Annotated in this window: 100 protein-coding genes and 1 tRNA gene (1 of these 101 running past the window's edge); 63 read left to right on the forward strand and 38 right to left on the reverse strand. The window is 56.3% G+C overall.

The genetic code is table 11. The annotated features are described in order from the left end of the window. Positions 1-486, forward strand: a 486-nt coding sequence (locus R0I78_RS12095) for a transposase (protein WP_317075499.1), incomplete at its 5' end; no start/stop codon positions are given. A gap of 226 nt (positions 487-712) precedes the next feature. Here R0I78_RS12095 and mfd read toward each other — a convergent pair. Together mfd and R0I78_RS12105 are read right to left on the reverse strand one after the other, a co-directional pair. Continuing rightward, positions 713-4150: a transcription-repair coupling factor gene (gene mfd / locus R0I78_RS12100; RefSeq protein WP_317075500.1), complete on the reverse strand. Its 3438-nt coding sequence runs from the start codon at positions 4148-4150 to the stop codon at positions 713-715. Next, positions 4147-4719, reverse strand: coding sequence for a PilZ domain-containing protein (locus R0I78_RS12105; protein ID WP_317075501.1), 573 nt, complete (start codon positions 4717-4719; stop codon positions 4147-4149). Before R0I78_RS12105 ends, mfd begins: the two co-directional genes overlap by 4 nt. A 93-nt stretch (positions 4720-4812) precedes the next feature. Here R0I78_RS12105 and R0I78_RS12110 point away from each other — a divergent pair, with 93 nt between their 5' ends. From R0I78_RS12110 to lolE, 3 genes are read left to right on the forward strand one after another with little or no spacing between them, the layout of a single operon-like run. Then, entirely contained in the window at positions 4813-6024 is a 1212-nt protein-coding gene (locus tag R0I78_RS12110) for a lipoprotein-releasing ABC transporter permease subunit (protein WP_317075502.1), read from the forward strand. Further along, positions 6017-6697 carry a lipoprotein-releasing ABC transporter ATP-binding protein LolD gene (gene lolD, locus R0I78_RS12115; RefSeq protein WP_317075503.1) on the forward strand — a complete coding sequence of 227 codons (681 nt, stop codon included), beginning with the start codon at positions 6017-6019 and terminating at the stop codon, positions 6695-6697. Before R0I78_RS12110 ends, lolD begins: the two co-directional genes overlap by 8 nt. Continuing rightward, a complete protein-coding gene (gene lolE / locus R0I78_RS12120; protein WP_317075504.1) occupies positions 6697-7938 on the forward strand; it encodes a lipoprotein-releasing ABC transporter permease subunit LolE in 1242 nt (413 codons plus the stop codon). The genes lolD and lolE overlap by 1 nt, the downstream gene beginning before the upstream one ends. Positions 7939-7959: 21 nt before the next feature. Here the strand turns inward: lolE and R0I78_RS12125 are convergent, their stop codons facing one another. Further along, entirely contained in the window at positions 7960-8469 is a 510-nt protein-coding gene (locus R0I78_RS12125; RefSeq protein ID WP_317075505.1) for a DUF2062 domain-containing protein, read from the reverse strand. After that, positions 8469-8981 (reverse strand): DUF2062 domain-containing protein, encoded by a 513-nt coding sequence (locus tag R0I78_RS12130; RefSeq protein ID WP_317075506.1) that lies wholly within the window; start codon positions 8979-8981, stop codon positions 8469-8471. The genes R0I78_RS12125 and R0I78_RS12130 overlap by 1 nt, the downstream gene beginning before the upstream one ends. A gap of 27 nt (positions 8982-9008) precedes the next feature. On the opposite strand from R0I78_RS12130, the gene R0I78_RS12135 reads away from it, so the two are divergent. The 6 genes from R0I78_RS12135 (at position 9009) to fbp (ending at position 15951) form a co-directional block, all read left to right on the forward strand. After that, on the forward strand, positions 9009-11207 hold the full coding sequence (locus R0I78_RS12135) for a DNA internalization-related competence protein ComEC/Rec2 (protein ID WP_317075507.1): 2199 nt from the start codon (positions 9009-9011) through the stop codon (positions 11205-11207). A gap of 27 nt (positions 11208-11234) precedes the next feature. Further along, positions 11235-12986, forward strand: a complete 1752-nt coding sequence (gene msbA, locus R0I78_RS12140) for a lipid A ABC transporter ATP-binding protein/permease MsbA (RefSeq protein WP_019935502.1) — start codon at positions 11235-11237, stop codon at positions 12984-12986. Then, a complete protein-coding gene (gene lpxK, locus R0I78_RS12145) occupies positions 12986-13948 on the forward strand; it encodes a tetraacyldisaccharide 4'-kinase (RefSeq protein ID WP_317075508.1) in 963 nt (320 codons plus the stop codon). Before msbA ends, lpxK begins: the two co-directional genes overlap by 1 nt. Continuing rightward, the gene (locus R0I78_RS12150) at positions 13938-14126 is read left to right on the forward strand and encodes a Trm112 family protein (protein ID WP_014292329.1); all 189 of its coding nucleotides are present in this window, start codon (positions 13938-13940) and stop codon (positions 14124-14126) included. Before lpxK ends, R0I78_RS12150 begins: the two co-directional genes overlap by 11 nt. Beyond that, on the forward strand, positions 14123-14875 hold the full coding sequence (gene kdsB, locus R0I78_RS12155; protein WP_317075509.1) for a 3-deoxy-manno-octulosonate cytidylyltransferase: 753 nt from the start codon (positions 14123-14125) through the stop codon (positions 14873-14875). The genes R0I78_RS12150 and kdsB overlap by 4 nt, the downstream gene beginning before the upstream one ends. 62 nt (positions 14876-14937) lie before the next feature. Continuing rightward, on the forward strand, positions 14938-15951 hold the full coding sequence (fbp, locus tag R0I78_RS12160) for a class 1 fructose-bisphosphatase (RefSeq protein WP_026344891.1): 1014 nt from the start codon (positions 14938-14940) through the stop codon (positions 15949-15951). A 135-nt stretch (positions 15952-16086) separates the two neighbouring features. Here fbp and R0I78_RS12165 read toward each other — a convergent pair whose 3' ends face one another. Beyond that, a complete protein-coding gene (locus R0I78_RS12165) occupies positions 16087-17376 on the reverse strand; it encodes a citrate synthase (RefSeq protein ID WP_019935506.1) in 1290 nt (429 codons plus the stop codon). Between the two features lie 409 nt (positions 17377-17785). Between R0I78_RS12165 and sdhC the strand changes: the two genes are divergently transcribed. The 9 genes from sdhC (at position 17786) to R0I78_RS12210 (ending at position 29188) form a co-directional block, all read left to right on the forward strand. Further along, positions 17786-18175 carry a succinate dehydrogenase cytochrome b556 subunit gene (sdhC, locus tag R0I78_RS12170; RefSeq protein ID WP_019935507.1) on the forward strand — a complete coding sequence of 130 codons (390 nt, stop codon included), beginning with the start codon at positions 17786-17788 and terminating at the stop codon, positions 18173-18175. Beyond that, the gene (sdhD, locus tag R0I78_RS12175; protein ID WP_019935508.1) at positions 18169-18513 is read left to right on the forward strand and encodes a succinate dehydrogenase, hydrophobic membrane anchor protein; all 345 of its coding nucleotides are present in this window, start codon (positions 18169-18171) and stop codon (positions 18511-18513) included. Before sdhC ends, sdhD begins: the two co-directional genes overlap by 7 nt. Position 18514: 1 nt before the next feature. Beyond that, positions 18515-20281 carry a succinate dehydrogenase flavoprotein subunit gene (gene sdhA, locus R0I78_RS12180; protein ID WP_026344892.1) on the forward strand — a complete coding sequence of 589 codons (1767 nt, stop codon included), beginning with the start codon at positions 18515-18517 and terminating at the stop codon, positions 20279-20281. A gap of 12 nt (positions 20282-20293) precedes the next feature. Next, positions 20294-21010: a succinate dehydrogenase iron-sulfur subunit gene (locus R0I78_RS12185; RefSeq protein WP_019935510.1), complete on the forward strand. Its 717-nt coding sequence runs from the start codon at positions 20294-20296 to the stop codon at positions 21008-21010. A 93-nt stretch (positions 21011-21103) separates the two neighbouring features. Further along, positions 21104-23914, forward strand: a complete 2811-nt coding sequence (gene sucA, locus R0I78_RS12190) for a 2-oxoglutarate dehydrogenase E1 component (protein ID WP_019935511.1) — start codon at positions 21104-21106, stop codon at positions 23912-23914. Positions 23915-23932: 18 nt separating this feature from the next. Further along, positions 23933-25141: a 2-oxoglutarate dehydrogenase complex dihydrolipoyllysine-residue succinyltransferase gene (gene odhB, locus R0I78_RS12195; RefSeq protein ID WP_019935512.1), complete on the forward strand. Its 1209-nt coding sequence runs from the start codon at positions 23933-23935 to the stop codon at positions 25139-25141. A 70-nt stretch (positions 25142-25211) separates the two neighbouring features. Further along, positions 25212-26378: an ADP-forming succinate--CoA ligase subunit beta gene (gene sucC / locus R0I78_RS12200; protein WP_019935513.1), complete on the forward strand. Its 1167-nt coding sequence runs from the start codon at positions 25212-25214 to the stop codon at positions 26376-26378. Positions 26379-26382: 4 nt separating this feature from the next. Further along, positions 26383-27255 carry a succinate--CoA ligase subunit alpha gene (gene sucD / locus R0I78_RS12205; RefSeq protein ID WP_019935514.1) on the forward strand — a complete coding sequence of 291 codons (873 nt, stop codon included), beginning with the start codon at positions 26383-26385 and terminating at the stop codon, positions 27253-27255. Between the two features lie 268 nt (positions 27256-27523). After that, a complete protein-coding gene (locus R0I78_RS12210) occupies positions 27524-29188 on the forward strand; it encodes a methyl-accepting chemotaxis protein (protein ID WP_317075510.1) in 1665 nt (554 codons plus the stop codon). Between the two features lie 76 nt (positions 29189-29264). On the opposite strand, the gene R0I78_RS12215 is transcribed toward R0I78_RS12210, so the two are convergent. Both R0I78_RS12215 and xseA read right to left on the reverse strand, forming a co-directional pair. Then, positions 29265-29771: an ion channel gene (locus R0I78_RS12215; RefSeq protein WP_317075511.1), complete on the reverse strand. Its 507-nt coding sequence runs from the start codon at positions 29769-29771 to the stop codon at positions 29265-29267. Positions 29772-30014: 243 nt separating this feature from the next. Further along, positions 30015-31352, reverse strand: a complete 1338-nt coding sequence (gene xseA / locus R0I78_RS12220; protein ID WP_317075512.1) for an exodeoxyribonuclease VII large subunit — start codon at positions 31350-31352, stop codon at positions 30015-30017. Positions 31353-31512: 160 nt separating this feature from the next. On the opposite strand from xseA, the gene guaB reads away from it, so the two are divergent. Together guaB and guaA are read left to right on the forward strand one after the other, a co-directional pair. After that, complete coding sequence (gene guaB / locus R0I78_RS12225) at positions 31513-32976, forward strand: IMP dehydrogenase (protein WP_317075513.1); 1464 nt, start codon at positions 31513-31515, stop codon at positions 32974-32976. Positions 32977-33069: 93 nt separating this feature from the next. Continuing rightward, positions 33070-34647 carry a glutamine-hydrolyzing GMP synthase gene (gene guaA / locus R0I78_RS12230; protein ID WP_019933907.1) on the forward strand — a complete coding sequence of 526 codons (1578 nt, stop codon included), beginning with the start codon at positions 33070-33072 and terminating at the stop codon, positions 34645-34647. A gap of 123 nt (positions 34648-34770) precedes the next feature. Here guaA and mdtI read toward each other — a convergent pair whose 3' ends face one another. Together mdtI and R0I78_RS12240 are read right to left on the reverse strand one after the other, a co-directional pair. After that, positions 34771-35100 carry a multidrug/spermidine efflux SMR transporter subunit MdtI gene (mdtI, locus tag R0I78_RS12235; RefSeq protein WP_317075514.1) on the reverse strand — a complete coding sequence of 110 codons (330 nt, stop codon included), beginning with the start codon at positions 35098-35100 and terminating at the stop codon, positions 34771-34773. 3 nt (positions 35101-35103) lie between these two features. After that, positions 35104-35613, reverse strand: a complete 510-nt coding sequence (locus R0I78_RS12240) for a multidrug efflux SMR transporter (protein WP_317075515.1) — start codon at positions 35611-35613, stop codon at positions 35104-35106. On the opposite strand from R0I78_RS12240, the gene R0I78_RS12245 reads away from it, so the two are divergent. Then, positions 35556-36425 carry a LysR family transcriptional regulator gene (locus R0I78_RS12245; RefSeq protein WP_317075516.1) on the forward strand — a complete coding sequence of 290 codons (870 nt, stop codon included), beginning with the start codon at positions 35556-35558 and terminating at the stop codon, positions 36423-36425. The genes R0I78_RS12240 and R0I78_RS12245 overlap by 58 nt on opposite strands. 37 nt (positions 36426-36462) lie before the next feature. Here the strand turns inward: R0I78_RS12245 and asnB are convergent, their stop codons facing one another. The 4 genes from asnB to R0I78_RS12265 form a co-directional block, all read right to left on the reverse strand. Then, positions 36463-38127 (reverse strand): asparagine synthase B, encoded by a 1665-nt coding sequence (gene asnB / locus R0I78_RS12250; protein ID WP_317075517.1) that lies wholly within the window; start codon positions 38125-38127, stop codon positions 36463-36465. Positions 38128-38290: 163 nt separating this feature from the next. After that, positions 38291-38863, reverse strand: a complete 573-nt coding sequence (locus R0I78_RS12255) for a 2OG-Fe(II) oxygenase (protein WP_410506585.1) — start codon at positions 38861-38863, stop codon at positions 38291-38293. Between the two features lie 219 nt (positions 38864-39082). Next, positions 39083-39170, reverse strand: a tRNA-Ser gene (locus R0I78_RS12260). Between the two features lie 111 nt (positions 39171-39281). After that, positions 39282-39707 (reverse strand): YbjN domain-containing protein, encoded by a 426-nt coding sequence (locus R0I78_RS12265; protein WP_019933832.1) that lies wholly within the window; start codon positions 39705-39707, stop codon positions 39282-39284. Positions 39708-39894: 187 nt separating this feature from the next. On the opposite strand from R0I78_RS12265, the gene R0I78_RS12270 reads away from it, so the two are divergent. Together R0I78_RS12270 and R0I78_RS12275 are read left to right on the forward strand one after the other, a co-directional pair. Beyond that, complete coding sequence (locus R0I78_RS12270) at positions 39895-40761, forward strand: universal stress protein (protein WP_317075519.1); 867 nt, start codon at positions 39895-39897, stop codon at positions 40759-40761. A gap of 108 nt (positions 40762-40869) precedes the next feature. Beyond that, positions 40870-42462, forward strand: coding sequence for an ABC-F family ATPase (locus R0I78_RS12275; RefSeq protein WP_317075520.1), 1593 nt, complete (start codon positions 40870-40872; stop codon positions 42460-42462). A gap of 49 nt (positions 42463-42511) precedes the next feature. On the opposite strand, the gene R0I78_RS12280 is transcribed toward R0I78_RS12275, so the two are convergent. Next, on the reverse strand, positions 42512-43366 hold the full coding sequence (locus R0I78_RS12280; RefSeq protein ID WP_317075521.1) for a universal stress protein: 855 nt from the start codon (positions 43364-43366) through the stop codon (positions 42512-42514). A 313-nt stretch (positions 43367-43679) separates the two neighbouring features. Here R0I78_RS12280 and R0I78_RS12285 point away from each other — a divergent pair, with 313 nt between their 5' ends. After that, positions 43680-43871: a hypothetical protein gene (locus R0I78_RS12285; protein WP_019933827.1), complete on the forward strand. Its 192-nt coding sequence runs from the start codon at positions 43680-43682 to the stop codon at positions 43869-43871. A gap of 69 nt (positions 43872-43940) precedes the next feature. On the opposite strand, the gene R0I78_RS12290 is transcribed toward R0I78_RS12285, so the two are convergent. Together R0I78_RS12290 and R0I78_RS12295 are read right to left on the reverse strand one after the other, a co-directional pair. Then, on the reverse strand, positions 43941-44795 hold the full coding sequence (locus R0I78_RS12290) for a universal stress protein (RefSeq protein ID WP_317075522.1): 855 nt from the start codon (positions 44793-44795) through the stop codon (positions 43941-43943). Between the two features lie 11 nt (positions 44796-44806). Continuing rightward, positions 44807-46291 carry a SulP family inorganic anion transporter gene (locus R0I78_RS12295; RefSeq protein WP_317075523.1) on the reverse strand — a complete coding sequence of 495 codons (1485 nt, stop codon included), beginning with the start codon at positions 46289-46291 and terminating at the stop codon, positions 44807-44809. A 159-nt stretch (positions 46292-46450) separates the two neighbouring features. Here R0I78_RS12295 and R0I78_RS12300 point away from each other — a divergent pair, with 159 nt between their 5' ends. Beyond that, positions 46451-46852: a phosphate-starvation-inducible protein PsiE gene (locus tag R0I78_RS12300; protein ID WP_019933824.1), complete on the forward strand. Its 402-nt coding sequence runs from the start codon at positions 46451-46453 to the stop codon at positions 46850-46852. Here R0I78_RS12300 and R0I78_RS12305 read toward each other — a convergent pair. The 3 genes from R0I78_RS12305 to mtgA form a co-directional block, all read right to left on the reverse strand. After that, positions 46849-48423 (reverse strand): cation:proton antiporter family protein, encoded by a 1575-nt coding sequence (locus R0I78_RS12305; RefSeq protein ID WP_317075524.1) that lies wholly within the window; start codon positions 48421-48423, stop codon positions 46849-46851. The two genes, R0I78_RS12300 and R0I78_RS12305, sit on opposite strands and share 4 nt — an antisense overlap. A gap of 98 nt (positions 48424-48521) precedes the next feature. Continuing rightward, the gene (locus R0I78_RS12310; RefSeq protein WP_317075525.1) at positions 48522-49274 is read right to left on the reverse strand and encodes an HAD-IIA family hydrolase; all 753 of its coding nucleotides are present in this window, start codon (positions 49272-49274) and stop codon (positions 48522-48524) included. A gap of 83 nt (positions 49275-49357) precedes the next feature. Continuing rightward, positions 49358-50029 carry a monofunctional biosynthetic peptidoglycan transglycosylase gene (mtgA, locus tag R0I78_RS12315; RefSeq protein ID WP_317075526.1) on the reverse strand — a complete coding sequence of 224 codons (672 nt, stop codon included), beginning with the start codon at positions 50027-50029 and terminating at the stop codon, positions 49358-49360. 114 nt (positions 50030-50143) lie between these two features. Here mtgA and R0I78_RS12320 point away from each other — a divergent pair, with 114 nt between their 5' ends. Both R0I78_RS12320 and R0I78_RS12325 read left to right on the forward strand, forming a co-directional pair. Further along, on the forward strand, positions 50144-51169 hold the full coding sequence (locus R0I78_RS12320; RefSeq protein ID WP_019933820.1) for an adenosine deaminase: 1026 nt from the start codon (positions 50144-50146) through the stop codon (positions 51167-51169). Positions 51170-51241: 72 nt separating this feature from the next. Beyond that, positions 51242-52111, forward strand: a complete 870-nt coding sequence (locus R0I78_RS12325) for a flagellar protein MotY (RefSeq protein ID WP_019933819.1) — start codon at positions 51242-51244, stop codon at positions 52109-52111. Between the two features lie 34 nt (positions 52112-52145). On the opposite strand, the gene R0I78_RS12330 is transcribed toward R0I78_RS12325, so the two are convergent. The 3 genes from R0I78_RS12330 to R0I78_RS12340 form a co-directional block, all read right to left on the reverse strand. Beyond that, positions 52146-52934 (reverse strand): sulfite exporter TauE/SafE family protein, encoded by a 789-nt coding sequence (locus R0I78_RS12330; protein WP_019933818.1) that lies wholly within the window; start codon positions 52932-52934, stop codon positions 52146-52148. 124 nt (positions 52935-53058) lie between these two features. Then, complete coding sequence (lpxM, locus tag R0I78_RS12335) at positions 53059-54030, reverse strand: lauroyl-Kdo(2)-lipid IV(A) myristoyltransferase (RefSeq protein WP_317075527.1); 972 nt, start codon at positions 54028-54030, stop codon at positions 53059-53061. Between the two features lie 55 nt (positions 54031-54085). Then, positions 54086-54856: a DUF3025 domain-containing protein gene (locus R0I78_RS12340; protein ID WP_317075528.1), complete on the reverse strand. Its 771-nt coding sequence runs from the start codon at positions 54854-54856 to the stop codon at positions 54086-54088. A gap of 218 nt (positions 54857-55074) precedes the next feature. Here R0I78_RS12340 and R0I78_RS12345 point away from each other — a divergent pair, with 218 nt between their 5' ends. Next, positions 55075-55503 carry an ATP-dependent zinc protease gene (locus tag R0I78_RS12345; protein WP_317075529.1) on the forward strand — a complete coding sequence of 143 codons (429 nt, stop codon included), beginning with the start codon at positions 55075-55077 and terminating at the stop codon, positions 55501-55503. Between the two features lie 43 nt (positions 55504-55546). On the opposite strand, the gene R0I78_RS12350 is transcribed toward R0I78_RS12345, so the two are convergent. Both R0I78_RS12350 and R0I78_RS12355 read right to left on the reverse strand, forming a co-directional pair. Next, positions 55547-55642 carry a MetS family NSS transporter small subunit gene (locus tag R0I78_RS12350; RefSeq protein WP_019933813.1) on the reverse strand — a complete coding sequence of 32 codons (96 nt, stop codon included), beginning with the start codon at positions 55640-55642 and terminating at the stop codon, positions 55547-55549. Further along, a complete protein-coding gene (locus tag R0I78_RS12355) occupies positions 55639-57114 on the reverse strand; it encodes a sodium-dependent transporter (RefSeq protein ID WP_317075530.1) in 1476 nt (491 codons plus the stop codon). Before R0I78_RS12355 ends, R0I78_RS12350 begins: the two co-directional genes overlap by 4 nt. A gap of 570 nt (positions 57115-57684) precedes the next feature. Between R0I78_RS12355 and R0I78_RS12360 the strand changes: the two genes are divergently transcribed. Next, positions 57685-57885 (forward strand): DUF1127 domain-containing protein, encoded by a 201-nt coding sequence (locus R0I78_RS12360; protein ID WP_019933811.1) that lies wholly within the window; start codon positions 57685-57687, stop codon positions 57883-57885. 50 nt (positions 57886-57935) lie between these two features. Here the strand turns inward: R0I78_RS12360 and R0I78_RS12365 are convergent, their stop codons facing one another. Beyond that, positions 57936-59291 (reverse strand): DASS family sodium-coupled anion symporter, encoded by a 1356-nt coding sequence (locus R0I78_RS12365; protein WP_317075531.1) that lies wholly within the window; start codon positions 59289-59291, stop codon positions 57936-57938. Between the two features lie 79 nt (positions 59292-59370). Here R0I78_RS12365 and R0I78_RS12370 point away from each other — a divergent pair, with 79 nt between their 5' ends. The 21 genes from R0I78_RS12370 to R0I78_RS12470 all read left to right on the forward strand — a co-directional run bounded on the left by R0I78_RS12370 (position 59371) and on the right by R0I78_RS12470 (position 83060). After that, on the forward strand, positions 59371-62037 hold the full coding sequence (locus R0I78_RS12370) for a response regulator (RefSeq protein WP_317075532.1): 2667 nt from the start codon (positions 59371-59373) through the stop codon (positions 62035-62037). Between the two features lie 265 nt (positions 62038-62302). Next, positions 62303-63556: a D-amino acid dehydrogenase gene (locus tag R0I78_RS12375; protein WP_019933808.1), complete on the forward strand. Its 1254-nt coding sequence runs from the start codon at positions 62303-62305 to the stop codon at positions 63554-63556. 84 nt (positions 63557-63640) lie between these two features. Further along, positions 63641-64522 carry an AEC family transporter gene (locus R0I78_RS12380; protein ID WP_019933807.1) on the forward strand — a complete coding sequence of 294 codons (882 nt, stop codon included), beginning with the start codon at positions 63641-63643 and terminating at the stop codon, positions 64520-64522. Positions 64523-64868: 346 nt separating this feature from the next. Continuing rightward, complete coding sequence (locus R0I78_RS12385; protein ID WP_317075533.1) at positions 64869-65135, forward strand: DUF4212 domain-containing protein; 267 nt, start codon at positions 64869-64871, stop codon at positions 65133-65135. A 10-nt stretch (positions 65136-65145) separates the two neighbouring features. Continuing rightward, positions 65146-66846 (forward strand): sodium:solute symporter family protein, encoded by a 1701-nt coding sequence (locus R0I78_RS12390; RefSeq protein WP_019933805.1) that lies wholly within the window; start codon positions 65146-65148, stop codon positions 66844-66846. A 133-nt stretch (positions 66847-66979) separates the two neighbouring features. Further along, positions 66980-67837, forward strand: coding sequence for an MSHA biogenesis protein MshI (locus R0I78_RS12395; RefSeq protein WP_317075534.1), 858 nt, complete (start codon positions 66980-66982; stop codon positions 67835-67837). Beyond that, positions 67834-68412 carry a PilN domain-containing protein gene (locus R0I78_RS12400; RefSeq protein ID WP_317075535.1) on the forward strand — a complete coding sequence of 193 codons (579 nt, stop codon included), beginning with the start codon at positions 67834-67836 and terminating at the stop codon, positions 68410-68412. The genes R0I78_RS12395 and R0I78_RS12400 overlap by 4 nt, the downstream gene beginning before the upstream one ends. Then, entirely contained in the window at positions 68409-69053 is a 645-nt protein-coding gene (locus R0I78_RS12405; protein ID WP_317075536.1) for an MSHA biogenesis protein MshJ, read from the forward strand. Before R0I78_RS12400 ends, R0I78_RS12405 begins: the two co-directional genes overlap by 4 nt. Further along, positions 69046-69375 carry a hypothetical protein gene (locus R0I78_RS12410; protein ID WP_317075537.1) on the forward strand — a complete coding sequence of 110 codons (330 nt, stop codon included), beginning with the start codon at positions 69046-69048 and terminating at the stop codon, positions 69373-69375. The genes R0I78_RS12405 and R0I78_RS12410 overlap by 8 nt, the downstream gene beginning before the upstream one ends. Next, complete coding sequence (gene mshL, locus R0I78_RS12415) at positions 69372-70982, forward strand: pilus (MSHA type) biogenesis protein MshL (RefSeq protein WP_317075538.1); 1611 nt, start codon at positions 69372-69374, stop codon at positions 70980-70982. Before R0I78_RS12410 ends, mshL begins: the two co-directional genes overlap by 4 nt. Continuing rightward, on the forward strand, positions 70979-71704 hold the full coding sequence (locus tag R0I78_RS12420) for a tetratricopeptide repeat protein (protein WP_317075539.1): 726 nt from the start codon (positions 70979-70981) through the stop codon (positions 71702-71704). Before mshL ends, R0I78_RS12420 begins: the two co-directional genes overlap by 4 nt. After that, positions 71682-73379 (forward strand): GspE/PulE family protein, encoded by a 1698-nt coding sequence (locus R0I78_RS12425; protein WP_317075540.1) that lies wholly within the window; start codon positions 71682-71684, stop codon positions 73377-73379. The genes R0I78_RS12420 and R0I78_RS12425 overlap by 23 nt, the downstream gene beginning before the upstream one ends. Position 73380: 1 nt before the next feature. Continuing rightward, positions 73381-74604, forward strand: coding sequence for a type II secretion system F family protein (locus tag R0I78_RS12430; protein ID WP_317075541.1), 1224 nt, complete (start codon positions 73381-73383; stop codon positions 74602-74604). A 166-nt stretch (positions 74605-74770) separates the two neighbouring features. After that, positions 74771-75283 (forward strand): type II secretion system protein, encoded by a 513-nt coding sequence (locus R0I78_RS12435; RefSeq protein WP_317075542.1) that lies wholly within the window; start codon positions 74771-74773, stop codon positions 75281-75283. Positions 75284-75336: 53 nt separating this feature from the next. Further along, complete coding sequence (locus tag R0I78_RS12440) at positions 75337-75867, forward strand: prepilin-type N-terminal cleavage/methylation domain-containing protein (protein WP_317075543.1); 531 nt, start codon at positions 75337-75339, stop codon at positions 75865-75867. Next, positions 75854-76378, forward strand: coding sequence for a prepilin-type cleavage/methylation-like protein (locus R0I78_RS12445; RefSeq protein ID WP_317075544.1), 525 nt, complete (start codon positions 75854-75856; stop codon positions 76376-76378). Before R0I78_RS12440 ends, R0I78_RS12445 begins: the two co-directional genes overlap by 14 nt. Further along, positions 76375-77121 (forward strand): type II secretion system protein, encoded by a 747-nt coding sequence (locus tag R0I78_RS12450; protein WP_317075545.1) that lies wholly within the window; start codon positions 76375-76377, stop codon positions 77119-77121. The genes R0I78_RS12445 and R0I78_RS12450 overlap by 4 nt, the downstream gene beginning before the upstream one ends. Continuing rightward, the gene (locus R0I78_RS12455; RefSeq protein ID WP_317075546.1) at positions 77111-77488 is read left to right on the forward strand and encodes a hypothetical protein; all 378 of its coding nucleotides are present in this window, start codon (positions 77111-77113) and stop codon (positions 77486-77488) included. Before R0I78_RS12450 ends, R0I78_RS12455 begins: the two co-directional genes overlap by 11 nt. After that, positions 77481-80525 (forward strand): DUF6701 domain-containing protein, encoded by a 3045-nt coding sequence (locus R0I78_RS12460; protein ID WP_317075547.1) that lies wholly within the window; start codon positions 77481-77483, stop codon positions 80523-80525. Before R0I78_RS12455 ends, R0I78_RS12460 begins: the two co-directional genes overlap by 8 nt. 121 nt (positions 80526-80646) lie before the next feature. Further along, a complete protein-coding gene (locus tag R0I78_RS12465) occupies positions 80647-82419 on the forward strand; it encodes a putative bifunctional diguanylate cyclase/phosphodiesterase (protein ID WP_317075548.1) in 1773 nt (590 codons plus the stop codon). 71 nt (positions 82420-82490) lie between these two features. Beyond that, positions 82491-83060, forward strand: coding sequence for a DUF5610 domain-containing protein (locus tag R0I78_RS12470; RefSeq protein ID WP_317075549.1), 570 nt, complete (start codon positions 82491-82493; stop codon positions 83058-83060). Here R0I78_RS12470 and glpD read toward each other — a convergent pair. The 3 genes from glpD to R0I78_RS12485 are packed head-to-tail and all read right to left on the reverse strand — an operon-like array spanning position 83043 to position 86754. Then, positions 83043-84515: a glycerol-3-phosphate dehydrogenase gene (gene glpD, locus R0I78_RS12475; RefSeq protein ID WP_317075550.1), complete on the reverse strand. Its 1473-nt coding sequence runs from the start codon at positions 84513-84515 to the stop codon at positions 83043-83045. The two genes, R0I78_RS12470 and glpD, sit on opposite strands and share 18 nt — an antisense overlap. Beyond that, positions 84512-85996 carry a glycerol kinase GlpK gene (gene glpK / locus R0I78_RS12480; RefSeq protein WP_317075551.1) on the reverse strand — a complete coding sequence of 495 codons (1485 nt, stop codon included), beginning with the start codon at positions 85994-85996 and terminating at the stop codon, positions 84512-84514. Before glpK ends, glpD begins: the two co-directional genes overlap by 4 nt. Continuing rightward, on the reverse strand, positions 85993-86754 hold the full coding sequence (locus R0I78_RS12485) for a penicillin-insensitive murein endopeptidase (protein ID WP_317075552.1): 762 nt from the start codon (positions 86752-86754) through the stop codon (positions 85993-85995). The genes glpK and R0I78_RS12485 overlap by 4 nt, the downstream gene beginning before the upstream one ends. Positions 86755-86847: 93 nt before the next feature. On the opposite strand from R0I78_RS12485, the gene R0I78_RS12490 reads away from it, so the two are divergent. Then, positions 86848-87453: a hypothetical protein gene (locus tag R0I78_RS12490; protein ID WP_317075553.1), complete on the forward strand. Its 606-nt coding sequence runs from the start codon at positions 86848-86850 to the stop codon at positions 87451-87453. 58 nt (positions 87454-87511) lie between these two features. Here R0I78_RS12490 and R0I78_RS12495 read toward each other — a convergent pair whose 3' ends face one another. The 4 genes from R0I78_RS12495 to selD all read right to left on the reverse strand — a co-directional run bounded on the left by R0I78_RS12495 (position 87512) and on the right by selD (position 92176). Further along, entirely contained in the window at positions 87512-89353 is a 1842-nt protein-coding gene (locus R0I78_RS12495; protein WP_317075554.1) for a HAMP domain-containing methyl-accepting chemotaxis protein, read from the reverse strand. 69 nt (positions 89354-89422) lie between these two features. Next, positions 89423-90055 carry an MBL fold metallo-hydrolase gene (locus R0I78_RS12500; protein WP_317075555.1) on the reverse strand — a complete coding sequence of 211 codons (633 nt, stop codon included), beginning with the start codon at positions 90053-90055 and terminating at the stop codon, positions 89423-89425. Beyond that, positions 90049-91146 carry a tRNA 2-selenouridine(34) synthase MnmH gene (gene mnmH / locus R0I78_RS12505; RefSeq protein ID WP_317075556.1) on the reverse strand — a complete coding sequence of 366 codons (1098 nt, stop codon included), beginning with the start codon at positions 91144-91146 and terminating at the stop codon, positions 90049-90051. The genes R0I78_RS12500 and mnmH overlap by 7 nt, the downstream gene beginning before the upstream one ends. Then, positions 91139-92176: a selenide, water dikinase SelD gene (gene selD, locus R0I78_RS12510; RefSeq protein ID WP_317075557.1), complete on the reverse strand. Its 1038-nt coding sequence runs from the start codon at positions 92174-92176 to the stop codon at positions 91139-91141. Before selD ends, mnmH begins: the two co-directional genes overlap by 8 nt. Before the next feature lie 126 nt (positions 92177-92302). On the opposite strand from selD, the gene yccX reads away from it, so the two are divergent. Beyond that, positions 92303-92575 carry an acylphosphatase gene (yccX, locus tag R0I78_RS12515; RefSeq protein ID WP_317075558.1) on the forward strand — a complete coding sequence of 91 codons (273 nt, stop codon included), beginning with the start codon at positions 92303-92305 and terminating at the stop codon, positions 92573-92575. 75 nt (positions 92576-92650) lie between these two features. On the opposite strand, the gene R0I78_RS12520 is transcribed toward yccX, so the two are convergent. Beyond that, a complete protein-coding gene (locus tag R0I78_RS12520) occupies positions 92651-94171 on the reverse strand; it encodes a fumarate hydratase (RefSeq protein WP_019933779.1) in 1521 nt (506 codons plus the stop codon). 124 nt (positions 94172-94295) lie between these two features. Here R0I78_RS12520 and pabB point away from each other — a divergent pair, with 124 nt between their 5' ends. From pabB to R0I78_RS12535, 3 genes are all read left to right on the forward strand, one after another. Beyond that, a complete protein-coding gene (pabB, locus tag R0I78_RS12525) occupies positions 94296-95672 on the forward strand; it encodes an aminodeoxychorismate synthase component I (protein ID WP_317075559.1) in 1377 nt (458 codons plus the stop codon). Further along, the gene (locus R0I78_RS12530; RefSeq protein WP_317075560.1) at positions 95669-96232 is read left to right on the forward strand and encodes a CoA pyrophosphatase; all 564 of its coding nucleotides are present in this window, start codon (positions 95669-95671) and stop codon (positions 96230-96232) included. The genes pabB and R0I78_RS12530 overlap by 4 nt, the downstream gene beginning before the upstream one ends. Positions 96233-96382: 150 nt before the next feature. Beyond that, positions 96383-97765: an L-serine ammonia-lyase gene (locus R0I78_RS12535; protein WP_317075561.1), complete on the forward strand. Its 1383-nt coding sequence runs from the start codon at positions 96383-96385 to the stop codon at positions 97763-97765. Positions 97766-98018: 253 nt separating this feature from the next. On the opposite strand, the gene metG is transcribed toward R0I78_RS12535, so the two are convergent. Next, positions 98019-100052: a methionine--tRNA ligase gene (metG, locus tag R0I78_RS12540; RefSeq protein WP_317075562.1), complete on the reverse strand. Its 2034-nt coding sequence runs from the start codon at positions 100050-100052 to the stop codon at positions 98019-98021. Positions 100053-100192: 140 nt separating this feature from the next. On the opposite strand from metG, the gene apbC reads away from it, so the two are divergent. From apbC to R0I78_RS12555, 3 genes are all read left to right on the forward strand, one after another. Beyond that, complete coding sequence (gene apbC / locus R0I78_RS12545; RefSeq protein ID WP_317075563.1) at positions 100193-101263, forward strand: iron-sulfur cluster carrier protein ApbC; 1071 nt, start codon at positions 100193-100195, stop codon at positions 101261-101263. A gap of 63 nt (positions 101264-101326) precedes the next feature. Then, positions 101327-101908: a dCTP deaminase gene (gene dcd / locus R0I78_RS12550; protein WP_019933773.1), complete on the forward strand. Its 582-nt coding sequence runs from the start codon at positions 101327-101329 to the stop codon at positions 101906-101908. A 106-nt stretch (positions 101909-102014) separates the two neighbouring features. Beyond that, positions 102015-103946: an AsmA family protein gene (locus tag R0I78_RS12555; protein ID WP_317075564.1), complete on the forward strand. Its 1932-nt coding sequence runs from the start codon at positions 102015-102017 to the stop codon at positions 103944-103946. A gap of 32 nt (positions 103947-103978) precedes the next feature. Here the strand turns inward: R0I78_RS12555 and R0I78_RS12560 are convergent, their stop codons facing one another. The 4 genes from R0I78_RS12560 to yghU form a co-directional block, all read right to left on the reverse strand. Further along, the gene (locus tag R0I78_RS12560) at positions 103979-106570 is read right to left on the reverse strand and encodes an RNaseH domain-containing protein (RefSeq protein ID WP_317075565.1); all 2592 of its coding nucleotides are present in this window, start codon (positions 106568-106570) and stop codon (positions 103979-103981) included. Further along, positions 106554-110060, reverse strand: coding sequence for a hypothetical protein (locus tag R0I78_RS12565; protein ID WP_317075566.1), 3507 nt, complete (start codon positions 110058-110060; stop codon positions 106554-106556). Before R0I78_RS12565 ends, R0I78_RS12560 begins: the two co-directional genes overlap by 17 nt. Next, positions 110060-111364: a hypothetical protein gene (locus tag R0I78_RS12570; RefSeq protein WP_317075567.1), complete on the reverse strand. Its 1305-nt coding sequence runs from the start codon at positions 111362-111364 to the stop codon at positions 110060-110062. Before R0I78_RS12570 ends, R0I78_RS12565 begins: the two co-directional genes overlap by 1 nt. 70 nt (positions 111365-111434) lie before the next feature. Beyond that, positions 111435-112271: a glutathione-dependent disulfide-bond oxidoreductase gene (yghU, locus tag R0I78_RS12575; RefSeq protein ID WP_019933768.1), complete on the reverse strand. Its 837-nt coding sequence runs from the start codon at positions 112269-112271 to the stop codon at positions 111435-111437. 189 nt (positions 112272-112460) lie between these two features. Between yghU and arsH the strand changes: the two genes are divergently transcribed. The 4 genes in view from arsH to arsJ are tightly spaced (at most 30 nt apart) and all read left to right on the forward strand, a layout consistent with a single transcriptional unit that may run on beyond the window. After that, a complete protein-coding gene (arsH, locus tag R0I78_RS12580; protein ID WP_317075568.1) occupies positions 112461-113180 on the forward strand; it encodes an arsenical resistance protein ArsH in 720 nt (239 codons plus the stop codon). A gap of 12 nt (positions 113181-113192) precedes the next feature. Beyond that, positions 113193-114215 (forward strand): ACR3 family arsenite efflux transporter, encoded by a 1023-nt coding sequence (gene arsB, locus R0I78_RS12585; protein WP_317075569.1) that lies wholly within the window; start codon positions 113193-113195, stop codon positions 114213-114215. A 30-nt stretch (positions 114216-114245) separates the two neighbouring features. Further along, positions 114246-115247, forward strand: a complete 1002-nt coding sequence (locus R0I78_RS12590) for an ArsJ-associated glyceraldehyde-3-phosphate dehydrogenase (protein ID WP_317075570.1) — start codon at positions 114246-114248, stop codon at positions 115245-115247. Further along, positions 115248-115343 carry the beginning of an organoarsenical effux MFS transporter ArsJ gene (gene arsJ / locus R0I78_RS12595; protein ID WP_317075571.1) on the forward strand. 1107 nt of this gene lie beyond the right edge of the window, so 96 of the gene's 1203 nt are visible here — the first part of the coding sequence; the start codon lies at positions 115248-115250; its stop codon lies beyond the right edge, outside the window. It abuts the gene before it with no gap.

Below are 115343 nucleotides of genomic sequence, written 5' to 3' on the forward strand. Positions count from 1 at the left end.
CTGACAGATCTGTTTATCACCGACCAGGGTGAACGGGTCGGCAATCCCCGCCATACCGCGAAATACGCCGCCAGGCTGGCCAAGGCACAGCGCCGGCTGAGCAAGAAAAAGCTCGGCTCGGCCAATCGCGCCAAGGCCCGCCAGAAGGTGGCGACACTTCACGCTAAAATCTCCGATTGCCGACAGGACAGCTTGCACAAGCTGTCCCGCAGATTGATTAACGAGAACCAAGTAGTCTGCGTTGAATCCCTGACAGTGAAAAACATGATCCGCAACCCGACACTCAGCAAGGCCATTGCTGATGCAGGATGGGGCGAGTTCGTGCGCCAGTTGGCGTACAAGGCAGAATGGGCCGGGCGCTCACTGGTCGCCATTGACCAATGGTTCCCCAGCTCCAAACGCTGCTCGGGTTGCGGGCATACCTTGTCGTCGCTGCCGTTGTCGGTCAGGAAATGGGACTGCCCCCGAATGTGGCGCACACCATGACCGCGACATCAACGCCGCGACCAACATTAAAGCCGTCGGGCTGGCGGTGTTAGCTCTTGGAGAGAATGTAAGCGGCATGGGGCCAGTCTCCGTGTCCTGTTTTCGGTGAATTGGGAATCCCCTTCCTTTAGGGAAGGGGAGCAGTCAATTGGTCTCGGTCAGGATCAGAATATAGCGTCGGTGCAGCCGGCGCTGTTGTTGTACGTCCCGTCCGTGGGAGTGCGCATCAGATCCGATGCGCGGCAAATTCATTCAGCATGTCGTCCACCAGCGCCAGCCGGGCTTTGGCGTCATTGCTCGGAATGGCAAAGCGCAGCCTGGTGGGGCCCTCCATTTTGTAGATGCGGGGCTGACTTTGCAACAGGCCCACCAGATAGCCGGGATCTACCCTGGCATCTTCACCAAAATTAATGGTCCCTCCTTGCGGGCCGGCATCAATTTTTTCGATGCCAAGCTCGCTTGCCTTTGTTTTGAGTGCAGACAGCGCAATCAGGTTTTTGCCCGGCTCCGGCAGCAGGCCAAAGCGGTCAATCAGCTCCACCTGCAACTCGCGCAAGGCAGCATCGTTCTCGGCAGCGGCAATGCGCTTGTACATGGACAGGCGCATGTTCACATCGGGAATATAATCGTCCGGCAGCAGGGCAGGCAGGCGAAGCTCAATCTCGGTCTGGCTGGCCAGCAGCTTGTCCAGCGCCGGCTCCTTGCCGGACTGCAGCGCCTTCACCGCCTGCTCCAGCATTTCCATATACAGGCTGAAGCCAATGGCAGTGATCTGGCCGCTCTGCTCGTCGCCCAGCAGCTCGCCGGCACCACGAATTTCCAGATCGTGGGTGGCCAGGGCAAAGCCGGCCCCCAAATCTTCCAGCGCGGCAATGGCCTCGAGCCGCTTTTTGGCGTCTGTGGTCATGCGCTTGGGGTGGGGCGTGAGCAAATAGGCATAGGCCTGATGATGGGAGCGACCCACCCGGCCGCGTAGTTGGTGCAGCTGGGCCAGGCCCAGCTTGTCGGCGCGGTCCATGATAATGGTGTTGGCGCTGGGCACATCGATGCCGGTTTCGATGATGGTGGAGCACAGCAGCACGTTAAAGCGCTGGTGATAGAAGTCTGACATTACCTTTTCCAGCTCGCGCTCGCGCATCTGGCCGTGGGCAATGCCAATGCGGGCCTCGGGCACCAGGGTGCGCAGGGCATCCAGGCTGTTTTCTATGGTCTGCACCTCATTGTGCAGATAATAGACCTGACCGCCGCGTTTCAGCTCCCGCAAAATGGCCTCACGCACCACGGTCGGATCCGACTCGCGCACAAAGGTCTTTACCGCCAGCCGCTTGGCCGGCGGCGTGGCAATAATGGAGAGATCGCGCATGCCGCCCATGGCCATGTTCAGGGTGCGCGGAATGGGGGTGGCAGTAAGAGTGAGAATGTCCACGTCGGCACGCAGCGCCTTGATCTTGTCTTTCTGGCGCACACCAAAGCGGTGCTCTTCGTCCACAATCAGCAGGCCCAGATCTTTAAAACGCACATCCTGGCTGAGCAGCTTGTGAGTGCCAATCACAATATCAATGCTGCCGTCTGCCAGCCCTTCCAGCGCTTTGTCCTGCTCCTTGCCGGTCTTGAAGCGGCTGATCAGCTCTACCTTTACCGGCCAGTTGGCAAAGCGGTCGCGAAAGTTGTCGTAATGCTGCTGGGCCAGCAGGGTGGTGGGCACCAATACCGCCACCTGCTTGCCGCCGTGCACCGCCACAAAGGCGGCGCGCATGGCCACTTCGGTTTTGCCAAAGCCCACGTCGCCGCACACCAGCCGGTCCATGGCCTTGGGTTGGGTCATGTCGGTGAGCACGGCACTGATGGCCTTGAGCTGATCGTCGGTTTCCTCAAAGGGAAAGGCATCACAGAACTGGCGGTAGGCGTTCTTGTCGTGTGCAATGGCCTGGCCCGGCTGGGCGGCCCGGCGGGCATACACATCCAGCAGCTCGGCGGCCACGTCCCGCACTTTTTCGGCGGCCTTGCGCTTGGCCTTGGCCCAGGCGTCGTTGCCAAGGCGGTTCAGGGTGGGCTCGTCGGCACCGCTGTAGCGGCCTACCAGATGCAGGGCGGTCACCGGCACATAGAGCTTGTCACCGCCGGCGTATTCCAGGGTCAGGTATTCCGACTTCATGCCGCCGGCGTCCAGGCTTTGCAGGCCCAGGTAGCGGCCCACGCCATGATCCAGATGCACTACCGGCTGACCGATGGACAACTCAGCCAGGTTACGAATAAGGGTGTCGGGGCTGAGGCTGGCGGACTTTTCCCGCCGGCGGCGCTGGATCACCCGGCCACCAAGCAGGTCCCCTTCGCACACCAGCGCAAAGCTGTCGTTCAGCACAAAGCCCTGTGCCAGCGGGCCCACTATCAGGCCCAGTTTATCGCTGCCGGCGGCAAAGTCGTTCAGGCTCTCCACCGGTGTGAGCTTAAGGGGAGAGCCTGCCAGCAGCTCGGTCAGCGCCTCGCGCCGGCCGGCGCTTTCCACCGAAAACAGAATGCGCCCGGCAAAGGACTGACAGAAATTCAGCAGCCTCGCCAGGGGCTCGGTTTTCTGGTGCTCTACCTCAAGCAGGGGCAGGGCAGACACAGGCGCATTTACCCGATCGCCTTTTTCCGGTACCGGATCCTGACTCAGTTGCAGCCGCGGCCAGTGATTCAGTTGCTGCATCAGGGCATCGGGTTTTAAATACAACTCGTCGGGTGCCAGCAAGGGGCGCAGCATGTCGTGACGGCGGTCTTCGTAACGCTCGTTTACATCGCGCCAGAAAGTCTGTGCGGTGGGCTCTATATCACCCACTGCCAGCACCTGCATGGACTCGGGCAGGGCATCAAACAGCGTATTGGTCTGCTCAAAAAACAGCGGAAAATAATACTCAATGCCCGGCGGCAGCTGACCTTGGCTCACTCTGTGATAAAGCGACTCCGGCTCATTGCGCAGGGCAAAGCGCTCTCTGTACTGGCCGCGAAATCGCTCTATGGCCCCGCTGTCGGTAGGAAACTCCCGGGCCGGCAACAGCCGCACTTCGTTTATCTTGTCGCGGGAGCGCTGACTGTCGGGATCAAAGGGGCGCAGGGTATCAATTTCATCATCAAAAAAGTCGATGCGCACCGGCTCTGCCGCCCCCATGGGGAACAGATCCAGCAGCGCTCCCCGGGCGGCAAACTCACCATGCTCCAGCACCTGCTCCACGGCACGGTAGCCGGCCTGCTCCAGCCGCTGGCGCAAATGGTGCATATCCAGCCGGTCGCCCACTTTAAGCAGCAGGCTGTTTCGCTCCAGCCAGTCCCGGGGCGGCGTGCGCAGCATCAGAGTGGTCACCGGCACTATCAGCAGACCCCGGCTTAATGCCGGCAGACCATAGAGGGTTTCCAGCCGCTGGGAGATAATGTCCTGATGGGGTGAAAACTGATCATAGGGCAGGGTTTCCCAGTCGGGCAGCAGCTGCACCGGCAAGGTGGCATCATTCAGCAGATGGCGCACTTCCTGCTCCAGCCGCAGGGCGGTGGGGGTGTCGGGCACCACCAGCAACATACGCTGGTGGTGCTGTTTCACCTGATGAGCAATGGCCAGAGCCAGGCTGCTGCCAATCAAACCGCCCAGGCTGGCTCTGGGTTTGGGCGTGGGGCTGGAAATATTAATCATGAGGCAGGTTTGTCATTCTGTTGGGCGCGCTGCTCGGCGCGGGCTTTAAGTTGTTTGGCCTGTAGCTGCAGGCTGGCGCGAATAAGGGCGTCTCTGTCCTGCTCGCGAATGCAGGTAAAGCGGCAGTGACAGCGGTTGGCATCGGGGCCGTTATGCACTTCACCATAGGCAAAGACCGCCACCGAATATTCCGGCAAAAACAGTTTAATGCGCACCGCCTGGCCGTCGGTCATGGGGTGTCGCGGGGTAAAGTCAAAACCGCCGCCGCCCAGGGTCAGGGTGTAGCTGCGGCAGTCCGGGTCGTCCTGCTCTGCTAATACATGACTCAGCACCAGGTCGATTTTGCGGGACTGCTGATTAATCACGTCTACCAGATCACTGGCGTGATCGTCCAGGTTACGCAGCAGCCGGGCCTGATGAGTGTCGATGCGGGTGACTTCGCTGATCAGCCGGAAAGGACCGGGAATGTCGGCCTCCAGTTGTTCCACATCGGGCACGGTTTCGCCTTGCTCCAGAGGAATAAGATTCACCCGGGCACGATACTCCACACTGAAATAAGGATCTGTCATGCTTCGCTGCTCTTGTTGCGCCTGTCACAAGCCTTTATTATTCCGCAACTTGCGGGTGACGTAAAACCCTTTGAAAAAACGGAAGATTATGCCATGTTTCAACCCCTGACGCTGATGCTGGGCCTGCGCTATGCCGGTGCCCGTGGCCGGCGCAGCTTTGCCTCCTTTGTTTCCGGTTTTTCCACCATTGGCATTTTGCTGGGGGTGGCGGCACTGATGCTGGTGTCGTCGGTGATGAACGGCTTTGAGCAGCAGCTCAAAACCAACCTGCTGGGGGTCATTCCCCATGCGCTGGTCACCAACGACGCCCGCCGGCTGAGCGACCCCGAGGCACAGGCCGGGCGCTTTGCCGGCGTGCCCGGTGTGCTGGCAAGCAGCCCCTTTATCAGCGCCGAGGCCATGGTGCAGGGGCCGGCGGCACTGACCGGTGCCGAGCTGTACGGCGTGGATCCAGATAATGCTTCAGACCGGCTGCTGAGCCAGCTGGATGAACAAACCCTGGGTTATTTTCGCGACCTGCCCTATGGCGTGGTGCTGGGTGCCGGTCTGGCCCGCGAGCTGGGCGTCACTCCGGGTGACAAGGTGCGCCTTACCGTGACCGAAGGCAGTCGTTTTACGCCGCTGGGCCGGGTGCCCAGCCAGCGGCTGTTTACTCTGGTGGGTACCTTTGCCACCGGCCAGGATGTGGACCGTCAGCTGGCCCTGACCCGGCTGGAAGACGCCGGCCGGCTGCTGCGTTACCGCCCTGAGCAGGTATCCGGCCTGCGGCTGTGGCTGGCGGATCCGTTTGAGGTGAGTGAGCTGCCGGCGCTTGATGCCGGCCTTAAGTACGAAACCTGGCAGCACAGCCGGGGCGAGCTGTTTCAGGCGGTGGCCATGGAAAAACGGCTGATGAGCCTGATGCTGGCGCTGATTATTCTGGTGGCAGCCTTTAATATTCTTTCTGCCATGGTGATGGTGGTGACCGACAAGGAAGCCGAAATTGCCATGCTGCAGACCCTGGGGCTGAGCCGTAACCGTGTGATGGCGGTATTTATGATTCAGGGCGGCTTCAGCGGTGTGCTGGGCAGTTTGCTGGGCTTTGCGCTGGGGCTGCTGCTCACCCTTAATCTGGATGCGGTGCTTAACGCCCTGGGCATTAACTTTTATTCCTCTGCCGGTGGCAGTCAGCTGCCGGTGCTGCTGCTGCCTGGCCAGCTTGTTACCATTTTGTTTTCCACCCTTGTCCTGTGTGTGCTGGCCAGCCTGTATCCGGCCTGGCGGGCGTCCCGGGTGCAACCTGCCGAGGCCCTGCGCTATGAGTAATTCGTTGTTGACGGTTGAAAACCTGACCAAAACCCACCGCGACGGCGAGCGCTCGGTGAGCATTTTGCACGGCGTGAGCCTGGGCCTGAACGCCGGCGAGAGTCTGGCGGTGGTGGGCAGCTCCGGCTCGGGCAAAAGTACCCTGCTGCATTTGCTGGGCAGCCTCGATACGCCCACGTCGGGCCGGGTGCTGGTGGAAGGGGAAGATCTGCACCGGCTGCCCAACCGGGCTCAGGCCCGTTTTCGTAACCAGAAAATGGGCTTTGTGTATCAGTTTCATCATTTGCTGGGGGAGTTCAGCGCCCTGGAAAACGCCGCCATGCCACTGCTGATTGCCGGCCGGCCGGTGGCCGAAGCCAAAGAGCGGGCTGAAACCCTGCTGGGCCGAGTGGGGCTAGCGCACCGGCTGGATCACCGCCCGGCTCAGCTTTCCGGTGGTGAGCGCCAGCGGGTGGCCATTGCCCGGGCGCTGGTGAACAAGCCGCGGCTGGTGCTGGCCGACGAGCCCACCGGTAACCTGGACGCGCACAGCGCAGCGGATGTGTTTGCGCTGCTGGCAGAGCTACAAAGCGAGCTGGGCACCGGTCTGGTGGTGGTCACTCACGATCTGGCGCTGGCGGGGCGGCTCAACCGTCAGGCCCGGCTGGTGGACGGCCATCTGGAGGAACAGTAATGTTTCGGCCATTACCGGTTTATCTGGGCTGGCGTTTCAGCCGGGCCAAACGGCGCAACCGTTTTATTTCCTTTATTTCGGTGGCCTCCATTCTGGGCATTGCCATTGGCGTGAGTGCGCTGATCTTGGGGCTGTCGGCCATGAACGGCTTTCAGCGTGAGCTGGAAAACCGCATTCTGTCTGTGCTGCCCCATGGCCAGCTTTATACTGCCGACGGCCCGGTGGCCACCTGGCAGCCCATGCAGGCCAGTCTGGAGCGGGCGAAGGGCATAGAGGCGGTGGCTCCCTTTGTGCCGCTGGAAGGGCTGCTCAGCAAGGGCAGCATGCTGAAGGCGGTGCAGTTGCAGGGGGTGGACCCAGAGCGGGAAATGCGCATCTCGGCGCTGGGGCCCTATCTGGACGGCGGTAACCTGGACGCGCTTAAGCCCGGTGAGCGGGGCATTATTCTGGGCCAGGCCATTGCCGACAAGCTCAAGCTTGAAACCGGCGACAAGGTCTCGTTGCTGTTGCCGTCTCCCGATGAGCAGGGTTTTGGTTCACCCCGCCGCCATGCCTTTACCCTGGTAGGGGTGCTGCGCCTCGGCGGTCAGCTCGACACAGTGCTGGGCTATACCCATATTCAGGACGCTCAGGAGCTGAAAGGCATGGACGACAGCGTGATGGGCTTTCATCTTAAGGTGAATGAGGTGCTGCGCGCCGATCGCATCAGTTTTGATGCGGCCATGGGGCTGCCCGCGGGCTTTTATGTAACCAGCTGGATGAACAGCCAGGGCAATATTTACCGGGATATTCAGCTGGTGCGCACCCTGATGATAGTGGTGCTGTTGCTGGTGATGGCAGTGGCCAGCTTTAATATTGTCTCTACCCTGGTGATGGCGGTAAACGAGAAAAAAGGCGATATTGCCATTCTCAAAACCATGGGGGCCGGGCCCTGGCAGATTCGGGGTGCCTTTGTGGTGCAGGGCATGCTCAATGGCGTGACCGGCGTGCTGGCCGGCGGCCTGCTGGGAGCCTTTCTGGCCAGCCGGCTGTCGGAGCTGGTGGCCGGTGTCGAGCGGCTGACCGGCCACAGCGTGCTGAACCCGGATGTGTATTTTATTGACTTTATTCCTACCGAGTTTCACTGGGCAGACCTGTGGCTGGTCACCGGCTCGGCACTGGTGCTGATCTTTATCGCCACTCTCTATCCTGCCTGGCGGGCGGGACGGCTGCTGCCAAGGCAGCTGTTGGGAGAAGGGTAAAACATAGCTGGAAGCTTCCAGCTACGGCTCGCGTCGTGCGCGCCGGCGCAGCAGCGCCAGCTGCACTTTCCAGCGCCAGCCCAGGCGGGTGAGCAGCCAGCCCAGCGCCGCCGAGGCAAGGGCCAGCAGAAGGCTGCCGGCAAACAGGGGAGCGGCCACTGCCAGCGCTTCGTGCTCCAGTGAGAAGCCGGCGCTGAACTGCATCTCGGGCTGATTCAGCAATGTTAAACCCAGCTCATAGGCAAGATAAAACATGGGGGCTATGGTAAGCGGATTGTTTACCCACACCATGGCAATGGCCAGAGGCAGGTAGCCGCGCATCAGCACTGCCAGAGCAATGGCTACCAGGGTATGCATGGGTAAGGGCAGCCAGGCGGCAAAGAGCCCGGCCGCTACCGCCACGGCGGCAGAATGGCGGTTGCAAAACCAGTAGTCCGGATCCAGAAGGCGATCACCAAAAAGCCGTAACACTTTGTGCTGACGCAGTGCCTCCTGGCTGGGCATTCTGTTGCGAACCCACTGGCGCAGCATCAGCGCTCCCGCCGTCGTCGTTTCCACTGGCGTGACACTGACCAGCGCCACAAGCCGTGAATAAACATATACCCAATGGCCGAACTCACCAGCGCCAGCACCAGGCTGCCCAGTAAAAAAGGCGGGCCTGCGGTGCTCATGGCACCGGCCAGCCAGCTCAGACTCACTTCAAAGTGCTCGTAATGGTGGGGCCGGTTCAGCAGGAAAGAGCCCAGGCGATAGGCAAAATAAAACATGGGGGCCATGGTTAACGGGTTGGTCAGCCATACCAGTACCGCCGACAGCGGCAGATTAACTCGAAACAGCATGGCACCGCCGGCGGCGACCACCATCTGAAAGGGAATGGGCAGCCAGGCACAAAACAACCCCACTGCAAAGGCACCGGCAGCGGAATGACGGTTCAGGTGCCACAGGTTGGTGTCGTGTAACCGGTCGCCAAACAGGCTCAGGTATTTGTTGTTTCTGATGGTACCTTGCTCGGGCATCAGACGTTTCAGGATCTTTCTTGGCATTTGCTCCAGGTCCGCAATACTTACCGGATGGACAAGCGGCTGTTTTTCTTTTGTGCTGGCATTGCCAGTTGCCTGTGGTGGCCCTGGCTGCCGGCCCGGGAACTATGGATACCACTGGCAATATTAAGTGTCGCCGGTGGGCAGACCCGCCCCGCTGCAGCCGCTTTTATGCTGGGGGTAGTGTGGGTGTTATGCTTCAGCCACTGGCAGCTGAGCTGGCTGCAAACCACCGATGCCATGGATCGCAGTCAAATCATGACGGCCCGTGTACTGGAGGTTCAGCCCCGCCAGGATGGCGTCAGCCGGCTGATTGTCGGCCTGACTCACCTGCAGGGTCAAGCACTTTCACCCAGGCCCCGCGTTATGCTGAGCTGGTATGGCGAAAATCCGTCCCCTCAGCCCGGCGATCGCTTCAGTGCCATCACTCAGCTGTCACCCCCCCATTCGTTGCTGAATCCCGGCAGTTTTAACAGTGCCCGCTGGCTGCTGGGGCAGGGTATCACTGCCAGAGGTTATATTACCGGCACGCTTGCTATCAGTCCGGCCCGCACCGGGTTAAGGCAGCAGTTGTTGCATCGGTTTAATCTCAGCACGCATTCCCTGGCGTCGCAAGCCTGGCTCAGGGCGCTGAGTTTTGGTGAGCGCAGCGGACTGGCCAGCGACGACTGGACCATGCTGCGTGCCCTTGGTGTCAGCCATTTGTTTGCCATTTCGGGGCTGCATATTGGTCTGGTAGCGGGACTGGGCTGGCTGGCCGGACGACTCACCGGCCATTACACCACGGGCCTGGTGGCTGCGTTGTTGCTGGCTGCCGGCTATGCCTGGCTGGCCGGGTTTGGGGTAGCCACCCAGCGGGCGCTGCTGATGCTGGCATTATGGCTGGGCTTGCTGTGGTGGGGCCGGTTCTGGAGCGGGCGGCGTATTTTGCTCAGCACCATGACCTTGTTGCTGGCAGTCAACCCCTGGTTGGTGCTGAATCTGGGGTTCTGGATGTCAGTGCTGGCGGTCGCTGCCCTGCTGGCGCTGGCCGGCGGACGGCGCAGCCTGTGGCGTTTGCAGCTGGGGCTGGGACTGTTGTTATTGCCGCTGGTGATGCTGCTGTTTGGTGGTGTCAGCAGTTTATCGGTGCCGGTGAATCTGATACTGATCCCCTTGTTTTCCCTGCTGTTGATACCGCTGCTACTGGTGGCGTGCTGTTTGCTGCTGTTATGGCCGCCACTGGCTGCTCCGGTGTTTTCGCTGCTGAACAGTCTGTTTACGCCCTTGATGAGTGCGCTGCACTGGCTGGCGGCTTATCTCTCTCCCTGGGCAGAATTATCAGCCTTTGCTCAGGGTATGATACTGCTGCTGATGTTGCTGTCGCTGGCACTGTTACTGCCCGCCGGGCGCTGGCTGGCGCTGCCGCTGGTGTGGCTGGCCGGATTGTTGTTATGGCCTGGTCCGTCCTGGCAGGTGCGGGTGCTGGATGTGGGGCAGGGGTTGTCGGTGCTGGTGACCCAGGGAGAACGGGCGCTGCTGTATGACACAGGTAACCGGTTTCCGTCGGGTTTTAATATGGCCGATGGCGTTATTTTGCCCTTGCTGGCCCGGCTGGGAATAAGCAAACTCGACTACCTGATAATAAGCCATGAAGACAGTGATCACAGTGCCAACCGCCACTATCTGGCCAGCCGGTTGCCGGTAGCAAAACGGTGGGGAGCCTGGCCTCACGGCATGCCCTGCCGGGCGGGGCAGCTGCGACAATGGGGCAGGCTGCGGCTGGAAATGCACTGGCCGGTCAATCCAAGTGGCCATCGTAATAATGACTCCTGTGTATTGCGCATTACCGATGGCAGGCTGGCAGTCTTGCTGACCGGTGATATTGAACGCCGGGCTGAGCAGGTGCTGATCAGCCGGAAAACACGATTGCAGGCGCAGCTGCTGTTAAGTCCGCACCATGGCAGCGGCAGCTCTTCCAGTGCGGCGTTAATTGAAGCCGTATCACCGGCCTGGGTGGTACACACTGCCGGCTTTGGTAACCGCTGGGGTTTTCCTGCCGAGGAGGTGCTGGCCCGTTATCAGGCCGCCGGAGTGTATCAGTTGATCACAGGGCAAGACGGCATGATCCACTTTGCCGCCAGTGGTGATCAATGGCGCAGAGTGGGGCAAGGGCGGCCCGGCCCCTGGTATCAGCAGCTGGCCGCCTGGCGTGAAACTGGCAGAAATGCGGTGGGGCCGTTAGAATAGCGCCTCGTTTTCCACGGCAGAGTTTTTATGTCTACAGATGTACACTCCTCGTCCTGGCCTGTGCTCAAGCGCCTGCTGGCTTATGTAAAGGAGCGCAAGCTCGGCCTGGTGGCTGCCATTATTGGCATGGCTGGCTATGCCGCCGTTGACACTACCTTTGTGTATTCCATCAAACCGCTGATCGACGAAGGCCTGACCGGTGATAATCCTGCAGTGCTGAAGTGGATGCCGTTTTTTGTAATCGGTATCGTCTTTTTACGCGGCCTTTGTACCTTTTTGTCGGGTTACTGCATGGCCTGGGTGGGTAACCATGTGGTGATGTCGCTGCAGCAGCAGGTGTTTGACAAGCTGATGGCCATGCCGGTGGCATTTTTTGATAAACACAATACCGGTAATTTGCTGTCAAAGGTCACTTACGATGCGTCTCAGGTATCTTCTGCCGCCAGCTCCACCCTGGTCACCCTGGTGCGTGAAGGGGCTACCGTCATTGGCCTGCTGGGGCTGATGTTTTATCACTCCTGGCAGCTGTCACTGATTTTCTTTGTGGTGGGGCCGGTAGTAGGCATCATGATAGCAGTGATCAGCCGTCGTTTTCGCCGCATCAGCAAGGGTATGCAGGCAGCCATGGGCAACATCACCAGCAGCACCGAACAAATGCTCAAAGGCCATAAAGAAGTGCTGATGTTTAACGGCCAGAAAGTAGAAAGTGGTCGTTTCTTCAAGGTGAGCAACAAGGTCCGCCAGCAGAACATGAAAATGGTGGCCGCCGATGCGGTGGGCACGCCGCTGGTGCAGGTGATTGCTTCTACTGCACTGGCCATTCTGCTTTATGTGGCCAGCTTTGACGGTATGCAGGAGCAGCTGACTCCCGGTACCTTCACCGTGATAGTGACCTCCATGATGATGCTGATGCGCCCGCTGAAGAGTCTCACCCAGATCAATGGCCCTTATCAGCGCGGCATTGCCGCCTGTCAGAGCCTGTTTGAACTGCTCGACAGTGACGCCGAAACCGATAAAGGCACTCAGCCACTGGAACGGGCTGAAGGCCATATTGAGTTCGACAAGGTGACCTTCTGTTATCCCACCAAAGAAACGCCGGCTCTGAAAAACATGAGCTTTACCCTGGAGCCGGGCAAAACCGTTGCGCTGGTGGGCCGCTCCGGCTCGGGCAAAAGTACCATTGCCAGCCTGCTGACCCGTTTCTACGACATTAATGACGGCGAAATTCGTCTCGACGGCGTTAATATTCAGGATTATAAACTCAGCGATTTGCGCCGGCAGTTTGCGCTGGTGTCCCAGCACGTGCACCTGTTCAACGACACCATTGCCAACAACATTGCTTATGCTGCCGAAGGACGTTACAGCCGTGAGCAGATAGAAGCCGCCGCCAAACTGGCCTATGCCGATGAGTTTATCAATAAGCTGGATCAGGGTTACGATACCGTGATTGGTGAAAACGGGGCCAGTCTGTCCGGTGGTCAGCGTCAGCGTATTGCTATTGCCCGGGCCCTGCTGCGCAATGCGCCGCTGTTAATTCTGGATGAAGCCACCTCGGCGCTGGATACCGAGTCGGAGCGTCATATTCAGGCCGCCCTCGACGAGTTGCGTAAAGACAGAACCGCGCTGGTGATTGCGCACCGGTTGTCCACCATTGAAAATGCCGATGAAATTCTGGTGATTGATGAAGGCCGCATTGTAGAGCGTGGCAGCCATGCCGAACTGATGGCTCATCATGGCGCTTATGCCCAGCTCAGAACCATTCAGTTCGGCGAACACTGATGCGAGCCTGGTACCGGGGGGCGCGCTGGTTGTGGCTGCTGTGGCCACTCAGCCTGTTGTTCGCGTTGATAAGTCACCTGCGCCGGCAACTGTTTGCGCTTGGTCTTAAGCGAGTTTACCGTGCGCCGGTGCCGGTGCTGGTGGTGGGTAACCTCACCGTGGGTGGCAACGGCAAAACGCCTGTGGTGGTATGGCTGGTGGAATGGCTGCGTGCTCAGGGTTACCGCCCGGGCGTGATCAGCCGGGGCTATGGCGGCAAAAGCGAGCAATATCCGCTGGTGCTTAATGACAATACGCCAGCCGCTCAGGCCGGTGATGAGCCGGTATTGATTTACCGGCGCACCGGTTGTCCGGTGGTGGTGGGGCCAGGGCGGGCCGATGCTGCAGCACGGCTGGCGGCGCTGGGCGTCGACATTATTATCAGCGACGACGGCCTGCAGCACTATGCGCTGGCACGCGACCTGGAGCTGGTGGTGGTGGACGGCCAGCGCCGCTTTGGCAATGGCCGGCTGCTGCCCATGGGGCCGCTGCGGGAAGGCAAGTGGCGGCTTAATAGCGTTGATGCGGTGATCAATAATGGCGGCCCTGTCCAGTCCGGTGAATATCTGATGACGCTGGCACCCGGCGAGCTGCGGCCGGTAAGCGGCGAGGGTAAAACGCCGGCGTCCGGCACCACAGTGCATGCGTTGGCGGGCATCGGCCATCCGCCGCGGTTTTTTAACACCCTGCAGGGCCTTGGCTTTATACTGGATAAACAAATAGCACTGGCAGATCATGAGCCCATGCGGCCGGCTGAGCTGGTATCGCTTGCGGACAAGCCTTTGCTGATAACGGAAAAAGACGCGGTTAAATGGTCCGGCGGCCATGATGACTGCTGGTATTTGCCGGTGCAGGCCTGCCTGCCGGTGGAGTTTGAACAGATGCTGTCGAAACGACTAAAGGAGCTGAATCATGGCAATTGATGCCAAACTGGTGGAAATTATTGCCTGCCCGGTCTGCAAGGGCAAGCTGCAACTGGACCGGGAGCACAATGAGCTGGTGTGTCGTTTTGACCGTCTGGCCTATCCCATTACCGAAAACATTCCGGTGCTGTTGGAAAGCCGGGCTCGCCGGCTCGATCTGGATGAGCTGCCGGGATGAGTTATACCGTTGTTATTCCTGCCCGCATGCAGTCTACCCGGCTGCCGGGCAAGCCCCTGGCAGATATTCACGGCAAACCCATGATCGAGCGGGTGGCAGAGCAGGCGCTGAAAAGCGGCGCAGGGCGGGTGGTGGTAGCCACTGACGACCAGCGTATTGCTGATGCTCTGGCCCATACCAGTGTTGAGATATGCCTGACCGGCAGCCATCATGAGTCCGGCACCGAACGACTGGCAGAAGTCGTTGAACAGCTTCAGCTTGCCTCCGATGAAATAGTGGTGAATGTACAGGGCGATGAGCCCCTGCTGCCGCCGGTCCTGATAGATGAAGTGGCGGCACTGCTCGCCAATGACAATGCGCCTATGGCCACTCTGGCCACGCCACTGCTGCATACTGATGAACTTACCGATCCTAATGTAGTGAAGGTGGTACACAGCCTGCAAGGCAGGGCACTTTACTTCAGCCGCGCCGCCATTCCCTTTGACCGCGATAATACCAATGCCCGCCTGGATCATTGCCTGCGCCATATTGGTATCTATGCCTACCGTGCCGGTTTTATCAGCCGCTATGTGGCCCTGCCTGCCGGCCCCCTTGAACAACTGGAAAAGCTTGAGCAACTGCGCGTGCTCTGGCATGGCGAGCACATCGCGCTGGGAGTTGCCAGTGAAATACCCCCTGCTGGTGTGGACACACCCGCCGATCTGGAGACAGTACGCCGCTTGCTGGCCACTTGTACCCACAAGGTTTAATTCGTATCTGCCGGCAACAGCCGATGCTGCCGCATAATTTAAAGCAAATATCTGAGGACATTATGATTACCCTGGGTGAATACATAGTAAAAACACAGTCTGAATACCCCAGCGCCACCGGCGAGCTGTCGTCGCTGCTGTCGTCCATTCGTCGTGCTGCCAAAATTGTAAACCGTGAAATTAACCGTGCCGGTCTGGCAACCGACATCATCGGTGGCAGCAATGGCAGCCAGAATGTACAGGGTGAGGTTCAGCAAAAACTGGATGTATTCGCCAATGACAAGTTCAAGGCGGCGCTGGAAGCCCGTGGCGAAGTGTGTGGCATTGCCTCCGAAGAAGAAGACTATTTCGTCTGTTTCGACAGCGCCAAGCGCAGCGACGCCAAATACGTGGTGCTGATGGATCCGCTGGACGGCTCCTCCAACATAGACGTGAACGTGTCTGTGGGCACTATCTTCTCCATTTACCGGCGGGTCAGTGAGCCGGGCACGCCGGTGGTGATGGAAGACTTTCTGCAGCCGGGCGTGAATCAGGTGGCCGCCGGCTATGTGGTATACGGCTCCTCCACCATGCTGGTGTACACCACCGGTAACGGCGTGCACGGCTTTACCTACGATCCGTCCCTGGGATCTTTCTGCCTGTCTCACGAAAACATTCGTATTCCCGAGCAGGGCACCATTTATTCCGTAAACGAAGGCAATTACATCAAGTTTCCGGAAGGCGTGAAGAAATACATCAAATACTGCCAGGAGCAGGACGAAACCACCAAACGCCCTTATACCTCCCGCTATATCGGTTCACTGGTATCCGATTTTCACCGCAACATGCTGAAAGGCGGTATCTACATTTACCCGTCCGGCACCAGCGCCCCCAACGGCAAGCTGCGCCTGCTCTATGAGTGCAACCCGCTGGCATTCCTGGCCGAGCAGGCCGGTGGCAAGGCATCTGACGGTTATCAGCGCATTATGGAAATCAAACCCACCGAGCTGCACCAGCGCACCCCTTACTTTGTGGGCTCCACCGCCATGGTGGAAAAAGCCGAAGGTTTTATGAGTGAGTTCTCAGCGGCCAAGTAAGCCCGAATTTATTCATGCAAACCGGCCATCCTGCATCACGGTGCCCCGTTGAAACGGGGCCTACGGCAAAGGCCGGAATAACAAACACAAAAAAAGGCCGGCAAATTTGCCGGCCTTTTTATTGCTGTGCTGAAGTTACTTGTCGGTGACATCAGTCTTGAACTGACGCTCCGGCGCACCGGTATACAGCTGGCGCGGACGACCGATCTTCTGCTTGGGATCAGACATCATTTCGTTCCAGTGCGACATCCAGCCCACGGTGCGGGCCAGGGCAAAGATAACGGTGAACATGCTGGTAGGAATGCCAATGGCTTTCAGAATGATACCGGAGTAGAAGTCGACGTTCGGATACAGCTTACGCTCTACAAAGTATTCATCAGACAGCGCAATGCGCTCCAGCTCCATGGCCACGTCCAGCAGCGGATCTTCAATTTTCAGATCATCCAGTACTTCGTGACAGGTTTCACGCATTACCTTGGCGCGGGGGTCAAAGTTTTTGTACACCCGGTGGCCAAAGCCCATCAGACGGAAAGGATCATCCTTGTCTTTGGCGCGGGCAATAAATTCCGGAATGCGGTCAACCGAGCCGATTTCTTCCAGCATCAGCAGGCAGGCCTCGTTGGCACCACCGTGAGCCGGTCCCCACAGAGAGGCAATGCCGGCGGCAATACAGGCGAAGGGGTTGGCACCACTGGAGCCGGCCAGGCGCACGGTAGAGGTAGAGGCGTTCTGCTCATGATCCGCATGCAGGGTAAAGATGCGGTCCATGGCTTTTTCTACTACCGGGTTTACCTTGTAGTCTTCGCAGGGCACGGCAAACATCATTTGCAGGAAGTTGCCGGCATAGCCCAGGTCGTTGCGCGGGTAGACGAACGGCTGACCCACAGAATATTTATACGCCATGGCGGCAATGGTCGGCATTTTGGCGATCAGGCGCTGTGCGGCCAGTTCGCGATGCACAGGATCATTGATATCCATGGGGTCATGATAGAAAGCAGACAGACCGGCGATTACACCACATACGATGGACATGGGGTGTGCGTCACGGCGGTAGCCCTTGAAGAAGGAAGACAGCTGCTCGTGCACCATGGTGTGGCGCATGATGTTCCGGCGGAATTGATCATACTGCTTGGCAGTGGGGGCCTCGCCGTACAACAGCAAATAACAGACTTCCAGGTAGCTGGCATCCTGAGCCAGTTGTTCAATGGGGTAACCGCGGTGCAGCAGAATCCCCTTGTCACCGTCAATGTAGGTGATATCGGACTGGCAGGATGCAGTTGCCAGGAAGCCGGGATCATAAGTGAAGTAGCCGTGTGAGCCGAGAGAACTGATATCGATCACATCATAGCCAGCGGTGCCAGAAGCAATCGGAAGCTCAACGGGTTCCTTGCCTGGCAGATGCAGAGTGGCCTTTTGGTCAGCCATAGCACGTCTCCTTTGCTTTTTATAATAGGTCCACGAGTAAGCGCATTTTCGCACAGAAAGCTTAAGTTTTTCAGCATTTCTGCTTCCCGTGGTGCCGGCATATTGAAAACAAAGCAGGGTTCAATGTCAATTTTACTGGAGGCTCGCAACAGCCTATTAACGCCGTTGTGCGATCAACTTTACAGAATTCGCAATTGATTCAGGTGCTTCGTTGTATTTGCCGATTCCCTCCTTATACTGTTTTTCCGAGGGTATAGGACGCAGTTGTGGCCATGCCGCAGTCACACTGCTTCTGCTATCTCAGCCAGTCTGGTGACATAGTAAAAGCAGCTTGTTCTCGGTAGGGTTCGCAGTCCATATATCCGGGTAATGTCTGTCAAAACAATAACTAACGTGCTCAATGGAGCTAGTGGGCAAGACCGTGACTAAAAAACAGAGACCTGTAAACCTCGACCTGCGGACTATTCGCCAGCCCGTCGCCGCCATTTCATCCATCCTGCACCGGATTTCCGGCGTGATCACCCTGTTCGCGCTGGCCATTCTGCTGTGGCTGCTCAGTGAATCCCTCGCTTCCGAGCAGGGCTTCAATGCAGTAGTGGATATTATGGATGGCTTTTTTGTCGGCCTCATCCTCTGGGGTGTGCTGACCGCACTGGCCTATCACATTGTAGGCGGCATTCGCCACCTCATCATGGATCTGGGCTATTGCGAAGAGATTGAATCCGGTGCCAAGAGTGCCAAGATAGCATTCGGCGTCACCATTGTTCTGTCACTGCTGGCGGGAGTACTGGTATGGTAAGCAATTCTGCAACATTTGGCCGCAGCGGTGTGCACGACTTTATGCTGCTTCGTGCAACGGCTGTCATTCTGACGCTTTATACCCTTTATCTGGTTGGCTTTATTGCCTTCAACGACATCACCTATCAGGTATGGACGGGCTTTTTTGATCGCACCTTTACCAAGGTGTTCACCCTGCTGGCGCTGTTCAGTGTGCTGATGCACGGCTGGATTGGTGCCTGGCAGGTACTGTCCGACTATGTAAAACCTGCGCTGTGGCGCGGCATTGCCCAGTTTGCCGTGGTAGTAATGCTGCTGTCCTATCTGCTGACCGGTATCGTTGTATTGTGGGGTGTTTAAGGTGACTATTGCTATTCGAGAATTCGACGCCGTGGTAATCGGCGCCGGCGGTGCCGGCATGCGCGCCGCCCTTCAGATTGCCGAGTCGGGCAAAAGCTGTGCGCTCTTGTCCAAGGTATTTCCAACTCGTTCTCATACCGTATCTGCTCAAGGGGGCATTACGGTAGCGCTGGGCAACGCCCACGACGATAACTGGGAATGGCACATGTATGACACCGTCAAGGGCTCCGACTATATCGGTGACCAGGACGCCATCGAGTTTATGTGTCAGACCGGTCCCGAGGCTATCCTTGAGCTGGAAAAAATGGGCCTGCCGTTCTCCCGCTTTGATAACGGCAAAGTCTATCAACGGCCTTTTGGCGGCCAGTCCAAGGCCTTTGGCGGCGAGCAGGCGGCCCGCACGGCGGCGGCGTCTGACCGTACCGGCCATGCGCTGCTGCATACCCTGTATCAGCAGAACGTTAAGCACAAAACCACCGTGTTCTCCGAGTGGTATGCGCTGGATCTGGTAAAAAACCAGGACGGTGACGTGGTAGGCTGTACTGCCATCGACATCGAAACCGGCGAAGTGGTTTACTTCAAGGCCAAAGCCACCGTGCTGGCCACCGGTGGTGCCGGCCGTATCTTCCAGTCCACTACCAACGCCCATATCAACACCGGTGACGGTGTCGGCATGGCGCTGCGTGCCGGTGTGCCGGTACAGGACATGGAAATGTGGCAGTTCCACCCCACCGGCATTGCCGGTGCCGGCACCCTGGTAACCGAAGGTTGCCGTGGTGAAGGTGGTTATCTGCTGAACAAGGACGGCGAACGCTTTATGGAGCGTTATGCCCCCAACGCCAAAGATCTGGCCGGCCGTGATGTGGTCGCCCGCTCCATGATGATCGAAATTCGTGAAGGTCGTGGCTGCGATGGTCCCTGGGGTCCGCACATTAAACTCAAGCTGGATCATCTGGGCAAAGAGGTGCTGGAAAGCCGTCTGCCGGGTATCTGTGAGCTGTCACGCACCTTTGCTCACGTGGATCCGGTAAAAGAGCCGATTCCGGTCATTCCTACCTGTCACTATATGATGGGTGGTATTCCCACCAACGTGAAAGGCCAGGCCCTGAAGCAGGATGCCAACGGCAACGACGTGCCGGTGAAAGGTCTGTTTGCGGTAGGTGAAATTGCCTGCGTATCGGTGCACGGTGCCAACCGTCTGGGCGGTAACTCGCTGCTGGACCTGGTGGTATTTGGCCGTGCTGTGGGTCGTCATCTGACCGAAGCCCTGAACGAGCTGGGTGACAGCCGTGCCGCTTCCGAGTCTGATCTTGAGGCGTCTCTGAGCCGCTATAACCGCTGGGAAAGCACCCGCAGTGGTGAAGATCCGGTTCAAATCAAGAAAGATCTGCAAAGCTGCATGCAAAACAACTTCTCGGTATTCCGGGAAGGCGACGCCATGGCTGCCGGTCTGGCTGAACTGAAGGAGATTCGTGAGCGACTGAAAAATGCCCGTCTGGACGACACCAGCCGCGATTTCAATACGCAGCGAATTGAATGTCTGGAACTGGACAACCTGATGGAAACGGCCTATGCCACTGCCGTGGCGGCCAACTTCCGTACTGAGTCACGGGGTGCTCATTCCCGCTTTGACTATCCGGAGCGTGATGACGAGAACTGGCTGTGCCACTCCTTGTACTGCCCCGAGTCAGAGTCCATGTCCCGTCGTTCCGTGAATATGTCACCGGTCACCCGTGACGCATTCCCGCCCAAAGCACGTACCTACTAAGGGGAGGCGATAATGCAAGTTACTATCTCTGTTTATCGGTATAACCCGGAAACCGATGCCAAGCCCTACATGAAAGACTATCAGCTGGATGTGGCTGAAGGCTCCGACATGATGGTGCTGGATGCTCTGCTGCAGCTGAAAGAAAAAGATCCGAGTCTGGCGTTTCGCCGTTCCTGTCGTGAAGGTGTATGCGGTTCCGACGGTGTAAACATGAACGGCAAGAACGGTCTGGCCTGTATCACACCGTTGTCTGATCTGCTGGGCAAGACCAACAAGCTGGTGGTTCGCCCGCTGCCCGGTCTGCCGGTGATCCGCGACCTGGTGGTCGACATGAGTCAGTTCTACACCCAGTGGGAGAAGATTAAGCCCTTCCTCATTGCCGACGACAAACAACCGCCGGCGCGTGAGCGCCTGCAGTCTCCGGAAGAGCGGTCCAAGCTGGATGGGCTGTATGAGTGCATTCTGTGCGCCTGCTGCTCCACCTCTTGTCCGTCTTTCTGGTGGAACCCGGATAAGTTCATTGGCCCGGCCGGCCTGCTGGCCGCCTATCGCTGGCTGGCTGACAGCCGCGATACTGCCACCGATGAGCGCTTGTCCAATCTGGACGATGCCTTCAGCGTATTCCGCTGTCACGGTATCATGAACTGCGTGAACGTGTGTCCCAAGGGCCTGAATCCCACCAAGGCCATTGGTAACATCAAGTCCATGCTGCTGAAACGGGCAGTGTAACCGTCCCGAATAATAAGCTGCCGCCCGTCAGGGCGGCATTGACTCGACGACCAAACGACAGTAGCCCTGTCGCGAAGTGACAAAGGGATAAAAATGCACAATGGCGTAATGCAAGCCTGGCTGGATTCTTCTCACCTCGCCGGTGCCAATGCGACCTATGTAGAAGACTTGTACGAAACCTATCTTGCTGATCCCGACTCTGTTCCCGAAGAATGGCGCACCGTGTTTGACGGCTTGCCCTCCGGCGAAGAGCCCGCGCAGGATCAGCCTCACTCTCAGGTGAGGGATTATTTCCGCCGCCTCGCCAAAGATACTTCACGCTATGCTACCCCGGTCAGCGATCCGCACACCGATGCCAAACAGGTAAAGGTGCTGCAGCTGATCAACGCGTATCGTTTCCGCGGTCACCAGAATGCCAACCTGGACCCGCTTAATTTATGGAACCGCAAAGAAGTTGCTGAACTTGATCCGGCCTTTCATAACCTGACCGGTGCTGATCTTGATGCCACTTTCAACGTGGGCTCCTATGCCATTGGCAGCGAGACCATGAAGCTGAAAGATCTGGTCTCAGCCCTGAAAAAAACCTATTGCGGCTCTGTGGGTGCAGAATATATGCACATCACCAGCACCCGCGAAAAACGCTGGATCCAGAGCCGGCTTGAGCCGGTGGTAGGCGCTCCCCAATACACCGATGAAGACAAGGTGCGCTTTCTTGACAGCCTGACCGCCGCCGAAGGCCTGGAAAAATACCTGGGTGCCAAATTCCCCGGTGCCAAGCGTTTCTCCCTGGAAGGGGGCGATGCCCTTATTCCCATGACCAAAGAGCTGATCCGCCGTTTTGGTGAAAAAGGTGGTCGTGAAGTGGTGATCGGCATGGCTCACCGTGGTCGTCTGAACATGCTGGTCAACGTGCTGGGCAAGCGCCCACAAGACTTGTTTGACGCTTTTGCCGGCAAATACGACACTCAAAGCTCCGGTGACGTTAAATACCACATGGGCTTCAGCTCCGACTTTGACACTCCCGGTGGTCCGGTGCACCTGGCGCTGGCATTTAACCCGTCTCACCTGGAAATTGTTAACCCTGTGGTCATTGGCTCGGTCCGTGCCCGCATGGATCGTCTCGATAATCCCGACGGGCGTCAGGTGCTGCCGGTTACCATTCACGGTGACTCCGCCTTTGCCGGTCAGGGTGTGGTAGCCGAAACCTTTAACATGTCACTCACCCGGGGCTACGGGGTGGGCGGCACTGTGCGTATCGTGATCAACAACCAGGTTGGCTTTACCACCTCCAATCCGCGCGATACCCGCTCTACCGAATATTGCACCGACATTGCCAAAATGGTGCAGGCACCTATCTTCCACGTGAATGCCGATGATCCGGAAGCCGTGGTGCAGGTCACTCAGCTGGCGCTGGACTTCCGTAATGAGTTCGGCCGCGATGTGGTGATCGATCTGGTGTGCTACCGCCGCCATGGTCACAACGAAGCCGACGAGCCGAGTGCGACCCAGCCGCTGATGTATCAGAAGATCAAGAAGCACCCGACCCCGCGCAAGATCTACGCTGACCAGCTGATCGAGAACAAAACGGTCTCGGCGGAGCAGGTGACCACCATGATCAACGAATACCGCGATGCGTTGGATCAGGGTGAGTGTGTGGTTAAGGAATGGCGGCCGATGCAGAAGCACTCGGTAGACTGGTCCCCCTATCTGGGTCACGAGTGGGATATGCCATACGACTCCACTTATGATCTCGACCAGCTCAAGGAGCTGGCCGGGCGCATGATTCGCTATCCCGAGACCCATGAGCTGCAGCGTCAGGTGGCCAAGATTTATGCCGATCGCAAGCTGATGGCCGAGGGTGAAAAGCTCGTGGACTGGGGTTTTGCTGAGACGCTGGCCTATGCCACGCTGTGTGACAACGGCTATGAAGTGCGTCTGACCGGTCAGGATTCCGGCCGCGGCACCTTCTTCCACCGTCATGCGGTGCTGCACAACCAGAACGACGCCAGCATTTACACCCCGCTGTGCTACCTGTCTGAAGAGCAGGGCCAGTTCCAGGTGTATGACTCGGTACTGAGTGAAGAAGCGGTCATGGCCTTTGAATACGGCTATGCCACTGCCGAGCCGGTGGGCCTGACCATCTGGGAAGCCCAGTTCGGTGACTTTGCCAACGGCGCTCAGGTGGTGATTGACCAGTTCCTCAGCTCCGGTGAGCAGAAGTGGGGCCGTATGTGTGGTCTGACCCTGTTGTTACCCCATGGTTATGAAGGGCAGGGGCCCGAGCACTCCAGTGCCCGCCTTGAGCGTTATCTGCAGCTGTGCGCCGAGCACAATATGCAGGTGTGCGTGCCCACCACGCCGGCGCAGGTATTCCACATGCTGCGTCGTCAGGTGCTGCGTCCCATGCGTCGTCCGCTGGTAGTCATGACGCCCAAGTCACTGCTGCGCCATCCGCTGGCGGTTTCCGAGCTGGAAACCCTGGCCCAGGGCACATTCCAGAACGCGATTGGCGAAATTGATGATCTGGATCCCAAAGGCGTGACACGTGTGATTCTTTGTGCCGGCAAGGTGTATTACGATTTGCTCGAAGCCCGTCGCAAGAACGAACAAACAGATGTGGCCATTATTCGGATTGAGCAGCTTTACCCCTTCCCGCAGGAAGAAGTGGCCGCCATTCTGGCTGATTATCAGCACGTTACCGATTTTGTCTGGTGCCAGGAAGAGCCGCAAAACCAGGGTGCCTGGTACTGCAGCCAGCATCATTTCCGGGCCGCCATTCCGGATGGCGCCAAACTGAGCTACGCCGGCCGTGAAGCCTCGGCCTCGCCGGCAGTGGGTTACACCTCGGTTCACTTACAACAACAAAAAGCGTTGGTGGAAGATGCACTGACGCCCAAAGCTTAACGCACTAAGGACATATTGATGAGCATCGAAATCAAGGTTCCCGACCTCCCAGAATCCGTTGCCGACGCCACCATCGCCACCTGGCACAAACAGCCCGGCGATCGCGTAGAGCGCGACGAAGTGATCGTCGATATTGAAACCGACAAGGTAGTGCTGGAAGTGCCGGCACCGGAAGCCGGCGTGCTGGAATCCATTGTTGAGGACGCCGGTGCTACCGTGCTGGGTCAGCAGGTCATTGGCAAGCTGAAAAAAGGTGCCGTGGCCGGTGAAGAAACCAAAGAAAAGCCGGCTTCCAGCGAGGATGCCAAAGCCGACGCCAAAGCAGAAAACGACGATCTGAGCCCGGCAGTTCGCCGGCTGGTTGCCGAGCACAATATTGACGTGAGCAAGGTCTCCGGCTCCGGCAAGGGCGGGCGCATTACCAAGGAAGACGTGGAAGCTGTTATCAAGGACGGTGGCAAGGCCAAAACCGCCGACAAGCCGGCCGCGGCCAAGACCCAGGATCTGGAGCTGGTTCGCCCCGACGAGCGTGATGAAAAGCGCGTGCCCATGACCCGTCTGCGCAAGCGCGTGGCCGAGCGTCTGCTGGAAGCGAAAAACACCACCGCCATGCTGACCACCTTCAACGAAGTCAACATGAAGCCGATCATGGAGCTGCGCAAGCAGTATCAGGACATTTTCGAGAAGCGTCACGGCATTCGCCTGGGCTTTATGTCCTTCTATGTGAAGGCGGTGGTGGAATCGCTCAAGCGTTTCCCGGAAGTCAACGCCTCCATCGACGGCGAAGATATTGTTTATCACAACTTCTTTGATGTCAGCATTGCCGTATCCACCCCCCGTGGTCTGGTCACCCCGGTGCTGCGCGACTGCGATCGCCTGAGCCTGGCCGACATCGAGAAGGGCATCAAAGAGCTGGCCATCAAGGGCCGTGACGGCAAGCTGACCGTGGACGAGCTGTCTGGCGGTAACTTCACCATCACCAATGGCGGCGTGTTCGGCTCCCTGATGTCTACCCCCATCATCAACCCGCCGCAGAGCGCTATTCTGGGTATGCACAAAATCCAGGACAGACCCATGGCGGTAGACGGCAAAGTAGAAATTTTGCCCATGATGTACCTGGCGCTGTCTTACGATCACCGTTTGATCGACGGCCGCGAATCGGTCAGCTTCCTGGTCTCCATCAAGGAGCTGCTGGAAGATCCGACTCGTCTGCTGCTGGACGTATAAGCCAACAATAACAAGAGGGCGGGCCCGATCCCGCCCCATGCCCTGAACCCTACAACAACGGAAACACAACATGAATTTGCATGAATATCAGGCAAAACAGCTGTTCGCCGAATACGGTCTGCCCGTATCCGAAGGCTACGCATGTGATAACCCGCAGGAAGCGGTAGAAGCGGCCAGTAAAATTGGCGGTGACATGTGGGTAGTAAAGTGTCAGGTCCACGCAGGTGGCCGTGGTAAAGCCGGCGGCGTCAAGCTTGCCAAAACCAAGGAAGAAATCCGGGAATTCGCCGAAAACTGGCTGGGCAAAAATCTGGTAACTTACCAGACTGATGCCAATGGTCAGCCGGTGGCCAAAATTCTGGTGGAGTCGTGTACCGACATCGACAAGGAACTTTACCTGGGCGCGGTAGTAGATCGTGCGACCCGTCGTGTAGTGTTCATGGCATCCACTGAAGGTGGTGTTGAGATTGAAAAGGTGGCGGAAGAGACTCCTGAACTCATTCACAAAGCTGCCATTGATCCGCTGGTGGGTCCGCAGGCCTATCAGGGGCGTGAACTGGCATTTAAACTGGGCCTGAAAGGCGACCAGATTAAGCAGTTCACCAAAATTTTTCTCGGTCTGGGACAAATGTTCCTGGACTATGATTTCGCCCTGCTCGAAATCAACCCCCTGGTGATCACCAGTGAAGGCAACCTGCATTGCCTGGACGGCAAGATCAACATTGACTCCAACGCCATGTACCGTCAACCCAAGCTGCGCGACATGCACGATCCGTCTCAGGACGATGCCCGCGAAGCCCACGCAGCCAAGTGGGAGCTGAACTATGTGGCGCTGGATGGCAACATCGGCTGCATGGTGAACGGTGCCGGTCTGGCCATGGGCACCATGGACATCGTTAACCTGCACGGCGGCTCTCCCGCCAACTTCCTGGATGTGGGCGGTGGTGCCACCAAGGAGCGGGTGACCGAAGCGTTCAAGATTATTCTCTCCGACAGCAATGTAAAAGCGGTGCTGGTAAACATTTTCGGCGGCATTGTGCGCTGTGACATGATTGCCGAAGGCATTATCGGTGCGGTGAAAGAAGTGGGCGTAAAAGTGCCCGTGGTGGTTCGTCTGGAAGGCAACAATGCCGAAGCCGGCACTGCCAAGCTGGATGAATCCGGCCTTAACATCATCGCCGCCACCAGCCTGACCGACGCTGCCGTTCAGGTCGTTAACGCCGCCAAGGGGAAATAACAGCATGAGCATTCTGATCAACAAAGACACCAAGGTTATCTGCCAGGGCTTCACCGGCGGCCAGGGTACCTTTCACTCTGAGCAAGCCATTGAATACGGCACCCAAATGGTGGGTGGCGTGTCTCCGGGCAAGGGCGGCACAACTCATCTGGGCCTGCCGGTGTTCAACACGGTACGTGAAGCGGTAGAAGCCACCGGTGCTACCGCCACCGTGATTTATGTGCCGGCTCCGTTCTGTAAAGACGCCATTCTGGAAGCCATCGACGCCGGCATTGAGCTGATCGTGACCATCACTGAGGGCATTCCTACCCTCGACATGCTGGACGTAAAAGTAAAGCTGGATGAAACCGGTGTGCGCATGATTGGACCCAACTGCCCGGGCGTGATCACTCCCGACGAGTGCAAGATCGGCATTATGCCCGGTCATATTCACAAGAAGGGCAAGGTGGGCATCGTGTCTCGCTCCGGCACCCTGACCTATGAAGCGGTGAAGCAGACCACAGACGAAGGCTTTGGTCAGTCCAGCTGCATCGGTATTGGCGGTGACCCCATTCCCGGCTCCAACTTCATTGATATTCTGAAGCTGTTCCAGGACGATCCGGAAACCGAAGCCATTGTGATGATTGGTGAAATCGGTGGTACCGCTGAAGAAGAAGCGGCTGCCTTCATCAAGGAAAACGTCACCAAGCCGGTGGTATCCTACATCGCTGGTGTGACTGCGCCTCCGGGCAAACGCATGGGCCATGCCGGTGCCATCATCTCCGGTGGTAAGGGCACTGCAGACGAGAAATTTGCCGCTCTGCAGGACGCCGGCGTGAAAACCGTACGCTCCCTGGCCGACATCGGCTCCGCCCTGCGGGAAGTGACCGGCTGGTAACGTAGAGCTGAAAGCTGGAAGAAGAAAGGAGCCGCAAGGCTCCTTTTTTAATGACTAAAACAACCCCACCCTGACCCTCCCCTTGAAAAGGGGAGGGAGCCGCTTTCTATCACAGTCCCTTAAGTATAGTGCTCATGGCTCAGCCGGCGCAGGACGTGACCTCTGCTCGAACTTGATCCAGATCAACGACAGCAGCGAATGACATTTCTTTACCGCGTTATTACTCTAGAATGGTCTTCTTTCGGACTCATTCAGAGGCCCACAAGGAATGCGCAATCTGTCTCTCAACTGGAAAATATTTTTACCGCTGCTGGTGATTTTTGTGTTGGTCTTTGCCCTCTGTTATGGCATTTCCACTCAGCTGCAACGCGGTCTGGCCCTGCATCTGGCCGAAGAGAAAATTGACACCACTGCCAACCTCTATATGGATCAGCTTAATGTGCTGATGGTAAACGGGGCCATTCATCAGCGCGGTCTGGTGCAAAGCAAAATTCAGGAAGAAAAAGGCATAGAGCAGGCACGGGTGATCCGTGCAGCGGCGGTGACCAAACTATTTGGCCCGGGCGCACCGGATCAGGCCATTCAGGATGATCTGGATCGGCGTGCCATTGAGCAGGGTGAAACCGTGCTGGAAATGCACCTGGAAGACGACATTCCCAACCTGACACTGATCAAGCCGTTCAAAGCCTACAAGGAATATCGCGGCACCGCCTGTCTGCAATGTCATCAGGTGCCTGAAGGCACCGTCATGGGCGCGGTGCGCATCAGTTATGATCTGAGTGACACCTTCAGCCAGATCCAGCGCAATAACCTGCGTCTGGCGGCTGTGCTGATTGGCGTGTTTCTGGTGGCCTTTATTGTGCTCTGGCTGGTACAAAACCATTACCTCAAGCGGCCCATTCTCAATATCAGCCAGCGGGTACAGCGGGTGGCTGCCGAGCGGGATCTGTCTGTTCGTCTTGAGCCCATGGGCAATGACGAGCTGGGCGGCCTGACCAAGGCAGTTAACGGCCTGCTGAGCAGCTTTCAGAGCAGCCTGACAGAAGTGCGCCGTGTGACCGGGCATATTCATAATGCCGCCGGTGACATTCAGCACACCGCCCAGCAAACCGACAGCTCGGTAAAGGCGCAAGACAGCGAAACGGCCCTGATTGCCACTGCCATTAATGAAATGGAAGCCTCTGCCCGGGAAGTGCGGGAAAATGCCCGCCTGACTGCAGAAACCTCGGAGCAGAGCCACGCTTTTGCATTAACCGCCAACGATCAGGCCCGGGTAGCGGTGGAAGGCATACAGCTGTTAAACGGCGAGATAAACCGTATCGACAAAGTAATACGCGAGCTGGACGGCCGCTGTGATCAGGTCGACAAGGTGCTCGACATGATCAAGGGTATTGCCGAGCAGACCAATCTGCTGGCACTGAATGCCGCTATTGAAGCGGCCAGGGCAGGGGAGTCGGGCCGGGGCTTTGCGGTGGTGGCCGATGAAGTACGCACCCTGGCACTGCGCACGCAGCAGTCGGCAGAAGAAATTACCGGCATGATTCGGCTGTTGCAGAACGAGGCCAAGGATGCAGTGCAGGCCATTGAAAAAGCAGAAGGCCAGGCCGCCGACAGTGTGGCGCGCACTCAGGACGCCATGGACTCGCTGCAGGCCATTATTGACCAGGTGGCGCGCATTAATGAACTCAATGCTCAGGTGTCTGCTTCGGCCGACGAACAAAGTGCCGTTTGCTCCGAGGTGAGCCGCAACATTACCCGGGTGCGGGATGCATCGGGCGATACTCTGTCTCAGGCAGAAGCCGCCGCCACCGCCAGCCTGCAACTGGTGGAAGAGTGCAAGGTGCTGGAACAGATGATTGCTCATTACCGGCTGCAGCAGCCACACCGCCATGATGAGCTGCCAGCCGACACCGGCCTGGTGCCGGTGCGCTGACAACAAAAAAGGCTGCTTGCGCAGCCTTTTTTACTCTCCCAGACACTCAAGGAACAAGTGTTTAATCTGCTTGGTCTTACTCCTTGCCCAGATAAGAAGCGCGCACATCCGCCCAATTATCCGCTTCGGTCACTCTCAGCACCTGCTCCGAAATCGGCGCGCGCAGCGGGCTGCCGTCGGGCAGGGCCAGGGCATACAGCTGCTGGGCAAACACGCCGGGCAACACTGTCAGTTTTTGCTGGCCCAGCTGCAGATTGCGGTATTGCAGCAAAGCGCGGTCATACACAATGGCATCGGTCTCGCCGTTCAGCACCGACTCCATGGCCGCGGTCAGGTTTGGATAAGTCTGATAACGAATGCGTTCTTCTTCCAGATAACGCTGGCTGGCGGTGTCGTTAATGGTGGCCACCACCTTGCCGGGCAGGTCACTCACTCCCTGAATACCGGTACGCAGATTATTGACGGTGAGTGACGAGGTAATGGCGGCGGTAAAGCTGGCCACCATGATCATGCCGGCAAACATCCATATCAGACCCACCAGGCGACCGGCAAAGGTGACCGGTGCCTTGTCGCCATAACCCACTGTTCTGTAATCCGAGAGAAGTGGACCTGGTGCTGGATAAGATACGGTCGTTCACCAAAGTGACAAAAATAAAAGAAGTAAAAAGCTCGCGGCATCTTTTCTCATAAAAATTCAGATAGTGTTTACTGTTTGCCAAAGCTGGGGCCACTCATGAACTGGTGGTGCCCGCAGCAAAGCAAAAAAGCCAAAGCCGGCTGACGGTTGTGCTGGTAGCAAACCGCGGCGTGAATGCCGCGGTGTTCGTTAGCGGGTTGATATTACCCGGCTTACCACTTCGCCATTGGCCAGCCGGGTGCTGATAACGTCATTTTCCTTTATCTGGCCGGTATGGGTGAGCACTTTATTATTGTGCAGGGTAATGCTGTAGCCGCGGGAGAGGGTGGCCAGGGGGCTCATGGCGTGCAGCCGGGAGCCGGCCAGTGCCAGTTTGTGCTCAAAGTGGTTCAGCCTTATGTTCAGTGCGCCGTGCAGCCGTTGCTCCAGCGTGTGCAGCCGGTCTTTGCTGTGCACCAGACGCTGGCCCGGATGCTGGTGTGCCAGCCGTAATGCTGCCTGGCCGGCTCGCTGCTGAGCCTGCTCCAGCCGCCGGCTTATGGCGCGCTCCAGCCGCAGGTGCAGCTGATCGAGCTGCTGGCTTTGCTGCTGCAGGCGCTGACTGGGGTGCTGGCGTTGCAGCCGTTGCTGTAACTGGCCCAGTTGATTATGCCGGTCGGCAAGCCAGCGCTGCATGGCCTGCTCAAGGCGCTGGCCCTGTTGTTGCCACTGGCGGCGTTGCACGCTGCTGTCTGCACTGACCAGTTCGGCGGCGGCGGATGGAGTAGGGGCGCGCAGATCGGCCACCAGATCACTCAGGCTCACGTCCACCTCGTGGCCCACGGCGCTCACCACCGGCAGGCGTGAGGCAGCAATGGCACGCACCAGGCGTTCGTCGTTAAAGCACCATAAGTCTTCCAGCGAGCCGCCGCCCCGGGCCAGCAGCAGCAAATCGGTCTCGTTGCGCCGGTTGGCCTCTGCAAGCGCATGAATAAGCTGGGGCACGGCGCTTTCACCCTGCACCGAGCTTGGGTAGAGGATCACTTCCAGCTGCGATGCCCGGCGGGCCAGCACGGTGAGAATGTCGTGCACCGCGGCCCCGGTGGGGGAGCTGATAATGCCAATGCGGGCCGGGTGGGCCGGCAGCGGTCGCTTGCGTTCGGCGGCAAACAGGCCCTCGGCGGCCAGCGCCTGTTTCAGGGCTTCAAATTGTTGCTTGAGCAGGCCTTCCCCTGCCGGTGCCATTGTTTGCGCCACCAGCTGAAAGTCGCCTCTTGGCTCATAAAGCGTCACTTTACCGAAGATAAGCACCTGATCGCCGTTTTTAGGCCGAAAGCCCACACTGCGGTTGTTGCCCCGGAACATGGCACAGCGCAGCTGGGACTGGTTGTCTTTCAGGGAAAAATACCAGTGGCCCGAGGCTGGCATGGCCAGGTTGGAGATTTCACCGGTCAGCCACACGGCTCCCATGTCGCCTTCCAGCAGCAGGCGGGCATGACGGGCAAGCCGGCTGACGGTGTAGATGTTGGTTAATTTTTCCTGCTGCAAAATGGCCTCTGTTGAGTATTTTTATTTGAAAATAAACCCGGTTGGGGAGGTTTTTTCGGCTAATAAGCCAAAATAACAAAAAATCGCTTTACCCGAGAGGGCCGAGTGCCTAAAATTCTTTGGCAATATTTTTACCCCCCAACCTATGGTGAATATTGCGATGCTTAGGATTGCCCAAGACGCCCTGACCTTTGATGATGTACTGCTGGTCCCAGCTCACTCCACCGTGTTGCCCAACACCGCTGACCTTCGCACCCGGCTGACCCGGGAGATCAATCTTAACATCCCTATTGTGTCTGCTGCCATGGACACCGTCACCGAAGCCGATCTTGCCATTGCCATGGCGCAGGAAGGCGGCATTGGTTTTATTCACAAGAACATGTCCATTGAGGCCCAGGCCGCTCAGGTGCGCAAGGTCAAGAAGTTCGAGAGCGGCATGGTGTCCGATCCGGTAACCGTGACCCCCGATATGACCATTGCTGATGTGCGCGAATTCACACTGCAGAACGGCTTTGCCGGCTATCCGGTGGTAGCCGCTGATGGCGAGCTGGTGGGCATTATCACCGGCCGCGATGTGCGCTTTGTGCAGGACATGAGCAAGCTGGTAAGCGAAGTGATGACCAACAAGGCCCGTCTGGTGACTGTGCCTGTGGGTGCGGGCCGGGATCAGGTGGAAGCCCTGATGCAGCAGCACCGCATTGAAAAAGTGCTGGTGGTAGAGAGCAACGGTCGTCTGGCCGGCATGATCAGCGCCAAAGACTTTCAGAAAGCCGAAAGCAAGCCCAACGCCTGCAAAGACGATAAGGGCCGCCTGCGCGTGGGTGCCGCTGTGGGAGCGGCCCCTGGCAACGAAGAGCGTATTGCTGCCCTGGTGGCCGCCGGCCTCGACGTGCTGCTGATTGACTCTTCCCACGGCCACTCCGAAGGTGTGCTGCAGCGCATTCGTGAAACCCGCGCCGCTTACCCTGATCTGGCTATTGTGGGTGGCAACGTGGCCACTGCTGCCGGAGCTCTGGCGCTGGCCGAGGCGGGCGCAAGTGCGGTGAAAGTGGGCATTGGCCCGGGCTCCATCTGTACTACCCGCATTGTTACCGGTTGCGGTGTGCCGCAAATTACTGCCGTGGCCAACGCGGTGGAAGCCCTGAAAGGCACAGGTGTGCCGGTGATTGCCGACGGTGGCATACGCTTCTCCGGCGACATTGCCAAGGCGCTGGCCGCCGGTGCCAACTGTGTGATGATGGGCTCCATGTTTGCCGGTACCGAAGAATCACCCGGTGAAATCGAGCTGTTTCAGGGCCGTTCGTTCAAGTCTTACCGGGGCATGGGCTCGCTGGGTGCCATGAGCAAAGGATCCAGCGATCGTTACTTCCAGAGCGACAACGCCGCCGATAAAATGGTACCGGAAGGCATTGAAGGCCGGGTGCCTTACAAAGGCAAGCTGAAAGAGATTATTCATCAGCAAATGGGGGGGCTGCGCAGTGCCATGGGCCTTACCGGAAGTGCTACCATAGATGACCTGCGCACCAAGGCAGAATTTGTTAAGATATCCGGCGCGGGCATTCAGGAATCGCACGTGCACGATGTAACCATTACCAAGGAAGCGCCCAACTACCGGTTGGGTTAATCCCGGAACGCGATGAACGGGGGGCTGGTCTCCCCGTTTTTCTATTGCCGTCTGCTCCCCCCACAGGCGGTGTTTGTAACGAGTAGGAAAACGATGAGCAAGAACATTCACGACAACCGGATCCTGATCCTCGACTTTGGCTCACAATACACCCAGCTGATCGCTCGCCGCGTGCGTGAGCTGGGCGTGTATTGCGAACTGTGGGCCTGGGACGTGACCGAGGAGCAGATCCGCGACTTCAATCCGAACGGTATTATTCTGTCCGGGGGGCCGGAGTCGGTCACCGAGGAGAACAGCCCGCGGGCACCGGAATACGTGTTTAACGCTGGCGTGCCGGTGTTTGGCATTTGCTATGGCATGCAGACCATGGCGCACCAGCTGGGTGGTGCCGTGGCCGGCTCTGACGAGCGTGAGTTTGGTTACGCCCGGGTGCAGCGGGTAGCCGATTGCGCCTTGTTCAACAATATTGAAGACGGCATTGACGACAACGGCAATGCCCTGCTCGACGTGTGGATGAGCCACGGCGACAAGGTAGTGGCCCTGCCCGAAGGCTTTGAAAAAGTGGCCCAGACCGGCAGCTGCCCCTTTGCCGCCATGGCCGATGAAAGCCGCCACTTTTATGGTGTGCAGTTCCACCCGGAAGTAACTCACACTCGTCAGGGTGCCCGCATGCTGGAGCACTTTGTGCGCGACATCTGTAAATGTGAGGCGCTGTGGACCCCGGCTTCCATCATTGAAGACGCCGTGGCCCGTATTAAAGAGCAGGTTGGCGACGACGAAGTGATTCTTGGTCTGTCCGGCGGTGTAGATTCTTCCGTGGTGGCCATGCTGGTGCACCGCGCCATTGGCGACAAGCTCACCTGTGTGTTTGTGGACAACGGCCTGCTGCGCCTGAACGAAGGCGAGCAGGTGATGGAAATGTTCGGTGACCACTTTGGTCTGAACATTATCAAGGCCGACGCTGAAGAACGCTTCCTGTCTGCCCTTAAAGGCATTGACGAGCCGGAAGCCAAGCGCAAGGCCATTGGCCGGGTGTTTGTGGAAGTGTTCGACGAAGAGTCTAAAAAGCTCAAGAACGCCAAGTGGCTGGCCCAGGGCACCATCTACCCGGATGTGATTGAATCTGCCGCCTCTGCCACCGGCAAGGCCCACGTGATCAAGTCTCACCACAACGTGGGTGGTCTGCCCGACGACATGAAGATGGGCCTGGTTGAGCCGCTGCGCGAACTGTTTAAAGACGAAGTGCGCCGCGTAGGTCTGGAGCTGGGTCTGCCCTACGACATGCTCTACCGTCACCCCTTCCCGGGGCCGGGTCTGGGCGTGCGCGTGCTGGGCGAAGTGAAGAAGGAATACTGCGACCTGCTGCGCCGTGCCGACGCCATCTTTATTGAAGAGCTGCGCAAGCATGACTTGTACAACAAGGTAAGCCAGGCCTTTACCGTGTTCCTGCCGGTACGCTCCGTTGGCGTAATGGGCGATGGCCGCAAATACGACTGGGTTGTTTCCCTGCGTGCGGTGGAAACCATCGACTTCATGACCGCCCACTGGGCTCACCTGCCGTACGATTTCCTGGGCCACGTGTCCAACCGCATCATCAACGAAATCGACGGCATCAGCCGCGTGGTATACGACATCTCCGGCAAGCCGCCCGCGACCATCGAGTGGGAATAAACCAGTTTAGCTGAATGACAAAAGCCCCTGCAGTGCAGGGGCTTTTTGTTTTGGAGGTGTTCATGATTTTACCGTGTTCATGAATCGTGAACGTTTTCTGGGTGTGAACGTTTAAGCGTGCTCCTATGCCAGCTTAAGCAGTATCACGCCCAGAAAGATGGCGGCTACGCCGGAACATTCCACACGGTTGAGCCGTTGCCTGAATAGCACCAGGGCAGTAGAGGAGGTAAGTAGTATGCCAATGCCGCCCCACAGGGCATAGGCTACGGACAGGTCTATGCCCTTAACTGCCTGCGACAGAGACGTGAACGAGGCCAAAATACTGATGATGCCCAAAGTACCGATCATTCGTTTGCGAAAACCATCAGAATATTTGATGAGTATATTGGCCGCCACTTCCAGCACAATGGCCAGCAGCATAAAGACATAATGAATAAGTTCGGCGTTTTGCATGGTTTAATCCCCCGCAACATTTTTTGTGGAGGCCCCTACAGTTGTTAATACCACGCCAGTGACCAGCACGGTAAGTCCAAGCAGTTTGGTCCAGCTGAGGCTTTCATTGAAAAACTGAAAGCCGATAAAGGTGATGCTGATCAGGCCTGCTGCCTCCCAGGTGGCGTAGGCTTTGGCCAGTGGTATTTGCTTAACAGCCAGCGCCAGAAAGTAGAAAGACAGCCCAATCATGGCGTACATAAACAGCAATGCCGGCACGGAAGTGCTGTCAGAGACTATTTTCATGGTAACTACTCCCACTACTTCAGCAGCGATGGCAGCCATCAAAAAGATCCATGGTCCTGTCATTGTCATGATTTTCTTTGCTCCTTTAAGCACCGTTATAACGCCATTGTTACCGTAATCAATACGGAACCAAAGTTTGACTCTATCTGTTTTATTGATAGATTGGCGGTATGCAATGGAATCTTGAACAATTAAGGCAGTTTGTTGCCACCGCTGAGCACGGTTCAATCAGTGCCGCAGCCCGTCATTTGGGCAAGGCACAATCGGCGGTCAGCACAGCGCTCGGATTGCTGGAAGCCGACCTGGGCGTGGTGCTGTTTGATCGCAGCAAGCACCGCGCTACTCTGACTGATGCCGGCCAAATCATGCTGCTGGAGGCGCGGGAGCTGTTGCGGCAGGCACAGGCTCTGAACCAGCGCGCGCTTGCTCTTGCCACTCGTAACGACGGCAAGCTGGCGCTGGCACTGGATGAAGTCTTACCGCGTACGGCCATCAGGACGCTGGCACGGGATATTGCCTGTCACTTTCCTGAACTTGAGCTTACCCTGCTGAATGGCACGGCGACCGAAGTAGCTGACTATGTGGATCAGGAGCGTGCCGATCTGGGCTTTCACTTTAACCGGGAGCCACTGCGGGAGCGCTTTGACGAACGACATATAGGGGCGCTGAACCAGGGGTTATTTGTGTCTGAGGGACATGATCTGTTGCAGAAAAAGCAGGTCAGTCGCACCGATCTGGCCCGTTATCGGCAGCTGGTCATGCATTCCGAAGATATTGAAGAAAATGTATACAGCCCGCGTGTATGGCGCGTGGATAACTTTCATACCATTGCCGAAATGGTGGCGGACGGGCTTGGCTGGGCGGTGTTGCCGGCGCACATTGCTGCTTATGGCAGCCATAATACGCCCTTGTGTCAGGTTTATTGTCCGTTTTTGGACTTGCCGCAGTTGTCTGTGCGCATGCTGTGGTGTCAGGGCAGCAGCCCGGGTGTCACGGCACACTGGGTGGAGAAACGGTTTATGGCGCTGCTGCAGCAATAAATGTATGTCGCGGAGTTACCGCGACATACGGCGTTACTCAATAAGACTGACTGTGCACCCCTTTTACTGCCCGGCCGGATGGATCTGCCATGTTTTTCCATTGCTCGTCCCACTCCAGCGCGGTAGGCGTGGAGCAGGCCACGGAAGGGCCACAGGGCACACACTGGGCGGCAGAGTCTTGCGGAAAGTGGCCTTCAAAAATGGCGCGGTAGTAATAGGCCTCTTTGGACGTGGGGGTGTTGATCGCAAAGCGGAATGCTGCCGTGGCCATCATCTGATCCGTCACCTGTTCTTCTACCAGTGCCTTCAGGCTGTCGATCCAGGAGTAGCCCACGCCGTCGGAAAATTGCTCCTTCTGTCGCCAGGCCACTTCATGAGGCAGCATGTCTTCAAAGGCTTCACGCAGAATGTGCTTTTCCATTTTACCGTTAACGCACATTTTGTCGGCGGGGTTGAGACGCATGGCCACGTCCATAAATTCCTTGTCGAGAAAGGGCACCCGGGCTTCCACGCCCCAGGCCGCCATGGACTTGTTGGCACGCAGGCAGTCAAACTGGTGCAGGGCTTTTAGCTTGCGCACCGTTTCTTCGTGAAAGGCCTGAGCATCGGGGGCTTTGTGAAAATAGAGGTAGCCGCCAAAAATCTCGTCGGAGCCCTCGCCGGAGAGCACCATTTTAATGCCCATGGCCTTGATCCGCCGGGCCATTAAATACATGGGCGTGGAGGCGCGAATGGTGGTGACATCATAGGTTTCCAGGTGGTAAATCACGTCACGCAGGGCGTCCAGGCCTTCCTGCACCGTGTAGTGCAACTCGTGGTGCACGGTTCCCAGTTCATCCGCCACCTTGCGGGCGGCAATCAGATCCGGTGCGCCTTCAAGGCCAATGGCAAAGGAGTGCAGCCTGGGCCACCAGGCGTCGCTGTTACCGCCGTCTTCAATGCGTTTGTCGGCATAGCGTTTGGCAATGGCCGAGATAATGGAAGAGTCGAGCCCGCCCGAGAGCAGCACGCCATAGGGCACATCGCACATCAGCTGACGCTTCACCGCCGCCATCAGCGCTTCACGCAGCTCGGGCACGCTGGAGGTATTGTTCTTCACTGCGTCATAATCTTCCCAGTCTCGCCGGTAATAACAGCGCAGCTGGCCTTCCTTGCTGTAGAGCAGATGGCCCGGAGGGAATTCACTGATGGTTTTGCAGATGGGGGTGAGCGCCTTCATCTCGGACGCCACATAGAAGTTGCCGTCTTCATCATGGCCGGTGTAGAGGGGAATAATACCCATGTGATCGCGGCCAATCAGATAGGTGTCGTTTTCCTCGTCGTAGAGCACAAAGGCAAAAATACCATTGAGATCGTCGAGAAACTCAGGGCCTTTTTCCTGATAGAGGCCGAGGATCACTTCACAATCAGAGTGGGTTTGTGGCTTATAGTCACAGGTGAGGGTGGCTTCCAGCGCTTTGTGGTTATAGATTTCACCATTTACTGCCAGCGCATGTGTGCCGGTCGTGTTCAGCAGAGGCTGAGCACCGCTGTCCAGACCGACGATGGCCAGGCGCTCATGCACCAGAATGGCTTTATCATTACTGTAAATGCCAGACCAGTCCGGGCCGCGGTGGCGTAACAGGCGGGAAAGCTCCAGCGCCCGGGAGCGCAGGGCGGCCGAGTCTGATTTTAGTTCCAGAATACCGAATATTGAGCACATGGTGTTGTCCTTAACCAAAAAAGCGATTGCTTTGAGATTGGCAAAGGATGGAAGAACTGGAAAGCAAAACTTATAAAAAACCAGCAAAAATCCTTTGCTGGTTTTGAATCGTTAAAAATACAGTCCTATTTTTAACGGTTGAATAATTCAGGCTCAGGGTATGCTACAGCCTGAGGGCAGGGGCAATGGGATCATCTACTCTGAACCAGCCGGCAATACTGAGCCGGGAGCGGTTTGCCGGTAATACCTCGTGCGGAAAGCGCTCGGATAAAAAGCACACCAGGGTGCCGCCATGTGGCGTTACGCTGTGCAGAGGTACTTTGCTTTTTTCACCATAGATCAGCAGCTCGCCGCCATCTGCAGGCTGCCAGCCGTCGTTCAGGTAGAGCACTGTGGTCAGCCGGCGGTTGCTGCGGCCTTTAAAGGCATCCAGGTGCTTTTTATAAAAGTCACCCTGATCATAACGGGCATAATGACACTCGTAGTCTTTTAGCCCCATAAACAGGTGCCGGTTAACCGCCTGCTGCAGATCAGCCATTAATGATAGATAAGCTTGCTGAGGGGCGGTGGTGCCGTCCAGCCAGCGGGTTTTGTCGGTTCGAATATGTTCATTGTTGTGATTGGCCTGCTCGCGACCGATACCAGCCGGGGTAAATTCCCAGTCGGGCAGGTGATGAAAGTCATCGCGCAGCGCCGTTACCCGGGCGGGGTCGAGAAAATCAGGAAAAATACCCATGCCGGGGCCGGCAATGGCGTCAATAATATCGTCAAGAACCCATTTAGTGTGCACTGCGCTGGTCAATGGCAAACCCTCCTGTGGAGCGCTTTTTTACACCTTCAACAACGCGGGGAACAGCGAGAAATATTTCCCGTCAGAAAGAGTAGATTCATGGATGGTGCCAAATACCGCATGTAAACGCAAAAACCCGCGCATTGCTGCGCGGGTTTTTTAATGTGGCGGTGAGAGAGAGATTCGAACTCTCGATACGTTGCCGTATACACACTTTCCAGGCGTGCTCCTTCAGCCACTCGGACACCTCACCAAATTTTTGCTCCCTCGGGAACGGGACGTAATGTACTGGGTGCGGCGGGCAGGTTCAAGTACTTTTATACGTTTGTTGTTTGATTGCCTTTTTACTGCGCAGAGTGGCGGCTTAATGCACAGCTGCCGGCATTTTCTGTGGTTCATCCTGCATCAGATAGCCCAGATCACCCAGCTCCTGCGTCAGCTGATGAGTCGCCATCATGGTCTGCTGCATAATCCACTGAAACTGATGCTGCTCTATCCCTGCCTGAGTATGCAGGTAGTTGGCCACAATCAGCCGGGGCAGATTGTCATCTACAATATCCACAAAGATTTTAAGGCTCGGGTAATTCATGTTCAGCCTTCCCAGATCTGCCATCAGCATCAGCAGGGCGGTGGGACGAATTTCCACTTCGGTAGTAACAATGGCGTCTTCGTGCTCTACAAACAGCCGGCTTTCCAGAATGCCGTCCAGTTCTTGCAGTTCAGCAAGGTGAATGCCATGACAGTTTTCGCAAATATAATGATCTATGTGGCCGGCCACCAGCCAGCGCATGGCAATTTCTGCTGTTAACACGTGTTATCCCGATAAAAGAAAGCTGAAGGGGCAGCATTGTAAACCAAAGCAAGGATGCTGCAAAACCGGCATTACCTATCTGCATCGGTTGCTTTTTATGCGAAAAAAAGGAAAGCTGTTCCACAACGGCCGTCATGGCAGGGATGCAACAAAAAAGGGTAAGTAAATGAAGATATTACTGGCAGCAGTTGATCTGCAGGAAGGCGCTGAAAGGGTAGTCGAACGGGCCGGCATGCTGGCTGCACAGTTAAATGCCCGTTTGCATCTGGTGCATGTGATTAATGAGGCCATGGTGCTGTATGAGCCTATGGTGGAAATTTCCGTGCGCCGGAGGCTGCAGCAGGGCGCAAACCAGGCACTTGATCAGCTGATCCACCAACTACCGGCGGCACAGGCGGCGGTCACGGAGCGTCATGTTATGCTGGGCAAGCCGTCTCAGGCACTGGCGCGCAAGGCGGCTGAGCTTAACGCCGATCTGGTGATTGCCGGCCGCCAGCACGACGAGCCGGTACAAGAGCTGTTTTTGGGTACCACGGTAGAGCGGCTGTTACGTCGCTGCACCATGCCAGTGCTGGTCGTGTGCAATACCAGCCGCATTCAGCCCTATCACCATCTGGTGGCAGCTACCGATTTCTCCCGCAGCTCTCACCATGCGTTGCGTTCCGGGCTGATGCTGGCACCCAAAGCCAATGCCACTTTGGTGCATGTATTTGAGCCCCCCATGCTGCTAAGGTTGTTACAGCAGGACAACATGCACCCCGACAGCATGATGGCCCACCAGCGCAGCCGCATCGAGCAGGAAGTGCAGGAAGAAATGTCCCATTTTATTGCCACGGATGATCATCACCGCATCAGCACCCGCATTATGTCGGGTGAGGTAAAGAAAACCATTTTGTCGGTCGTAGAAGAAACCCATGCTCAGCTGCTGGTGCTGGGCTATCATGGTCGTCAGGGTATCAGCCGCTTGCTGGTAGGTAACCTGGCCATGAGCTTTTTAAGTGCGCCGCCCTGCGATGTACTGGTGGCTCGTTAATCTGGTTAATTTCTGCCCAAGCCTTTGAACTTTCCCTCGGCCGCCGGTATCCTTGGCGGCCTTCGGCATTCTGCCTGTTTCTCTTCAATTGATAGTGAGTCTGTTTCTTTGATTTCCACCAACAACATCACCATGCAGTTTGGCGCCAAGCCGCTGTTTGAAAATATTTCCGTTAAATTCGGCGACGGCAACCGTTATGGCCTTATCGGTGCCAATGGTTGCGGCAAGTCTACCTTTATGAAAATTCTGGGCGGTGATCTCGAGCCCAGTGCCGGTAACGTCAGCCTGGATGTCAATGAGCGCATCGGCAAACTGCGTCAGGATCAGTTCGCCTATGAAAATAACCGGGTGCTGGATGTGGTGATGATGGGTCATGTAGAGCTGTGGGCGGCCATGCATGAGCGCGACAGCATCTACGCCAATCTGGAAGCCACCGACGAAGACTATATGCGTGCCGCCGAGCTGGAAGGGCTGGTGGCGGAATATGACGGCTACACCGCCGAAGCCCGAGCCGGAGAACTGCTGCTGGGCGTGGGCATTCCGCTGGAGCAGCATAACGGCCCCATGAGTGAAGTAGCGCCTGGCTGGAAACTGCGGGTGCTGCTGGCGCAGGCGCTGTTTTCCGATCCTGATGTGCTGCTGCTTGATGAGCCCACCAACAACCTGGACATAGACACCATTCGCTGGCTGGAAGGTGCGCTGAACGAGCGCAACAGCACCATGATCATTATTTCTCACGACCGCCACTTTCTGAACAGTGTGTGTACTCATATGGCGGATCTGGATTATGGTGAACTCAGAGTTTATCCGGGCAACTACGACGATTACATGTTTGCTGCCACTCAGGCCCGGGAACGCCTTTTGGCCGATAACGCCAAGAAAAAGGCCCAGATTGCCGAGCTGCAGAGCTTTGTCTCCCGCTTCAGCGCCAACGCCTCCAAGGCCCGCCAGGCGACTTCCCGCGCCAAGCAAATCGACAAGATCAAGCTGGAAGAAGTGAAAGCCTCCAGCCGCCAGAACCCCTTTATTCGCTTTGAGCAGGACAAGAAGCTCTACCGCAATATTCTGGAAGTAGACAGCCTGGCCAAGGGCTATGGTGAAGCACCGCTGTTCAAAAACCTGAACATGCTGGTGGAAGTGGGAGAGCGGGTTGCCATCCTGGGTACCAACGGCATTGGTAAAACCACCCTGGTGAAAACCCTGGTCGGCGGGCTGACCCCCGACAGCGGCACCATTAAATGGTCCGAAAACGCCAGCATAGGCTATTATGCGCAGGATCATGCTGCCGACTTCGACACTCAGATGACAGTGTTTGAATGGATGAGCCAGTGGCAGCAGGAAGGAGACGACGAACAGACAGTGCGCTCTGTGCTGGGCCGGCTGCTTTTCAGCCAGGACGATATCAAAAAGAAAGTGGGCGTGCTGTCGGGTGGTGAGCAGGGCCGCATGTTGTTTGGCAAGCTGATGATGCAAAAGCCAAATATTCTGGTGATGGACGAGCCCACCAACCACCTGGATATGGAATCTATCGAGTCATTGAACATGGCGCTGGAAATGTATCAGGGCACTCTGATCTTTGTGTCTCACGACCGGGAGTTTGTGTCGTCGCTGGCCACCCGCATTCTGGAGCTGAGCGAGAACGGTATTCGTGACTTCAGCGGCAGCTACGATGATTATCTGCGCGAGCAGGGCGTAGTGTAATCAAATAAAAACGCCGGGCATTGCCCGGCGTTGTTGTATTCAGGGGTTATCAGCGCAGGATCAGCATGGGTTTGTGCGATTCCTGCAGCATCAGGTTGGTGATGCTGCCCAGCAGCCACAGGCGAATACGGGAGTGGCCGTAAGCACCCATCACCATCATGTCCATGTTCTGCCTGTCCTGATAGGCCAGCAGATTTTTCTTTACCTCTCCCTGCAGCAGCGCTGCCGTGGCCTGATGGCCGTTATCTTCCAGCAGCTGACGGGCGGCTTCAAGCTGAGCCTGTTTTTCCTCGTTGGGGCCAGCCACCATGACCACATGGCATTCCAGACCCTTAAACAGGGGAGACCTGGCAATATATTCCACGCATTTGCGTGTTGTTTCGCTGCCGTCAAAGGCGATCATGACCCGCTCGGGGGCCTTGAATTCACCGTCGGTCAGCAGCAGCGGCTTGTCGGTGGTGCGAATAACATGCTCAACATGGCCGCCCAGACGGCCGGGGCTGTCATCTTCGTTATTGCCGCGCCGGCCCAGCACCACCAGATCGGCGTAATCATCGTATTGCTCCAGCACCTCGGTCAGGCGACCCTCGCGGGAAATGGTACGCGGAGCGGGATAGCCTGCCTGCTGAACGTGCTGGCTGGCCTGCTCCAGAATAACCTGGCTCTGGGCCTTGGCGAGTTCGGCACGTTTTTTGTCGAGATCAGCCAGTTCTGCGTGAATTTTATCCTGAGCACTCAGGCTGGCAGCAGCGCTCATGTTGTAGAGCAGGGTAGGCTCTGGTTTGTGCATAACGTTCAGCAGTACCAGAGAGGCAGAAAGTTGCTGGGCAGCCCAGGCCGCATATTCGCTGACACAGGCGGTGTGTTTGGAACCGTCGATACCGGCCAGTACATTGGTGCTCATCTTTTTCATCCTGATATAGAAAGGTGATTGACACAATATGAATGTAGGGGGCTTGTTGGGCGCACTGTATCACAGTTTGCCGCAGGTTAAAGATGGCTTGGCCAAGACCGTCACTTTTATTGATTCAGAACAAAATGACCTTAAGTTCACATTGCTTAGATGAAAATAAGATGTAAAAAATCGTAATAAATTTGATCCTGATCATGTCTAACTAGCTAGCCGACAGGTTTTCTTTCGATCGCGTTGTGTTAACACTGCACCGCTGAAGCTGGAGTTCACTTAAAGGTTTTGGCGCTTTACCAGGAGAATTACCATGAAAACCGTCATGTCCTTGCTGTTTGCTGCTGTATTTACCATTGGCATGGTGCCGATTTCTGCCACCGCCGCCAGCGGAACTGCGCCTGCGTTTGAAGTCCCCCTTAAAATGGGTGATGGTGCAGACAATCGTCAATGTAAAATGCTGGAAAGGCAGGGTAAAAAACTGCCGGGTTATTGCCGTCTCTGAAAGCCGCAAGTCGTAATGCGGTAAAAAAAGGAGCCTTATGGCTCCTTTTTCTTGTGTGCGCTGCGGCGTTCAGCGCAAGATCAGCAGGGGGGCTTGTGCATCCTGAATCATGGCGGTGGTAGTACTGCCCACCAGCCACTGCCGAATGCGGGAATGGCCATAGGCACCCATGATCATCAAATCAACGCTGTGTGCCTGCTGATAGCCTGTCAGCGCCTTGCCGGCCTCGCCGGGCACAATGGCAGTGACGGCACAGATGCCGGCCTGCTCCAGCAACTGCCGAGCCCAGTCCAGTTGAGCGCGGTTGTCGTCGGTATCGGCACCGGCCAGCACCAGATGCAGCTCCATCCCCTTGAACAGGGGGCTGGCGGCAAGCATTTCCACGCCCTTGCGGGTGGTGGCACTGCCGTCAAAGGCCAGCATCACCTTTTGCGGAGCGGCAAACTCACCCAGGGTTACCAGTATGGGTCTGTGCATGGCGCGGATCACCTGCTCCACATGGCTGCCCAGGTGAGCAAGCGCCGAGCCGGACGCTTCACCCTGGCGGCCCAGCACCAGCAGCCGGGTGTCGGTTTCAAGCTCTGCCAGCGCCTCCACAAAGCTGCCGTGGCGTTGCAGCGTACTGGCGTTACTCACACCCTGCGCAGTTACCCGCTCTTTGGCGGCGTCCAGCATCAGCCGTCCCTGCTCCCGGGCCAGCTTGCCGCGTCTGGCATCCAGCTCGGCCAGCTCGGCCAGCAGCTGCTCCTGGCTGCCAAGGCCGATGCTGCCGCTTAAATTACCCTGCACCGGGCCGGTTTCTTTGTCGAGAACATGCACAAAGGTCAGAGGAGCATTCAGGCGCTGCGCCGCCCAGCCGGCCCAGTCGCACACGGCTTCAGCGTGGCTTGAGCCGTCGATACAGGCGAGTACTTGTTCGGTCATGCTGTTCTCCTTTAGTGGCCCATCAGTTTTTCAACGGCTTTGGGATCATTATGTACGGCAAAGCGATCCACCAGCGTAGCGCTGGCCTCATTCAGACCAATTATCTCTACGTCTGTGCCTTCCCGTTTAAAGGTAATCACCACCTTGTCGAGGGCACTGATGGCGGTAATGTCCCAGAAGTGAGCGCGGCTCAGGTCAATGCGCACACGGTCGACCACTTCCTTGAAGTCAAAGGCGGCCACAAACTGCTCGGCCGAGGTAAAGAACACCTGACCCACCACCTTGTATTCACGGGTGCCGTCGGCGGCTTTTTCCGAGCCGATATACAGAATCTGGCCGACCTTGTTGGCAAAGAACAGGGCGCTCAGCAGCACACCCACCAGCACGCCCCAGGCCAGGTTATGGGTGTAAACCACCACGGCCACGGTAGCAATCATCACCAGACTGCTGCTTTTGGGCAGAGTGCGCAAATCGCGAACAGACGCCCAGCTGAAAGTACCAATGGACACCATGATCATCACCGCCACCAGCGCCGCCATGGGAATTTGTGATACCCAGGGGCCGAGAAATACCACCAGAATAAGCAGCACCACACCGGCCACCAGAGTAGACAATCGACCACGGCCGCCGGATTTTACGTTAATCACCGATTGGCCGATCATGGCACAACCGGCCATGCCACCCAGCAGACCGGTAGCAATGTTGGCCAGGCCCTGACCTTTACACTCGCGGTTCTTGTCGCTTTTGGTGTCGGTGAGATCATCCACTATGGTGGCGGTCATCATCGACTCCAGCAGGCCCACAATGGCCAGCGACAGTGAGTAGGGGAAAATAATGGCCAGCGTCTCCAGGTTCAGCGGCACATCGGGCCACAGGAACACCGGCAGGGTATCGGGCAGCTCGCCCATGTCGCCCACGGTGCGCACATCAATATTGAACAGCATGGCCACCAGGGTCAGGCCCACAATGCACACCAGCGGCGAGGGCAGCAGTTTACCGACCACCGGCACCAGCGGCAGCAGGTAGATAATGCCCAGACCGGCGGCGGTCATGGCATACACATGCCAGGTGACATTAGTCAATTCCGGCAGCTGGGCCATAAAAATCAGAATGGCCAGCGCATTCACGAAACCGGTGACCACAGAGCGGGACACAAAGCGCATTAACTGGCCGAGCTTGAGATAGCCGATAATAATCTGCAACAAGCCACACAACAGAGTGGCGGCCAGCAGGTATTGCAGGCCATGCTCTTTCACCAGGGTGACCATCAGCAGCGCCATGGCACCGGTAGCAGCAGAGATCATGCCCGGCCGGCCTCCGGCAAAGGCAATCACTACTGCCATGCTGAATGAGGCATACAGACCGATTTTGGGATCGACGCCGGCAATAATGGAGAAGGCGATGGCTTCCGGGATCAATGCCAGGGCTACCACCAGGCCGGCCAGCACGTCTCCCTTGATGTTGAAGAGCCAAACTTGTTTAAGATTGGGGATCATTGCGATTTCCGAGTTGTAGAGCTTGGACCGTCCGAAGTTGCCGAACGTCATGAAATCTTTATCGTTTTATAGCGTGCTGCGATTTAAGAGCGGGTATTATAGGGATCAGCCAAAGCCTGAACAAGGCCGGACACATGTTGAAACAACCGGGAGAAGACAATGAGCGATAACCGAATGCTGGGCAGCCGCGTGCTGGATGCCCTGCAGCATATAGGCCTGATTATTGTGGCGGTCGCCACCGTGGTGGCGGTGGGCATAGAAGTGAACACCATGTGGCAGAACCGGACCGTGACCCTGGCAGATCTGCTGCTGATGTTCATCTATCTGGAAGTGCTGGCCATGGTGGCCATCTATCTGCGCTCCGGCAAGCTGCCCATTCGTATTCCGCTTTACATTGCCATAGTGGCGCTGGCCCGTTATCTTATTCTTGATATGAAAGGCATGGATAACTGGCGGCTGATCACCGTAGCCGGCGCGGCCCTGGTGCTGGCACTGGCCGTGCTGGCCATTCGCTTTGGCCACGCCAAATATCCCTACGACAAGGAAGAAGGCGGGCACTAGCCCGCGTGTTCTATTACATGGCGGGCAAAACCGCTGCCTGCTTCTTCATAAATATTAAACACCTCATCGGCCCCCAGCTCACGCAGCTGGGCGCCTTCTTCCGGATAGCGAATAATGGCGGCCACCCGGCCACTGAAGTTGGCATGGCGTATTTGCTCCAGCGCATAGAGGTTACCGGCATGGTTGGGCATGGCCAGAAAGATATATTCCAGCTCGGTACCAATGTTGGCCTTGTCCCAGAAGTCGGAGTCGGATGCATCACCCTTTATCACATTAATATTCAGCTCTTTCAGCAGCGGAATTTTCTTCTCGTCAGAATCTATTCCTACCAGCTTGCGGCCTGAATTAACACTTTCCAGCTCCATATAGGCACCCTGACCAATGCGGCCCATGCCTACAATCAAAATATTGGCATCCCCCAGATGAATGGGCATGTCATCCGGGTGCAGACGGTTCGGATCCCGGGGTGAAAGCCTGTGCATCAGGCGACGGTAAATATTTTCGTTATTCGCATTAAGCGGGGCCGAGGCCACAAAGGAAACGGCCAGAGCGATAGAGGCCACAATGACCCAGTCGTTACTGAGCATGCCCTGCTGGGCAGCCAGTGCCGCTACAATCAGACCAAATTCGGAATAGTTGCTCAGGCTCATGGTGGCCAGCAGGGCGGTACGGGGACGCAAAAAACAGCGTTTGTACAGTTGGTAATACAGCAGGCTCTTCAGTGGCAGCACCAGCAATAAAATCAGCGCTATCCACAGCGCATCCATGGTGGGCATGCCGTTTAGGCCAATGTTCAGGAAAAACGCCACCAGAAACAGTTCTTTCATATTAAAGAAGGACTTGGCCAGATCGGGCGCGCTGTAGTGTGACGCCAGCATCATGCCGATAACCAGCGCGCCCAGGTCACCCTTGAGCCCCACCAGCTGAAAACCGCCGTAACCCACTACCAGCGCCAGAAATACCGCAAACAGGGTTTGCAGCTCGCCATGACCGGCCCGCTCCAGAATACGAAAGAAAACCGGCCGCAACAGCGGCAGCAGCACCAGCAAACTCAGTGCCCAGGGGCTGGGTACCTTGCCGGCAGAAATGCTGAGAAAAGCGACAGCAAACAAGTCCTGCATCACCAGCACGCCAATGGCCACCACGCCATAGAAGGTGTTCATGTCGCTGCGCTCTTCCAGCACTTTTACGGCAAATACCGTACTGGAAAAACTCAGCGCAAAGGCCATCAGCATGGCCTGTTGCCATTGCAGCTCCTGCGCCAGGGCAAAGCCCAGGGTCTTGATGGCCAGCAGTACCAGGGTAAACAGCAGGGTAGAAGAAACGATATGACCGCAGGCGGTGCCCCACACTTCCTTGCGCAGCAGGGTTTTAATATCGAGCTTGAGCCCGATGCTGAACAGCAGCAGGGTAACCCCCAGATTGGCGAGGGTATCGAGAGTGGCGTTGGGCTCAAAGCCCATGGCATTCAGTACAAAGCCCGCGGCAAGAAAGCCAATCAGCGGCGGCAGTCCAATCAAATAAACAGCCAGACCGCAGCCAAAGGCAACAGCAATAAAAATGGGATCCATGTAATTCTTATCGGTTTTAATTAGCTCCTGAAGTGGCATTATAGTGGGCGTTTGGCCCGTGTGTTGTCAACAAAGCTCGCCACTTTCAGGTATTTTTGTCAGAACAGATCGATGTCGTGCACCGAGCTGTAAATATGCTGCGGCCGGAACGGCATTTTATCAATGTCGGCCACCTGGCTGACGCCGGTCAGTACCAGAATGGTTTCCAGCCCGGCCTGAAAACCGGCCAGAATATCGGTGCGCAAATTATCACCGACTATCAGGGTGTTTTCTGAGTGTGCGTCCATATGATTAAGGGCGGCACGAATGATCCAGGCGCTGGGCTTACCCACATAAAACGGTTTCTTGCCGGTCATGCGCTCAATGGGGGCACACAGGGCACCACAGGCCGGATGCATCTGCGGGCCGTGGGTGTCGGGATTGGTAGCAATAAAGCGGGCACCGTTGGCCACAAAGCGGGCCGCCATCTGAATCATGCTCCAGTTGTAGTTGCGGGTTTCGCCCACTACCACAAAATCCGGATCAATATCGGTAATGGTAAAGCCGGCTTTATACAGCTCATGGATCAGCGCGCCTTCGCCAATCACGTAGGCTTTCTGACCGCTCTGGCGCTTAAGAAAGTCGGCGGTGGCCATGGCGGATGTATAAAAGCAGTCTTCGGGCACTTCGATGCCGGCAGAATAAAACCGGTTCTGCAAATCTTTGGGAGTCTGTGCCGGATAGTTGGTTAAAAACAGCAGGTTCATATCCTGCTCCAGCACCCGGCGCACAAAGGCATCGGCACCGGGAATTAAATCGTTGTTGTGCAGAATAACGCCGTCGATATCGCAGATAAGATTATTTTTTTGCATTGCCTCTCCTTAAACCGGTGTTGCCGGTACCTGAACCACTGTGTTGCCAGAATATGACAGTTTCATGACCAAGTCCGGTTTTATTACCGGTTTATGCAAGTGAGCCAGCCTCCCAGACCATTAACACGGCGGGAAATGGCGGCGGCCCGCTGATTGACATACGCTGACGGGCGGGCAGCAGAAAACTGCCGGGGATTAGGCAGCACGGCGGCAAGCAGGGTGGCCTGACGGCGATTGAGGCTGGCTGCCGGGGTATTGAAATAAGCCTGAGCAGCCGCCTCGGCACCATAAATGCCCGGACCAAATTCGGCAATATTCAGATAAAGCGTCAGAATACGCTCTTTGGGCAACAGCAACTCCAGCATGGGGGTATAAACCGCTTCCAGAGCCTTGCGGGTGTAGCTGCGGCCAGGCCACAGATACAGATTCTTGGCCGTTTGCATGGTGATGGTGCTGCCGCCCCGCAGCCGGCCGCCCTCGGCGGCTTCGGTCAGCACATCGCCAAAGGCGTCCCAGTCAAAGCCGCTGTGTTTGCAGAACTTGTTGTCTTCGGCAGCAATGACCGCCATTTTCAGCTGGCTGGAAATGCGCGGGCCGGGCTGCCAGTCTTTTTGCAGGCTTTCTCCTTCAAACAGCCGAATCACCATCAGCGGCGTGACCGGGACCGGCACAAAGCGATACAGCAGCGTCAGTGCCAGCGGCACCAGCACCAATAACACAAGCAGCCAGCGCAGCAGGCGTTTAAGCAAAAACATGTGAGCTTGTACTCTCTTTTTCAGGGTTTATTGACTGTGGCTCAGCTGACGCCACAATATTCGCTTAAATTTGTTATGTTTATTAACAAGCCGGCAATAACAAGGAGAACCACCATGTCTGCATTTATTGAGCAACTGCCGAAGGTGGAGCTGCATCTTCACATTGAGGGGTCTCTGGAGCCGGAGCTGGTATTTGCCCTGGCCCGGCGCAATGGTATCACTCTCGATTATGCCAATGAAGCTGCCCTGAAAGCAGCCTATGAGTTTGACGATCTGCAATCGTTTCTGAATATCTATTATGCGGGCATGAGTGTACTGCAAACCGAGCAGGACTTTTTTGATATGACCCATGCCTATTTGCAGCGGGCTCACAGTGAACATGTGCGTCATACCGAGATCTTTTTTGACCCTCAGGCCCACACCGGCAGGGGCGTGCCCTTTTCAGTGGTGGTTACCGGCATTCACAGAGCGCTGGAGCAGGCCCGTTACGACTGGGGCATGAGCAGCCGGCTGATCATGTCGTTCTTGCGCGATTTACCGGAAGCGTCGGCCATTGACACCCTGCGACAGGCCGAGCCGTTTCATGGCTGGCTGACCGGGGTGGGGCTGGACTCTGCCGAAACCGGCAATCCGCCGGACAAGTTTCGCCGGGTCTATGCCATGGCGCGGGATCAGGGTTACCGGCTGGTGGCTCACGCCGGTGAAGAAGGGCCGCCTCAGTATATTCGCGATGCGCTTGAACTGCTCAGGGTAGAGCGTATTGACCACGGTGTGGCGGCCATCAAGGATCCGGCCCTGATGGCGGAGCTGGCCGAAAGCCGCATTCCGCTCACCGTATGCCCGCTGTCAAATCTCAAGCTGAAAGTGGTGAATACCATGGCCGAACATCCCATGGGCGAGCTGCTGCAGGCCGGACTGTGCGTGACCGTGAACTCAGACGATCCGGCCTATTTTGGCGGCTACATGAATGCCAACTATCAGGCTCTGCAACAGGGCCTGGGCATGAGCGACAGCGAGCTGTTACAGCTGGCGCTGAACAGCGTGGAGGCCAGCTGGCTGTCACCGGAAGAAAAAGCCCTGCTGAACCGTGAGGTGCACGAGCATGGCGAAAAGTTCGGAGTTTATGCGCCGCTGGGCTAAAGCCGGGCCTTTCCCTGCCGATAGACTCTCTGTCACCAAGTTAACGGCAAAGGGCAACAAGAGGCGAGTGGCGTGCGCAAACTGACGGTAGTAACAGCACTGATGCTAAGCAGCGCCAGCTGGGCGCAGCCCCGCACCTATGTGGCCGATTTGGATCATTCCCGCTGGCGACTGGCTGCCGATTCGGCGGTGGAGTGCCGGCTGGAGCACAATATTCCCGGGTTCGGTACCGGTGCCTTTGTCAGTCGTGCCGGCAAAAACGTCAATCTGGTGTTTGAACTGAGCCCGCTCAGGGCCAACCCGCGCACCCGCCAGGCAGCGCTGCGCAGCGAGTCACCCTACTGGCAGCCGGGCCGTGCCGCCCGAGCCATCAGCCAGGTGACTTTTTATCAGCAGTTTGATGCCATGGTAGAGCAGCAGAATGCCTGGGTGATGCTCGACGAGCTGAGCCAGGGGCGCTGGCCCACCTTTTATTTTGAAGACTGGTATGCCGGTGACAAAACCACTGGAGTGGGGCTGTCGTCGGTGAATTTTCGCGCCCGTTACGCCGCCTTTCTGGACTGCCAGCAAAGCCTGCTGCCTTACGGCTTTGAAGACATTGCCTTCAGCGTGCTCAATTATGTGAACAACGCCGATGAGCTGACCCCGCATTCCCGCCAGCGGCTGGCCATGATTGCTGATTACGTCAAGGCCGATCCCAATATCGGTGAGGTGGTGATCAATACCTACACCGACAGTTTTGGTACTGCCTTTCATAACAAGCAGCTGTCGCTGCTGCGGGCCAAAGCCATCAAGGATCACTTTATGGCGCTGGGCCTGCCCGACACCAGCATTATGGTGGAAGGCCATGGCGAGCGTCGGCCGGTGGCCGACAACAGCACCCCCGAAGGCCGCGACACCAACCGCCGGGTAGTGATAAGCCTGGGCCGCGCCCCTATCTGAATGGACTCCGGGTCACGCCCGGAGTGACGGTGCTTTACGCCGGGAAAAACAAGAACTTGGCACCCACCAGCAGCAGAAATACCGCAAAGGCGCGCTTAAGCACTGCGGCCGGCAGCTTGTGCGCCAGAATGGCACCTACCCGGGCAAAGGGCATGCTGGCCACGCTGATACCGATCAGGGCCGGCAGATACACATAGCCCCAGGCTTCATCGGGCATGTTCTGATCCAGCCCGTGCACCACATAACTGAGTGCACCCACCAGCGCAATGGGAAAACCACAGGCCGACGACACCGCCACCGCCCGCTGCATGGGCACCGAGCACCAGCTCAAAAACGGCACCGTGAGCGAGCCGCCGCCAATGCCGAAAATGCCCGAGGCCCAGCCAATCACACCGCCAATGGCCGCCTGCACCGGTTTACCCGGCAGCCTGCCGCTGCCCTTGGGCATCAGATTAAACAGCATCTGTGCCGCCATCAGCCAGGCAAACAGGCCAATCACCCGTTGCAGCGCCAGACCTGACATTTTGTCGGCGGTATAGCCACCCAGCCAGGCACCAATCACAATACCGGCACTGAGCATGGCGGCCAGCGGCCAGTCAATGGCGCGGCGGCCATGGTGAGTATGAATGGCACTGAGCGAGGTGAACATAATGGTGGCAAGGGAGGTGCCCACCGCCATGTGCGCCACCAGATCACCGCCAATGCCCTGCAGGTTAAAACTGAAAATCAGAACAGGCACAATAATCAGGCCGCCACCCACACCAAAAAGTCCTGCCAGCGTGCCCGCAAAGGCTCCCAGCACCATATACATCAACCAAGTCATGTTCGTTCCTTGAAATAAGGGGTTAAAGGTTATTTTTCTTGTTTGGAAAGCCAGTCATCAAGCCGGGCTGTCAGCCATAAAATCAGCAGGCCCAGGCACACCAGCGCCACATAGCCGAGCCAGCTCATTGCTGCCCCCGAATTTTGCGAATGCCTGCTTCATAGCGGCCTTCCGGGCTGTGTTGCTGAGTCTGAAAATACTTCAGGAACCACATGTATTGCTCAGGCCAGTGGCTCAGCAGGGCTTCAATTTCAGCGTTCATGGCCCGGGTATCAGCGGTGAGATCCGCTGTGGGGTAGGGGGCCATGGGCGGGCGTACTATCAGCTCATAACGGTGTTGCTCGGTGTTATACACGCTCAGCACCGGAATAGCACAGGCACCGGTCAGTTTGACCAGTTTGGGCAATGCGGGCAGGGTGGCTTTCATTTCGGCAAAAAAGGGCACAAAGATACTGGCCTCGCGGCCATGGTCCTGATCCGGCAGATAAAAGAAATGCTTGCCGTCCCGAATGGTTTTAATCACCGCCTTAATGCCGGCATCGCGCTCATACACAATGCCGTTAAAGCGGGCCCGCTGGCGATTAATAAACCAGTCGAACACTTCATTTTTGGCACTGTGCATCATGGTGCACATGGGCATGCCCAACGAGGTCAGATAAAGCCCGCCGGCATCAATGGCCCAGGTGTGGGGGATCATGAAAATAATCTGTTTGTTGTCTGCCAGGGCGGCGTCGATGTGCTCCTGGCCATGCACTTTGAAGCGCCCCTGTAAATAGGCGGGGCTGCGGGTGGTCCATTCGCCATAGGCAAAAAAGGTCATCAGGCCGGCGCGAATGGAGTGCAGCAGCAGGGCCTCGGTTTCCTGGTCCGATAACTCAGGAAAACACAGCTTTATATTGGTGCGGGCAATGTAGCATTGCTTTTTAGCAAATTTGACCAGCAGCGGGGCAAAAAAGCCGGCAAAAGCATCCCGTGCACGCACCGGCACCCAGGCCAGCAGCCATAAAAGAGCAATAGAAAGCCAGGTAGGCCAGTGGCGCGGATGCAGATAGCGGGATTTAAACTCAGCATCGTAAACGGGATCTTGCCCGGACATATTCTTTACCTCTAATGCGTAAGGTCGCCAAGTGTAAGCAAAAACGGGTCTCAAATCACCCCTGCCGCCGGGGCCGGAAGTAATCGGTATTATTATAAAAGGCCGGATTTTCATTGGCCGGCCACCAGCCGGGAATGCCGAGCAGAGGCAAAGGCCGCAATGGTTTCGGCTTATCAAACAACTGTTGCTGTTCACACTGCCGGCACAGGGCGCTGTCCAGCAGCTGATACTGGCGGTGCACAGGGGCCTCAAAAAAAGCATCGGGCATGGTAATGACCACGGCTTTGGCGGTCAGGCCAATAAAAGGTGCCAGTGCCAGCTCATACAACGCATGGCCAAACACAAAGGCCCGGCGCTGCTGCCAATGCGTCCGGCCAGTTACAAACAGGGTTTGCCAGTCGTGCGCCTGCAACAGCGCGGCGGCTTCATCGCCTTCACGTACCGCCAGCACCAGACCGCATTCATCAAAATGGGTGATGCGATCCCGGCGGGGCGTACGCCGGCGGGCACCGTGAACGGCAATGTGCTCCATATGCAGCCGGTTCAGCAGCGCCTTGGTGTGAGGGAACAGATGCCAGATAACAGCACCGAAAAAGTCATGCCAGTTAGCCTGTCGGGTAGGCACCTGCCCTCTGGCCACTGCTTCTTCGTAATAGCAGTCAAGAGCGGCAAAATGCTGGTCGTCAATAAAACGCACGGGTAGCTGTGCTGCCAGCTGCTTATTCAGACAGGCAACATCGGGCCAGCGGGGCTGCTGAAACCGTATCAGATCGCTCAGCTGGCCAAGAATGGGGTTGCGCGTGGTAAAATCAGGGTCCCAGCTCATTGGTCGTCCGCTCACATAAAAGCCGCCAAGCATAGCGCCGCGGCAAAAAATGTTCAGCAAATTTTGAAAACAAGGCATTCTCCGGTGTCAGGACCCTGGTTAGAATGCCTGTGTCAAATTCTGACGAGTGAGGCAAGCCAATGAAACGGGTATTACAGACAATCTGGTTAATGGCTTTACTGCTCCCTGGCACGGCCATGGCAGCAAAGGATAACAGTGTGAAAATAGATGATAAATGGGTACTTGGCCGGGTGGAGTGGTTGTGGCTGCCGGCATTGCAAGACACCATAAAGGCACGCATCGACTCCGGTGCCAAAACCTCTTCCATGTCGGCGACCAATATTGCAGAGTTCGAGCGCGGCGGCGAGCCCTGGGTGCGCTTTACCTTTTTGCACGATCACATCACATCGGACATGGAAGCGCCGCTGACGCGCTATGTGCGCATTCGTCAGGCCAACAGCAAAAAGGCTGACCGACGAGTGGTAGTGACGCTGCCGGTACGTCTGGGTGATCTGGAGAAAAACGTGGAGTTTACACTTAAGGATCGTACGCGCATGCTGTATCCGGTGCTGCTGGGCCGCGAATTTATGGGAAATGATGTGCTGATAGATCCGTCCCGGCGGTTTGTACAGCCAAAGCATCCATAAAAAAAGGGCGGTAAACACCGCCCTTGCTATTTATATTCCGATGTTACCTGGACTGCATGGCCCGGCGTATGCACAGGGCAGCACCGCCCCAGGTAATGCCAAGGCCGATGATCATCATGATAATAGCACCACTGGTCATGCCTTTACCTCCTGCTTGTTGCTCATATTAATGATAATGGCCACCACCAGCATCACGGCAATCATGCCCCAGCCAATAAACAAAATTTCGTTATTGCTGTAGCCGCCGTAGTTCTCTTTAAAGGCATCCATGATGTTGTTGAACAGAATCACAATCAGCATGCCAATGGAGACAAATTTGATGCACAGCTGCCACCAGATGCCAATGCTGAACTCAGACAGCTCATTGGCCCGCTTCTGATAATCCGACAGCTTGCACAGCCAGCCCACCAGGAACAGCTCAAGCAGACAGGAGCCCAGCAGTGCCATATTGTTAATGTAGTAATCCACCAGATCCAGCAGCAGCAAACCGCCGTTGGTAATAAACAGCAGGCTCACCACAAAACCGGTGCCACAGAACACCACAGAGGTTTTCTGCCGGCTCCAGCCGGTCTTGTCCATCAGACCGGTGGTAACGGCCTGGGCAATGGAAATGTGTGAGCTGATACCGGCAAACACCAGTGCCAGGAAGAACAGCGGGCCGGTAATGCCCGGAGCAGGCAGCAGATTGATGGCGGTAGGCAGGGTTACAAAGGCAAGCCCCACGCCCGAGCTGACCACTTCAGTGAGCTCTTTATCCTGCGCGTGGGCCATGTAGCCCAGGGCACCAAAGATCATGATGCCGGCCAGCATGGAGAAGCCGCAGTTCATCAGCACCGTCATAAAGGCGTTGTTGTTGATGTCTGACTTTTTGGGCAAAAAGCTGGCATAAGACAGCATAATGGCAAAGCCCACACTCAGGGTGAAGAAGATCTGACCATAGGCGGCAGACCACACCTTGAGATCCCAGATTTTGCTGAAGTCGGGCTCCAGCAGCCAGTTAATGCCGTTCAGCGCGCCGGGCAGCGACACTACCCGGCCAATTAGCACCAGCACCAGCAAGAACAGCAGGGGCATCAATACCTTGTTGATTTTTTCAATACCGCCCTGCACGCCACGGTAGGTAGCCACAAAGCTGGCTGCCCAGGCCAGGATCAGCGGCAACAGCAAGTGAGTCTGAATGCTGCCAAGATTGGACGGAGAGTTGTCTCCCAGCTTCAGAAACTCGCCAAAGAAGAAGGCATTGCTGTCGTCGCCCCAGCTCTGATCCACCGCAAACCAGGCATAGGAAATGGCCCAGGCAATGACCACCACATAATAAAAGGCGATCACCGCGCAGATCATAACCTGAAACCAGCCCAGCCACTCAAAGCGATGGTTCAGCTGGCGCAGGGTGCCGGGCGCACCGGAGCGGTATTTATGCCCCAGCGTAAACTCCAGGATCATAAAGGGAATGCCTGCAGTCAGCATGGCAAACAAATAGGGAATAAAGAAGGCACCACCGCCGTTTTCATAGGCCATATAGGGGAAGCGCCAGATATTACCCAGGCCCACGGCAGAGCCGACGGCCGCAAGGATAAACCCGGTACGGGAACCCCACTGCTCACGTTTCATAACGAATCCTCGGGAATAAAAGATAACTAAAAGGGTAGTTTCACCGGCGCAGGGTAGGCGGGGGCAGGGGTAAAATCAACGCGCCGATCTGCTGCTTCAAAGGATTTATCCCTTACATCTGTATGTCGTTGGTTCTTTTTACGGAATGATTAACAACTATGTGTTGTTATGCTGGTGTTATCATCTTGAAACTGGCAATGCTTCAGCTAAATCGTGTTTTTTGCATTTTGATAAAAACTGTGGATGTGCGCATATACCGGAGTGTAAAAAGAAACTTGCGCACTTATGCAGCAGGTAACAATGCTCTCTTGGTTTTAAGCAGCACAAAATCAGGCTTGGTGCATAAAAAATCATGCAAGTTGATTTTTTATATAAGCATCAGTAATTCTTATGACCACAGGGCTTTGGTTGGTGTTTATTGCTTGATAATTAACCGTTAACAGGTTGTTTTCTTTCGTGCTGTGAGTGATTTGCCATTAGTTTTTTTAACTTTAAAACGCAGAAAAAGTCAGTTGAGGGCAGCGCCGCCCGCGCCTATGCTGCGCCCGCATTCATTTAAGGAGGCGCGTTATGAACACCACTTTGCAATCAGTACACAAGACTGCCCGCCCGGCAGCAAAAGCCGGCTTTCTGAGTACCCTTGGTACCTGGCTGCGCCGCAGCCGCACCCGTCGTGAGCTGGCGGCACTGCCGCCCTATCTGCTGAAAGACATCGGTATTAACGAAGCTGATCGTTATCAGGAAGTCAGCAAGCCGTTCTGGCAACAGTAACGCAACGGAATGCGCCTCAACAAAAAAGCCGCTGTCAGCGGCTTTTTTTATTAACCAAACACACCAAACCAGAGGGTGAGCACCAGAATACAGATAAGGTTAAGGGCAAAACCGGCCTTCATCATTTGTCGTTGCGGAATATAACCCGAGCCAAACACGATGGCATTGGGTGGGGTGGCCACCGGCAGCATAAAGGCACAGGATGCCGACACCGCAATCAGTGCCGCCACTATCACCGGCGACAGTCCCAGCCCTTCAGCCACGGCCGCAAACACCGGAATCAACAAGGCAGCGCTGGCCGTATTGGACGCCAGCTCCGTTAAGAACACCACAAACACACAAATGGTCAGCAGCATGACCAGCGGACTTGCCTGGGTCAGCCCTTCTGCCAGGTGGTTGGCTAGAAACAGACTGGTACCGGTTTCCTTAAGAATATGGCTCAAGGTCAGGCCGCCGCCAAACAGCAGCAACACGCCCCAGTCGGCCTGATGCTCCACTTCTTTCCAGTCGGCCACTTTGGTGACCCCCACCAGAATAATGGCCAGCACTGCCACCAGCGTATCAAAACCCGATATGCCGCCCAGCAGGGCGGATAAGGGTGATGAAAAAATCCACAGGCACACGGTGAGGGCAAAAATACCCAGAGTAAGAAAGTGCTTTGGGCTCCAATCGGGTGCATTTTCCGTCAGGTTGATTTGCTCATTAAGCTGAGGCCGGAACAGTACCCACAGCAAAACAATGGTCAGTGGCAGCAGCACCAGGCTGATGGGCAGACCAATGGCCATCCACTCGGCAAAGCCCAGACCGGTTTCGGCAGCAGCAATGGCGTTGGGCGGGCTGCCTACCAGGGTAGCAATGCCGCCGATATTGGCGCTGTAGGCAACTCCCAGCAGCACAAAAACATAGGTAGAAGCGTGGCGGTGTTCGTCCAGACAGCGCAGCAGCCCCAGTGCCAGCGGCAGCATCATAGCGGCCGTGGCGGTGTTGCTGATCCACATGGATAAAAAGGCCGAGGTAATAAACAACAGTAATACGGCGACGGCCAGCCGGCCACCGGCCAGCTGCAGAATGCGCACTGCCACCAGCCGGTCCAGCCCCTGACAGTGCATGGCGGCTGCCAGTGCAAAGCCACCCAGGAACAAAAAGATAATGGGATTGGCAAAATTGCTGAGGGCATCTCCTGTGCTCAGCACGCCCAACAACACTGCCAGCAGCGGCACCAGCAGGGCAGTAATGGTAATATTTACCGCTTCTGTCAGCCAGAGGGTGGCGATCACCAGCAGCAAGGCCAGTCCCTTGTTCACTTCCGGCTCAAAGGGCAGCCCCAGCGCCAGCGCCGGCAGTGCCGGAATGCACAGCAAAAAAACGCCGGTGCGGAACCGGGAAGAGGATGATTGGTTAGACATGTTGATTCCGTTATGTTGTTGTTTTGGTTTTGATTATCAAAAATGCGGCGAACTATATCACCGCCCGCAGGAGCAGTAGATGATGGCAGCCGCAAAATTCGAACCCGGTATTCAAAAAAAACATAACTGGCTGATATTGGCGCTGGTATTAGTGTTACTGACGGTGTTGTGGCAGGGCGTCAGTCTGTTTCAGCAATACCGTAACGGCAGCCAGCTGGTGCAGGTGGCCACGCCGGTGATTGATGAACTCTATCGCATACACCACAACATCATGATGCCCGGTGCTGAAACCACAGTGCTGCTGGAAGAGCAAAGCCGTCGGCTGGCCTTGCTGGTATCGCACTTTAATAAATATCTGCGCCAGCTGAACATGGCCCCTCTTGCCGAGTCTCTGCAGCCTGACGTCTACCTTGAGCGCTTGCAGAAATTACAGGATGCCGAGCTGCATGCCCGCCATAGTCTGCAGCATTTTATCGAGACCAGGAACAAGATACGTCAGCCTGAACAGCGGGCCGCCTTGCAGCCGCTGCTGCAGCGCAGCCGGCTCTATCTTTACAGTACTAACCCGCTTTTTGTGCAGGTGCTGGAGCAGCAGGCCATCAAGCTGGAGTCATTGTGGCCCAAGGCACCGGCCATGGCAGAAGCCTTGTATGCCCATGGCATTTTTATCAGCGATCTGCATGAACTGGTGCTGCTCAGGCAGGACCTGGCCGGTCGCAACATCACGCTTTTTTACCAAAAAGTGACCGAGTGGCGGCAGCAAGCCGAACGCAACCGGGATCGCTTACTGGTACTGGCACTCATGCTGTTGCTGGGCGGCCTGTGTGTGGCAGGGGGAGTGCTTTACATCAATAACCGTAAATTACACAAAGCCAATATCAGTGCCAGCTCACTGGCACAGGCGAAAACCGACTTTCTGGCCAATATGAGTCATGAAATCCGCACTCCCATGAATGCCATCATCGGCTTTGTGTCGTTACTGCAGCAAACCCGCCTTGATCAGCGCCAGCAGGACTATCTGGCCAAAATCGGCTTGTCTGCCGACAACCTGCTGTTACTGATTAACGATATTCTCGATCTCACCAAGGTGGAAGCCGGCAAACTTGAGCTGGAAAATATTGATTTTGATCTGAATGAGCAGCTTGAGCAGCTGGCGGTGCTGTTCGCCGACATGTCGGAACAAAAGCGGCTGGAAGTCATTATTGACAAAGCCCCCTCAGTGCCCGACAGGCTGCGGGGCGATCCGCTTCGGTTGGGGCAGGTGCTGACCAACCTGGTCAGCAATGCCCTTAAGTTCACCGAGCGCGGCGAAGTGATGGTCAGCATTTCTCTGACCGATGAAGTCAGCCCCAGGCTGTGTTTTGAAGTGCGTGACACCGGCATTGGCATTATGCCCGAGCAGCAGGAGCAGCTGTTTCAGTCATTCAGTCAGGTGGATGCCAGCACCACCCGCAAATACGGTGGCAGCGGATTAGGTCTGAGTATCTGCCGGCATCTGGTGGAGCTGATGCAGGGGGATATCAGGCTGCACAGTGAGCCGGGCAGAGGCTCGGTGTTTTATGTGTATTTGCCGCTGCACCTGGCACAGGAGCAGGTTCAGCAGTCAGAGTGCCTGTTTGAACCCGGCACCCGGGTGTTACTGGTGGATGACAATGCACATGCCCGTGAGGCGCTCACTGCCATGCTGAGCAATGCCGGTTTTGTGGTGCATGGCGCGGACTGTGCCGAGCAGGCCCGCAGCTTATTGAAGCTGCATGGCACCGAGTTTGATCTGGCCCTGATAGACTGTTGTCTGGGAATGGAAAACGGCATGGATCTGGCACGTTATATTCGTCAGCAACCCGCGTTTGAAGGGTTGCCTGTGGTGGTGGTCAGTGCCTTTGGCAGAGAGCGGCAAACGGCTCAGATGCGCCTGCTGGGCATTCATCATTATGTTTCCAAACCGGTGACCTGGCAGCGTTTGTCGGCCTGTTTAAGCAAGGTATTGCACCCTCAGACAGCATCGGCTGATGTGGTGGTCACCACCACAGAGCAAGACAGTTATCGCCAGCAGCTGGAAGGCATGCATGTGTTGCTGGCAGAAGATAACCGGCTTAACCAACAGCTGATAGTAGAATATCTGTCCCGGGTGGGCGTGCGCGTTACCCTGGCCGATAACGGCCGCCAGGCCGTTGAGCTGCTGAGGCTGCAACCCTTTGATGTGGTGCTGATGGACTTGCAGATGCCGATTCTGGACGGGCTGGAAGCAACTCGACAGATACGGCGGCTGCAGCAGCATCATCAGGTTCCCATTATTGCACTGACCGCCAGTGCCATGCGGGCAGATCAGGAAAGCAGTCTGGCATCGGGCATGAACGCCTACATTTCCAAGCCGGTGAGCAGTGTTGTGCTGTATAAAACCCTGCAGGAATACAGTGGCAGACCCATACCGCCGCTGTCTTCCTCTGTGGTGTCGTCTTCACCGCCGGTGACGGCCTCTCAGGCTGCTAAAACAGCGGTGGCCGACCTGCTGGCCTGCCGGGATCAATTGTGGCTGGTGCAGGCAGCTCAGGCCGAAAAGAACCGGGCGGAAACCACACAGCTGCTCAATGAGCTGGCGCATTGTGCGGTCGCAGCCGGAGAAACCGCATTGGCAGATCTGGCCGAGGCGGCCATGGTCTGGCCGCAACAGGGAGAGGATGTGCCCTATGCTCAGCTGGAATTACTGCAAAGAGAGCTGGCCATGGTGTTATCACACTACAACTAGCATAAATTTATGTGTAACGTGATCTTTGTCACACATTGTTTTGTTTTGGTTTTATGTTCTGATTTTTTGGTTTTTGTTGGAATTTTATATTTCAAGTAAAACCTGCCGCAGTTTAACCACCAATCCCCTTTGGGAAGCGGGTTTGAAAGAGGTTTTTTCATGCATAAGGCAAGGTTTTTTTGTGATGTAACTCGCTGGATTTTTCCCTGATTTTGGATGATATTCTCGCCCAACAGGCATTCAGATTCCAAAGTAGGGTAGCGTTATGAAAGTATTGGTTTTAGGTAGTGGTGTGGTTGGCGTTACCAGCGCCTGGTATCTGGCTCAGCAGGGGCATGAAGTGGTAGTGCTGGACCGCCAGCCCGATGCCGCAGAAGAAACCAGCTTTGCCAACGCCGGCCAGCTTTCTTTTGGCATGTCTTCTCCCTGGGCTGCGCCGGGCATTCCGGTCAAGGCCATGAAATGGATGTTCCAGGCTCATGCCCCTCTGAAAGTGCGCCCCGGCACCAATCCGGCGCAGTGGAAGTTCATGCTGTCGATGCTGGCCAACTGTAATGAAAAATCCTACAGCATTAACAAATCCCGCATGGTACGCGTATCCGAGTACAGCCGTCAGTGCATCAACGCCCTGCAGGATGAACTGGGGCTGCCCTTTGAAGGCCGTAAAAAAGGCCTGTTGCAGGTATTCCGTACCGAAAAGCAGGTAGCCGATGCCGCCAAAGACATCAAAGTGCTGCAGGAATTTGGTGTGAATCACGCCATGCTGAATGTAGAAGACTGCATTGCCCGTGAGCCCGCACTGGCCCGGGTAAAAGACAAACTGGTAGGCGGTCTGCACTTTCCGGACGATCAAACCGGTGACTGCAATCTCTTTACCAAGGCACTGGTGAAAAAGTGTCAGGAAAAAGGCGTTGTGTTCAAATTCAACACCGAGATCAAGGCACTGGTGCGTGACGGTGACGAAATTCGTGGCGCTCAGACCGATCATGGTCTTGAAACTGCCGATCAGGTGCTGGTGTGCATGGGCAGCTACTCGCCGTTTCTGCTCACGCCGCTTGGCATCAGTCTGCCCATTTATCCCATCAAGGGCTATTCACTGACTATCGATGTGAAAAAAGACGAAGATGCGCCTCAGTCCACGGTAATGGATGAAACCTACAAAGTGGCCATTACCCGGTTTGAGAACCGTATTCGTGCTGCCGGCACCGCTGAACTGGCCGACTTTAACAAGGATCTGCCCAAGGCCCGGCTGGATACCATTTCTCAGTCGGTGACCGACCTGTTCCCGGAAGGCGGTCATATCGACAAGGCCGAGTTCTGGACCGGTTTCCGCCCCATGACCCCGGACGGTACTCCCATTATCGGTGGTACCCGCTACAAGAACCTGTGGCTGAACACCGGTCACGGTACGCTCGGATGGACCATGGGTGCCGGCTCTGCCTCGCTGATTGCCGATCTGATCAGCGGTAATAAGACCGATATCGACAGCGACGGCCTGGCTTACAGCCGCTACGGCTAAGCTGGCCGGAGAAGCAAACCGCTTCTCATCTGGACACTGAACGCCAAAAAACGCACTATTGCCGTTTTTTGGCGTTCTTCGTTTATGCTGCTTACTCTGCTCAATATAGTGCTGCCGGTGTTTGCCGTGGTGGCGGTCGGTTTTCTGTTTGGCCGTCGTCAGCACAACCCGGAAATGGGCTTTGTAAACGCGGCCAATGTGGCGGTATTCTGCCCTGCACTGGTGTTCTCGGCGCTGATCAGCAACCCGGTTTCCCTGTCTCAGAGCTGGCCGTTAATTGTGGCCGGTGCATTGTGCATCATACTGCCGGGGCTGATGCTGGCGCTGTTTCATGTTCGCGGTATTGAGCGGCGCACTCAGGTGCTGGCGGGCATGTTCCGCAACACCGGCAATATTGGCATTCCGCTGATGATGCTGGCCTATGGCGAGGAGCAGCTGGGGGCCATTATTATTTTGTTTGTGCTTTCTAACCTGCTGCACTTTTCCCTTGGGCTGTTTATTCTTTCCCGCGAGGCCGGCCGCTGGCAGTGGCTTAAAAACCCCATTGTCTGGGCGGCCGTGGCCGGGGTTGTGCTGGCCGATCATCAAAGCCTGCTGCCGCAGTTTGTGTATACCAGTGCCGACTTGCTGGGCCAGATGGCGGTGCCGCTGATGTTGTTTGCACTGGGCGTGCGCTTGTCGGCGGGCGAGGTGGGCAACCTGGGGCCGGCATTTAAACTGAATCTGCTGTATCTGCTCGCCGGTGCCGCCAGTGTTGCGCTGGTGGCCTGGTGGCTGCCATTAACCAATGACTGGCTTAAACTGCTGGCATTATCAGTGATGTTGCCGCCGGCGGTGCTTAACTATCTGCTGTGCGAGCAATATCGCTGCCAGCCCGACAAAATGGCCAGCATAGTGCTGCTGGGTAATGTGATGTCGGTTGCCGTGATCCCGGTGGTGGTCTTTCTGACCCTCACCTATCTGTAAAGAGAGCTGCGAAGCTTGCAGCAGTGGAGTATCGAAGCATCAATGCGGTTGCATTCCGCCGACACGCTTCGAGTACTTCCCTGTAACGCTCGAAAATGCCATCCATGGCATTTAATGGTCGGCTACGGCAAACCCCATTACTGCTTCGAGTGTCTGCAGGCGTTAGATGGAACAAGACAGGTTGGGACGAGTCCCAACCTTCCTCCATTCCCGCCAGAGCTAGCGTGGTTAAATTTACGTTAAATTAATTTTAACGCCAGGTTAATACCAAAGTATAAGTTTCAACCAGCCCCGCCAGCGCTATTGTTATTTTCGAACCGTATTCGGCTATTCAAGGAGAGGAAGAATGGCGTTCGAAAATCAGGAAAAAGCAAAAGCATACTGGCAGGAAAACCTCAGGCTGATGGGCATATTGCTCGCCATCTGGTTTACGGTTTCCTATCTGTTCGGCATTGTGCTGGTTGATGTACTCAATGCCTTCACCATTGGCGGTGCCAAGCTGGGATTCTGGTTCTCCCAGCAAGGGGCCATTTACGTCTTTGTGGTGCTCATTTTCGTTTACGTATGGCGAATGAATGTGCTCGACAAAAAATACAACGTTGAAGAAGAGTAAGGGGTAGGAAATGGATATCCAAACCTGGACATTTATACTGGTGGGGCTGAGCTTTGCCCTCTACATTGGCATTGCCATCTGGGCCCGTGCCGGCACCACCGGTGAGTTCTACGTGGCCGGCGGCGGCGTGCATCCGGTAGCCAATGGCATGGCCACCGCAGCCGACTGGATGTCGGCGGCGTCGTTTATCTCCATGGCAGGCATTATTTCCTTTGCCGGTTACGACGGCAGTGTGTATTTGCTGGGCTGGACCGGTGGCTATGTACTGCTGGCGCTGTGTCTGGCACCCTACTTGCGCAAGTTCGGCAAGTTTACCGTGCCCGACTTTATCGGTGATCGTTACTATTCTCAGACTGCCCGCATGGTAGCGGTGTTCTGCGCCATTTTTGTGTCCTTCACCTATGTGGCCGGACAAATGCGCGGCACCGGCGTGGTGTTTTCCCGCTTCCTGGAAGTAGACATTGATGTGGGCGTAATCATCGGCATGGCCATTGTGTTCTTCTATGCCGTGCTCGGTGGTATGAAGGGCATCACCTACACTCAGGTGGCACAATACTGCGTGCTGATCTTTGCCTTCCTGGTGCCCGCCATTTTCGTCTCTCTGCTGGTGACCGGCACTCCGGTACCGCAGCTGGGCTTTATTGGCCAGACTAGCGACGGAATGGAGCTGCTGGATAAACTGGACGGCCTGTCGCAGGAGCTGGGCTTTACCGAATATACCTCCGGCAACAAATCGGGCATTGATGTGTTCTTTATTACCGCCGCGCTTATGGTGGGTACTGCCGGTCTGCCTCACGTGATTATTCGCTTCTTCACCGTGCCCAAGGTGCGCGATGCGCGTATTTCTGCCGGCTGGGCGCTGCTGTTTATCTCTTTCCTCTACACCACGGCACCGGCTGTGGCTGCCTTTGCCCGGGTTAACATGATTGAAGGCCTGAACGGTCCCGACGGTCAGGGTGTGGCTGCCGAGCAGGCTCCCGCCTGGGTAGGCAACTGGGAAAAAACCGGCCTGGTCAACTGGGAAGATAAAAACGGTGACGGTCGCCTGTTCTATTCCGGTGACGAGCGTAATGAAATGACCATCAGCCCCGATATTATCGTGCTGGCCAGCCCTGAAATCGGCAAGCTGCCCAACTGGGTAGTGGCATTGCTGGCAGCGGGCGGTATGGCAGCGGCGCTGTCGACGGCAGCGGGTCTGTTGCTGGTTATTTCCACCTCCATTGCCCACGACCTGCTCAAGAAAGGCCTCAAGCCCGACATGACCGACAAGCAGGAGCTGATGGCCGCGCGCATTGCCGCTGCAGTGGCCGTGATTGGTGCCGGTTATCTTGGTATCAACCCGCCCGGCTTTGTGGCACAGGTAGTGGCCTTTGCCTTTGGTCTGGCTGCCGCGTCTTTCTTCCCGGCCATTGTGCTTGGTATTTTCTACAAGAAAATGAACAAGGAAGGGGCCATTGCCGGCATGGTGAGCGGCATTGCCTTTACCGCCAGCTATATTATTTACTTCAAGTTCATCAACCCCGCCGCCAGCACCCCGGAAAACTGGCTGTTCGGCATTTCCCCCGAGGGCATTGGTACCCTGGGCATGCTGGTTAACCTGACCGTATCTTTGGTGGTGGCCAAAGTGACCCGTGAAACCCCGCAGGAAGTGCAGGAACTGGTAGAAAGCATTCGTTTCCCCAAAGGGGCAGGCGAAGCTCACAGCCATTGATCTGTATCATGGTAAATATCAGGGACGCGCAAGCGTCCCTTTTTTATTTCACTGGTTTGCAAGCCTCTGTTCATTAACTGCTTTTATCTGTTTATACTGGCTTTTTTATTTTTCGGTGGCGTTAAGGATCTGAATGTTAAAATGGTTCAAATCCGCTCAAAGCAGCACGGTAGTCAGCATCTATCTTACCCAGACGGCGCTGTATGCAGTGGAAGAGCAATATCCGCGGCAGGTGATTGAGCTGCTTTTTAATCAGGGCGAATCTGCAGCCTCAGCGCTGGTCCGGTTAATCGGGCAGCAACAATGGCAGGGCCGCCGAATAAAACTGGCACTGGGCCGGCATTTTTACCGGCAAACACAAATAGACAAGCCCGCCATGCCCGACGACGAGCTGGCCCAGGCCTTGCCCTGGTGCATGCGAGAAATGGTGGATGAACCGGTAGAGCAGCTGCTGTTTGATTATATTGATTTGCCAACGGGGCCGCAGGGCACAGCGCGCATTGCCGTCTATTACAGCAAGCGCCAGCCGCTGGCCGAGCTGGTGGCTGCCATTACGCCGCTTTGCTCCATCGCAACCATGGGGCCAGATGAACTGGCCATGTGTAATCTGCTGGCCGCAGATCAGCGAGGTCTGGTGCTGCACAAGGTGCCCGGCCAGGAGCTGACCATGACCTTTATTCATCAGGGACAGTGGCATTTTTCCCGCACCATTCGTGGTTTTCAGGCGCTGGATGATGAGTCGATGGCGGTTGATCAGTTTGTATTCGACAACCTGCTGCTTGAGCTGCAGCGCAGCATTGACTACGCCACCGGCCAGCTGAAGCTGAATGCTCCCAATCAGTGGTTTTTGGCGTTGCCGCAACGAGTGACTCCGGCAGTGCAGCTGGCTATTAAGCAAGTATTTGATATTGAAGCCGAATCATTGACCAATGAGCACTTGTCACCGGTCAGCCTGCCCGCCATCGGCATGCTGGAGGAGGACAAGGCATGAAAACCCGCATTGAGTTTTATCAGGCTGCCCTCAAGCCGGTAAAAGAGCTGCCCACCAGCCGCCATGTGCTGCTGGGCATGCTGGCCGTTGTGTTGTTGTGGGGCCTGGTGTTTGCCTGGCAGTCGGTGACAAACCATCGCCAGACGGTTGCCAACCAGCAGCTGCAGCAACAGCTGGACGCGGCCCAACACACGGTAGCCCGGCTGCAGCAAAGTGTGGCGCTGCTGAATCAGGCTCAGGACGACACCGAACGCCTTCGTATTGAGCGTGATATTCGTACCCGTCGCCAGCTGCTGGGGCTGCTCAGCCGGGATCAGCTGGTGTCTTATGCCAGCACCCTGGACGACCTGGCCCGGGTACCCTGGCAGCAGCTGTCTCTGACCAGCCTGCAACTGCAGGGGCAGGCCATGACCCTCACCGGCGAGGCTGCCACCGCCGCTGCCGTGCCGGCCTGGATCCTGGGGTTTGAACATTATCAGAGTCTGGCCAGACGCGAGTTTGGCAAGCTGGATATTCATCAGAACGGCACCGAAGCCCTTGAATTCAGTCTGCACAGCGACGGAGTAGCCCGATGAAAGCAAGGCTTAAACAGCTTCACGATGCTTATATGGCCCGCAACCGGCGCGAGCGCTGGTTACTTGCCGTGGCCCTGTGGGCGCTCACGGCCTGGGCCGGGCTCACTTTGTATGAGCAGACCCTGGCTGCCACCGCCCAGCAGCTGCAGGCACAACAGCAGCAGCTGGAACGGCAAATTAACGAGCAGCAAGGACTGGAGCAGGAGTTTAACCAGCGTATCAGTGAGCTTAAAGCCAACGATCAGCGGGCGCGGGTGGCCCGGCTGTCTCGTCAGTTAAGTCAGATCAATGCCAATGTGGATGCCCGCATGCGCACCCTGGTGGGGCCCGAGCAAATGCCGGCGTTGTTGCTGTCGGTGCTGGATCAGCAAACCGGGCTGACCTTAACCGGCCTGACCAACCTGCCTGCCGAGCCCATAAACCCGGCTCAGGAAGGCGGCGACATACTCTACCGGCACGCGTTGGCGCTGGAGCTGTCGGGCAGTTATTTGCAGCTGCTCGACTACGCCAAACAACTGGAAAGCCTGAGCGGACGCATTTTCTGGCAAAGCCTGAGCTTTGAGCTGCAGCAGCACCCCACCGGTCTTATTCGGCTGGAGTTTTTTACCATCAGTCAACACAAGGAGCTGATCCGTGGTTAACGCCAGTGTTCTGCTGTTTTCATTATTAAGCACCGCCGGCAGTGTACAGGATCCGACCCGGCCGCTGGCCGTCGGGCCGCAGCCGGTGACCAAGGCGGACAAACCCGCAAGCAATAACAGCAGTGTGCCTGTAGTGCAGGCCATTTTTGCCGGCGGCAGCACCCCCGGTGCCATCATTGACGGCCAGTGGGTGACGCTTGGCAAGGCCGTTGGCAACTACCGCCTGCTGGCCATCACCAAAGAGCAGGTGACCCTGGAAAACCAGGGCAAGCGCCTGATCCTGAACCTGTTCTCTACTTTTAATGATACGGATACCCCATGAAACGGATGCTTAAACCGCTTACATTGGCCCTGGTTGCTGCCGGCCTGACCGCCTGTGTACAGACCCCCGACGGCTCCTTGCCCAAGCAGGCGCTGGACGAAGCCCTGCAAACCCGGCCCGATGCCGTGCCCGCGGCGGTAGAGCAGGAGCTGTTAAGCAGCCGCCGGCCGGCAGCCGGCACCAGCCTGGCACCGGCGCGCCGTTTTGATATTGCCGCTCGGGACGTAGATGCCCGGGAGTTTTTTGCCGCCCTCGGCAGCCAGCATAACGTGAGCATTGCGGTGCACCCGGATGTGACCGGCACCATTACCCTTAACCTGCGCCGGGTGACCCTGCCGGAAATTCTGGATGCCATCTCCGGCTTGTATGGCTATGGCATAGAGCAGCGCAGCGGCGTGTATCAGGTGTATGCCAACGGCGTGCGCAGCCGCACCTTTAATGTGAATTATCTGATGTTGTCGCGCAATGGTCAGTCGCAAACCGCCATCAGCGGCAGCAGCCTTGGCAGCAGCGACGAAGACAGTAATACCGGCGGCAGCTCTACCCGTATTAATACCGAATCCAACAATGACTTCTGGTCTGATCTGGAAAGCGCCCTTGGCCGGTTAATTGGCAATGAAGAGGGCAGGGTGGTGGTCACCAACCCTCAGGCCGGCCTGGTGACAGTGCGTGCTGCCCCCGACGAGCTGGCACTGGTAGACGACTTTTTAACCCGGGCCGAACGTCAGCTCAAACGCCAGGTCATTCTGGAAGCCCGTATTGTGGAAGTGGAGCTGAATGACGGTTATGAGCAGGGCATAGAGTGGAATAACCTGTCGGCAAACAGCCGCTCTGGTCAGGTTGCTACGGGTAATACGGCGGTAACCTACCCCGGCTTTTTAAGTCCGTTGTCAGACTTGCTGGGAGGCGGAGCTGTATTTACCTATACCGATGGTAACTTTGATGCGGTGGTAAACCTGCTGCAAACCCAGGGTGAGGTAAATACGCTGTCAAACCCTCGTGTTACCACCAGCAATAACCAGAAAGCGGTGATTAAAGTAGGCACCGATGAGTATTTTGTCACTGAGTTTTCATTAACCACCACCACCGGCTCAAGCGGCGTGTCGGAGCGCACACCAGAGGTAGAGCTGCAGCCGTTTTTCTCGGGCATTTCGCTGGACGTAACGCCACAAATTGCCGACGATAACCGCGTGCTGCTGCATATTCATCCGGCGGTCAGTGAAGTGGAAGACTCCAACAAAATCATCGACTTTGGCGATGGTGCCCTGATATTGCCGCTGGCCAAAAGCACGGTGCGCGAATCGGATACCATAGTGGAAGCCGCCTCCGGTGAAGTGATTATTATCGGCGGCCTGATGCAGGAGAAACAAACCGAGCAGGAAACCGCCATTCCGCTGATCAGCGAAATACCCGTGCTGGGCAATTTGTTTAAAAATCGCAACCTGGCCACTCAAAAAAGCGAGCTGGTGATCATGCTGCGCCCGGTGGTGGTGGCCGCCAACACCTGGCAGACCGAGCTGCAACGCTCCCGGGATCTGCTGGAAAAATGGTATCCGCCTCAGCCCGAGCCGATTCCGGTAAACCATGAATACCGGGGGGCACGATGAAGCTGACGGCAAGTCTGCTGCTTGTGCTGACGGCTGCCATGGCTTATGCCGATGATCAGCCCGACTGGAACGATCCGGTGTGGGCTCAGGTCATGGCCACGCCGCCGGCGGCCAGCGAGTTGTCCATCAGTGAAGTCACGGTCAGCCGTGCCGATCAGCTGGCAGAAGCCGAAGCCACCGCCAATGCGGCGCTGGCCACGGGCAACTGGATGCAGGCCGAACAGCAGTTGAATGATGCGCTGGCACGTTATCCTGATGCTCATCAGTTGCGGCTTAAGCTGGCGGCACTGCAATATGGCCGGGGCGCACCGGCACAGGCCAAGGCGCTGCTGCAACAAGGGCTGGAGCTGGCACCGGAGCAGGCCGGGCTGCGCCTGACGCTGGCGCGCATTCTGGCCAATGAACACCGCCATGCCGCAGCCTGGCAAGTGCTGAAGCAAGCCGAACCGGAGCTTGCGCAACATCTGGACTATTACGCCCTCATGGCCGAAGCCGGCCGGCGCAGTGGCCGCTGTGAAGACGCCATGGCCGTCTACCATCGCCTGCTGGCACAGCAGAACAGCGGCCCCTGGTGGCTGGGGCTGGGCCTGTGCCAGCGCAGCCTGGGGCAAAATTTCACCCATGCCTTTGAGCAGGCGCAAGCCAGTGTGGATCTGGGTGTGGCATCCTTGCAATTTGTTAACCAGCAACTGGAGCAACATGGCACAACGCAAACTCACTAAACGCCTGGGCGAGCTGCTGATAGACCATGGTGTGATCACCGAAAACCAGCTGGAAACCGTGCTGCAGAAGCAGCGTCAGGAAGGCGGTCGCCTCGGTGCCGTGCTGGTGCAAATGGGCATGCTCACCGAGCTGGAGCTGCTGGGCTTTGTGGCCGAGCAGCTGGACATTCCGCTGCTCGATCTCAATAAAGTCGATATTGATCCCCAGGCGGTCAAGCTGATGTCGGAAGTGTATGCCCGCCGTCACCGTGCGCTGGTGATCGGTGCCGACGACACTCAGGCCACAGTGGTGCTGGCCGACCCCGCCGATCTCGACACCCAGGATGCCATCAGCAATTTGCTCTCGCCCCGGGAAGTACACCTGGCGGTGGCCCCTCACAGCCAGATGCTGGCGCTGTATGATCAGCTCTACCGCCGCACCGACGACATTGCCAACCTGGCCGGCAAGCTGTCGGAAGAGCATGCGCCCAGCCGCACCGTGATTGAAACCGCCGGTCTGGAAGACAACGACGCCACCGTGGCCCGCCTGCTGAACTCCCTGTTTGAAGATGCCATGCAGGTGGGGGCCTCCGATATTCACATAGAGCCCGACAACAAGGTTATTCGCCTGCGCATGCGGGTAGACGGCCTGCTGCAGGAAACCCAGCTGAAAGAAGTGGCCATAGCGCCGGCGCTGGTATCGCGGCTCAAGCTGATGGCCGGGCTGGATATTTCCGAACGCCGCTTGCCGCAGGATGGCCGCTTTGAGCTGACCATCAAACACAACCCGGTGGATGTGCGCATGGCCACCATGCCGGTGCAATATGGCGAGGCGGTGGTACTGCGGCTGCTGGATCAGTCCGGCGGCACCCGCACTCTGGAGCAGGCGGGCATGCCGCCGGCCTTGCTGGCCTCGTTCCGGCGCAAACTGGCCAGCCCCAATGGCATTATTCTGGTCACCGGCCCCACCGGTAGCGGTAAAACCACCACCCTCTATGGGGCTCTGGCCGAGCTGAACACCCCCGACCGTAAAATTATTACCGCTGAAGATCCGGTGGAATACCGGCTGCCGCGGGTTAATCAGGTGCAGGTAAACAGCAAGGCCGGGCTCACCTTTGCCCGCATTTTGCGCACCAGCCTGCGTCAGGACCCGGACGTGCTGCTGATTGGCGAAATGCGCGATCAGGAAACCGCCGAAATTGCCATGCGCGGGGCGCTGACCGGCCACCTGGTGCTGTCTACCCTGCACACCAACGACGCCCCCAGCTCGGCAGTGCGATTAATGGACATGGGCGTGCCCGGTTATCTGGTGGCCAGCACCCTGAAAGCCGTGCTGGCCCAGCGGCTGGTGCGCAAAATTTGTGAATACTGCAAGGTGCCGGCCCAGCCCGACGAGAGCGAACGCCAGTTTTTAATACATTTGAATCCGCAGGCCGAACAGGGCCGCTTCTATCGTGGTGAAGGCTGTGCCAGCTGTAATCACACCGGTTTTAAAGGGCGAATAGGGGTGTTTGAGTGGCTGGAAGTGAATCAGCCCATGGCCGATGCCCTGCGTCATGAAAATACCCAGGCCTTTGAAACGGAAGTGGCCCGCCTGCCGGGCTTTGTGACGCTGCCCCAGGCGGCCCTGGAGCAGGCACTGGCGGGCAATATTGCCGTTTCTGAGGTGCTGCGCCTGTCTGAGTGGGTAGACTGAGATGGCCTTTTATCACTACAAGGCGCGGGATCGCCAGGGCCAGCTCAGTGAAGGACGCATGGAAGCGCCCAGCCGGGAAAGCGCTGCCGCCAGTCTGGCTCAGGCCGGGCTGATCCCGGTAGAAATGAAAGAAACCCGCTCCGGCACCAAAACCTGGCTGCAGGTGCGTCAGTTTTTAAAAGGCGGCATCAAGCCCGAAGCGCTGCTGATATTAAGCCGGCAGTTTGCCTCCCTTACCCGCGCCGGTATTCCCATTCTGCGCATTGTGGAAGGGCTGCGCGACACCACAGACACCAGAGTATTAAAAGAAGCCCTGGATGAGGTAGCTCAGGCACTGAATCAGGGCCAGACCCTGGCCAATGCGCTGGCGGCGCATCCGCATTTGTTTAACAGTTTGTTTGTGTCTCTGGTGGAAGTGGGGGAGAGCACCGGGCAGCTGGAGCAGGCATTTTTGCAGCTGGCCCATTATTACCAGCTGGAGCTGGATACCCGCCGGCGCATCAAGGCGGCCATTCGTTATCCCATGTTTGTGACCATTGCCATGGTGGCGGCCATGACGGTGATTAATATTTACGTTATTCCTGCCTTCAGTGGCATTTTTGCCCGCCTGGGGGCGGAGCTGCCCCTGACCACCCGGTTTTTGATTGGCAGCTCCTATTTCTTTACCCATTATGCCGGCCTGCTGGTGGCCGGCATGGCGGCCCTGGCCGGCACCTTTATGTGGTATGTGCGTACACCAAAGGGCAAGCTGCGCTGGCACCATACCCTGCTGCGCATTCCCATTGTGGGGCCACTGATTAAGCGCATTTTGCTGGCGCGCTTTTGCCGCAGCTTTGCCATGATGCTGGCCGCCGGCGTGCCCATTACCCGGGTGCTGCGGCTGGCGGGCAGTGCCACCGACAACGCCTTTTTAACCCAGGCCATTCACACTATGGGCGATGGCCTGTCTTCCGGTGACAGCCTGTCGACCGTGGCGGAAAACAGCCGGGTATTTACCCCGCTGATTTTGCAGATGTTTCGGGTGGGCGAAGAAACCGGCCGGGTAGATGAAATGGTAATGGAAGCGGGCCGCTTTTATGAAGAAGAAGTGGACTACGACATTGCCAACCTGTCTTCCCGTATTGAGCCCATCCTTATTACCGGCATCGCCGCCATGGTATTGGTGCTGGCACTGGGCATTTTTACCCCCATGTGGGACATGGTCAACGTGGTAAAAGGCGGCTGATAAGACTTATCCCTGCTTTTTGTACTGATGGGGGATTTTTGAACAAAAAGCACTGGATTGAGACGGCGGGCTTCAGTACCATATTCGGCTGATAGTTAACTGAATTTGTTGAGTAAAATACTCAACTACCCATAACAAACCGGCAACACAACGCAAGGAAAAAAAAATGAAAAGAGCAGCGGGTTTTACCCTGATTGAACTGGTTATTGTAATTGTAATTCTCGGCATTCTGGGTGCCGTGGCCGCACCGCGGTTTTTTAACCTTCAAGGTGATGCGTATGCAGCCAATATGAATGCGCTGAAAAGCTCGATTCAGTCAGCTATGACCATGGCTAATGCCAAGGCGTTGATAGAAGGAAATCTGGACGCAGATGGGACTGCAAGCACTGCTGTTGATGAAGATGGTAAAGGCTCCATCAATGGTTATGACTTCATTAAATTTATTAAAGGCTATCCTGCTGCTTCGAAAGTTATAGAAGGTAATGCAGCAGCTCCTGCTGGTATTTTGGCTACTCTAGACGATTTTGATACAACACGTTATACACTAGATGTTACAGGAGGCGGCATTTTAACCATATCTCCTAAATCAGTTGCTGATGCTAGTAACTGTAAAATTACATATACAGAGGCTCAGGCTGGTGTGCCGGCCAAAGTCGAAGTTGAGACATCAGGCTGTTAACTTATGATAATATTTAAGGCGGCTCCGGCCGCCTTTTTTAGCACTTAAATATCATGAAGCAGCATAAGGGCTTTACCCTGGTGGAACTGGTCGCCGTGCTGGTACTGGTGGGTATTTTGGCCGCCGTGGCCATACCGCGCCTGCCCATCGGCAGCGATTTTGACGACTCCCTTCAGGCCCGCAACCTGGCCGGTCTGCTGCGCCTGGCCCAGCTAAGAGCCATGAACGACCCCGAAGCGCTGCAAAGCGGCACCGATATAAACCGCTGTGGCGTCATTGCGGTGACCCGTGCAGGTGTGTCTGTATCCAATGGTTGCAGCAGCGCCACCCTGCTTGGTAAGAAAGAACTGGCTGCTTCACATCAGGATATCTGGCTGGGAGCTGAGCTTTCGGTTTCCTCAAACCAGAATCTGCCCTTTACTCTGCAGTTTGGCCAGTTCGCCAATGAAAACTTTCTTAGCGATAACAGTTATCTGGGCCGGCCCCATATAAACGGTAATCCGCTTGATAGCGCACTCATCATCACCCTGGCTGGCACCTCGGTAACCATAGAGCCAGAGGGGTATATTTATGTGGCGCGCTAATGCCGGCCTCAGTCTGCTGGAATACGTGGTGGGCTTAGCGATATTGGCAATAGTTCTGGTGGGGGCGGGGCTGTTTTTTGTAAGCCAGCCACGCCAGCTGGATCCGGTGTTTCAGTTTCGCGCCGTGTCATTGGCCGAAGCCCTGGCCGAGCAGGTGCTGGCGGTACAGTACGATGCGGCCAATAATCCGCAGGCACAAATTCGGTGTGATATCGATGAAGACGTTAACTGTTTGAACAGCGCCACTGCTGATGTAAGTAGCGGCATTAAGTCTTTTGAGCATTTGGATGACTTTCATCTTTGGTGTGACGATAACGCCATCACCGGTGATGCCCTGGCAGCTCAACTGGCACTGAGCCGACAGCAGCTTTATGCCCGTTATACAGTAGAAACCTGCGTTACCCTGGAAACTGATAATGCCGGCACTGCATTTAAAAAGGTGCTAATTGCCATCGCAGATCAAAACGGAGCCGATGTGTCCTTTACCCTGCACAGGTACAACATAAGATGAAAGCGCGCGGTTTTACGTTGCTGGAGCTGGTTATTGTGATGGTGCTGATTGGCATCAGCGCCGTGTTTGGCACCCGTTTTATTGCCCAAATGGCCAGCAGCTATATGGGCGGAGCCGAGCGTGCCGAAGCACTCGCCGGTGCCCGCTTTGCCATGGAGCGGCTGCGCCGCGAGCTGGCCGTGGCGTATGGCCCCAGTGTGTATATCAAAAACAACTGCCTTGCCTTTGTGCCTGCCCTGGCGGCCGGCACCTATACCGGCACGGTTAAAAATGGCCTGGCTACTTTTATTAAACCGCTGAGTCTGAAAGATAAAAATATAAAAGATAGCTATATGGCCATTCGTGCTGACAGTGGTGAGGCTGAATGGAGTGATTACCCAGCTACACTCACCGACAATATTTATCAACTGGAGCAAGAGCCTGCCAATAACAGCTTTGGTGTGAGTGATATTTTTGATACTCCTGCGGATATTGATTTCAAGCGAGAAGGGTTGGGTCAGCGTTACACTCTGCTCAAGCCCGAGCAAATTCGGTTTTGCAGCGAGGAGGGCAACCTTTATCGTGAACAAAACACCGGTGCCGGCTGGGAAGATAAAACCCTGATGTTGAGCGGGATCAGTGAAAATGGCGTATTCAAAGACTATGATGAGACCAGTCAACTGATACAAATGGAGCTTGTATTGAGCACCCAGGACGGCAATCTGGTGCTGCCCGCGCAGCTGCAGGTGATCTATGCGCCTTAACCCTCAGGCCGGCAGCATGCTGGTAAGCATCATCTTTATTATTGTGATCCTCTCGGGGTTAATGGCCGCCATGGTCACCCTCTCGGGCCAGAGCAGCCGCCAGCTGGTATACGAAGTGCAGGCGCTGAAAGCCCGCCTGGCAGCCGAGTCGGTATTGGAGCAGCAAATTTATGCCGTGCTCGACAATTTCAATGCCGACAAGGTAGTGGATAAAGACAGCCCTTTCTTTGTTAATGGATGTGATGCGTACATTCACAGCATCACACCTGCTGGCGCATTACAAAGACAAATTATTTCCACCGGCTCCTGCACCGGCAGCGGCCTGACCGTGGTCCGCAATATAGAAGTTGAGGTGATTAATGAATAAAACTGCCTTGTTTTATCTGACGGCACTGCTTGCCACGGCACCCGCACTGGCATCCGGTATTCCTGCGCTTTTCCCTTTTGCTGCCCAGAGCCATGATCAAAAGGGTGAAGTTGAAATGGGCTGGAGTACCAGCATTAACGGCACCAATAACGGTGTGCTGAACTTTAAAAAAAAGGATGATCTGAAAGGAAAGTGCGACGGAATAACATGCACTATTTCAGGGAAAATCACTCCGGCTTATTCACTGCCGCGATTTAATCACTCTCCTTTTACATTGCCAGGCTTCAAGAAAACGAACTCTTCGTTTGAAGCCAAGTGTAGTGGCTCCGGCACCATTAAATATGATCGCGATGCATACGAAAAAGTGGAAGCGCAGGGAAATTGCAGATTGCATATTGCCAACACTGGTGACGTGTTAATAAAAGGAGACTTGTCGGCACAGGGCAGTACCATCCTTTATCTTGATAGTGGTAATTATTGGCTTGATTCATTGAAGTTATCTGGTGATACGAAGCTTGTTATCAATGGCAGTGGTGATGTTAACTTTTATATTAAAGATAATGTTGATGTCTCCATCAGTAATCAGATAGGCAGCCCGTCACAAAAAGTAAATATATTTCATTACGATAACGATGAAGTAAAGCTGGGTGATAATGCAAAATGGTATGGAGATATAAAATCCTACGGCGATGTTAAGCTGAAGGGTAGCAGTAAGCTTTATGGCGCAGTACAAGCAAAATCTCTTGAGTTATCTGGTAGTACCAGACTATATCTTGATGCCGGAACATACTGGTATGAAGAGGTTGACTTACAGGGCAGCGCCAGAGTAATACCACAAGGTGATGAACTCACAACCTTTTATATTGAAGAAGATTTAGAGTTACAGGGTAGTACCGAACTGGGTACCAGTGAAAACCCGGTACTTGCCTTTGTATATGGTGACGGCGACGATGACGGTGAAGCAGAGCTTGAAGGCTCTTCCAAGATCTATGGTTATGTATACGTTGAAGGCGAATTGGAGATGCAGGGCAGCACAAAAATATTTGGTGCTGTCAATGTAGTTGATCTGGAAATGGAAGGCAGCGCTTCAATTAATTACAGTGCGATTCCTGTTTCAGGTGAGGTTCATCACTACAAGCTCAGTTTTGATGTAGAGGCCAATCACCTTACGGCCTATGCCTGTGGTGATGAAGCCTGTAGTGAAGCGCTGCTTTATTCACGCTCCGCAACACTGCATATTAAAGATGGGTTGAATAACAACTCCATATCAAATTTCAATAAGTTTTTGAAAAGTGATAAGGATACTAACCCTAATACCAAGCTTGAGAAAAATAAATGTATTCAGTTTGTAGATAAAAAAGCAGATCCCAAACCTGAATCATCCCCGGGCCTGCGCTGCTACCTGTCTGACGGCACTCAACTGCCAAATTGTAAGTTGTGTGCCGAGCAGGATGTGCAATCTTCTCTTGCTGCCTATGTGTATGATGAGATCACTCTTAATGAAGAAAAACTGGGAGAAACTATTCCCAACTTCAATTTTTATATTACTGATATAAACGGCACCGGAACGCTTCAAACCGGTAATAGAGTGTTGAAAAAAGGCAGTGAAGTTAGCTTTCCGTTGGACCTGACCTATAACAAGGCTGAAGCCATATCCCTGACCATTAAAGGTGATAATGGCAAAAATGGTAAAAACAGGCAGGAAGTGGAATACCAGCTTGAGCTGGTGTTTGTGCCCAAACAGCTGCGCTGGTCCGCTGCCGATTGCAGTGGCGATAGTGGCTTTTTATACGCCGAACATGCGGCATCTTGTACCGTACTGGGTAACGCCGGTGAGCAAGTCGGGCTTACACTGCAAGCCTATGGTGAAAACGATAAACTTATTGATGACTACAGTGCGCAATTGCAAGGTATTGTTATTCACGAGTTGACTGCAGAACTGGAGCAAACAAGGGAATTTGAACAAGGAATATTCGAGTTTAACCAAAAGAGCAAAGCCAGTTTTGAAACAACAAGCAAAATAGCTTCGGTAGCCCTGATACAGGCAACCGTGCCTGAAACCTGCGCACCCTATGCCGTGAGTGATAACGGCTGCATGCTTTACACAGACGGTGATATCGCCATTGTTGGTCGCACCGTGCCAGACCGCCTGCTGATCACTGGTATACCAGGTAAGCTTAAAAATGGTTTTGCCTATCGGGGTAAAGAAACAGAATTTAGTGAGTTTCCTTATTTTACGATCAGAGGCTGCGCTGTTGGCCAGAGTGACGAAAAATGCTCTTTAAAGAGTTACAGGGGAGAATTTGCTAAGGGCTTGTTCATTGATGCTGTAGGTTTTAAAAATAACTCTGAATACTTATTAAGTCTGGAAAACTTGAATGACTATATATCGTTAGGAGGTGATGGTGTACACACTGTCGATGTTCCACCACTTACCTTTAAAAAGAGAGATCTGGATAAATCCAAAAAATTAGCTCAGTTATTTCAAGATGCTGATGATGACCTGAATTTGGTGCTTAATGCTAAAGTAATGAGTGATGCTGTTATAAATGCAGATGGCACTTATTCACCTCCGATGGGTAGTAGGCAAGCAAAGATTGCTGAAACAGGAGAAGTTCGCTTTGGCTTTATCACCCTGATGGACGCTGAAATACCAGTGAACAAAGAAGGCATTATGTTCACCAAGCTGCATTATTACGGTGAGAGTCTTAAGCAACTGAAAGAAGATATTAGTACCGACTATGATCTTTCAGATGGAAGTCATGTACAGGCTGCTTTGGATGGTAACTCGGTGAAAAATCTGACGTTCGGGTTCAAGCCTAAGGCTGGGAGCGAGGTGAGCGAGGATATTAAGGTCGACCCTTACGCCAGTGAACTAAAAGACATAATAGTCACCATTGAAGGACTGCATGACTGGCTGAAGCCGGCAGATAAAGACAATGAAGGAGACCTTGCAGATCCCGAGGCACTGCTGGACATTACCGGCCGCTTCAGCCCGGGAGAGCGTACTTTTAACCGGCGGGAAGCCACTCGCTGACCCTTTTTAGTACTGCAGGCCTGGCCTGCAGTACTAAATTGTGATAAAGATGTTTTACTAATTGTTTACAAAAAAATATTATCAATCCGTAAGCCATAATAACAAGGTAAGGATACCAACAGTGCGCGAAGACCATCCCCACCAGGTGGCTGTTGCTCAGGCCAGCGTGTTTGAGCAAAACCTGAGCTTTAAGCGGCAGCTGCTGCACCATGTGTTTGAAAATGCGCTTGAGTCCATCATCGTGACCAATGCCGACGGCATTATCGAGCGGGTTAATCCGGCCTTTACTCACATTACCGGCTTTACTGCCGAAGAGGTGCTGGGCAAAACGCCACGGCTTATTCAGTCTGCTAAACATGAGCCGGATTTTTATCGCAAAATGTGGCAGCAAATCAGCCGCACCGGCCAGTGGAGCGGCCAGGTATGGAACCGGCGCAAAACCGGTGAGGTGTATCCGCAGTGGCTCAGCATTAATACGCTTACCAACCACCATGGTCAGATAACCCACAGAGTGGCCATTGGTCACGATCTCAGCGGTCAGCGCATGGCCGAGCAGGATCGCATGCCCTTTACCTTTAAAGATCCGCTCACTCAGTTGGGCAATCGTCAGTTATTAACCTCTCGCCTGGAGCAGGCGTTGGCCGAAGCACAGCGTAACAAAATACGGGTGGGGTTAATGGTGCTCGATATTGGCCGGCTGAAACCGGTAAATGAGCAGCTGGGCATGACCTGGGGTGATGATGTATTGCGTCAGCAGGCGCGCATTATGCAGGCGGCAGTAGACGAAGCCGATACCCTGGTGCGGCTGCAGGGCGATATGTTTGCCATTTTGCGCCACAGCAAGGCGGAAGATACCACCATGGGGCATCTGGCAGAAAAACTGCTCAGTCTGCTGGGGCAGCCCATGGTGCTGGCTGATCAAAATGTGGTGTGCATGCAGCCCAGCATTGGCATTGCCATTTATCCGCGCGATGCCAAAGAGCCCGAAAACCTGTTGCAGGCGGCAGAATATGCTCATGCCATGGCCAAGCGGGAAGGCCGCGGCCGTTATCAGTTTGTGGATGAGCAGCAGCACAGGCTGCACCACAGAGAGCTGATCATTGAGCAGAGCCTGGGCCATATGCTGAATACCGGTCTGGTGCAGGGAGTGAGCCTGCATTATCAGCCCCAGGTGTGCTCGGTTGATGAGCATATTGTTGGGGTGGAGGCATTAATGCGCTGGACGCACCCGCGCCTTGATATGATTTCTCCTGCCGAGTTTATTCCGGTGGCCGAGCAAAGCGGGCTGTCTGTGCGTCTGGATCGCTGGGTAATAGAGCAGGTGTGCACACAGCTGGCCGCCTGGCGGGAGCAGGGCATGATGCCGCCCATGGTGTCGGTAAACCTGTGTGCCCAGCAGTTCAGCCAGGCCGATTTTTGTGACTGGCTGATGGTTACCATGGCCCGCTTTGGCTTGCCGCATTCTCTTATCAAGCTGGAAGTCACCGAGTCCACCATGATGGATCAGCTGGATACCGGCATTAATATGCTGCAGCAGCTGCGGGATCAGGGATTTAAGCTCTCTCTGGACGACTTTGGCACCGGTTATTCGGCGCTGTCCTGCCTGCACTGGTTTCCGCTGGATGAGCTTAAAATTGATCGCAGCTTTATGGTGGAAGCCTGCGAAAGCTCAAGAGCGCTGACCTTGTTGCGCACCATTATGCAGCTGGCAGAGCAGCTGTCGTTAAGCCTGGTGGTGGAAGGAGTAGAGCAAAAAGAGCAGCTGGAGCTGCTGGAAGAGTTCGGCTCCATTACCGTGCAGGGATATTATTATTACAAGCCCATGCCGGCCAGCGAGCTCTTGCCGCTCTTGTCTTTACGCAGTAAAGAGCCGGGTAACAGCACTCTTATGTAAATGTTGCCTTAATTAAGATTTTGCTGGTTTGGCCGATACCTTGTTTATCAATGCTAAAAAGGAGCAGGATAATGGCAATTTCTCCGGTTTCAGGTAATCAGGTTTATCAGGTAGCCAGCAAAAACGAGCGGCAGGCACCGGCAGAAAAAGGTGCCGAGCACGATATGGCCAGCGCCCGCTCCGAGCTGAAAGCGCGCAATAACCAGAGCATAGTGCAGGCCATGTTTGATGGCGGCAACCTGGGCAATAACAAGGCCATGAACATTCTTTATGGCGAAATAATGAGCACGATAAATGCCGAGCTTGGCGATAAGCATGCCATTACTCCCGAAAAGCTGGCAGACAAGCCCGACGACTACTGGTCTCCGGAAAACACCGCCAGCCGCATAGTAGACGGAGCCCTTGGTTTTTTTGAGACCTTTCAGAAACAAAACCCCGGTATGCCGGAAGACAAGCAGCTGGAGCAGTTTCTCGACACCATCACCAGCTCCATTGATAAGGGCTTTGGAGAAGCCGTCAATATTCTGAAAGGGCTAAGTGTGTTCGACGGCAGCATCAAGGATAACGCCACCGCCACCCGCGAACTGATTACAGACAAACTCAACACCTTTCGTGAAGAAAGGTTAGGATCTGGCGCTTAAATATTCCTGTAACCGTTGCTGCCTGGCGTTGTTGAACACCAGCCCCAGCTTGGTGCGCCGCCACAGAATATCGTCGGCGGTGCGGGCCCACTCCCGTTGCATTAAATAATCCACCTCGGCGCTGTATAAGCCGGCTCCCAGGTGCTCGCCAAGGTCTTCCAGACCTTGGCAGCCCTGCAAAAACTGCCGGCACAGGGTGCCGTAGCTGCGCACATAGCGCCGAGCCAGGGGCAAAGGCAGCCAGGCGTATTCTTGTATCAGCTTCGCTTCCAAGCTGGCATGGTGATTGAAATCGCCGCCGGGCAGCACCAGCTGGCCGGTCCAGGGGCCGCCGGTGCCGGGCAAAAACGCCGCCAGCTGGTTGGTGGCGTCTTCTGCCAGTGCCCTGAAAGTGGTGATTTTGCCTCCAAACACCGACAACAGCGGTGCCTCGTTGCCATCGGCGCTCAGCAGCAGTTTGTAATCCCGTGAGGCTTTCTGGGCCTGATTATCGCCGTTGGCCATTAACGGCCGCACGCCGGCAAACTGATGCACTACCTGTTGCGGTGAAATCTGAGTGCGAAAGTACTCGTTAACCACGTCACACAGGTAGGTAATTTCATCATAAGCCGGGGCTACGCAGGCCGGATCACCGGTGTAGTCCACATCCGTGGTGCCAATCAGGGAATAGTGCTGCTCATAGGGCAGCACAAACACAATGCGGCCGTCGCGGTTTTGCAGAATATAGGCTTCATCACTGTCATACAGGCGCGGCACCACTATGTGGCTGCCCTTTACCAGCCGCAGCTGTGCCGGTGGCGCTGTGTGCAGCACCTCATTAAACAGGCTGCTGGCCCAGGGGCCGGCGGCGTTCACCAGCGCGCGTGCCAGCACAGTGCGCCGGCTGCCGCTGGCGTCTTCCAGCGTTACCTGCCAGAGGCCGTTGGCACGCTGTGCCTGAATGCAGCGGGTGCGGGGCCAGATGTGCGCGCCGCGCTCCCGGGCCGCCATGGCACACAGCACCACCAGGCGGGCATCGTCCACCCAGGCATCGGAATATTCAAAGGCCAGCTTCAGCTCCGGCTGCAATGGGCCGTGTCCGTTCAAAAACACGCGGTGTGATGGCGGCAGCCGATCGCGTCGGGCCAGATGATCATACAACCACAGCCCCAGCCCTATCATCCAGGCGGGGCGCAGGTGAGGCTGGTGGGGCAGGCGAAAGCGCAGTGGCCAGGTAATGTGCGGTGCCGCCCGCAGCAGGGTTTCCCGCTCGGCCAGTGCCTCGCGCACCAGCCGGAATTCATATTGCTCAAGATAACGCAGGCCGCCGTGGATCAGCTTGCTGCTGGCGGAGGAGGTGGCCGACGCAAGATCGTTCATCTCGCACAGCGCCACATCAAGCCCACGGCCGGCGGCATCCAGCGCGATGCCGGTGCCGTTAATGCCGCCACCTATGACCATTACATCCAGCGTCATGGGTTGCTCCTGGCGCGGGCTACTGCCGCCTGCCAGCCTTGATAATGGGCCTCGCGCTCATCATTTGGCATAGTGGGCGTAAACGCCTGATCAATGCTCACGCACTGCGCCAGCTGCGTTGTATTCTGCCAGAAGCCGGTGGCCAGCCCGGCGAGAAAGGCTGCGCCCAGCGCCGTGGTTTCCAGCAGGGCAGGGCGCACCACCCTGGTGTGGGTAATGTCCGCCTGAAACTGCATTAAAAAGTTGTTGGCGGCGGCACCGCCGTCCACTTTCAGCGCCGCCAGGCGAAGCCCCGCGTCCTGTTGCATGGCATCGAGCAGATCCCGGCTCTGAAAGGCAATGGCCTCCAGTGCGGCCCGCACAATATGGTGGCGGTTGGCACCCCGGGTCAGCCCCGTGATGGTGCCTTTGGCATAGGCATCCCAGTAGGGTGCGCCCAGTCCGGTAAAGGCGGGCACCAGATACACACCATTGGTGCTGGCAACTGCGTTAGCACAGGCTTCGCTGTCTTTGGCGTGAGCTATTAACCCCAGCTCGTCCCGCAGCCATTGAATAATGGCACCGCCCATAAAGACCGAGCCTTCCAGCGCATAACTCACGCCGCCGTCGGCCCCCACCGCCAATGTGGTGAGCAGGCCATGGTTCGACGCCACTTTTTGCTGGCCTGTGTTCATCAGCATAAAACAGCCGGTGCCGTAGGTGTTTTTTACCATGCCCTTGTTAAAGCACAGCTGGCCGAACAGTGCCGCCTGCTGATCCCCGGCCATGCCGGCAATGGGCACTTCGCCGCCAATATCCGCATCGCCATACACCCGGGAAGACGGTTTTACCTCGGGCAGCAGGCTGGCGGGAATATTCAGCGTTTCCAGTAACAAGGGGTCCCATTCCAGGGTGTTGATATTAAACAGCAACGTGCGCGAGGCATTGGTGTAGTCGGTGACATGCACCCGGCCTTCGGTCAGCTTCCACACCAGCCAGGTGTCTATGGTGCCAAACAGCAAGTCACCGGCGTCGGCCTGTTCGCGTGCACCGGGCACATTGTCCAGCAGCCAGCGCAGCTTGGTGCCCGAGAAATAGGCGTCGGGCACCAGACCGGTGCGCTGTTTTATCTCGTCGGTCAGGCCCTGCTGTTTGAGCTGTTCGCAAATGGCTGCGGTGCGCCGGCACTGCCATACAATGGCGTTGTGAATGGGCTGGCCGGTGTGTCTGTTCCACACCACTGTGGTTTCTCGCTGGTTGGTAATGCCAATGCCCGCCAGCTGGCTGGGATCTATGCCGGTTTTGGCCAGCACTTCGGTTAAGGTGGCGCGCTGAGTGGCCCAGATTTCGGTGGCATCGTGCTCCACCCAGCCCGCTTGCGGGTAGTGCTGGGTAAATTCCCGTTGGGCTATACCCGCCACACGCGCCTGATGGTCAAACAAAATGGCCCGGGAAGACGTTGTGCCCTGATCCAGCGCCAGAATATAAGAGGACTTGCTCATGGTGCCTCCTTCTGAGCCAGTAATTGAGTACAGGCAACGGGCAATACCGGCTGCCAGGGTTTGCGCGGACCCTTATACAACTCGCCGGTTTTGTCGTTTATCCAGCTGGCCAGCTCACTGCCACAGCCGGTGCCGGCGGGCACAGGGTGCTGCGGCTCGCAGCTGGCATGGCCGGCAGGGCAGTGCAGCCGCACATGAAAATGCCCCGAGTGACCATACCAGGGGCGAAGGCGGCCCAGCCAGGGCGCATCGCCGTAAGCACGGCACATGGCCTGTTTGATCAGCGGGTGCACAAAAATACGGCTCACGCGCTCATCCTGGGCGGCCAGCGCAATCAGCCGGCGCTGGTTATCGGTAAAGTGGCGGTTAAGCACATACAGCTTATGGTTGACCATGTCCTGCTCGGGCAGGGCAGGGTTGCCCGCGCGCAGCCAGATGTCCGCATCCAGCCCGCTCTGGTGGCTGCGGTGGCCATATTCAAAGGGGCCGCCATGCTTTCTTGCCAAATCGGCCACCAGCATGGGCGGCAGGCCGGCGGCGTTCAGCCGTTGGCCCAGCCCCTGCAAATAATCAATCAGCTCGGGCTGGCCGTAATAACGCTGGCGCTCGGCGCGAACCACCTGAAAGCCTTCCCCCGACAGCGGCAGTGCGCGGGACTGAGTCTGGCAGCCCGCCGCATAGCCTCCAATGGCCTCAGCCTGTGCGCCAAAGTGAATGCCAAATAACATCAGTGCCAGCCAGAAAACCGGTTTTAACATCAATGTGCCCTCCTTTGCCCATATGGCACCATTATTTATGCCAGTGCAAATTTTTGCTAGGGTAGCGGCTTTTAATCTCGTCGGAATACCAGAATGACCGCCCAGCGCCTGTCCGTGCAACAGTTGTTACAGCAGCCTCTTGAGTTTGTGCTGCTGCCACCTGCTTTTCGTTTTTATGCCACTCAGGCCGCTGTGCTGCTGGCCAGCCTGGCAGTGGTGGTGTGGTCGGCGCTGGATGCGCAAAACGGCTTTGAGCTTGTTCATTATGTAGGGCTGGTGTTTGGTGGTGTGCTGCTGCTGGTCAGTCTGTGGCCGGCCAGCTGGAGCCGGCAGCGGCTAATGAACCTGGCCTATGACGCCGAGCGGCTGTATCTGGTGAACGGTAACCGCAAGCAGGTGGTGAGCCTGCCCAGAGACAGGGTGAGGGCAGTGAACAAGGGCAAGCTGCCGGGCCACGACGGGGCCATTATTGCCTTTACGCTGGACCTGGAACTGAGCGAGCAGGAGCTGAACGCCGTGCAGCAGGCGCTGGAAACTCAGGCTGAAGAGCGTTTTGCCCTGGGTGAAAACTGCTACCGTTTTGGCTTTGTGGCCAATTGGCAACCGCGCCGCAAACTGTTGGAGGCCATCGCACCTTTGGCACCCATGGTGGTGGCGGAAGAGCCGGTGGAAGAAGACGACGATGACTGGGATGACTGAGCCGCGCCTTTAGCGCGGCTGGTTGCTGGCGGGTAACTGGGAATGCCGACAGGCGTTCTCAGATACGAAACACCGAGACCACCTCCTGCAGGTTTTGTGCCTGAACGGCGATGTTTCGAGTGGCCTGAGAATTGTCGCGCACGGCCTGTACGGTATTGTCGGTGATGTCCCGAATGACTACCACATTACGGCCAATTTCATTGGCAACGCTGCTTTGCTGCTCAATAGCAGTGGCAATTTGAGTGGCCATGTCTGAAATGACGGTCACTTCTCCGGTAATGTCATCCAGTACTCTTTCAGCTTGTTTGGCCTGCTGGCTGCTTTCCAGTCCTTCTTCTCTGCTTTGGTAGATAATCTTCACCATGTCGTCAGTTTTTGCGTGCAGTGAGCTGATGATGGTCGCTATTTCCTGGGTTGCATCCTGAGTGCGCGCCGCCAGCGCCCTGACTTCATCGGCCACCACGGCAAACCCCCGGCCCTGCTCACCGGCGCGGGCGGCTTCAATGGCAGCATTGAGCGCCAGCAGGTTGGTCTGATCGGCGATATCGCGAATAACCTGTAATACGGTACCGATGGTGTCGCTCTGACGGGACAAGTCCTCAATGCTGCCTACCGAGTCTTCCAGCCGGCCGGCCAGACGGCGAATGCGCTCTATGGTGCCCTGCACCTGCTGCTGTCCTTCCGTTGCACTGCCGTTGGCCTTGCCGGCCTTGATGGCGGTCTGGTCGGTATTGCGGGCAATGTCATCAATGGTGCTGACCATTTCTGTTACTGCGGTGGCAACCTGCTCGGTTTCCTGCTGCTGGCGTTCAATGTCTGCGGTCGTGGCGGCGGCGCTTTCTGACAGTTGCTGAGTGGTCTGATTCATGGTGCCCACAGCCTGATGCACCTGCTGAATTACCTCCCGGAACCCCTGAAGCATGATATTCAGCGCATCGGCAATGTCTGCCATTTCATCTTTGCTGCCGGTATCAATGTGCAGTCCGAGGTTGCGGGTATGATGAATGTTCAGCACGCCTTCACGAATTTGCCTGATGGGGCGGAAAATGGAACGACTGATGGCAATGGCGACTCCTGCAGTGAGCAGCAACATCAGCATAAATACCAGGGTCGCGGTACGGGTTGACTGATCCAGATAGGCCTGCAGCCGCTGCTCGATATCGGCAAGAGTACTGTTCAGCAGGCTCTCGGTACTCTGAATAGTCTGACGCATGGTTAGCTGCAATCCTTCCTCACTGCTCAGTCCCAGACGTTGCAGTTCATCGGCATAAGCGAGAAAACGCTGCCGGTAATGGCTGGCCTGAGCCCGGGATAAAGCCAGGGTGTCAAGTTCACTAAGCAATTGCTCATGCAGATTATTAAAACGTTGCAAATAGCGGACTTCATGGCGCAGCATAAAGTCCTTTTCGGCCCGGCGAAGCTGCAGCAGAGTAATAAGAATCCGATCGGCACCGGAGTTATTCAGAGAGGCTTCAACATCGTGTACGGCTTGGCGCAACTCGCCCTCCAGCCCGGACTCATGATCCAGCCCGAGACGCTGATAAGCGTCCGCCACTGCCGTGAAATCGGTGCTATACCGGCTGAAACGTTCACTTAAACTGGTCAGTGCGGTGATCGGTAACTGTTGCTGCTCAAGCACAGCCTTCAGTTGAGCCAGGTGCTGCTGGGTTTGCGCCATTTGTTGCTGAAAGTCGTCCAGATAACGGGTATCGAGGCGGGCGATAAAATCTTTTTCATCCCGGCGCAGGCTGAGCATATCGTTATGCAGCGTCATTGCCAGTGCCTTGCCATGGTTCAGAGCTTTGATGGTATTCAGGGTATGCGTAAACAAGGTAAACAAAATTCCCATGGCGGCAATCACCACCAGGGTGTTGAGAGCGAGCTTGTGTTTTATTTTCATCCGTTAATTTTTTCTCGTTATCGGAACATCTGAAAGAGGGGGTTGTGCGCCATGAGCAGGCGCAGAGGGTCAGCGTAAAAACGGGTTATTCAGTCGCTCATGGCCGAAGGTACTTTCGGGGCCGTGGCCGGGTACAAAGGTAATGTCGTCACCCAGCGGCAGCAGAGTGTGTTTAATGCTGTCTATCAGTTGCTCGTGGCTGCCGCCGGGAAAGTCGGTGCGGCCAATGCTGCCCTGAAACAGCACGTCGCCCACAAAGGCCAACCGTTGCGCCTTGTGCAGCAGCACCATGTGGCCCGGCGTGTGGCCGGGGCAGTGATACACGTCCAGCACTTCTTCACCCACAGTGACGGTGTCACCGGCATTCAGCCAGCGGTCGGGAGTAAAACCCGGCACGGGATCAAAGCCAAACATCTGCACCTGCTGAGCCAGGCCGTCTATCCAGTAGGCATCTTGCTTGCCCGGGCCTTCCACCGGCACGCCGGTATTGGCTTTCAGCTCGCCGGTGCCGCCCACGTGATCCAGATGGCCGTGAGTCAGAATAATGCGCTCCAGAGTCAGCCCCCGTTCATTAATGGCGGCCAGCAGGCGCTCGGTTTCACCGCCCGGGTCTATCAGTGCCGCCTTGTTGGTGGCGCTGCACCATATCAGGCTGCAGTTTTGCATAAAGGGGGTTACCGGCAGGGTAATACGATTCAGCATTGTGTTTCCTCAGGTTGAGCTTCGGGCTGCTGTGCAAGCCATTCGGCCAGTTCGTCGGCGTCACCGCGTTTAACGATGCGATCGGCCTTGGCCGCCTGATGGCGGGCATAAATGGGGTCGTAATAAACGCCCAGCAGAGTGGCGATCCACTCTTCATGGGCCGCACTGCCATAACCCAGCTGCTGCTGGCGCACCGCCTCAGACATAATCTCCGACAGCCGTCGCCATTCCCGATCGCCCAGGCGTTTATACAGCCGTTTCAGGCTGTCTTGCAGGTAGCTTTCCAGCCGCGCAAAATCCTGGTTAAAGTGGCGCTGCATGGTGTCTACATAGTCATGGCGAATTTGCTGCACCCGCTGTTCAAAGGGCACTTCCAGCAACAGCAGCGGTGCCTGCTGCATGCGCTCATACAGGGGCAGGGGCACGGGGCAGCGGCCAATCATGGCGCTTTCGTCTTCTACCAGCCAGCCCTTAATACCACTGTGACGCTGCTTTAACCGGGCAATGGCCAGGCGGTTTTCAAAGTTGATGGGAGTGGGCTGAGGCTCCCCCCAGTTGCCAAAGCTGGAGCCTCTGTGGTGGGCATAGCCTTCCAGATCCAGCGACAGCGGGCTGCGCGCCAGCCAGTCGGTTTTGCCGCTGCCGGTGAGGCCGGTGAGCACAAAACCCGGGCCGGCAAAACCCTGTTCAATTTCGGTGAGCAGCCGCCGGCGCAGTGCTTTGTAGCCACCCTTGACCCGGGACACTGGACGGCCGGCATCATTAAGCCACTGCTGCACCGTCTGGCTGCGCAGGCCGCCCCGAAAGCAATAAAGCACGCCGTCAGGGTTTTGCTCAAGCCAGTTTAGCCAGCCCTGCAGACGGGCCTGGCGTATTTCACCGCACACTAATTGATGGCCCAGTTCAATGGCGGCCTGCTGGCCTTCATGTTTGTAGCAGGTGCCCACCTGTGCGCGCTCGTCATCTGTCATCAGTGGCTGATTACGGGAAGCCGGAAAGGCCCCCTGTAAAAACTCGACCGGCGCGCGCAGGTCCAGCAGAGGCGTGTTATTGATAAACAGCGCATCGAGATCGGTGTGCAGATCAGGCATCCACTACCTCAATGCGGTGTTCGCCGGCGGTGACCAGCTCGCCAATGGGTGCCAGGCTCAGGTTATGGCTGGCGGCCACGGATAAAAATTCGTCAATGGCGCTGGGGCGCACCGCCACCAGCAGGCCACCGCTGGTTTGCGGATCGCACAGAATATGCTGCTGGCGCTGCGTGATGGGGGCCACTTTATGGCCATAGGCATCAAAGTTGCGCAGGGTGCCGCCGGGCACGGCACCCGCCTGCAGGTAATAATCCAGGTTGGGCAGCAGCGGAATATCCGCCATATGCAAAATGGCGCTCACATCAGCTCCTTCACACACTTCCACCAGGTGCCCGAGCAGGCCAAAACCGGTCACGTCGGTCATGGCACTGACGCCGTCCAGTGCGGCAAAATCCTGACCGGGCCTGTTCAGCCGGCACATGACCTCGGGCGCAATCTGGCTGTCTTCGTTTCGCAGCACGCCTTTTTTCTGGGCGGTGGAGAGCACGCCAATGCCCAGCGGCTTGGTCAGAAAAAGAATATCGCCGGCGGCGGCGGTATCATTGCGTTTCACCTGATCCAGCGCAATCTGGCCAGTGACTGCCAGGCCAAAAATGGGCTCGGGTGCGTCTATGCTGTGGCCGCCGGCAAGGGAAATGCCGGCGTCATGGCAGGCCTGACGACCGCCGTCAATCACCTGCTGAGCCACTTCCGGTGCCAGCGTGTTGATTGGCCAGCCCAGAATGGCAATGGCCACCACTGGCGTGCCGCCCATGGCGTAGATATCGCTGATGGCATTGGTGGCGGCAATGCGGCCAAAGGTAAAGGGATCGTCCACAATGGGCATAAAAAAGTCGGTAGTGGAGATAATGCCCATGCCGTTACCAACATCCACCACGGCGGCATCGTCACGGCTGTCGTTGCCCACCACCAGGCGCGGATCGTTAAAACCGGGCAGCTGGCTGTGCAGTATGGTGTCGAGGATTTTGGGGGAGATTTTGCAGCCGCAGCCAGCACCGTGGCTGTATTGAGTCAGGCGAATGGGTTCCACGTGAGCTTCCTTGGTAACTGTCAGAAAGCCTGTATAGTACTCCTTATAGGCAGGAATCGCACCCCACAGCGCGTGCGGGTGAGCGTAAACTTAAAGGCAGCGAAACAATAAAAAGGAGCTGAAGCCATGAGCATTATTGCCAGAAAAATCTGGGTCAGCGGTCGGGTGCAGGGAGTGAGTTTTCGTTATTACACACAGTGCGAGGCCGAGCGTCTGGGCGTGAGTGGTTATGCCCGTAATTTGCCCGATGGCAGAGTGGAAGTGCTGGCAGAAGGGCAGGCCCCTGCCGTGCGGCAGTTAACCGCCTGGTTACGCAAGGGCCCCGACAGCGCAAATGTGACGGGGCTGGAAGAAAACGACATCACCCCCACAGGGGTGCGCGGATTTGAAACCGGATGACAAGAGCTGGAAGCTTGAAGCCGGAAGTGTGGCACAACAACTTCCGGCTTTCAGCTTCGCGCTTCCAGCTTGTGTTTAGCCTTTAAGCGCCTGGTCCAGCTCTTCTATTTTGGCTTTCCAGATGGCGGGGCCGGCTTCGTGGGCGTTGTTGCCGTCGCTGTCGACCGCCACGGTGACCGGCATGTCTTCCACCTCAAACTCGTAGATGGCTTCCATGCCCAGGTCTTCAAAGGCCAGCACTTTCGCTTTTTTCACCGCCTTGGCCACCAGATAGGCGGCACCACCCACGGCCATCAGATAAACGGCCTTGTGATCACGAATGGAGCTCACGGTGGCCGGGCCGCGCTCAGCCTTGCCCACCATGCCCATCAGGCCGGTCTGCTCCAGCATCATGTCGGTGAACTTGTCCATGCGGGTGGAGGTGGTGGGACCGGCCGGGCCCACGGCCTCGTCGCCAATCGCGTCCACCGGGCCCACGTAGTAGATAAAGCGGCCGTTAAAGTCCACCGGCAGGGGCTCACCCTTGTTAATCATGTCCTGAATGCGCTTGTGAGCCGCATCCCGGCCGGTCAGCAGCTTACCGGAGAGCAGCAGGGTTTCGCCCATTTTCCAGTCTTGAATATCGTCACGGGTCACGGTGTCCAGGTTGACCCGGCGCACGTTTTCACCCACTTCCCAGGTGACTTGTGGCCAGTCTTCCAGTTTTGGCGGAGTCAGCTCGGCAGGGCCTGAGCCGTCCAGATGAAAGTGCACATGACGGGTGGCGGCGCAGTTGGGGATCATCACCACCGGCTTTGAAGCGGCATGGGTGGGCGCGGTTTTGATTTTTACATCCACCACGGTAGTAAGGCCACCCAGACCCTGTGCACCAATGCCCAGTTTGTTGGCCTTTTCAAAGATTTCCAGACGCAGTTTTTCTTCGGTGGTGTCGGCACCACGCTCGATCAGCTCGTGAATGTCCACCGGATCCATCAGGGATTCCTTGGCCAGCACGGCGGCTTTTTCAGCGGTGCCGCCAATGCCGATGCCCAGCATGCCCGGTGGGCACCAGCCGGCACCCATGGTGGGCAGGGTTTTCAGCACCCATTCCACCACGTCGTCGGACGGGTTTAGCATCACCATTTTGGACTTGTTCTCGGAGCCGCCGCCCTTGGCGGCAATGGCCACTTCCACTTCGGCACCGGGCACCATGTCGATATGCACCACGGCGGGGGCGTTATCTTTGGTGTTTTTGCGGGCACCGGCGGGGTCAGCCACTATGCTGGCGCGCAGCGGATTATCCGGGTTGGAGTAGGCGCGGCGTACACCCTCATCCACCATTTCCTGCACCGTCATATCCGAGTCCCACTGCACCTGCATGCCGATTTTTACAAAGCAGGTCACAATGCCGGTGTCCTGGCACAGGGGGCGGTGGCCTTCCGCCGACATGCGGGAGTTAATCAGAATTTGCGCAATGGCGTCTTTGGCGGCCTGGCTCTGCTCTTTTTCGTAGGCTTTTTCCAGCGCCTGCACGAAATCCAGCGGATGGTAATAAGAGATATATTGAAGGGCGTCAGCAACGGAGTCGATAAAGTCCTGCTTTTTGATAATGCTCATGGCTTCCTCATGGGTTATCGGCTGGCTTTGAGTTGTTATAATCGGCGCTATGATACGCTTGCGCGCCCCCGGCTGACCAGCCGGAGCCTGAGCGTAATGCCAAAACTGTCGAGTGGATTACATAATGGGACTGCCTTTGCACATACACAGCGAGCCCTTTGCCGGCCCGGTGCGTGACTTTTTCTCTCCTCTGGCAAGCCAGCCCTGGTCGGTGCTGCTGGAGTCGGCCTCGCCGTTGGCCGGTGACAGCCGTTATCACATTATCAGTGCCGGGCCGGTGGCCACCCTGGTCACCAGAGGGAACAGCACCACCATTACCCATGCCAATGGCACAGAGCACAGCAGTGACTGCCCCTTTGCGTTGCTTAAAGCCTGGCAACAGCGGCTGCTGGGTGAGGTGACCTTACCAGAGGAACTGGCCCATCTGCCCTTTGCCGGTGGTGCCCTGGGGCTGTTTGGTTACGATCTGGGCCGGCGGCTGGAGCGTATTCCCGAGCGCGCCATTAACGAGCTGGCCACTCCCGATATGGCAGTAGGCCTGTATGACTGGGCTTGGGTGATAGACCGTAAAACCGAACAAGCTCATTTGCTGGTGCTGGGCGATGAGGCGGCACTGCAACGAAAGCTGGCCTGGTGGCGGGGCCTGAGTGCGCCAGAGGCTCGGGCCTTTAAGCTGGCCGGCCCCTGGCAGGCCAATCAGAGCCGCGAAGCATATGGCACCAACTTTAATAAAGTGCAGGACTATCTGGCCGCCGGTGACTGCTATCAGATAAACCTGACGGTGCGCTTTAATGCGCCTTTTGAAGGGAGCCCATGGACTGCCTATCAGGCGCTCAGTGAGCATAATAAAGCGCCGTTTTCCGCCTTTATGCCCCTGCCGGACACCACCATTTTAAGCCTGTCGCCTGAGCGCTTTATTGCTCTGGAAGGCCAACAAATAGAAACCAAACCCATCAAGGGCACCCGGCCCAGAGGCCAAAATCCGCAGCAAGACCGGCAACTGGCCGAGGAGCTGGCCGCAGCGCCCAAAGACAGATCCGAGAATCTGATGATAGTGGACCTGCTGCGCAACGACATTGGCCGGGTCTGTGTGCCGGGCAGTGTCAGGGTGCCGTCGCTGTTTGCCATTGAGTCGTTTCCGGCGGTGCATCATCTGGTGTCGACCATTACCGGCGAGCTGAAGCCGGGGCTCGACGGCACCGATCTGCTGGCGGCCACTTTTCCCGGCGGCTCCATTACCGGTGCACCCAAAATACGCGCCATGGAGATTATTGAAGAGCTGGAGCCCCATCGCCGCCATGGCTATTGCGGCAGTATCGGCTATATCAGTGCTCATGGCCGCATGGATACCAGCATTACCATTCGTACCCTGCTGGCAGAGCAGCACCGGCTTTACTGCTGGGCCGGCGGCGGCGTGGTGGCCGACTCCGAGCAGGCCAGCGAATATCAGGAGCTGTTCGATAAACTGGGCCGCATTTTACCCGTGCTGGAAAAGCTATGACCCTGGATGAGCTGATCACCCGCATTAATCTGCTGCCGCCACAACCTGATGACGGCTGGCCCGGGCATGCCCGGCCCGCAGCGGTGCTGATGCCGGTGCTGGAAGGCCGGGAAGGGTTAGAGCTGGTGCTGACCCGGCGCAGCCGGCATTTGCGTCAGCATCCGGGGCAAATCAGTTTTCCCGGCGGCCGGGTAGATAAAGAAGATGCCAGCCTGTGGCACACGGCCCTGCGGGAAAGCGAAGAAGAGATTGGCCTGCCGCCGGCGCGCTGCCGGCAGCTAGCGCGGCTGCGGGCCCAGTACACCATTTCCGGTTTTGCGCTCACGCCCTTTGTGGGGCTGGTGGAGGGACAGCCTGAGTTTGTGCTGAACCCCGATGAAGTGGACGAGCTCTATCGGATTCCGCTGGATTATCTGCTGGACTTGCGCCATCACCATGTGCTGAGCCAGCAGCTGCGGGGCAGGCTGCACCGGGTGGTGTTTATTCGCTGGCACGGGCTTTGGGTGTGGGGCATTACCGCGTCTGTTATTCATCAGTTTGCCCATCAGGTGGCGCGCTGACTGGCGATCCTTATCACAAAGTCTATGTTTCTGCGCTGGCTTGTTAAAATTCTGTTGGGTTAAAACTCAAATAAACCTACAATCGTTCAATAATAGTTGAGCGATTGCCGCTGGCGTCGCTGTTTCAAACGTTCAGTGTTCGGAGTTGCCATGATCAGCGTGTTTGACATCTTCAGTATCGGTATCGGCCCGTCTTCTTCCCATACCGTAGGCCCCATGCGGGCGGCCCATGCCTTTGTGCAGGCCATGGCGGAGCAGGGCACCCTTACTCGTACCACACGAGTAGAAGTAGAGCTGTTTGGCTCTTTGGGCCAGACCGGCATTGGCCATGGCACCGGCAAGGCAGTGATCCTGGGGCTGGGCGGTTTTGATCCCGAATCCGTGGACGTAGACATGATCCCCGAGTTTCTGCAAACAGTAGAAGCCAGCCAGGAAATTGTGCTGAATCAGACTCATCCTGCCGCCTTTCCCCGCTCCGGTGCCATTGTGTTTCATCGCCGTAAAACCCTGCCGCTGCACAGCAACGGCATGACCTGCCGCGCTTTTGAGGGCGATAAGGTGCTGGCGGAGCAGTCTTACTACTCGATTGGCGGCGGTTTTATTGTGAAAGCGGAGGAGTTTGCCGACACCAAGGCGGCCGCCGTGGCCGAATCCAGCGCCAGGCCGGTGCCGTTTCCGTTTAAAAGCGGCAATGAGCTGCTGCAGCTGTGCCGGGAAAACGGCATGTCCATCAGTGGCCTTATGATGGAAAACGAAAAGGTAAACCGCAGTGAAGAAGAAGTGGTTGCCGGCCTGCGGGAGATCTGGGAGGTGATGAAGGCCTGCGTAAAACGAGGCTGTAAAACCGAAGGCATTTTGCCCGGTGGCCTCAAGGTAAAACGGCGCGCACCCTCTTTGCATCGCCGGCTGGTGAGCGAAGCCCATTACAATAAAGATCCCTTAAGCGTGATGGAGTGGGTGGATTTATTTGCGCTGGCGGTAAACGAGGAAAATGCCGCCGGTGGCCGGGTGGTGACGGCGCCCACCAACGGGGCCGCCGGCATTCTGCCTGCGGTGCTGCATTATTACGACAAATTCGTGCAGCCGGTAGACGACGACGCCCTGGTGCAGTATTTCCTTACCGCCGCTGCCATTGGCATTCTCTATAAGGAAAACGCCTCTATCTCGGGTGCCGAAGTCGGTTGCCAGGGGGAAGTGGGCGTGGCCTGCTCCATGGCTGCCGGTGCGCTCACCGCCGTGGTGGGCGGCACCATCGAATATGTGGAAAATGCCGCCGAAATTGGTATGGAGCACAACCTGGGCCTGACGTGCGATCCTGTGGGTGGTCTGGTGCAGGTGCCCTGCATAGAGCGCAATGCCATGGGCGCGGTGAAGGCCATTAATGCCAGCCGCCTGGCCCTGCGCGGCACCGGCGAGCACAAGGTGTCCCTCGACAAGGTGATTAAAACCATGCGCGACACCGGCAGAGACATGAAAACCAAATACAAGGAAACCGCCCGCGGCGGCCTGGCAGTGAATATTATTGAATGCTGATATCAAGCTATAAGCTATAAGCTATAAGCTGTCAGCGGTAAGTAACAAGAAGCCCGGTTTTTAACCGGGCTTCTTGTATGATGCTGGAGAGCTGCGGTGGGAGCTGTAGGTAGCTGCCACTTTAGTCGGCAGAACGTGCGCAGCATGTTTTTTCAATATAGTCGCTGCAGTTCTTGTGCGCCAGCTAAAGCGCCACCTACAAACAGCGCCACTTAAAGCTGATAGCTTACCGCTTCCAGCTCCCCGAAGGGGGTTATTTAATGCGCATGCCGGGCTGGGCACCGGTGTGCGGCTCCAGGATCCACAGATCCTTGCCGCCGGGGCCGGCGGCCAGCACCATGCCTTCACTCATGCCAAAGCGCATTTTGCGCGGGGCCAGGTTAGCCACCATAACGGTGAGTTTGCCTTCCAGATCTTCCGGGCTGTAGGCAGACTTGATGCCGGCAAACACCTGACGGGTTTCGCCACCCAAGTCCAGCTCCAGGCGCAGCAGCTTGTCGGCCTGGGGCACGGCTTCCGCTTTCTTGATCAGCGCCACCCGCAGGTCTACCTTGGCGAAGTCGTCAAAGCTGATGGTGTCGCTGATGGGGTCGTCTGCCAGCGGGCCGGTGGGGGTCGCCTTGGCCTGCTCGGCGGCCAGATCTTCTTTGGACGCTTCCACCATGGCGTCGACCTTGTCGGATTCCATGCGGCTGAACAGCGCCTTGAACTTGGTCACGGTGTGGCCGGCAAGCGGCGCGCTCACGGCATTCCAGGTAAGCTCGGCGTTCAGGAAGGCCTCGGCGCGCTCGGCCAGCTTGGGCATCACCGGTTTCAGGTAGGTCATCAGCACCCGGAACAGGTTAATGCCCACAGAGCAGATGGCCTGCAGCTCGGCGTCTTTGCCTTCTTCCTTGGCCACCACCCAGGGGGCCTTGTCGTCCACGTAGCGGTTGGCCTTGTCGGCCAGCGCCATGATCTCGCGAATGGCGCGGCCATATTCACGCTGCTCATAAAATTGACCAATGCGCTCGGCAGCACCGGCAAATTCGGCATACAGCTCAGGCTCGGCACACTCGGCGGCCAGTTCACCGTTAAAGCGCTTGGCAATAAAGCCGGCATTGCGGGACGCCAGGTTCACCAGCTTGTTGACCACATCGGCATTTACCCGGGCTACAAAGTCGCCCAGGTTCAGGTCGAGATCGTCAATGCGGCTGGTGAGCTTGGCGGCGTAGTAATAACGCAGGCACTCAGGGTCCAGATGATTAAGGTAAGTGTCGGCCTTGATAAAGGTGCCCTTGGACTTGGACATTTTGGCACCGTTTACCGTTACGTAGCCGTGCACAAAAATATTGGTGGGCTTGCGGAAACCGCTGCCGTCCAGCATGGCCGGCCAGAACAGGCTGTGGAAATAAACAATGTCCTTGCCGATAAAGTGATACAGCTCGGCCTCGCTGCCGGGCTTCCAGTAATCGTCAAAGTTCAGATCGCCGCGTTTGCCACAGTAGTTTTTGAACGAGCCCATGTAGCCGATGGGGGCGTCCAGCCACACGTAAAAATATTTGCCCGGCGCATCGGGAATTTCAAAGCCGAAATAAGGGGCATCGCGGGTGATGTCCCACTGTTGCAGGCCGGATTCAAACCACTCTTCCAGCTTGTTGGCCATTTCTTCCTGCAGGGCACCGGAGCGGGTCCAAGCCTTGAGCATACCCTCGAACTGAGGCAAATCAAAAAAGAAGTGCTCGGTATCTTTCATCACCGGAGTGGCGCCCGACACCGCAGAGCGGGGGTTAATCAGCTCGGCGGGGGTGTAGGTGGCGGAGCAGACTTCACAGTTATCGCCGTATTGGTCTTCTGCCTTGCAGCTGGGGCAGGTGCCTTTGACAAAGCGGTCGGGCAGAAACATGTTCTGCTCAGGGTCGTACAGCTGAGAGATGGAGCGGCTTTCAATAAAGCCGTTTTCCTTCATGCGGCCGTAGATAAGCTCCGCAAACTCACGGTTTTCGTCGCTGTGCGTGCTGTGATAGTTATCAAAGCCGATATTAAAGCGCTCAAAGTCGTGCTCGTGCTCTTTTTTCACCGCGGCGATCATGTCTTCCGGGGTTACGCCCAGTTGCTTGGCCTTGAGCATGATGGGGGTGCCGTGGGCATCGTCGGCGCAGATAAAATGGACCTGATGGCCACGCATTCGTTGGTAACGAACCCAGATATCGGCCTGAATGTGCTCCAGCATATGACCAAGGTGAATTGAACCGTTGGCATAGGGGAGGGCGCAGGTAACGAGAATCTTACGTGGATCGGTAGCCATAATTTCCATTTTTGTAGAGTTGAGTTTACGGGACCCCGCATGTTACCCGAGTTTTTTGGCATATACACTCTTCAGCAACGTTTTACCTGCGCAGTGCTTTTGCTAAAGTGCTGTTACTCCCCTCATTTGGACCTAACTGAATGAATATTGAACCAATTCGGCAACGGTTAAGCCGCTTTCAGCCCGTTTTCTGGGCGCAGGATCCGGTGTCTGCCGGTTTTGTACGCAGCATAACCTGTGAAGGCGATGTGTTAACCATTGCGCTTACGCTGCCTTTTGTGGGAGCGGACAAAGCCGGGCTTGAGAGCCTGAATGACGAGCTGTGCGCCATTGCCGGCGCAAAGCAGATTAACTGGCAGCTGCATACCGATGTGGCGTCTCTGGCTCATGCCAATGAAGCCAGGCCCATTGCCGGTGTACGCAATATTATTGCGGTGTCGTCCGGCAAGGGCGGCGTGGGCAAGTCCACCACGGCAGTGAACCTGGCGCTGGCGCTGAGCCGGCTGGGGGCGAGAGTGGGTGTGCTGGATGCGGATGTGTACGGCCCTTCCATTCCCATGATGCTGGGAGTGACCGGTCAGCGCCCCGCCAGTGATGACGGCAAAACCATGAGTCCGATATCCGCCCATGGCGTAACAGCCAACAGCATAGGTTTTCTGGTGGGAGCCAACGACGCCACCATATGGCGCGGGCCCATGGCCAGCAAGGCGCTGGAGCAGATATTGCGGGAAACCCGCTGGGGCGAGCTGGACTATCTGGTGGTGGACCTGCCCCCGGGCACCGGTGATATTCAGCTCACCATTGCCCAGCAGGTGCCTACCACCGCTGCTGTGGTGGTGACCACGCCCCAGAACGTGGCCCTGGCCGATGCGGTAAAAGGCATTAATATGTTCGGCAAGGTCAATATTCCGGTGCTGGGCGTGGTAGAGAACATGAGTTATCACCAGTGCAGCCAGTGCGGCCATAAAGAAAGCCTGTTTGGCGAAGGCGGTGGTGAGCATCTGTGCAGCGAGCATGGCGTGCCTTTGCTTGGCCAAATGCCGCTTAATGCCACTCTGTGTCAGCAAATGGATGCCGGCACGCCGGTAATGACGGTAGATCCGGAAGGTGAGGTGGCTGGCCGCTACCTCAATATGGCTGCCCGGCTGGCTGCCGGCCTGTATTTTACCGGCAAAACCGTGCCCACCACGCTCTACACCCGGCTGGTATAAGTATTAGTGCTGCTGGTGCGCCATGCGGGTGCACCGGCTTTTATTCAGGTTTCAGGAGTTGTCATGCGTCTTTGCGATCGGGACATTAAACAATATCTGGCCGAGGGCCGAATCAAGATTGATCCCGCCCCGGCAGAGGAGCGGATCAGTGGTGTGAGTGTGGATGTGCTGCTGGGCAACGCCTTTCGTGTGTTTCAGGATCATACCGCGCCCTACATTGACCTGAGCGGCCCCAAAGGGCAGGTGCAGGAGCAGATTAACCGGGTAATGAGTGATGAAATCATTATTGCAGACGGTGAAGCCTTCTTTCTGCACCCGGGTGAGCTGGCGCTGGCCGTTACTCACGAGTCGGTGACGCTGCCCGACGACATAGTGGGCTGGCTGGACGGCCGCTCTTCACTGGCCCGCCTTGGCCTGATGGTGCACGTAACAGCGCACCGTATTGATCCGGGCTGGAGTGGCCGCATTGTGCTGGAGTTTTATAACAGCGGCAAACTGCCCCTGGCTCTGCGCCCCCAGATGGTGATTGGTGCCCTGAATTTTGAAACCATGTCGGGCCCTGCCGAGCGCCCCTACATGAGCCGCGCCAGCGCCAAATATAAATCTCAGCAAGGTGCCGATGCCAGCCGCATAAATCAGGACTGACCCCCTTCGGGGGAGCTGTAAGCTATAAGCCGTCAGCTTTAAGTGGTGTTGTTTTTACCGGGAACGGCCACTATTGGTTTTACACGCACAGAACGGGACAAAAATAATGAAAAAATGGCTATATGCCTTGGCGGCACTGGTGGTGCTGCTGCTATTGGGGGTCGTGGCGCTGACCCAACTGGTAGACACTGACAGAGTCAAACGCCTGCTGGTGGAGCAGACCCGGGAAAAAACCGGCCGTACTCTGGTCATAGAAGGAGACTTAAGCTGGCGCTTTTTTCCTTCGGTGGGGTTTACCCTGGGCAAAACATCGCTGCTTAACCCGCCCGGCTTTGAACAGGGCGCCACTCTCTCGGTGGGGGAAGTCAGCCTGGATGTGGCGCTCAAACCTTTGCTTGATAACCGGCTGGAAGTGGGTCAGGCCGTGCTCAGCAATGCCCGCCTGCACCTTATTACCCACAAAGATGGCAGCACCAACCTGGATGATCTGCGTAATCTGGGCCAAAAAAGTGCCGAACCCCAAACCGCGCCAGCTCCTGACGCACAGGCCAGCGAAGCCGGGCCCAAACGTGAACTGCAGTTTGTCAGTCTGGCCGGTATAAAGGTAACCGATGCGGAAGTGCTGCTACAGGACGAACGTTCCGACACCCTCACTCGCCTTAACCGGGTAAATATCAGCCTTGACCAATTTGCGCCGGGGCAGGAGGTGCCGCTGACGCTGTCCGGCAACCTGTTCTCCGATGAAGTACAGGCCAGTATTAACGCCAGCGGAACACTCTGGCTGGCACCGGAATATGACCGGCTGCGTCTGGATAACCTGACACTGAACGCCGGCGTGACCGGCCGTGCTGTGCCCGGTAATAAAGCGCTGACGCTCAGCGGCAATCTGGCCTATGACATGACCAGCAAGCAGGCCGGTTTTACCAACGTCACTATGTCGGCAGGCTCTTTGACCCTGGATGGCGAGCTGCAGGTAGATCACGGCCCGGAAATTCCCGAGATTCGTTTTAATCTGCACACACCGCTGCTGGATCTGGAGCAGCTGAGTGCGGAGTGGAGCAGCGAGCAGGGCGGCAGTGACAGTGCGACCACCAGCACAGATAATGCTTCGGCCAAGTTGCCGCCTTCGGTGGCTGCCAGCGAGCCGGATCTGTCCATTCTCAACAAGCTCGATGTGCAAGGTACGCTCGCAGCCGATCTGCTTAACGTGCAGGGCATGGAAATGCAGGGCGTGTCTCTTGAGGTAAAAGTGCAGGACGGCAAGGCCACTGCCAGCGACATTAACGCCAGCCTGTATCAAGGCTCCCTGCAGGGCGAGGTGAGCCTGAATGCCAACCGTAACCCTGCAAGCTTTATGCTCAATACGCAGCTGCAAAACGTAAACGGCTTTGAACTGCTGAATGACGCCGCTGGTATTGACTCTCTCGAAGGCCGCGCCAGTGTGGCCCTGAATGTGGCCGGGCGCGGGCTGACCGAACGGGCCATTAAACAAAGTCTCACCGGTACCAGCCGGGTGGAATTTGCCGACGGTGCCCTGCGCGGGGTCAACATTGCCGCCATGATCCGCCGGGGCTATGCCCAGGTAAAGGGGCTGCCGGTGCCCAACGACAATGAGCCTCAGAAAACCGATTTCAGCGCCCTGACTGCCGACTTTGATATCGGCAAAGGTAAGGTCAGCACGCAAAACCTGAACCTGGCATCTCCGTTGCTGCGGGTAAAAGGCGAAGGTGAAACCAGCCTGCTGGACAGCACGCTCGATGTGCTGTTCAGCACCGCCATTGTAGGCACGCTCAAGGGCCAGGACGGTGAATCACTGGATGAGCTGAAAAATATTACCGTGCCCCTGCGGGTAAGCGGCACCTATCAGCAGCCGCGCTACACCCTGGATATGCAGCAGGTGTTTGACCTTTACCTGAAAGAAAAAGCCAGCAAGGAAGCCGAGCGGGTCAAGCGCAAGCTCAACGAAAAACTCGGCGACGAGCTTGGCGACAAAATCAACGAAAAACTGCCCGGTCTGTTTGACAAGCTGGGGCTGTAACTACTCTGCCCGGCGGCAGCCGGGCTTTGTCTTTAAAAAGACAGGCCTTTTCCAATGGCGTCCAGCTCATGCAGCGGAAACGGCTGATTGGTATCCTCGTTATACTGCACATGCAGCTGGCGCAACCTGTGGGTATATAACGCTAGCGTTTGTGGCTCGTCCTGTGGCTGGCAAAAGACCACGCATATTTCTTCCGGACGCACCAGCTGACGAATGTTGCGGGCACTGTATTTGTGCTCTCCGTTGTCATGGCGCGATAGCCCGGCATTATGTTTGTGCGGGATCATGGTTTGCGCCGGAACCTTGAGGCCATAGAAGGTGCGGGACGCAGCTTCCCAGTCAAACAAACCGGATACATCCAATTGCTCTCCCTTATGAAAATGTAGCGGTATTCTGTGTTCATCTCTGTTTAGCCGCACCAGCCGGGTATTGGGCAGCTGGCTGGACGTGACAGTTTGATTAAGCAACTGAAGTTTATCAAAGGCCAGTTTATTGTTGGTGAGGCTTGCCCATTGCTGGCCGATATGACTGACGTTGGTTTGCACCAGGTTGGGGCCGTTTTTATCAATTTGTTGCAGTGCCTGCTCAAAGAAGCGTTCAAAGCGTTTATTGTTGTTATCGGCTTCAGTGCGCGAAAACGGTTCAAACTTGCCTGTCAGCACCGTTAATAACGCGGTTGCATAGGGCTGCCATTGCGGTGTGCCATCGGCTTGCGGCAAGGCGCATTCAAGGCAGTGGTTAACTACTCTGGCCGCCAGCGGCAGTGTGATGGCAGGCATGGTTTGGCCGGCGGTGATATGGCGGTTTTGTTGTATTACGGTCAGGGCCGCCGGTGCCGGATCTGTGTCATTCAGCCCGGCGGGAACCACCCCCAGCATACGCAAACAATCGCGCACCGCCATGGTGTATTTTTCAGCCGGCATCGTTTCTTCAATTAATATTACCTGGGGCAGAATATGATGCTTTGCCAGTGCCCGGCGGGAAAAAACGTAAGGGTCACAGGTTTTACCCCGCAAGCTGCTGTTCATTTCCAGCACAGCACAGGCAACGGAGCCGGAAGTGTCGAGGACGCTTCCAATATATTGCATCATGGTTTGTTCTGTTTGCCGGTTCAGTGTTTTTTGCCTGTCGTTGAGTATCTGCTTAATTTGAGACGGAGTGCGTCCTGTTTTTTCTTCTTCGTTCAGCTCGGCTGTGGGCAGTTGTTCACTTAAGGGGCCGGCCGCCAGAGAGACCAGGTTAATACACAAGCCATCGGGCCAGCGTAATTGAGTGTTTGTGCTGTTTTCAGGTTGGCCCAACAGTGTGATCAATTCATTCATCACCACAGAGCGCGTGTTTTCCTGTCGCTGAAATAAATACAGGGTCAGCTGCTGCAGGCCGGTTTCAAGATGGTTGAGCGTATCCAGCACCCGTTGGCGACGCAGCTGGCTGGCATTGTTTTCCCGAAAGGGTTTGTTCAGACGTTTTCTTTTTGTAACACGCTGCATGGTACCGGTCTGACAAAAGCCGGCCTGCTCCAGGTGCTGATTAAGGGAGTGAGTAATATCCATGCGGTCTGGCCAGCCCACTCCGGTGCCTCCGGCAAAAAAGCGATCACCGGCACCATGGCTTAACCGGGGGAGTAACCAAATGCTCTGATCCTGAATAATGGGAACGATACACTCGCTTTGTTCGTGGTGCTTACTACCGGTCAGGCGGTTAATCAGCGCCAGAATACGGGCATCCTGTTTGTGCTTCCAGCGGGCTTCAATGCTTTTGTGGCTGCTGTGTTTGTCTTGCTGAGCATAGTATTTCAGCGAGGTATGCCGGTAGTTGCCGGCTTCATCCGGAATAAACATATCCATACTGCGGGCATTACCACCATAGGAAGACGGATAGTCAACCGGACCCCAGTTGCGAATGGACGGGCGAGCCAGCAGGTGAATGCCTTCACGTTCTGGAAAAGTGGCTGTTGTCAGGCTAATGGCCTCAGACCAGTAACAGTGCTTCTTTACCGAGTCCTGGCTTGGTGGAAAAGCCACCAGCTCCAGGCCATAAAATAACGAAGAAGAATGAGCGGTCACCGGAACAAAGGTTCTTGTTTCTCCCGATCGGAATGCCAGTGTTTTACCGCCCAATATATGATTGGCATAGCTCACCAGAGCATCAAAGGCGAGGGTATCTTTTGCCATGGCGCAGGCACCGGCATGCTGCTCTGTGGCCAGACTCACGTCTATGATGTGCCAGTTCTCATTGTGTTGCGCGCTAGCGGCAATCTCTGCACGCGCACTGCCCGGCTGTTTGTCATAAAGAATGCCAAGCCACAATGACAGTGCGCTGAACACGGCGTCACGCAGGGTGTTATCTTGTGTGCGGTCATTGAGAAAATACAGTTGCAGGTAGCCATCGATTTTGTTTCTTCTTACCATGGCCAGATCCGGCACCAGCACGGCCAGCACTTCATCCAGTCCTTTCAGTGCCTGAGATGGCCAGATTTTTGCGGAGCGGCTTTGAAGCCGGTGCCATTGCAACAGCACCTGATGAGCAGACATGGGCATGGTGAAGCAGGTAAGCGACAATGCATTGAATGATGCAGCTGGCGTCCAGGCGGCCAGGTGCAGGCTGTTAACTGAGATCGCCATATTGCAGTCCTTGTGTCTGTTTCAGGGCGAGATAAAAAGGCTCGTAAAGCAGCTGGGCTATGTCGTGCTCGTTAGGGTTATAGCGAGGATCCATGGCCTGTTGCAGTTGTTTGACCATTTGTACCAGTACGCTGGAGCCAGGTGTGTCGGGTTTATTGTCGATGCACTCAAAAGAATGAGGGGCAAACCGTTCATCCACAAAACCAACAAACACCGGGCAACCACCGCGAATGCCACGACCGGTGGTTTGCCAGAGCGGAGCCAGCAGGTTCCAGGCAAACTGCGCTTTGTAAGTGGCAGGAAGCCCTGAATACTGGCTGCGATAGTCCAGGCTGAGGCGCACAATGTGTGTGGCTTTATTGCGCATTCTGCGGGCTCTTTCTGCCAGCGGTGCGGTTTTGGACAGGTGCTCACTGCTCTGATTGATTTGCGCAATGGCAAAGCGGTTAAGCCGGCCGGTAACCGCCGACAGATCATCGGGACGGGGATGAGGGCGATGCAGAAAATAGATGCTTGAAATGGCCGCTTTATTAGCTGAGTTCAGTATGTTGTGGCCTCGGGAGACCACCTGCACAGGGGCCACCAGCACGGATTTTTCCGGCGTGTTGCCAAATTGCTCTATCAGTGAGCGAGGCAGGGGGCGGGCCAGCTGGGGGCGTTGATCCGACGCGTTTTCATCTGCTTTATCTCTTACCAGGCAATAGACACGCCAGTCACCAAAACCGTTTTTATCCAGACATTGTCTGAGCTGATCTGCGGTGTGGGCTGCATCGGCATAAGAGTTGGTTACCAGCAATGCCCGCCGCCTGTTATGCAGACATGACGCTCCCCATTGCTGCTCCAGCCGCTGCCACTGTTGCTCAAGCAGCGTAATGCCATCGGCATTGGATGCCAGGCCATGAGCAATAAAGGTCAGATTATCCCGGCGTCTTTCGGGGCTGGTGCCCGATACCCTGACCTGTTCGCCAGTTTGGCGGGGCAAATGAACCAGCGCAAAGGTGGAGTGTGCAATGGCGTCCAGCTCAGCGTTGGGCTGCAGCAAAATGCCCTTTACCGGCACCTGTACATCGAACACCGGAGAAGCATTATCGGTATGGCTGCCACCTGCCCAGCTGGTGCCCGACAGCATGAGCACATTGGGGCCCACTTGCCCTTCGGCCGCAAGCAACTGATGCAAGTGAGTCAGCAGATATCTGCCTACTCCCAGATGGTTGATCAGGGTGAGTTGTCCTCCCTGACGGTCGAGCTTATCTTGGCCGGGCTCGTCGTATAACAGCCCAAAAATGGCACCGGACGGGTTCGTGGGCAACAGGCTGCGATAATGCCGAATAAGATGATTGGCCTTGGTAAACAGCTCTTCGTCGTTCAGGCCAAAGTCCTCGGCCACCGCCGGCTGAGCCTTGATCAGCCAGTTATAATAAGACAGTGCCAGTTCGGCAATCACAGTCAGTAACAAGCGCAGCGCATTTTCTCTTCGTGTGACCACAGACTGGCTGTCGGGCAGGCAGAACACGGCCAGCTCGGTATTTAGCAGTGACTCTATTTGTGTGGTCAAATCTTCAACGTGATCGTGCAGCAATACATCTTTGGCAATGGCCTGCAATGCATGGGCGGCTTGTTCATAGCCGGTATCTGTAAATAAAAACGATGACTGCCGTGATGCCATGGTGCTGGTATTAATGGGCAGTGCTGAAGAAATGGCTGATGCTACCTGAATAATCTGCTGAAAGTCCTGCTCGGCCTGCTGTTGGTGGCCGGCGGTATTTTTGACAGGGTTAATCTCGCGCCAGAGGCCATAAAGAAGGCCGGCGGCGGTAAAGGGAGTGTTCTGGTAGACTTTGCACAGACTGGCGCGTTCGCGCTGCAATAGCGCATAAAGCGTGCCGATTAACCTGGAAAATACGTGAAAGTTGTTATGCCAGCGGGTTGCAGTGGCGTTGCGATACTGCAGGCCACTTTTTTCCCTGATTTTTTCTGAAGTTCGCATGCCGATAACAGGAATATACACATCCGGGGCGCTGCCCATAATGGCGGTGCTGGGCACAAAGGCGTTATCCAGGTTCGCCTGCACAGCATCTGCCTCATCCACAATGACCAAATCAATATCATATTGCAGTAGTTCCGGCAGGGTCAGATGCTCTGCCCGGGTCCATTTATCCGGGCTCATATATGCAAATGCTGCCGATGTCATGATCAGTACCTGGGCGGTTGTCGCATCACGCTGCTGCGATTGTGCCGGACACTGGGCCCATAACGGGCAGGAATGTGCTTTACCGTCCTGTTGCTGTGACTGGACAGCAGAGATTTTTTCGTGATCAGAAAGCGTTGTTTGTCGCAGGTTATGGCAAGGCTTTTCACTAAAATCGGGAAAGCGGCGGCTGCGTTCTCCGCGCACCACGGGGGGAGACTCAGGCTGCATGCCGTCCAGCGGGCAAGACACGCTGAAACTGGAGGCAAGATCTCCCAGGGAGGATATGGCCCAGCCGGTATGTCGCTGGCCTTGCTGCCAGTGAATAGCATCCAGGTGCGTTTCACGCCGGCGCAGGCTGGATAATACAGTAGCGCGAATGCCGTGCCGTTTCAGCCTTGAGGAAAGCGTGGCACCCTGAATAGTGTCATTTACTATCATGGCAATACGCTTTGGCTGCTGCCCTTTGGTCAGGGCAAACAATAACGCCATTACCAGCGTTGACTTTCCTGATGACAACATACCTACCAGATGTGTGCTCCCGTTAAGGGTGATAGTGTCGCCATCAAAAAAATCATTCGACAGGCTTTTAAGGTTGAGTGTTTGCTGCAGACGTTGCTCGAGCCGAAGTGGCGGCAAACTGGCTGGCCAGTCGGGCTGGCGTTCGGTGCTATCTATGTCTTTGGCGGCGGCTATCAGCTCGCTTAACTTAATGCGAACAGGTTGGCGTTCATGGCGGGGAGACAGTGCGTGTTGCTGAACAGAGCCCGCGGTTATGTTTGTCACCGGAATTTGATAGGAATATACCGTATTACCATTATTTACTTTGACTCTGGCGCTGCCGGGAGAGGCCAGTTTGATGTCTCGTATTACCCAGGGTACGGCACCTGCCAGGGTCTGGTGCAGCAAGGTCAGCACTCGGGGGTGAGCAAACTGTTTAAGTGTGGGCTTGTTCTCCGTGATATCAAAGCTGCGCAGTGTGGCGGGCTGTTCACGGTAGTGGCGACAGTTATCGGACCATACCGCCACCGAGCCGAAGCGGCCACATAAATGACGCAGGTTACACAGCGCATTGGCCAGTGCCGGGTGAGCGGTGGCACCGGCAACCAGCGAAGGGTAGCCCAGCATCAGAGCGGGTACGGCGGTAATATCCTGCTCTGGCAAGTACTCGCTCAGCACCACAAAACACAGCTCGGTGAGGGCCAGGGTACGTAAATGATGCTGATTAAGTCTGGCAGCTGCGGGCTCGGTGAGCGCCAGTGCGTTGCAGTACTCATCAATAAACTGCAGATCAGTTCTCATCAAGTGTCCTCCAGGCTGGCCAGTAGTCCGGAGACAGTGCTGAGTGTGACCCGCTGTTTGCCGTAGCTTGATCTGAAAGCGTTGAACCGTGCTTCAAACCGACTGTCTGTTTCCAGCAAATAGTCAGGGATCACCAGATAACACTCATGGGTGCCGGTATATTCCTTGAATCCATTAAAACGGGCTGCCAGCTTCTGTGCTGAAAAGTAGTCCTTTACATCAACCGCTATCTTGCGGCCGCGAGGGGAGCATGCCAGCAGATCCATTCTGTCCAGACCCGGCCACAATGTGACCTGCCAGCCCATGTTTTCCAGCCCTTGTGCCAGCGCCAGCTCGGCTCGCCCCGGCAATGCCCAGAAGGTTCTGAACGGACGACGCAGATACATCATGCCGGGGTGGTAGGGCTTTGAGTCATGACAGCCGCTGCCGGCAAGGCGAATGGCCTCTGGTTCCCGGCATTCGGTGCTAAAGCTGAGCGTGTCTCCGGTATGGTTTTTCAGGCACAAAATGGTACCCGAGATACTGCATAGAGGAAGCTTGCCCTGCAGGCACATTGAAGCGTGTACTGGCTGATAAAACGTGTTGATCATCTGAGCCACTTCGTTTGTGTTAACCAGATCCGGGTGAGTGATCAGCACTCTTGCCGCATCAATAAGCGGGTGTTCAATCAGTATGCGTCGCCAGGTGCGATAGAGCTGCTCACCATCAGCTTGCGCTTTGCACAGACGTATTAACGCTGCAAACCCCTGATTCTCTTCCAGCTCCTGCTCAGGGTTATGCCCCTCTACCGCCAGGCTGCGGCATGCAATGGAAATACCTGAGTCTTCCAGCAGACAGGCGCTGAAAAAGGTGTGTTCTTCATCCCAGCTCATATCGCTGACCCACTCGTACAGGGGCTGCTGTGCCCGAGTAATGAGTTGTTGCAGATCCGTAGGCCAATGTATGGTGTTTGTGCCGATGTTATGGGCTGCAGAAAGGCTGAATGCCCGTATTAACAATGGCGGGTAGGGGGCATTCAGATAACCCTGCTCGTCTATTAAGTTCTGTATTTGAACCAGAGCAGAGGCATAAATGCGCACCAGTTGCTCTGTGTTAATGACTGAGGGGGAAGGGCCACTGAGCTGTTCCAGCCGTTGCTGAATATCACTGGGTATCGCCGAGTCTCCGTTGAGGTAGCGATACAAGGTGGCCCTGCTGATTTGCAATGCCCGGGCACAGGCGGATTTCCAGCGACGACCATGGCCGAGCTGCTCGGCAAACAGCTGCTGGCATTGCTCGGCAAAGATTAAGTGGGTGGAAGCCATCACGCTCAACTGTTTCAAGTGTTGAGCGTTAAAGGCTAGTGTATCAAGTGTATCAGCGCCAGTTTATCGGCTAATCCAAATCTGCCGCACTGTGGCGCTCTTCCAGCTGTTCGCTTTCATCGCCCCAGGTGCGGTTTACCCGTCGGCCGCGCTGTACCGCAGGGCGGGCATCAATGGCTCTGGCCCAGCGCAGCACGTTGGGGTAATCGGACACCGACAGAAACTCGGCGGCATCGTACAGCCGGCCCAGCACCAGGGCACCATACCAGGGCCAGATGGCAATGTCGGCAATGCTGTAGTGGTCGCCGGCAATATAGGGCCGGTCGGCCAGCTGCCGCTCCAGCACATCGAGCTGGCGTTTGGCTTCCATGGCAAAGCGGTTAATGGGGTATTCCAGTTTTTCCGGCGCATAGGCGTAGAAGTGGCCAAAACCACCACCCAGGTAGGGGGCCGAGCCCATCTGCCAGAACAGCCAGTTCATCACCTCGGTCTTTTGCGCTGGATCTTCGGGCAGCAGAGCGCCGAACTTTTCTGCCAGATACAGCAGAATGGAGCCGGACTCAAACACCCGCACCGGTTTATCTGTGCTGTTATCCAGCAGCGCCGGTATTTTGGAGTTGGGGTTCACCGCCACAAAGCCGGATGAAAACTGATCGCCCTCGCCAATGCGGATCAGCCAGGCGTCATATTCGGCACCGCTGTGGCCCAGCGCCAGCAGCTCTTCCAGCATAATGGTGACCTTGACGCCGTTGGGCGTGGCGAGCGAATACAGCTGCAGCGGATGCTGGCCCACGGGCAGGGCTTTATCATGGGTGGGGCCGGCCACCGGGCGGTTGATATTGGCAAATTCACCGCCGTTGGCGGTATCCCAGGTCCAGACAGCAGGGGGCGTGTAGGGCGTTGTCATGCTCAATTTCTCCTGTTGAATTAGCGAGTAAGGTCACTTCTGCATTGACGTTACCATATTGCATTCCAGTAACAGGTGTCCATGTTTTACATATATGGTAAAAAGAATATGTAATTTATTGTATATGCATTTATTCGCATGTAAGGTATTCACATCTCTCGACCAAAACAATAACAAGGCAATACCATAATGAAGCCCACTTTTGAGCATTTACCCAACCTGGACGCTGAGCAGTTTCAGCTGCCCGACAGCAAGGCGCTGGCAGTGACCGGCGAGCAGCATGCGCCCAGAATATTGCTGCTGTACGGATCGTTACGCCAACGCTCTTTCAGCCGTCTGGTCACCGAAGAAGCCGGCCGGCTGCTGCAGCAAATGGGAGCAGAGATTCGTATTTTTAATCCTGAAGGTTTGCCCTTGCCGGACGGCGCAGACGAGCAGCACCCCAAGGTACAAGAGCTGCGCGAGCTGGTGCAGTGGAATGAGGGCATGGTGTGGTGCTCGCCGGAGCGTCATGGTGCCATGACCTCGGTAATGAAGGCCCAGATAGACTGGATTCCGCTGAGCCTGGGGGCGGTGCGGCCCACTCAGGGCAAAACCCTGGCGGTAATGCAGGTCTGCGGCGGCTCCCAGAGTTTTAATACCGTTAACCAGATGCGGGTTCTGGGGCGCTGGATGCGCATGATCACCATTCCCAATCAGTCATCGGTGGCCAAGGCCTATCTGGAATTTGATGACAATGACCGAATGAAGCCCTCGGCCTACTACAACCGCATTGTGGATGTGATGGAAGAGCTGGTGAAATTCACCCTGCTTACCCGGGGTTGCAGTGACTATCTGACCAACCGCTATTCCGAGCGGGTAGAAAGTGCCGAGCAACTGTCTGCACGAGTGGATCAGCGTTCAATTTAAGGAGCGGCAGCCATGGGAATCTTTGAACGTTATCTGTCACTTTGGGTAGGGCTTGGCATTGTGGCCGGCGTTGCGCTGGGCAGCCTGGTGCCCGGCCTGTTTGGTGCCATTGCAGACATTGAATTCGCCCACGTGAATCTGGTGGTGGCGGTGCTGATCTGGGTGATGATCTACCCCATGATGGTACAGATAGACTTCAGCGCCATTAAAAATGTGGGTAAAAAGCCCAAAGGGCTGATGCTGACCCTGGTGATTAACTGGCTGATCAAGCCCTTTACCATGGCGGCATTGGGCTGGCTGTTTTTTCGCGTATTTTTTGCCGGCTGGGTGGATCCGAACACCGCCGGAGAATATATCGCCGGCATGATACTGCTGGGGGTGGCACCCTGCACCGCCATGGTGTTTGTGTGGAGTCAGCTGACCAAGGGTGATCCGAACTACACCCTGGTACAGGTGTCGGTGAACGACATCATTATGGTGTTTGCGTTTGCCCCCATTGCTGCGTTTTTGCTGGGAGTGAGTGATATTCAGGTGCCCTGGCAGACCTTGCTGTTGTCGGTGGTGCTGTATGTGCTGCTGCCCCTGCTCGCCGGTGTCTGGACCCGGCACCGGCTGGAGCGCAAAGGGGATGGCACCGGTCTTGAACAGTGGCTGCAGCGGCTCAGGCCTTGGTCCATGCTGGGGCTGCTGGGAACAGTGGTGTTGTTGTTTGGCTTTCAGGCACCAACCCTGCTTGAGCAACCCCAGACCATAGTGCTGATCGCCATTCCGCTGCTTATTCAGACCTACGGTATTTTCATCATTGCCTACGGGGCGGCCCGCTGGCTGCGGCTGCCGCACAATGTGGCCGGACCGGCCTGCATGATTGGCACTTCCAACTTTTTTGAGCTGGCGGTAGCGGTGGCCATTTCGTTGTTTGGCCTGCACTCGGGGGCGGCGCTGGCCACTGTGGTAGGCGTGCTGGTGGAAGTGCCGGTGATGCTGTCTTTGGTGGCACTGGTGAACCGCACTCAGCACTGGTTTTCTCACGCTTAAGGTGTTTTTACTTTCACAAGGAATGACAAGATGACCATAAAAGTAGGTATTAACGGATTTGGCCGCATGGGCCGGCTTACCATGCGGGTGCTGTGTGAGCACAGTGATGTGGAAATAGTGCATATTAACGACCCTGCCGGCGATGCAGCCACTCTGGCGCACCTGCTGAATTTTGACTCGGTGCACGGGCGCTGGTGCCATGAGGCCGCCGCCGACGGCAACACCATGCAGATCAACGGCCGGAACATTGCGGTAAGCGGCAACAAGGCCATTGCCGACACCGACTGGTCCGGCTGCGACCTGGTGATTGAAGCCTCGGGCAAGATGAAGAGCAAGGCGGTGCTGCAGGCCTATCTGGATCAGGGCGTAAAACGGGTGGTAGTGACGGCACCGGTAAAAGAAGAGGGCGTGCTGAATGTGGTGATGGGCGTGAACGATCACCTGTTTGATGCCGAAAAACATCCCATAGTGACCGCCGCCTCCTGCACCACCAACTGCCTGGCACCGGTGGTAAAGGTGATGCATGAGCAACTGGGCATAGTGCATGGGTCCATTACTACCATTCACAGCATTACCAATACTCAGACCATTCTCGATGCGCCCCATAAAGACTTGCGCCGGGCGCGGGCCTGCGGCACCAGCCTTATTCCCACTACCACAGGATCGGCCACCGCCATTACCCATATTTTCCCCGAGCTCAAGGGCAAACTGAACGGCCATGCCATTCGCGTGCCGCTCAGCAACGCCTCCATCACCGACTGTGTGTTTGAAGTGGCCCGGGAAACCACGTCGCAAGAGGTAAATGCGCTGCTGAAAGCGGCCGCCGAGGGCGAGCTGAACGGCATTCTGGGCTATGAAGAGCGGCCTCTGGTGTCGGTGGATTATCAGACCGATCCGCGCTCCAGCATTATTGATGCCCTGTCCACCATGGTGGTAAACGGCACTCAGGTAAAAATCTATGCCTGGTACGACAACGAATGGGGCTATGCCAACCGTACCGCCGAGCTGGCGCTGAAGGTGGGGCGTGCATAAATGCTGACCGGCTTGTCTCCTGCCGTGCGCCAGTATTTAGTGGTCACCGGCAATTACTGGGCCTTTACCCTCACCGACGGTGCCCTGCGCATGCTG

The sequence above is a fragment of the Oceanimonas sp. CAM02 genome, from assembly GCF_032842915.1.
Classification (GTDB): domain Bacteria; phylum Pseudomonadota; class Gammaproteobacteria; order Enterobacterales; family Aeromonadaceae; genus Oceanimonas; species Oceanimonas smirnovii.

Excerpts from the sequence above, each read along its gene's own strand:
- odhB (WP_019935512.1), top strand. The coding sequence starts at position 23,933 with ATGAGCATCGAAATCAAGGTTCCCGACCTCCCAGAATCCGTTGCCGAC.
- R0I78_RS12185 (WP_019935510.1), top strand. The coding sequence starts at position 20,294 with ATGCAAGTTACTATCTCTGTTTATCGGTATAACCCGGAAACCGATGCC.
- R0I78_RS12535 (WP_317075561.1), top strand. The coding sequence starts at position 96,383 with ATGATCAGCGTGTTTGACATCTTCAGTATCGGTATCGGCCCGTCTTCT.
- R0I78_RS12340 (WP_317075528.1), bottom strand. The coding sequence starts at position 54,856 with ATGAGCTGGGACCCTGATTTTACCACGCGCAACCCCATTCTTGGCCAG.
- R0I78_RS12455 (WP_317075546.1), top strand. The coding sequence starts at position 77,111 with ATGCGCCTTAACCCTCAGGCCGGCAGCATGCTGGTAAGCATCATCTTT.
- R0I78_RS12125 (WP_317075505.1), bottom strand. The coding sequence starts at position 8,469 with ATGCTGCGCCAGTGGGTTCGCAACAGAATGCCCAGCCAGGAGGCACTG.
- R0I78_RS12385 (WP_317075533.1), top strand. The coding sequence starts at position 64,869 with ATGGCGTTCGAAAATCAGGAAAAAGCAAAAGCATACTGGCAGGAAAAC.
- yccX (WP_317075558.1), top strand. The coding sequence starts at position 92,303 with ATGAGCATTATTGCCAGAAAAATCTGGGTCAGCGGTCGGGTGCAGGGA.
- lpxK (WP_317075508.1), top strand. The coding sequence starts at position 12,986 with ATGCGAGCCTGGTACCGGGGGGCGCGCTGGTTGTGGCTGCTGTGGCCA.
- R0I78_RS12285 (WP_019933827.1), top strand. The coding sequence starts at position 43,680 with ATGAAAACCGTCATGTCCTTGCTGTTTGCTGCTGTATTTACCATTGGC.
- R0I78_RS12270 (WP_317075519.1), top strand. The coding sequence starts at position 39,895 with ATGAAGATATTACTGGCAGCAGTTGATCTGCAGGAAGGCGCTGAAAGG.
- R0I78_RS12380 (WP_019933807.1), top strand. The coding sequence starts at position 63,641 with ATGCTGCTTACTCTGCTCAATATAGTGCTGCCGGTGTTTGCCGTGGTG.
- R0I78_RS12440 (WP_317075543.1), top strand. The coding sequence starts at position 75,337 with ATGAAGCAGCATAAGGGCTTTACCCTGGTGGAACTGGTCGCCGTGCTG.
- asnB (WP_317075517.1), bottom strand. The coding sequence starts at position 38,127 with ATGTGCTCAATATTCGGTATTCTGGAACTAAAATCAGACTCGGCCGCC.
- R0I78_RS12555 (WP_317075564.1), top strand. The coding sequence starts at position 102,015 with ATGAAAAAATGGCTATATGCCTTGGCGGCACTGGTGGTGCTGCTGCTA.
- sdhD (WP_019935508.1), top strand. The coding sequence starts at position 18,169 with ATGGTAAGCAATTCTGCAACATTTGGCCGCAGCGGTGTGCACGACTTT.
- kdsB (WP_317075509.1), top strand. The coding sequence starts at position 14,123 with ATGAGTTATACCGTTGTTATTCCTGCCCGCATGCAGTCTACCCGGCTG.
- mshL (WP_317075538.1), top strand. The coding sequence starts at position 69,372 with ATGAAACGGATGCTTAAACCGCTTACATTGGCCCTGGTTGCTGCCGGC.
- R0I78_RS12165 (WP_019935506.1), bottom strand. The coding sequence starts at position 17,376 with ATGGCTGACCAAAAGGCCACTCTGCATCTGCCAGGCAAGGAACCCGTT.
- R0I78_RS12435 (WP_317075542.1), top strand. The coding sequence starts at position 74,771 with ATGAAAAGAGCAGCGGGTTTTACCCTGATTGAACTGGTTATTGTAATT.
- pabB (WP_317075559.1), top strand. The coding sequence starts at position 94,296 with ATGGGACTGCCTTTGCACATACACAGCGAGCCCTTTGCCGGCCCGGTG.
- R0I78_RS12450 (WP_317075545.1), top strand. The coding sequence starts at position 76,375 with ATGAAAGCGCGCGGTTTTACGTTGCTGGAGCTGGTTATTGTGATGGTG.
- fbp (WP_026344891.1), top strand. The coding sequence starts at position 14,938 with ATGATTACCCTGGGTGAATACATAGTAAAAACACAGTCTGAATACCCC.
- arsH (WP_317075568.1), top strand. The coding sequence starts at position 112,461 with ATGAAGCCCACTTTTGAGCATTTACCCAACCTGGACGCTGAGCAGTTT.
- R0I78_RS12390 (WP_019933805.1), top strand. The coding sequence starts at position 65,146 with ATGGATATCCAAACCTGGACATTTATACTGGTGGGGCTGAGCTTTGCC.
- sucD (WP_019935514.1), top strand. The coding sequence starts at position 26,383 with ATGAGCATTCTGATCAACAAAGACACCAAGGTTATCTGCCAGGGCTTC.
- R0I78_RS12430 (WP_317075541.1), top strand. The coding sequence starts at position 73,381 with ATGGCCTTTTATCACTACAAGGCGCGGGATCGCCAGGGCCAGCTCAGT.
- R0I78_RS12485 (WP_317075552.1), bottom strand. The coding sequence starts at position 86,754 with ATGTTAAAACCGGTTTTCTGGCTGGCACTGATGTTATTTGGCATTCAC.
- R0I78_RS12570 (WP_317075567.1), bottom strand. The coding sequence starts at position 111,364 with ATGGCTTCCACCCACTTAATCTTTGCCGAGCAATGCCAGCAGCTGTTT.
- mnmH (WP_317075556.1), bottom strand. The coding sequence starts at position 91,146 with ATGCCTGATCTGCACACCGATCTCGATGCGCTGTTTATCAATAACACG.
- R0I78_RS12530 (WP_317075560.1), top strand. The coding sequence starts at position 95,669 with ATGACCCTGGATGAGCTGATCACCCGCATTAATCTGCTGCCGCCACAA.
- R0I78_RS12290 (WP_317075522.1), bottom strand. The coding sequence starts at position 44,795 with ATGACCGAACAAGTACTCGCCTGTATCGACGGCTCAAGCCACGCTGAA.
- R0I78_RS12245 (WP_317075516.1), top strand. The coding sequence starts at position 35,556 with ATGCAATGGAATCTTGAACAATTAAGGCAGTTTGTTGCCACCGCTGAG.
- dcd (WP_019933773.1), top strand. The coding sequence starts at position 101,327 with ATGCGTCTTTGCGATCGGGACATTAAACAATATCTGGCCGAGGGCCGA.
- apbC (WP_317075563.1), top strand. The coding sequence starts at position 100,193 with ATGAATATTGAACCAATTCGGCAACGGTTAAGCCGCTTTCAGCCCGTT.
- R0I78_RS12255 (WP_410506585.1), bottom strand. The coding sequence starts at position 38,863 with ATGGGTATTTTTCCTGATTTTCTCGACCCCGCCCGGGTAACGGCGCTG.
- glpD (WP_317075550.1), bottom strand. The coding sequence starts at position 84,515 with ATGACGCTGGATGTAATGGTCATAGGTGGCGGCATTAACGGCACCGGC.
- yghU (WP_019933768.1), bottom strand. The coding sequence starts at position 112,271 with ATGACAACGCCCTACACGCCCCCTGCTGTCTGGACCTGGGATACCGCC.
- R0I78_RS12495 (WP_317075554.1), bottom strand. The coding sequence starts at position 89,353 with ATGAAAATAAAACACAAGCTCGCTCTCAACACCCTGGTGGTGATTGCC.
- lpxM (WP_317075527.1), bottom strand. The coding sequence starts at position 54,030 with ATGTCCGGGCAAGATCCCGTTTACGATGCTGAGTTTAAATCCCGCTAT.
- mdtI (WP_317075514.1), bottom strand. The coding sequence starts at position 35,100 with ATGCAAAACGCCGAACTTATTCATTATGTCTTTATGCTGCTGGCCATT.
- R0I78_RS12150 (WP_014292329.1), top strand. The coding sequence starts at position 13,938 with ATGGCAATTGATGCCAAACTGGTGGAAATTATTGCCTGCCCGGTCTGC.
- lolE (WP_317075504.1), top strand. The coding sequence starts at position 6,697 with ATGTTTCGGCCATTACCGGTTTATCTGGGCTGGCGTTTCAGCCGGGCC.
- arsB (WP_317075569.1), top strand. The coding sequence starts at position 113,193 with ATGGGAATCTTTGAACGTTATCTGTCACTTTGGGTAGGGCTTGGCATT.
- R0I78_RS12320 (WP_019933820.1), top strand. The coding sequence starts at position 50,144 with ATGTCTGCATTTATTGAGCAACTGCCGAAGGTGGAGCTGCATCTTCAC.
- R0I78_RS12310 (WP_317075525.1), bottom strand. The coding sequence starts at position 49,274 with ATGCAAAAAAATAATCTTATCTGCGATATCGACGGCGTTATTCTGCAC.
- R0I78_RS12405 (WP_317075536.1), top strand. The coding sequence starts at position 68,409 with ATGAAAGCAAGGCTTAAACAGCTTCACGATGCTTATATGGCCCGCAAC.
- R0I78_RS12355 (WP_317075530.1), bottom strand. The coding sequence starts at position 57,114 with ATGAAACGTGAGCAGTGGGGTTCCCGTACCGGGTTTATCCTTGCGGCC.
- msbA (WP_019935502.1), top strand. The coding sequence starts at position 11,235 with ATGTCTACAGATGTACACTCCTCGTCCTGGCCTGTGCTCAAGCGCCTG.
- R0I78_RS12365 (WP_317075531.1), bottom strand. The coding sequence starts at position 59,291 with ATGTCTAACCAATCATCCTCTTCCCGGTTCCGCACCGGCGTTTTTTTG.
- R0I78_RS12370 (WP_317075532.1), top strand. The coding sequence starts at position 59,371 with ATGATGGCAGCCGCAAAATTCGAACCCGGTATTCAAAAAAAACATAAC.
- R0I78_RS12560 (WP_317075565.1), bottom strand. The coding sequence starts at position 106,570 with ATGGCGATCTCAGTTAACAGCCTGCACCTGGCCGCCTGGACGCCAGCT.
- R0I78_RS12445 (WP_317075544.1), top strand. The coding sequence starts at position 75,854 with ATGTGGCGCGCTAATGCCGGCCTCAGTCTGCTGGAATACGTGGTGGGC.
- R0I78_RS12375 (WP_019933808.1), top strand. The coding sequence starts at position 62,303 with ATGAAAGTATTGGTTTTAGGTAGTGGTGTGGTTGGCGTTACCAGCGCC.
- R0I78_RS12590 (WP_317075570.1), top strand. The coding sequence starts at position 114,246 with ATGACCATAAAAGTAGGTATTAACGGATTTGGCCGCATGGGCCGGCTT.
- mfd (WP_317075500.1), bottom strand. The coding sequence starts at position 4,150 with ATGATTAATATTTCCAGCCCCACGCCCAAACCCAGAGCCAGCCTGGGC.
- R0I78_RS12395 (WP_317075534.1), top strand. The coding sequence starts at position 66,980 with ATGTTAAAATGGTTCAAATCCGCTCAAAGCAGCACGGTAGTCAGCATC.
- lolD (WP_317075503.1), top strand. The coding sequence starts at position 6,017 with ATGAGTAATTCGTTGTTGACGGTTGAAAACCTGACCAAAACCCACCGC.
- R0I78_RS12330 (WP_019933818.1), bottom strand. The coding sequence starts at position 52,934 with ATGACTTGGTTGATGTATATGGTGCTGGGAGCCTTTGCGGGCACGCTG.
- guaA (WP_019933907.1), top strand. The coding sequence starts at position 33,070 with ATGAGCAAGAACATTCACGACAACCGGATCCTGATCCTCGACTTTGGC.
- R0I78_RS12520 (WP_019933779.1), bottom strand. The coding sequence starts at position 94,171 with ATGAGCATTATCAAAAAGCAGGACTTTATCGACTCCGTTGCTGACGCC.
- R0I78_RS12350 (WP_019933813.1), bottom strand. The coding sequence starts at position 55,642 with ATGACCAGTGGTGCTATTATCATGATGATCATCGGCCTTGGCATTACC.
- R0I78_RS12305 (WP_317075524.1), bottom strand. The coding sequence starts at position 48,423 with ATGGATCCCATTTTTATTGCTGTTGCCTTTGGCTGCGGTCTGGCTGTT.
- R0I78_RS12360 (WP_019933811.1), top strand. The coding sequence starts at position 57,685 with ATGAACACCACTTTGCAATCAGTACACAAGACTGCCCGCCCGGCAGCA.
- R0I78_RS12105 (WP_317075501.1), bottom strand. The coding sequence starts at position 4,719 with ATGACAGATCCTTATTTCAGTGTGGAGTATCGTGCCCGGGTGAATCTT.
- R0I78_RS12400 (WP_317075535.1), top strand. The coding sequence starts at position 67,834 with ATGAAAACCCGCATTGAGTTTTATCAGGCTGCCCTCAAGCCGGTAAAA.
- R0I78_RS12210 (WP_317075510.1), top strand. The coding sequence starts at position 27,524 with ATGCGCAATCTGTCTCTCAACTGGAAAATATTTTTACCGCTGCTGGTG.
- metG (WP_317075562.1), bottom strand. The coding sequence starts at position 100,052 with ATGGCTACCGATCCACGTAAGATTCTCGTTACCTGCGCCCTCCCCTAT.
- glpK (WP_317075551.1), bottom strand. The coding sequence starts at position 85,996 with ATGAGCAAGTCCTCTTATATTCTGGCGCTGGATCAGGGCACAACGTCT.
- R0I78_RS12490 (WP_317075553.1), top strand. The coding sequence starts at position 86,848 with ATGACCGCCCAGCGCCTGTCCGTGCAACAGTTGTTACAGCAGCCTCTT.
- R0I78_RS12300 (WP_019933824.1), top strand. The coding sequence starts at position 46,451 with ATGAGCGATAACCGAATGCTGGGCAGCCGCGTGCTGGATGCCCTGCAG.
- R0I78_RS12110 (WP_317075502.1), top strand. The coding sequence starts at position 4,813 with ATGTTTCAACCCCTGACGCTGATGCTGGGCCTGCGCTATGCCGGTGCC.
- R0I78_RS12420 (WP_317075539.1), top strand. The coding sequence starts at position 70,979 with ATGAAGCTGACGGCAAGTCTGCTGCTTGTGCTGACGGCTGCCATGGCT.
- R0I78_RS12130 (WP_317075506.1), bottom strand. The coding sequence starts at position 8,981 with ATGCCAAGAAAGATCCTGAAACGTCTGATGCCCGAGCAAGGTACCATC.
- R0I78_RS12425 (WP_317075540.1), top strand. The coding sequence starts at position 71,682 with ATGGCACAACGCAAACTCACTAAACGCCTGGGCGAGCTGCTGATAGAC.
- R0I78_RS12280 (WP_317075521.1), bottom strand. The coding sequence starts at position 43,366 with ATGAGCACCAATGTACTGGCCGGTATCGACGGTTCCAAACACACCGCC.
- sucC (WP_019935513.1), top strand. The coding sequence starts at position 25,212 with ATGAATTTGCATGAATATCAGGCAAAACAGCTGTTCGCCGAATACGGT.
- R0I78_RS12135 (WP_317075507.1), top strand. The coding sequence starts at position 9,009 with ATGGACAAGCGGCTGTTTTTCTTTTGTGCTGGCATTGCCAGTTGCCTG.
- R0I78_RS12500 (WP_317075555.1), bottom strand. The coding sequence starts at position 90,055 with ATGCTGAATCGTATTACCCTGCCGGTAACCCCCTTTATGCAAAACTGC.
- R0I78_RS12265 (WP_019933832.1), bottom strand. The coding sequence starts at position 39,707 with ATGCGCTGGCTGGTGGCCGGCCACATAGATCATTATATTTGCGAAAAC.
- R0I78_RS12460 (WP_317075547.1), top strand. The coding sequence starts at position 77,481 with ATGAATAAAACTGCCTTGTTTTATCTGACGGCACTGCTTGCCACGGCA.
- R0I78_RS12295 (WP_317075523.1), bottom strand. The coding sequence starts at position 46,291 with ATGATCCCCAATCTTAAACAAGTTTGGCTCTTCAACATCAAGGGAGAC.
- mtgA (WP_317075526.1), bottom strand. The coding sequence starts at position 50,029 with ATGTTTTTGCTTAAACGCCTGCTGCGCTGGCTGCTTGTGTTATTGGTG.
- R0I78_RS12470 (WP_317075549.1), top strand. The coding sequence starts at position 82,491 with ATGGCAATTTCTCCGGTTTCAGGTAATCAGGTTTATCAGGTAGCCAGC.
- sucA (WP_019935511.1), top strand. The coding sequence starts at position 21,104 with ATGCACAATGGCGTAATGCAAGCCTGGCTGGATTCTTCTCACCTCGCC.
- guaB (WP_317075513.1), top strand. The coding sequence starts at position 31,513 with ATGCTTAGGATTGCCCAAGACGCCCTGACCTTTGATGATGTACTGCTG.
- R0I78_RS12565 (WP_317075566.1), bottom strand. The coding sequence starts at position 110,060 with ATGAGAACTGATCTGCAGTTTATTGATGAGTACTGCAACGCACTGGCG.